The 115343-nt window shown below is 49.3% G+C and carries 114 protein-coding genes, 5 tRNA genes and 2 pseudogenes (1 of these 121 running past the window's edge); 29 read left to right on the forward strand and 92 right to left on the reverse strand.

What is annotated here, in order from left to right; translation table 11 throughout:
* Nucleotides 1–109 precede the first annotated feature (109 nt).
* From hemG to ubiD, 6 genes are all read right to left on the reverse strand, one after another.
* Nucleotides 110–649, reverse strand: a complete 540-nt coding sequence (hemG, locus tag HGT71_RS11210) for a menaquinone-dependent protoporphyrinogen IX dehydrogenase (protein ID WP_214217856.1) — start codon at nucleotides 647–649, stop codon at nucleotides 110–112.
* A gap of 9 nt (nucleotides 650–658) precedes the next feature.
* The gene (gene trkH, locus HGT71_RS11215; RefSeq protein ID WP_048911259.1) at nucleotides 659–2110 is read right to left on the reverse strand and encodes a Trk system potassium transporter TrkH; all 1452 of its coding nucleotides are present in this window, start codon (nucleotides 2108–2110) and stop codon (nucleotides 659–661) included.
* A gap of 34 nt (nucleotides 2111–2144) precedes the next feature.
* The gene (locus HGT71_RS11220) at nucleotides 2145–2756 is read right to left on the reverse strand and encodes an IMPACT family protein (protein WP_214217858.1); all 612 of its coding nucleotides are present in this window, start codon (nucleotides 2754–2756) and stop codon (nucleotides 2145–2147) included.
* On the reverse strand, nucleotides 2756–4087 hold the full coding sequence (gene pepQ, locus HGT71_RS11225; protein ID WP_214217860.1) for a Xaa-Pro dipeptidase: 1332 nt from the start codon (nucleotides 4085–4087) through the stop codon (nucleotides 2756–2758). The genes HGT71_RS11220 and pepQ overlap by 1 nt, the downstream gene beginning before the upstream one ends.
* Nucleotides 4088–4279: 192 nt before the next feature.
* Nucleotides 4280–4981 carry an NAD(P)H-flavin reductase gene (gene fre / locus HGT71_RS11230; RefSeq protein WP_048911256.1) on the reverse strand — a complete coding sequence of 234 codons (702 nt, stop codon included), beginning with the start codon at nucleotides 4979–4981 and terminating at the stop codon, nucleotides 4280–4282.
* A 46-nt stretch (nucleotides 4982–5027) separates the two neighbouring features.
* Nucleotides 5028–6503 (reverse strand): 4-hydroxy-3-polyprenylbenzoate decarboxylase, encoded by a 1476-nt coding sequence (gene ubiD, locus HGT71_RS11235; protein ID WP_048911255.1) that lies wholly within the window; start codon nucleotides 6501–6503, stop codon nucleotides 5028–5030.
* A 181-nt stretch (nucleotides 6504–6684) separates the two neighbouring features.
* Between ubiD and rfaH the strand changes: the two genes are divergently transcribed.
* Nucleotides 6685–7179: a transcription/translation regulatory transformer protein RfaH gene (gene rfaH, locus HGT71_RS11240; protein WP_214217864.1), complete on the forward strand. Its 495-nt coding sequence runs from the start codon at nucleotides 6685–6687 to the stop codon at nucleotides 7177–7179.
* Here the strand turns inward: rfaH and tatD are convergent.
* From tatD to HGT71_RS11400, 32 genes are all read right to left on the reverse strand, one after another.
* Nucleotides 7174–7962: a 3'-5' ssDNA/RNA exonuclease TatD gene (gene tatD / locus HGT71_RS11245; protein WP_214217865.1), complete on the reverse strand. Its 789-nt coding sequence runs from the start codon at nucleotides 7960–7962 to the stop codon at nucleotides 7174–7176. The genes rfaH and tatD overlap by 6 nt on opposite strands.
* An 85-nt stretch (nucleotides 7963–8047) precedes the next feature.
* Nucleotides 8048–8800, reverse strand: coding sequence for a Sec-independent protein translocase subunit TatC (gene tatC, locus HGT71_RS11250; protein WP_099823111.1), 753 nt, complete (start codon nucleotides 8798–8800; stop codon nucleotides 8048–8050).
* A complete protein-coding gene (tatB, locus tag HGT71_RS11255) occupies nucleotides 8800–9333 on the reverse strand; it encodes a Sec-independent protein translocase protein TatB (protein ID WP_214217867.1) in 534 nt (177 codons plus the stop codon). Before tatB ends, tatC begins: the two co-directional genes overlap by 1 nt.
* 3 nt (nucleotides 9334–9336) lie before the next feature.
* Nucleotides 9337–9579, reverse strand: coding sequence for a twin-arginine translocase TatA/TatE family subunit (tatA, locus tag HGT71_RS11260; protein ID WP_048911250.1), 243 nt, complete (start codon nucleotides 9577–9579; stop codon nucleotides 9337–9339).
* An 85-nt stretch (nucleotides 9580–9664) separates the two neighbouring features.
* A complete protein-coding gene (gene ubiB / locus HGT71_RS11265; RefSeq protein ID WP_214217868.1) occupies nucleotides 9665–11302 on the reverse strand; it encodes a ubiquinone biosynthesis regulatory protein kinase UbiB in 1638 nt (545 codons plus the stop codon).
* Nucleotides 11299–11904 carry a ubiquinone biosynthesis protein UbiJ gene (gene ubiJ / locus HGT71_RS11270; protein ID WP_214217869.1) on the reverse strand — a complete coding sequence of 202 codons (606 nt, stop codon included), beginning with the start codon at nucleotides 11902–11904 and terminating at the stop codon, nucleotides 11299–11301. The genes ubiB and ubiJ overlap by 4 nt, the downstream gene beginning before the upstream one ends.
* Nucleotides 11904–12659 carry a bifunctional demethylmenaquinone methyltransferase/2-methoxy-6-polyprenyl-1,4-benzoquinol methylase UbiE gene (gene ubiE / locus HGT71_RS11275; protein ID WP_048911243.1) on the reverse strand — a complete coding sequence of 252 codons (756 nt, stop codon included), beginning with the start codon at nucleotides 12657–12659 and terminating at the stop codon, nucleotides 11904–11906. The genes ubiJ and ubiE overlap by 1 nt, the downstream gene beginning before the upstream one ends.
* Nucleotides 12649–14133 (reverse strand): DNA recombination protein RmuC, encoded by a 1485-nt coding sequence (gene rmuC, locus HGT71_RS11280; RefSeq protein WP_214217870.1) that lies wholly within the window; start codon nucleotides 14131–14133, stop codon nucleotides 12649–12651. Before rmuC ends, ubiE begins: the two co-directional genes overlap by 11 nt.
* A 26-nt stretch (nucleotides 14134–14159) precedes the next feature.
* Complete coding sequence (locus tag HGT71_RS11285; protein WP_214218029.1) at nucleotides 14160–14783, reverse strand: LysE family translocator; 624 nt, start codon at nucleotides 14781–14783, stop codon at nucleotides 14160–14162.
* 67 nt (nucleotides 14784–14850) lie between these two features.
* Complete coding sequence (gene udp, locus HGT71_RS11290) at nucleotides 14851–15612, reverse strand: uridine phosphorylase (protein ID WP_099823106.1); 762 nt, start codon at nucleotides 15610–15612, stop codon at nucleotides 14851–14853.
* A 107-nt stretch (nucleotides 15613–15719) separates the two neighbouring features.
* Nucleotides 15720–16439 carry a C40 family peptidase gene (locus HGT71_RS11295; RefSeq protein WP_214217871.1) on the reverse strand — a complete coding sequence of 240 codons (720 nt, stop codon included), beginning with the start codon at nucleotides 16437–16439 and terminating at the stop codon, nucleotides 15720–15722.
* Between the two features lie 37 nt (nucleotides 16440–16476).
* Nucleotides 16477–17364, reverse strand: a complete 888-nt coding sequence (locus HGT71_RS11300; RefSeq protein WP_214217873.1) for a flagellar motor protein MotB — start codon at nucleotides 17362–17364, stop codon at nucleotides 16477–16479.
* Nucleotides 17361–18230 (reverse strand): flagellar motor stator protein MotA, encoded by an 870-nt coding sequence (motA, locus tag HGT71_RS11305; RefSeq protein ID WP_214217875.1) that lies wholly within the window; start codon nucleotides 18228–18230, stop codon nucleotides 17361–17363. Before motA ends, HGT71_RS11300 begins: the two co-directional genes overlap by 4 nt.
* Nucleotides 18224–18943, reverse strand: a complete 720-nt coding sequence (locus tag HGT71_RS11310; RefSeq protein WP_048911237.1) for a FliA/WhiG family RNA polymerase sigma factor — start codon at nucleotides 18941–18943, stop codon at nucleotides 18224–18226. Before HGT71_RS11310 ends, motA begins: the two co-directional genes overlap by 7 nt.
* 9 nt (nucleotides 18944–18952) lie before the next feature.
* Nucleotides 18953–19411 carry a flagellar basal body-associated FliL family protein gene (locus HGT71_RS11315; protein ID WP_214217876.1) on the reverse strand — a complete coding sequence of 153 codons (459 nt, stop codon included), beginning with the start codon at nucleotides 19409–19411 and terminating at the stop codon, nucleotides 18953–18955.
* Nucleotides 19412–19420: 9 nt separating this feature from the next.
* Nucleotides 19421–20479, reverse strand: a complete 1059-nt coding sequence (locus HGT71_RS11320) for a flagellar hook-length control protein FliK (RefSeq protein WP_214217878.1) — start codon at nucleotides 20477–20479, stop codon at nucleotides 19421–19423.
* A gap of 4 nt (nucleotides 20480–20483) precedes the next feature.
* On the reverse strand, nucleotides 20484–20774 hold the full coding sequence (locus tag HGT71_RS11325; protein ID WP_214217879.1) for a hypothetical protein: 291 nt from the start codon (nucleotides 20772–20774) through the stop codon (nucleotides 20484–20486).
* A 1-nt stretch (nucleotide 20775) separates the two neighbouring features.
* A complete protein-coding gene (gene fliS, locus HGT71_RS11330; protein WP_214217880.1) occupies nucleotides 20776–21162 on the reverse strand; it encodes a flagellar export chaperone FliS in 387 nt (128 codons plus the stop codon).
* Between the two features lie 11 nt (nucleotides 21163–21173).
* The gene (fliD, locus tag HGT71_RS11335; RefSeq protein WP_048911232.1) at nucleotides 21174–22448 is read right to left on the reverse strand and encodes a flagellar filament capping protein FliD; all 1275 of its coding nucleotides are present in this window, start codon (nucleotides 22446–22448) and stop codon (nucleotides 21174–21176) included.
* A gap of 190 nt (nucleotides 22449–22638) precedes the next feature.
* On the reverse strand, nucleotides 22639–23550 hold the full coding sequence (locus HGT71_RS11340) for a flagellin N-terminal helical domain-containing protein (protein ID WP_177173138.1): 912 nt from the start codon (nucleotides 23548–23550) through the stop codon (nucleotides 22639–22641).
* Between the two features lie 92 nt (nucleotides 23551–23642).
* A complete protein-coding gene (locus tag HGT71_RS11345; RefSeq protein ID WP_214217881.1) occupies nucleotides 23643–24665 on the reverse strand; it encodes a hypothetical protein in 1023 nt (340 codons plus the stop codon).
* A gap of 2 nt (nucleotides 24666–24667) precedes the next feature.
* Nucleotides 24668–25567, reverse strand: coding sequence for a flagellin N-terminal helical domain-containing protein (locus HGT71_RS11350; protein WP_214217882.1), 900 nt, complete (start codon nucleotides 25565–25567; stop codon nucleotides 24668–24670).
* A 14-nt stretch (nucleotides 25568–25581) separates the two neighbouring features.
* Complete coding sequence (flgK, locus tag HGT71_RS11355) at nucleotides 25582–26913, reverse strand: flagellar hook-associated protein FlgK (protein WP_214217883.1); 1332 nt, start codon at nucleotides 26911–26913, stop codon at nucleotides 25582–25584.
* The gene (locus HGT71_RS11360; RefSeq protein WP_214217886.1) at nucleotides 26913–27284 is read right to left on the reverse strand and encodes a rod-binding protein; all 372 of its coding nucleotides are present in this window, start codon (nucleotides 27282–27284) and stop codon (nucleotides 26913–26915) included. The genes flgK and HGT71_RS11360 overlap by 1 nt, the downstream gene beginning before the upstream one ends.
* Nucleotides 27281–28381, reverse strand: a complete 1101-nt coding sequence (locus HGT71_RS11365) for a flagellar basal body P-ring protein FlgI (protein ID WP_338327776.1) — start codon at nucleotides 28379–28381, stop codon at nucleotides 27281–27283. Before HGT71_RS11365 ends, HGT71_RS11360 begins: the two co-directional genes overlap by 4 nt.
* 10 nt (nucleotides 28382–28391) lie before the next feature.
* On the reverse strand, nucleotides 28392–29060 hold the full coding sequence (flgH, locus tag HGT71_RS11370; RefSeq protein ID WP_214217888.1) for a flagellar basal body L-ring protein FlgH: 669 nt from the start codon (nucleotides 29058–29060) through the stop codon (nucleotides 28392–28394).
* A gap of 8 nt (nucleotides 29061–29068) precedes the next feature.
* Nucleotides 29069–29854 carry a flagellar basal-body rod protein FlgG gene (gene flgG, locus HGT71_RS11375; protein WP_214217889.1) on the reverse strand — a complete coding sequence of 262 codons (786 nt, stop codon included), beginning with the start codon at nucleotides 29852–29854 and terminating at the stop codon, nucleotides 29069–29071.
* Between the two features lie 13 nt (nucleotides 29855–29867).
* On the reverse strand, nucleotides 29868–30599 hold the full coding sequence (gene flgF, locus HGT71_RS11380) for a flagellar basal-body rod protein FlgF (protein ID WP_214217891.1): 732 nt from the start codon (nucleotides 30597–30599) through the stop codon (nucleotides 29868–29870).
* The gene (locus tag HGT71_RS11385; protein WP_214217892.1) at nucleotides 30599–31369 is read right to left on the reverse strand and encodes a flagellar hook basal-body protein; all 771 of its coding nucleotides are present in this window, start codon (nucleotides 31367–31369) and stop codon (nucleotides 30599–30601) included. Before HGT71_RS11385 ends, flgF begins: the two co-directional genes overlap by 1 nt.
* 28 nt (nucleotides 31370–31397) lie before the next feature.
* Nucleotides 31398–32057 (reverse strand): flagellar hook capping FlgD N-terminal domain-containing protein, encoded by a 660-nt coding sequence (locus HGT71_RS11390; protein ID WP_214217894.1) that lies wholly within the window; start codon nucleotides 32055–32057, stop codon nucleotides 31398–31400.
* A complete protein-coding gene (gene flgC, locus HGT71_RS11395) occupies nucleotides 32057–32476 on the reverse strand; it encodes a flagellar basal body rod protein FlgC (RefSeq protein ID WP_048911223.1) in 420 nt (139 codons plus the stop codon). Before flgC ends, HGT71_RS11390 begins: the two co-directional genes overlap by 1 nt.
* A gap of 15 nt (nucleotides 32477–32491) precedes the next feature.
* Entirely contained in the window at nucleotides 32492–32842 is a 351-nt protein-coding gene (locus tag HGT71_RS11400; protein WP_048911222.1) for a flagellar basal body protein, read from the reverse strand.
* 97 nt (nucleotides 32843–32939) lie between these two features.
* Here HGT71_RS11400 and flgA point away from each other — a divergent pair, with 97 nt between their 5' ends.
* The 3 genes from flgA (at nucleotide 32940) to flgN (ending at nucleotide 34480) form a co-directional block, all read left to right on the forward strand.
* Nucleotides 32940–33695 (forward strand): flagellar basal body P-ring formation chaperone FlgA, encoded by a 756-nt coding sequence (gene flgA, locus HGT71_RS11405; RefSeq protein ID WP_214217896.1) that lies wholly within the window; start codon nucleotides 32940–32942, stop codon nucleotides 33693–33695.
* A gap of 66 nt (nucleotides 33696–33761) precedes the next feature.
* The gene (gene flgM, locus HGT71_RS11410) at nucleotides 33762–34040 is read left to right on the forward strand and encodes a flagellar biosynthesis anti-sigma factor FlgM (protein WP_214217898.1); all 279 of its coding nucleotides are present in this window, start codon (nucleotides 33762–33764) and stop codon (nucleotides 34038–34040) included.
* The gene (gene flgN / locus HGT71_RS11415) at nucleotides 34037–34480 is read left to right on the forward strand and encodes a flagellar protein FlgN (protein WP_214217900.1); all 444 of its coding nucleotides are present in this window, start codon (nucleotides 34037–34039) and stop codon (nucleotides 34478–34480) included. Before flgM ends, flgN begins: the two co-directional genes overlap by 4 nt.
* Here the strand turns inward: flgN and HGT71_RS11420 are convergent.
* The 7 genes from HGT71_RS11420 to HGT71_RS11450 are packed head-to-tail and all read right to left on the reverse strand — an operon-like array spanning nucleotide 34477 to nucleotide 40827.
* The gene (locus HGT71_RS11420; protein ID WP_214217902.1) at nucleotides 34477–34902 is read right to left on the reverse strand and encodes a flagellar FliJ family protein; all 426 of its coding nucleotides are present in this window, start codon (nucleotides 34900–34902) and stop codon (nucleotides 34477–34479) included. The genes flgN and HGT71_RS11420 overlap by 4 nt on opposite strands.
* Entirely contained in the window at nucleotides 34899–36215 is a 1317-nt protein-coding gene (locus tag HGT71_RS11425) for a FliI/YscN family ATPase (RefSeq protein WP_214217904.1), read from the reverse strand. Before HGT71_RS11425 ends, HGT71_RS11420 begins: the two co-directional genes overlap by 4 nt.
* Nucleotides 36212–36889 carry a FliH/SctL family protein gene (locus HGT71_RS11430; protein WP_214217906.1) on the reverse strand — a complete coding sequence of 226 codons (678 nt, stop codon included), beginning with the start codon at nucleotides 36887–36889 and terminating at the stop codon, nucleotides 36212–36214. The genes HGT71_RS11425 and HGT71_RS11430 overlap by 4 nt, the downstream gene beginning before the upstream one ends.
* 10 nt (nucleotides 36890–36899) lie before the next feature.
* On the reverse strand, nucleotides 36900–37931 hold the full coding sequence (locus tag HGT71_RS11435; protein WP_099823083.1) for a FliG C-terminal domain-containing protein: 1032 nt from the start codon (nucleotides 37929–37931) through the stop codon (nucleotides 36900–36902).
* The gene (gene fliF / locus HGT71_RS11440) at nucleotides 37906–39486 is read right to left on the reverse strand and encodes a flagellar basal-body MS-ring/collar protein FliF (protein WP_214217907.1); all 1581 of its coding nucleotides are present in this window, start codon (nucleotides 39484–39486) and stop codon (nucleotides 37906–37908) included. Before fliF ends, HGT71_RS11435 begins: the two co-directional genes overlap by 26 nt.
* Nucleotides 39487–39498: 12 nt before the next feature.
* The gene (gene fliE / locus HGT71_RS11445) at nucleotides 39499–39813 is read right to left on the reverse strand and encodes a flagellar hook-basal body complex protein FliE (RefSeq protein ID WP_214217909.1); all 315 of its coding nucleotides are present in this window, start codon (nucleotides 39811–39813) and stop codon (nucleotides 39499–39501) included.
* Nucleotides 39814–39834: 21 nt separating this feature from the next.
* Nucleotides 39835–40827 (reverse strand): sigma-54 interaction domain-containing protein, encoded by a 993-nt coding sequence (locus HGT71_RS11450; protein ID WP_214217911.1) that lies wholly within the window; start codon nucleotides 40825–40827, stop codon nucleotides 39835–39837.
* A 356-nt stretch (nucleotides 40828–41183) separates the two neighbouring features.
* Between HGT71_RS11450 and HGT71_RS11455 the strand changes: the two genes are divergently transcribed.
* The 8 genes from HGT71_RS11455 (at nucleotide 41184) to HGT71_RS11490 (ending at nucleotide 48054) form a co-directional block, all read left to right on the forward strand.
* A complete protein-coding gene (locus HGT71_RS11455; protein ID WP_214217913.1) occupies nucleotides 41184–42035 on the forward strand; it encodes a FliM/FliN family flagellar motor switch protein in 852 nt (283 codons plus the stop codon).
* Nucleotides 42036–42041: 6 nt separating this feature from the next.
* Nucleotides 42042–42422: a FliM/FliN family flagellar motor switch protein gene (locus HGT71_RS11460; RefSeq protein WP_214217915.1), complete on the forward strand. Its 381-nt coding sequence runs from the start codon at nucleotides 42042–42044 to the stop codon at nucleotides 42420–42422.
* Nucleotides 42419–43168, forward strand: coding sequence for a flagellar type III secretion system pore protein FliP (fliP, locus tag HGT71_RS11465; protein WP_099823077.1), 750 nt, complete (start codon nucleotides 42419–42421; stop codon nucleotides 43166–43168). The genes HGT71_RS11460 and fliP overlap by 4 nt, the downstream gene beginning before the upstream one ends.
* A 1-nt stretch (nucleotide 43169) precedes the next feature.
* On the forward strand, nucleotides 43170–43442 hold the full coding sequence (fliQ, locus tag HGT71_RS11470; RefSeq protein ID WP_048911218.1) for a flagellar biosynthesis protein FliQ: 273 nt from the start codon (nucleotides 43170–43172) through the stop codon (nucleotides 43440–43442).
* 4 nt (nucleotides 43443–43446) lie between these two features.
* Nucleotides 43447–44232: a flagellar biosynthetic protein FliR gene (locus tag HGT71_RS11475; protein WP_048911217.1), complete on the forward strand. Its 786-nt coding sequence runs from the start codon at nucleotides 43447–43449 to the stop codon at nucleotides 44230–44232.
* The gene (flhB, locus tag HGT71_RS11480; RefSeq protein ID WP_214217917.1) at nucleotides 44213–45337 is read left to right on the forward strand and encodes a flagellar biosynthesis protein FlhB; all 1125 of its coding nucleotides are present in this window, start codon (nucleotides 44213–44215) and stop codon (nucleotides 45335–45337) included. Before HGT71_RS11475 ends, flhB begins: the two co-directional genes overlap by 20 nt.
* Complete coding sequence (locus HGT71_RS11485) at nucleotides 45330–47411, forward strand: flagellar biosynthesis protein FlhA (RefSeq protein ID WP_338327775.1); 2082 nt, start codon at nucleotides 45330–45332, stop codon at nucleotides 47409–47411. The genes flhB and HGT71_RS11485 overlap by 8 nt, the downstream gene beginning before the upstream one ends.
* Nucleotides 47412–47544: 133 nt before the next feature.
* Complete coding sequence (locus tag HGT71_RS11490) at nucleotides 47545–48054, forward strand: tetratricopeptide repeat protein (RefSeq protein WP_214217919.1); 510 nt, start codon at nucleotides 47545–47547, stop codon at nucleotides 48052–48054.
* 52 nt (nucleotides 48055–48106) lie between these two features.
* On the opposite strand, the gene HGT71_RS11495 is transcribed toward HGT71_RS11490, so the two are convergent.
* Nucleotides 48107–48412, reverse strand: a complete 306-nt coding sequence (locus HGT71_RS11495; RefSeq protein WP_099823073.1) for a hypothetical protein — start codon at nucleotides 48410–48412, stop codon at nucleotides 48107–48109.
* A gap of 319 nt (nucleotides 48413–48731) precedes the next feature.
* Between HGT71_RS11495 and metR the strand changes: the two genes are divergently transcribed.
* The 3 genes from metR to glpQ all read left to right on the forward strand — a co-directional run bounded on the left by metR (nucleotide 48732) and on the right by glpQ (nucleotide 52206).
* A complete protein-coding gene (metR, locus tag HGT71_RS11500; protein WP_099823072.1) occupies nucleotides 48732–49649 on the forward strand; it encodes an HTH-type transcriptional regulator MetR in 918 nt (305 codons plus the stop codon).
* 136 nt (nucleotides 49650–49785) lie between these two features.
* The gene (glpT, locus tag HGT71_RS11505) at nucleotides 49786–51135 is read left to right on the forward strand and encodes a glycerol-3-phosphate transporter (protein ID WP_214217921.1); all 1350 of its coding nucleotides are present in this window, start codon (nucleotides 49786–49788) and stop codon (nucleotides 51133–51135) included.
* Between the two features lie 9 nt (nucleotides 51136–51144).
* Nucleotides 51145–52206 carry a glycerophosphodiester phosphodiesterase gene (gene glpQ / locus HGT71_RS11510; protein ID WP_214217923.1) on the forward strand — a complete coding sequence of 354 codons (1062 nt, stop codon included), beginning with the start codon at nucleotides 51145–51147 and terminating at the stop codon, nucleotides 52204–52206.
* 39 nt (nucleotides 52207–52245) lie between these two features.
* Here the strand turns inward: glpQ and yigL are convergent, their stop codons facing one another.
* The 13 genes from yigL to lptM all read right to left on the reverse strand — a co-directional run bounded on the left by yigL (nucleotide 52246) and on the right by lptM (nucleotide 65081).
* Nucleotides 52246–53052: a sugar/pyridoxal phosphate phosphatase YigL gene (gene yigL / locus HGT71_RS11515; protein WP_214217925.1), complete on the reverse strand. Its 807-nt coding sequence runs from the start codon at nucleotides 53050–53052 to the stop codon at nucleotides 52246–52248.
* 48 nt (nucleotides 53053–53100) lie between these two features.
* Nucleotides 53101–54096: a lysophospholipase L2 gene (gene pldB / locus HGT71_RS11520; RefSeq protein ID WP_214217927.1), complete on the reverse strand. Its 996-nt coding sequence runs from the start codon at nucleotides 54094–54096 to the stop codon at nucleotides 53101–53103.
* 2 nt (nucleotides 54097–54098) lie between these two features.
* Entirely contained in the window at nucleotides 54099–54719 is a 621-nt protein-coding gene (gene rhtC, locus HGT71_RS11525; RefSeq protein WP_214217928.1) for a threonine export protein RhtC, read from the reverse strand.
* A 35-nt stretch (nucleotides 54720–54754) separates the two neighbouring features.
* Nucleotides 54755–56578: an ATP-dependent DNA helicase RecQ gene (gene recQ, locus HGT71_RS11530; RefSeq protein ID WP_214217929.1), complete on the reverse strand. Its 1824-nt coding sequence runs from the start codon at nucleotides 56576–56578 to the stop codon at nucleotides 54755–54757.
* Between the two features lie 16 nt (nucleotides 56579–56594).
* Nucleotides 56595–57476 carry a phospholipase A gene (gene pldA, locus HGT71_RS11535; RefSeq protein WP_214217930.1) on the reverse strand — a complete coding sequence of 294 codons (882 nt, stop codon included), beginning with the start codon at nucleotides 57474–57476 and terminating at the stop codon, nucleotides 56595–56597.
* Nucleotides 57477–57727: 251 nt separating this feature from the next.
* Entirely contained in the window at nucleotides 57728–57964 is a 237-nt protein-coding gene (locus HGT71_RS11540) for a DUF1471 domain-containing protein (RefSeq protein WP_214217932.1), read from the reverse strand.
* A gap of 288 nt (nucleotides 57965–58252) precedes the next feature.
* Complete coding sequence (corA, locus tag HGT71_RS11545; protein ID WP_048911200.1) at nucleotides 58253–59206, reverse strand: magnesium/cobalt transporter CorA; 954 nt, start codon at nucleotides 59204–59206, stop codon at nucleotides 58253–58255.
* Between the two features lie 318 nt (nucleotides 59207–59524).
* Entirely contained in the window at nucleotides 59525–61687 is a 2163-nt protein-coding gene (gene uvrD, locus HGT71_RS11550) for a DNA helicase II (RefSeq protein ID WP_214217933.1), read from the reverse strand.
* A gap of 46 nt (nucleotides 61688–61733) precedes the next feature.
* Nucleotides 61734–62450 (reverse strand): 5-amino-6-(5-phospho-D-ribitylamino)uracil phosphatase YigB, encoded by a 717-nt coding sequence (gene yigB, locus HGT71_RS11555; RefSeq protein WP_099823064.1) that lies wholly within the window; start codon nucleotides 62448–62450, stop codon nucleotides 61734–61736.
* On the reverse strand, nucleotides 62450–63361 hold the full coding sequence (xerC, locus tag HGT71_RS11560; RefSeq protein WP_214217934.1) for a tyrosine recombinase XerC: 912 nt from the start codon (nucleotides 63359–63361) through the stop codon (nucleotides 62450–62452). Before xerC ends, yigB begins: the two co-directional genes overlap by 1 nt.
* Complete coding sequence (locus HGT71_RS11565) at nucleotides 63358–64068, reverse strand: DUF484 domain-containing protein (protein ID WP_214217936.1); 711 nt, start codon at nucleotides 64066–64068, stop codon at nucleotides 63358–63360. Before HGT71_RS11565 ends, xerC begins: the two co-directional genes overlap by 4 nt.
* Entirely contained in the window at nucleotides 64065–64889 is an 825-nt protein-coding gene (gene dapF, locus HGT71_RS11570) for a diaminopimelate epimerase (RefSeq protein WP_214217938.1), read from the reverse strand. Before dapF ends, HGT71_RS11565 begins: the two co-directional genes overlap by 4 nt.
* A gap of 27 nt (nucleotides 64890–64916) precedes the next feature.
* Entirely contained in the window at nucleotides 64917–65081 is a 165-nt protein-coding gene (gene lptM, locus HGT71_RS11575) for an LPS translocon maturation chaperone LptM (RefSeq protein WP_168174345.1), read from the reverse strand.
* A gap of 172 nt (nucleotides 65082–65253) precedes the next feature.
* Here lptM and cyaY point away from each other — a divergent pair, with 172 nt between their 5' ends.
* Nucleotides 65254–65571: an iron donor protein CyaY gene (gene cyaY / locus HGT71_RS11580; RefSeq protein WP_099823061.1), complete on the forward strand. Its 318-nt coding sequence runs from the start codon at nucleotides 65254–65256 to the stop codon at nucleotides 65569–65571.
* Nucleotides 65572–65654: 83 nt separating this feature from the next.
* Here the strand turns inward: cyaY and HGT71_RS11585 are convergent.
* Nucleotides 65655–68132: pseudogene (locus HGT71_RS11585) on the reverse strand (class I adenylate cyclase); the annotation flags it as partial.
* Nucleotides 68133–68401: 269 nt separating this feature from the next.
* Here HGT71_RS11585 and hemC point away from each other — a divergent pair.
* The 5 genes from hemC to HGT71_RS11610 all read left to right on the forward strand — a co-directional run bounded on the left by hemC (nucleotide 68402) and on the right by HGT71_RS11610 (nucleotide 73389).
* Complete coding sequence (gene hemC, locus HGT71_RS11590) at nucleotides 68402–69334, forward strand: hydroxymethylbilane synthase (protein ID WP_214217940.1); 933 nt, start codon at nucleotides 68402–68404, stop codon at nucleotides 69332–69334.
* A gap of 4 nt (nucleotides 69335–69338) precedes the next feature.
* On the forward strand, nucleotides 69339–70076 hold the full coding sequence (hemD, locus tag HGT71_RS11595; RefSeq protein ID WP_214217942.1) for a uroporphyrinogen-III synthase: 738 nt from the start codon (nucleotides 69339–69341) through the stop codon (nucleotides 70074–70076).
* A gap of 25 nt (nucleotides 70077–70101) precedes the next feature.
* Nucleotides 70102–71256, forward strand: coding sequence for a uroporphyrinogen-III C-methyltransferase (gene hemX, locus HGT71_RS11600; RefSeq protein ID WP_214217944.1), 1155 nt, complete (start codon nucleotides 70102–70104; stop codon nucleotides 71254–71256).
* 1 nt (nucleotide 71257) lies between these two features.
* Entirely contained in the window at nucleotides 71258–72454 is a 1197-nt protein-coding gene (hemY, locus tag HGT71_RS11605; RefSeq protein WP_214217946.1) for a protoheme IX biogenesis protein HemY, read from the forward strand.
* A gap of 110 nt (nucleotides 72455–72564) precedes the next feature.
* Complete coding sequence (locus tag HGT71_RS11610) at nucleotides 72565–73389, forward strand: PhzF family phenazine biosynthesis protein (protein WP_214217948.1); 825 nt, start codon at nucleotides 72565–72567, stop codon at nucleotides 73387–73389.
* A 47-nt stretch (nucleotides 73390–73436) separates the two neighbouring features.
* Here HGT71_RS11610 and HGT71_RS11615 read toward each other — a convergent pair.
* The 16 genes from HGT71_RS11615 to trxA form a co-directional block, all read right to left on the reverse strand.
* Nucleotides 73437–73513 (reverse strand) — tRNA-Pro (locus HGT71_RS11615).
* 31 nt (nucleotides 73514–73544) lie between these two features.
* A tRNA-Leu gene (locus tag HGT71_RS11620) sits at nucleotides 73545–73631 on the reverse strand.
* Nucleotides 73632–73646: 15 nt separating this feature from the next.
* Nucleotides 73647–73722, reverse strand: a tRNA-His gene (locus HGT71_RS11625).
* An 83-nt stretch (nucleotides 73723–73805) separates the two neighbouring features.
* A tRNA-Arg gene (locus HGT71_RS11630) sits at nucleotides 73806–73882 on the reverse strand.
* A gap of 133 nt (nucleotides 73883–74015) precedes the next feature.
* Nucleotides 74016–74762 carry a lipopolysaccharide N-acetylmannosaminouronosyltransferase gene (gene wecG / locus HGT71_RS11635; protein ID WP_214217953.1) on the reverse strand — a complete coding sequence of 249 codons (747 nt, stop codon included), beginning with the start codon at nucleotides 74760–74762 and terminating at the stop codon, nucleotides 74016–74018.
* Nucleotides 74755–76134, reverse strand: coding sequence for an ECA oligosaccharide polymerase (gene wzyE / locus HGT71_RS11640; RefSeq protein ID WP_214217955.1), 1380 nt, complete (start codon nucleotides 76132–76134; stop codon nucleotides 74755–74757). Before wzyE ends, wecG begins: the two co-directional genes overlap by 8 nt.
* Nucleotides 76135–76136: 2 nt before the next feature.
* A complete protein-coding gene (wecF, locus tag HGT71_RS11645; RefSeq protein WP_214217957.1) occupies nucleotides 76137–77210 on the reverse strand; it encodes a TDP-N-acetylfucosamine:lipid II N-acetylfucosaminyltransferase in 1074 nt (357 codons plus the stop codon).
* A complete protein-coding gene (wzxE, locus tag HGT71_RS11650) occupies nucleotides 77210–78457 on the reverse strand; it encodes a lipid III flippase WzxE (protein ID WP_214217959.1) in 1248 nt (415 codons plus the stop codon). The genes wecF and wzxE overlap by 1 nt, the downstream gene beginning before the upstream one ends.
* Nucleotides 78457–79587 carry a dTDP-4-amino-4,6-dideoxygalactose transaminase gene (gene rffA / locus HGT71_RS11655; RefSeq protein ID WP_214217961.1) on the reverse strand — a complete coding sequence of 377 codons (1131 nt, stop codon included), beginning with the start codon at nucleotides 79585–79587 and terminating at the stop codon, nucleotides 78457–78459. The genes wzxE and rffA overlap by 1 nt, the downstream gene beginning before the upstream one ends.
* Nucleotides 79574–80269, reverse strand: coding sequence for a dTDP-4-amino-4,6-dideoxy-D-galactose acyltransferase (gene rffC / locus HGT71_RS11660; protein ID WP_214217963.1), 696 nt, complete (start codon nucleotides 80267–80269; stop codon nucleotides 79574–79576). Before rffC ends, rffA begins: the two co-directional genes overlap by 14 nt.
* A 1-nt stretch (nucleotide 80270) precedes the next feature.
* On the reverse strand, nucleotides 80271–81533 hold the full coding sequence (gene wecC / locus HGT71_RS11665) for a UDP-N-acetyl-D-mannosamine dehydrogenase (RefSeq protein WP_099823049.1): 1263 nt from the start codon (nucleotides 81531–81533) through the stop codon (nucleotides 80271–80273).
* Complete coding sequence (gene wecB / locus HGT71_RS11670) at nucleotides 81523–82659, reverse strand: non-hydrolyzing UDP-N-acetylglucosamine 2-epimerase (protein WP_099823048.1); 1137 nt, start codon at nucleotides 82657–82659, stop codon at nucleotides 81523–81525. Before wecB ends, wecC begins: the two co-directional genes overlap by 11 nt.
* Before the next feature lie 6 nt (nucleotides 82660–82665).
* Entirely contained in the window at nucleotides 82666–83619 is a 954-nt protein-coding gene (locus HGT71_RS11675; RefSeq protein ID WP_214217964.1) for a Wzz/FepE/Etk N-terminal domain-containing protein, read from the reverse strand.
* Nucleotides 83620–83622: 3 nt separating this feature from the next.
* Nucleotides 83623–84714, reverse strand: a complete 1092-nt coding sequence (gene wecA, locus HGT71_RS11680; RefSeq protein ID WP_214217966.1) for a UDP-N-acetylglucosamine--undecaprenyl-phosphate N-acetylglucosaminephosphotransferase — start codon at nucleotides 84712–84714, stop codon at nucleotides 83623–83625.
* A gap of 164 nt (nucleotides 84715–84878) precedes the next feature.
* Nucleotides 84879–86138: a transcription termination factor Rho gene (gene rho, locus HGT71_RS11685; RefSeq protein ID WP_062812156.1), complete on the reverse strand. Its 1260-nt coding sequence runs from the start codon at nucleotides 86136–86138 to the stop codon at nucleotides 84879–84881.
* Between the two features lie 329 nt (nucleotides 86139–86467).
* On the reverse strand, nucleotides 86468–86800 hold the full coding sequence (gene trxA / locus HGT71_RS11690; RefSeq protein WP_048914014.1) for a thioredoxin TrxA: 333 nt from the start codon (nucleotides 86798–86800) through the stop codon (nucleotides 86468–86470).
* A gap of 116 nt (nucleotides 86801–86916) precedes the next feature.
* Between trxA and rhlB the strand changes: the two genes are divergently transcribed.
* Both rhlB and gppA read left to right on the forward strand, forming a co-directional pair.
* The gene (gene rhlB / locus HGT71_RS11695; protein WP_214217968.1) at nucleotides 86917–88212 is read left to right on the forward strand and encodes an ATP-dependent RNA helicase RhlB; all 1296 of its coding nucleotides are present in this window, start codon (nucleotides 86917–86919) and stop codon (nucleotides 88210–88212) included.
* A gap of 5 nt (nucleotides 88213–88217) precedes the next feature.
* Complete coding sequence (gppA, locus tag HGT71_RS11700) at nucleotides 88218–89705, forward strand: guanosine-5'-triphosphate,3'-diphosphate diphosphatase (protein ID WP_214217970.1); 1488 nt, start codon at nucleotides 88218–88220, stop codon at nucleotides 89703–89705.
* On the opposite strand, the gene rep is transcribed toward gppA, so the two are convergent.
* Nucleotides 89702–91723 carry a DNA helicase Rep gene (gene rep / locus HGT71_RS11705; protein WP_214217972.1) on the reverse strand — a complete coding sequence of 674 codons (2022 nt, stop codon included), beginning with the start codon at nucleotides 91721–91723 and terminating at the stop codon, nucleotides 89702–89704. The genes gppA and rep overlap by 4 nt on opposite strands.
* Nucleotides 91724–91803: 80 nt before the next feature.
* On the opposite strand from rep, the gene ppiC reads away from it, so the two are divergent.
* Entirely contained in the window at nucleotides 91804–92085 is a 282-nt protein-coding gene (gene ppiC / locus HGT71_RS11710; RefSeq protein ID WP_048911172.1) for a peptidylprolyl isomerase PpiC, read from the forward strand.
* Here ppiC and HGT71_RS11715 read toward each other — a convergent pair.
* The 4 genes from HGT71_RS11715 to eptB form a co-directional block, all read right to left on the reverse strand.
* On the reverse strand, nucleotides 92082–93554 hold the full coding sequence (locus HGT71_RS11715; protein WP_214217974.1) for a M16 family metallopeptidase: 1473 nt from the start codon (nucleotides 93552–93554) through the stop codon (nucleotides 92082–92084). The two genes, ppiC and HGT71_RS11715, sit on opposite strands and share 4 nt — an antisense overlap.
* A gap of 214 nt (nucleotides 93555–93768) precedes the next feature.
* Nucleotides 93769–95712 (reverse strand): EAL domain-containing protein, encoded by a 1944-nt coding sequence (locus tag HGT71_RS11720; protein ID WP_244986506.1) that lies wholly within the window; start codon nucleotides 95710–95712, stop codon nucleotides 93769–93771.
* Nucleotides 95713–96049: 337 nt separating this feature from the next.
* Nucleotides 96050–96126: transfer RNA gene (locus HGT71_RS11725), tRNA-Pro, on the reverse strand.
* 87 nt (nucleotides 96127–96213) lie between these two features.
* A complete protein-coding gene (eptB, locus tag HGT71_RS11730; protein WP_214217976.1) occupies nucleotides 96214–97923 on the reverse strand; it encodes a kdo(2)-lipid A phosphoethanolamine 7''-transferase in 1710 nt (569 codons plus the stop codon).
* 320 nt (nucleotides 97924–98243) lie between these two features.
* Between eptB and HGT71_RS11735 the strand changes: the two genes are divergently transcribed.
* Nucleotides 98244–98945, forward strand: a complete 702-nt coding sequence (locus tag HGT71_RS11735) for a DUF3053 domain-containing protein (RefSeq protein ID WP_214217977.1) — start codon at nucleotides 98244–98246, stop codon at nucleotides 98943–98945.
* Nucleotides 98946–99041: 96 nt separating this feature from the next.
* Nucleotides 99042–99404: a YibL family ribosome-associated protein gene (locus HGT71_RS11740; protein ID WP_048911168.1), complete on the forward strand. Its 363-nt coding sequence runs from the start codon at nucleotides 99042–99044 to the stop codon at nucleotides 99402–99404.
* A 47-nt stretch (nucleotides 99405–99451) separates the two neighbouring features.
* Here the strand turns inward: HGT71_RS11740 and HGT71_RS11745 are convergent, their stop codons facing one another.
* The 10 genes and pseudogenes from HGT71_RS11745 to kdpA all read right to left on the reverse strand — a co-directional run.
* Nucleotides 99452–100390 carry a VirK/YbjX family protein gene (locus HGT71_RS11745; RefSeq protein WP_214217978.1) on the reverse strand — a complete coding sequence of 313 codons (939 nt, stop codon included), beginning with the start codon at nucleotides 100388–100390 and terminating at the stop codon, nucleotides 99452–99454.
* A 146-nt stretch (nucleotides 100391–100536) separates the two neighbouring features.
* Entirely contained in the window at nucleotides 100537–101154 is a 618-nt protein-coding gene (gene sodA, locus HGT71_RS11750; protein ID WP_099823034.1) for a superoxide dismutase [Mn], read from the reverse strand.
* Nucleotides 101155–101392: 238 nt separating this feature from the next.
* Nucleotides 101393–102193: a formate dehydrogenase accessory sulfurtransferase FdhD gene (fdhD, locus tag HGT71_RS11755; RefSeq protein ID WP_214217979.1), complete on the reverse strand. Its 801-nt coding sequence runs from the start codon at nucleotides 102191–102193 to the stop codon at nucleotides 101393–101395.
* 66 nt (nucleotides 102194–102259) lie between these two features.
* Complete coding sequence (gene glyS, locus HGT71_RS11760; RefSeq protein WP_214217980.1) at nucleotides 102260–104329, reverse strand: glycine--tRNA ligase subunit beta; 2070 nt, start codon at nucleotides 104327–104329, stop codon at nucleotides 102260–102262.
* 9 nt (nucleotides 104330–104338) lie between these two features.
* Nucleotides 104339–105250, reverse strand: a complete 912-nt coding sequence (gene glyQ / locus HGT71_RS11765) for a glycine--tRNA ligase subunit alpha (RefSeq protein WP_048911162.1) — start codon at nucleotides 105248–105250, stop codon at nucleotides 104339–104341.
* A gap of 128 nt (nucleotides 105251–105378) precedes the next feature.
* On the reverse strand, nucleotides 105379–105759 hold the full coding sequence (locus tag HGT71_RS11770) for a VOC family protein (RefSeq protein ID WP_214217981.1): 381 nt from the start codon (nucleotides 105757–105759) through the stop codon (nucleotides 105379–105381).
* 50 nt (nucleotides 105760–105809) lie between these two features.
* Nucleotides 105810–107462 (reverse strand): class I fumarate hydratase FumA, encoded by a 1653-nt coding sequence (gene fumA / locus HGT71_RS11775; protein WP_214217982.1) that lies wholly within the window; start codon nucleotides 107460–107462, stop codon nucleotides 105810–105812.
* Between the two features lie 219 nt (nucleotides 107463–107681).
* Entirely contained in the window at nucleotides 107682–108350 is a 669-nt protein-coding gene (locus tag HGT71_RS11780; RefSeq protein WP_214217983.1) for a response regulator, read from the reverse strand.
* Nucleotides 108347–109513, reverse strand: a complete 1167-nt coding sequence (locus HGT71_RS11785; RefSeq protein ID WP_214217984.1) for an ATP-binding protein — start codon at nucleotides 109511–109513, stop codon at nucleotides 108347–108349. The genes HGT71_RS11780 and HGT71_RS11785 overlap by 4 nt, the downstream gene beginning before the upstream one ends.
* Before the next feature lie 47 nt (nucleotides 109514–109560).
* A pseudogene (kdpA, locus tag HGT71_RS11790) lies at nucleotides 109561–110847 on the reverse strand (potassium-transporting ATPase subunit KdpA); the annotation flags it as partial.
* Nucleotides 110848–111138: 291 nt separating this feature from the next.
* Here kdpA and mmuP point away from each other — a divergent pair.
* The gene (gene mmuP / locus HGT71_RS11800; RefSeq protein ID WP_099823117.1) at nucleotides 111139–112542 is read left to right on the forward strand and encodes an S-methylmethionine permease; all 1404 of its coding nucleotides are present in this window, start codon (nucleotides 111139–111141) and stop codon (nucleotides 112540–112542) included.
* Nucleotides 112529–113479, forward strand: a complete 951-nt coding sequence (mmuM, locus tag HGT71_RS11805) for a homocysteine S-methyltransferase (protein ID WP_214217986.1) — start codon at nucleotides 112529–112531, stop codon at nucleotides 113477–113479. Before mmuP ends, mmuM begins: the two co-directional genes overlap by 14 nt.
* On the opposite strand, the gene oxlT is transcribed toward mmuM, so the two are convergent.
* The gene (gene oxlT / locus HGT71_RS11810) at nucleotides 113469–114725 is read right to left on the reverse strand and encodes an oxalate/formate MFS antiporter (RefSeq protein WP_214217987.1); all 1257 of its coding nucleotides are present in this window, start codon (nucleotides 114723–114725) and stop codon (nucleotides 113469–113471) included. The genes mmuM and oxlT overlap by 11 nt on opposite strands.
* 150 nt (nucleotides 114726–114875) lie before the next feature.
* On the opposite strand from oxlT, the gene HGT71_RS11815 reads away from it, so the two are divergent.
* Nucleotides 114876–115343, forward strand: partial view of a LacI family DNA-binding transcriptional regulator gene (locus HGT71_RS11815; RefSeq protein WP_214217988.1) — the 5' portion only. The gene runs 534 nt beyond the window's last position; the window shows 468 of its 1002 coding nt (coding positions 1–468); the start codon lies at nucleotides 114876–114878; its stop codon lies off the right edge, out of view.

The raw sequence follows: 115343 nt of genomic DNA on the forward strand, positions 1-115343 counted from the left end.
CGTATCGTGCTTTGCCGTGTCAGTGGATGCGCATTATAGGGAGTTCCGCTCAGAGCGCAAGGGATTATTTAAAAAAATTTCTCGTTCGTTTCTTTTCTAACCGAACCACTCAATTTGCCAGCAATTTGCTCTTTTTCTCAGCGATTTTCAGGGCAAATTCTCGAACCTTTTCCCATTGCGTGTATTCAACCTCTTTAGTCTTATCCGTTTCTCCCCCGGTCATCTTCATAATTAACCCGATCATAAAGCGATCAAACCAACGATAACGGGGATAGCGCAACGCGCCAGCGAAAACGGCGACCTCATCCGGTACCCAGGAAGAAGCGCTTAAAAACTTATGCGTATAGACATTGGTATCGGGCGAGGCTTTGTCAGGTTTCCGTGCCGTAAGGTTTACCGAATAGAATGCACTGTAGCGCTGAGCTAACTCGTCGAGATGTGCATCGACAAACTCTGCCAACTGTGGGGCAAAGCGCCCGTAGCGAATCGACGCACCGATAATCACTTTATCGTATAGCGACCAATCGATAGGAGGTAACGCCGTTAAATCATAAAGGTCGACCTGTTGCGGAACCATATCCAGCTGGATAGCTTGCGCAATCTTATGAGTCTGGCCATCACGCGTGGAATAAAGAAGAAGAGTTTTCATTCATATACCTTATTGACGCCAGAAGGTTGGCGTGAAAAGAACGAGTAGCGTAAAAACTTCTAAACGCCCAAACAGCATAGTCGAAATCAGTATCCATTTCGCGGTGTCATTCATCGACGCAAAGTTATCTGCTACTACGCCAAGTCCAGGGCCCAAGTTGTTAAGGGTTGCAGCCACCGCGGCAAATGCAGAAAAGTTATCTACACCCGTTGCAATGATTGCCATCATGCTGACTAAAAAGACCAAAGCATAAGCTGAGAAGAATCCCCATACCGCTTCAATGATTCGCTCAGGTAGAGGACGATCCCCCAATTTAATGGTATAGACTGCGTTAGGGTGTACTAAGCGTTTTAGCTCACGGTTACCTTGCTTAAAGAGTAAAAGGATACGGATAACTTTAAGCCCGCCACCTGTCGAACCTGCACACCCACCAATAAACGCGGTACATAATAGAAGGACAGGCAAGAATAATGGCCAATGAGCAATACTGTCTGTAGTGAATCCAGCCGTCGTTGCCATCGAAACAACTTGGAAAAAGGCTTGATCTAATGTCGCCCAAAAGCCGTGATAGACGTGGTGCGTCATAAGGATCAGCGTGGCGATGACCACTAAACTTAACTGCACACCAATAAAGACGCGGAACTCTGGATCACGCCAATACACTTTAAGGCTTCTGCCCGAAAGCAGCGAGAAGTGGAGACCATAGTTACAGCCAGAAATGAGAAGGAAGATTGCAATAATACTGTTGATCAGTGGGCTGTTGAAATAACCGACACTCGAGTCATGGGTAGAAAAGCCACCGATCGATATGGTTGAGAAGCTATGACCAATCGCGTCAAATAACGGCATACCGGCAAACCAGAGTGCTAATGCGCACGCTATCGTCAGCAATACATAAATTAACCATAAGGTTTTAGCCGTTTCAGCAATCCTTGGGCGCATTTTATTATCTTTTAAGGGGCCCGGCATTTCTGCGCGGTAAAGCTGCATCCCCCCTACCCCTAATATTGGTAGGATGGCTACGGCTAAGACGATAATTCCCATCCCCCCTAACCACTGCAACATTTGCCGATAAAATAGGATTGCCTTAGGTAAGGTATCAAGACCGATTAGCGTTGTCGCACCGGTAGTGGTGAGACCAGAGAATGACTCGAAAAAAGCGTCCGTAACAGAAAGATGTGGGCGCTCGGCAAACATAAAAGGCAATGCTCCGACGCTACCTAGCACTATCCAAAATAGGACTACGATAAAAAAACCTTCGCGAGGTTTCAGCTCTCGTCGATGCTTACGGTTAGGCCACCAGAGTAGCGATCCAATCACTAATGCAGTGAGAAAGGTTTGGCTAAACGCTCTTCCTGCCCCATCTCGGTAGATCAGTGCTACAAGCCCCGGCAACATCATGGTGCCTGAGAAGATAATAATTAAAAGACCTACAATACGGGTAAGGGCTCGGAATTGCATGCTGCCTGTCCTATTCGACCTGATTCAGGATTATTTATTGCTGCTGTAAATGGAGTTCACCACGGCTAAATTGACTCAATGCCTCATTGCACTCTGCTAAAAATGCTTCAGGTAAGGCAATGTTAACCGTAACGTGTTCGGTGAAACGCGTATCGAGAAGTTCACCTTGGTGACGCTGCACGATACGTTCGATTTCTGCTAACTGGCCATACTGACATTGGAGCCAGTAGGCCTGTTTGGGAATTTTAACCTGACGCTCGACGTGCTTAAGGGCTAGCTGCACCCCACCACCGTAGGCTTTCACTAATCCCCCGGTTCCGAGCATGACGCCACCATAGTAACGCACCACGACAGCGGTGACTTCGCCCAACCCACTTCCCATCAACTGCGCTAACATAGGCTTACCTGCCGTGCCCGAAGGTTCACCATCATCCGAGAAGCCCAGTTGTTGCGAGTCATTAGGCGCTCCCGCAACAAAAGCCCAGCAATGGTGGCGAGCTGTAGGATGTTGTTCTCGAATAACTTGAACAACATTTTTCGCGGCGTCAACGCCAACGGTATGCACAATGTAGGTAATGAAACGACTCTTCTTTATCGTCTCTTCAACCATTGTTTCTGCTTGAACAGGGATTGGATAGCTATGCATTAGGGTAGCTGTAAATCACGCGTCATGTTCTCGACTCGGTCTGGCCACATAATGACATTATCTTCGATACGAATCCCACCATAAGCTTTTAAATCGTCTATTACATTCCAATTAAAGTGTTGGCTGTACGAACTATTGCGCCATGGTGCGAGGAGAGAATCAATAAAGTACAAACCCGGTTCGATTGTTAGCACCATACGAGGTTCAATCATCCGCGTACAACGTAGCCATGGGTATTCAGCCGGGGCAGCAAGGTGTGTTCCTTGGTCATCTTGCATAAAACCCGCAACATCATGAACTTGCAAGCCGAGTGAATGCCCTACCCCGTGTGGCATAAAGGTCGAAGTGATATTTTCACTGACCAGAGCCTCTTCGCTAATACCTTTCATAATACCGGTTTCGCAGAGAATAGAGGCAATACGCTGATTCATTTGCAGATGATAATCGCTGTAACGCTGTCCCACTGTTAGCGTATCAATTAACGCCAGTTCATGTTGATTCACCGCCGCCACCAGTTCGGCATATAACGTGTTCGGTGATGCTGCATAAGAACGTGTTAAATCAGCGGCATAACCGTTAAACTCGCTGCCCGCATCTAACAAGAAACTCCGAGGAGTTTTCGGCCGGTGGTGATCGAGATGCGTATAGTGTAAGACAGAGGCATGTTCATTGATTGCCACAATATTCCCATAAGGCACATTGGTATCACGTTGTCCTGTCGCCGCGAGATAATCATTATTGATTTGAAATTCACTTTCTCCCGCAAAAAAACTCTCGCGTGCGGCCAGATGCCCTTTCACCGCACTCTTCTGCGCTTCACGCATGCAATACAGCTCATAATCCGTTTTAAAACTACGGTTATAGTGAAGATAGTCGATAATCTGTTGCGGGTTATGCTGCGAGACAGGGATCCCAAGCTCTGTTGCGCGATGCGTCGCCGATCCAAGGTAAGCAACATTGCTGCGATCGGTCGGCAGTAAGGTTGCGATATCGTTGGCCTGTTTTAATGCCACAATGGTAAATTCTTGGCTCCAGTATGTGTCAGGCAGCGGATCGACTTTGTGCCAATAGTCGGTAGGTGAATAGAAATAGAGTGTCGGGCGTGCCTGACCATCAATCCATAACCAACAATTTGCGGTTTCAATAATGGGCAGCCAGGCTTTGAATAAGGGGTTAACTTTAAATGGATACGCATGGTCATCTTGGAACGCCGTGATGAGCTCTCCAGAATGAATCAATAGTGCATCGCGCTGTGATCGCGCCAGAATAATGCGTGCATGAGCGATCAAACTTTCAATATGAGCACGATAGAGTGCGGGTAACGAATTCATTCTGCCTTCTCCAAACGGTTCAAAATCAGCGCATATGGTAGCACAGCTTTTTACTGGAGTGCGCAATGGCTGCTCAGCGGTACGGGGCAAAATGGCGTAGGGTAAAAAGCATCGAATACTAGAAAGAATACCTGTTAAATAAAAAGGCCGATAACGGTGAGTTAATCGGCCTTTGAATACAGAGTCCGCGGCTTATAAGAAAGCGAACGCATCCCCGTAGATATTTTCAGCTTGCGCACCGGCTTCGGCACAGAAACGCTCGCGAGCAATTTTGGCCATTTCGAAGCGGCCGGCAATATAAATATCGTGCTCTGCCAGCGAGACGTGATCGTTAAGCACCGCAGGAAGAACCGTTCCCGTACGCCCTTGCCATTGCGTATCGGGTTGCTCGACTACAGGAATAATTTTGAGCGAAGGGTGACGTACAGCCAAGGCCTCCAGCTCAGTTAAATCATAAAGGTGTTGAGGCTCACGCCCGCCCCAATAGAGCTCAATCTCACGGTCTGGGTTTTCGGCTAAGGCGGTGAGCAGGATTGAACGGGCATAAGAGAACCCGGTGCCCCCAGCAATGAGAATCATCGGTCGTTGACCACCTTCACGTAACCACGCATCACCATGAGGCATATCGACTTGAATAGTTTTCTGCTCACGGATTTTATCCATAACTGCCATGGCATAAAGGTTCATATCCGAAGCGCCAATATGTAATTCAATAATATCTTTTTCCATTGGCGTTGAGGCCACAGAGAATGGACGTTTGTCTTGCTCATCCATTACCACCATTAAGTATTGGCCCGCGCGAAAAGTAAATTCGGTTTCAGGAACAATCCTCACCCGATAAACGGTCTCAGTAATGGTTTCTACAGAAATTACGTTACAGCTTAAAATAGTCATTCGTTACCTCTGTCAGGCATTGACAAGTTTATTGTAATGTTGGCCTTTATTGCTTCGGAAAAATCGCTAAGTCATCCCACAAAGCGTCCACTCGAGCGGTGACATCGGGGTCTTTGACGATGGGGCGTCCCCACTCACGGTCTGTCTCACCCGGCCATTTATTGGTTGCATCCATGCCCATTTTGGAACCTAATCCTGAAACTGGCGAGGCAAAATCCAGATAGTCTATGGGCGTATTCTCGACCAGAACCGTATCACGTGCGGGATCCATTCGTGTGGTGATAGCCCAAATAACGTCGTTCCAATCGCGAGCATTGACGTCATCGTCACACACTATCACGAATTTGGTATACATAAACTGGCGTAAGAAAGACCACACGCCAAACATAACGCGCTTTGCATGCCCTGCATACTGTTTCTTGATGGTCACCACGGCTAAGCGATAGGAACAGCCTTCCGGCGGTAAATAGAAATCGACAATTTCCGGAAACTGTTTGATCAGAATAGGAACCAATACTTCATTCAAGGCGACACCGAGTACAGCAGGCTCATCTGGCGGGCGGCCAGTATAAGTCGAATGATAGATAGGCTTATCACGATGGGTAACATGCGTCACGGTGAAGACGGGAAAATCATCCACTTCATTATAGTAGCCAGTATGGTCACCATAAGGGCCTTCGGGCGCTAAATCCCCGGGTTCGATATAACCTTCCAACACAATTTCCGCGCTGGCTGGTACTTCGAGTTCAGAAGAGAGGCATTTTACGACTTCAGTTTTGGTCCCTCTTAATAACCCCGCAAAGGCATACTCTGACAGGCCATCGGGTACCGGCGTAACCGCGCCTAAAATTGTGGCAGGGTCCGCCCCCAAGGCAACACTGACAGGGAAACGTTCTCCCGGATGAGCTTTACACCACTCCTGGAAATCGAGTGCGCCGCCGCGATGAGACAACCAGCGCATAATCAGCCTATTTTTACCGATGACTTGTAAGCGATAGATACCCAGATTTTGTCGCTCTTTATGCGGTCCACGCGTCACCACTAATCCCCAGGTAATCAGGGGGGCGGCATCTTCTGGCCAGCAGCGCATAACAGGGATTTTATGCAAGTCGACGTCGTCACCTTGTGCGACGTGTTGTTGACAAGGCGCTGAACGCAGCCTTTTCGTTGGCATATTTAAGACATTTTTGAAACGCGGGAGTTTATCAAAGAGATCACGAAAGCCACGAGGAGGCTCAGGCTCTTTCAGGAATGCCAGGAGTTCGCCTACTTCACGTAGCGCGCTCACCTCTTCCCGCCCCATACCAAGGGCGACACGACGCGGTGTACCGAACAGGTTACACAATACCGGCATATCGTAACCTTTGGGGTTTTCGAAGAGTAACGCCGGGCCCCCTGCCCTCAAGGTCCGGTCAGCAATTTCAGTCATTTCAAGATTCGGATCGATCGGGAGTGTGATACGTTTTAACTCACCGATGGCTTCCAACTGCTGGATAAAGTCTCTTAAGTCCTGATATTTCATAACGGGTGATATCTACGATTATGATGAGCAATAATGCCATTATATGTATGAATAGCGTCGGGCGCTGCGATTTATTTGGGTAAATTCCAGAATTTACTGAGATCGCTTAGGCTTAACCCACAAGTAAACTATACCAATAAATATCTCTTTGTTATTATTTACCGTTATCTTTGGAGAGATTATGGCCGGTTGGTATTTACTGTATTGCAAGCGTGGTCAGATGGCCCGCGCACAAGAACATTTAGAGAGACAGCAAGTCACCTGTTTTGTCCCGATGATTGAGACGGAAAAGTTGGTGCGGGCAAAGGTGAAAAAAGTCTGTGAGCCACTCTTCCCAAACTATCTCTTTTTGCAGTTCGACCCTGAGGTGATTCACACCACTACCATCAGCGCCACACGTGGTGTCAGCCACTTCGTTCGTTTTGGCTCAACACCTGCCTTAGTCCCAGAACAGGTCATCGCCGGGTTACAAACCAGCCCTTCAGACAGTGCTTTCTGCCCCGCCTTACCGCAAGCCGGTGAGAGTGTCATGATCACTGGGGGGATTTTTGAAGGGATGAGCGCTATTTACCAAGAAACCGACGGCGAAACACGCTCAATCTTATTACTCAATCTGTTAAACAAGACAGTGGCACGCAGCGTAGAGAACGATGCGTTTACCAAACACTCACTATAAACCGCTAAGGCCGAATAACCGGCGGGCATTACTGTCAGTTTGTACTGCTAGAGTTTGCGGATCTTCGCCACGCCACGCCGCGACCTGATGGACAATATGCGGAAGATAACAAGGTTCATTACGCCTTGAAGGGGGTCGAGGTCGCATATCTCTCGGAAGCAGATAAGGCGCATCGGTTTCGAGTAATAGACGGTCAGCGGGGATTAGAGGTAAAAGCTCTCGTACTTCAATCCCACGTCGTTCATCACACACCCATCCGGTAATACCCATCATCATGCCTTGTGCAAGATAGTCCTCAAGCTCCTTACGCGTGCCGGTAAAACAGTGCACGACCACCGCGGGAAGCTTATCTAACCATGGCGTGAGAATCGCCATAAAACGATCGTGTGCTTCACGACAATGAAGAAAGACTGGCATGGATAATTCGGCCGCTAATTCAAGCTGCGCGTTGAACGCGTACTCTTGTTGCTCGGGCATTGAGATATTGCGATTGTAGTCCAGACCACACTCACCAATCGCGACCACCTGGGGTTGACTCGCTAACCGGCGAAGCGTGCCAGCGGTTTCTTGTGACCATTCACTCGCGTGATGTGGGTGCACGCCGGCAGTAGACCAACAATAGCCCGGGTGCTGAGTAGCGAGAAATTGTGCTTGCTGACTTTCGAGTGCATTCGTGCCAGTAATGAGAATGCCAGTAATGCCTGCTTGCTGGGCACGCGTGACGATCTGTTTTCTATCTTTGGCAAACTGCGTACTTGTTAGGTTAACACCAATATCAAACATCTTATTTTCCAACGCGAGGCCACCCTAAGGTGGCCTGGTTCAACGTTGTTCCGCAGCGTATTCCGCAGAACCTGAGAGTGGGACCTCAGGATTCGCTATCCTGTTCCTTATCCCAACGTCCTTTTCCTACATAATAACGGGAGAAGAATACGCCGACTTCGAATAGGCAGTACATCGGAATAGCGAGTAAAGTTTGAGAAAAAACGTCAGGAGGTGTTAACAGCATTCCCACCACAAACGCACCGACCAAGATATAAGGCCGTTTTTTACGCAGATCGTCCGGCGTAGTTAAACCGGTCCAGCACAACAGGACGATTGCTATAGGTACCTCAAATGCCACACCAAAGGCGAGGAAAATAGCCATAACGAAATCGAGATAGTTACTAATATCCGTAGCAATCTGTACGCCTTGCGGAGCCGTCTTGGCGAAGAAACCGAACGCCAGCGGGAAAACAATAAAATAAGCAAACGCCACCCCGACATAGAACAGCAGGGTACTTGAGAAAAGTAATGGCATTACCAGTTTACGTTCATGGCGATAGAGTGCTGGCGCGATAAATGCCCAGACTTGATAAAGAATGACTGGAACCGCCAAAAACACTGAAACGATGATGGTGAGTTTGATAGGGGTAAAAAAAGGTGATGCGACATCTGTCGCAATCATACTGGCCCCAACAGGCATTTGCCGGATCAGCGGTGCAGCAATCAGTTGATAAATATCATTCGCGAAATAGATTAACGCGAGGAAAATAATAAACACAGCAATAATGCAGTTAAGCAGCCGCTTACGTAGCTCAATTAAGTGGCTGATAAGCGGTTGAGTATCTTCGACTTCCATTAACTTTTATCTTCGCTAGGAGTAGAGGTGGCTTCTTTGACGACACCCTGAGCCGGCTCAACCGCTGGGGTTGGCTTGGCGGTAGTCGCCGCCTTTTCGTCTTCTGGGGTCACTAAACGCGAGGAAGTTGCTGTCGGCTTAGGCGCTTCGCTGGCTGCCTGACTCGACGTCGAGGCTTTCGCCTTTTCGACTGAATCAGTATGAGAGGCTAAATCCTCATCCCGCTCAGTTTCAATCGATTCATGGTAGGTTTGCTTTACAGAATCAGCGGTTTTACGTAACTCTTCGATCGACTCTTTTAGCTCAGGAGAGAGCATGCCCTTACCGGCTTCTTCCACCTTTTTAACGCTATCCTGCAGTTCTTGTAGCTTTAATTCTTGCGCCAGTTCATGCTGCACATTCGCAGCCAAAGAACGGATAGCACGGATCCAACCGACGACCGTTTTTACCGCGACAGGCAGTCGCTCTGGGCCGAGTACCACAAGCCCTATCACGAAAACCAACAGTAATTCGCTAAATCCAATATCGAACACGAGTTATACCTGATCTTTGTCTTTGTGCTTAACTTCAGATTGCGAAGCGTTTTCAGAATCAGAAAGGGATTTTGTTGAGAAATCGGCATCCTGATCTTTCTTCGTTTCGTCGTCGCTCATTGCTTTTTTGAAACCTTTGATCGATGAGCCTAAATCGGAGCCTAAATTACGTAGCTTTTTCGTTCCGAAGAATAGGATAACAATAACGGCAATGATGAGGAGTTTGGTAATACTGATCCCAGCCATGATGACCTCAAAATGATAATAGCTTGTTAATTAAAATTAATCATACCAGATGTTCCACAGCAATGCTGTGCTCTGCCATGACTCTTTACGTAGTTTTTCGCCAGCCCACTATCCAGCTAATTAAGGCTCCTGCCAGTAATCCTCCCGACATCCATTTCAATTCCGGGTGAACGAGCATTACGGCCGTGCTGCTGAGCAAGCAAATTGCTCCCATTCCCCACAAATATCGCACTTGAGTATGACGGTTATGCTGTTGGTTAAGCTGATCCGCGAGTTTATCGACGCTGTGCTTTAACAATTTATGATGATGGAGGGTATCAAAAACCAGTTCCGGTAGCTCAGGCAGACGCTCTGCCCACATCGGGGCTTTGGTTTTCACCGTACGCCACAGCGCAGGCAGCCCCACTTGATCCTTAATCCAGTCCTCAAGGAACGGCTTCGCCGTTTTCCATAAGTCCAGTTGCGGATAAAGTTGGCGACCAATTCCTTCAATATAAAGCAAGGTTTTCTGTAATAACACCAATTGCGGCTGAACTTCCATGTTGAAGCGACGCGCGGTGTTAAAAAGATTCAGTAACACATGACCAAAGGAGATTTCAGCCAAAGGCTTTTCAAAAATCGGTTCACATACCGTTCTGATTGAAAACTCAAAATCCTCGACATTGGTGTCAGGTGGTACCCATCCAGAATCGACGTGGAGCTCAGCGACTCGCCGATAATCACGATTGAAAAAGGCGATGAAGTTTTCTGCGAGATAGCGCTTGTCGTTTTTATTTAACGAGCCAACAATTCCGCAGTCGATAGCGATATATTGCGGGTCATCAGGATGGTCATGACTCACAAAAATATTCCCTGGGTGCATATCCGCATGGAAGAAGCTGTCACGAAATACTTGGGTAAAGAAGACCTGCACGCCACGCTCGGCGAGGAGTTGCATATTAATGCCCCGCTCTACCAGTGTCTGCGTGTCAGAGATCGGAATACCGTAGATACGTTCCATCACTAACATTGTTTCACTGCCATAATCGGAGTAAACCTCCGGGACATACAGCAGGTTATTGCCTTCAAAATTGCGACGTAACTGAATAGCGTTGGCCCCTTCACGTAGAAGGTTTAGCTCATCAATTAACGTTTTTTCGTAATCTTTAACAACTTCAATCGGGCGAAGACGACGACCATCCGGTAAGATCCGCGGTAACCAGCTTGCTAACCGATAAATCAGTCGCATATCGGCTTTGATAACAGGCAGAATATCCGGACGAATCACCTTAATCACGACATGCTTCTGATTCTCTTTGAGAATAGCCGTGTGGACCTGTGCAATCGATGCCGAAGCTAATGGGTTGATATCAAAATCATCAAAATAGGTTTCAACTGGCCCCCCTAACGATTTTTCAATCTGAGCTTTCGCACGGACGCCGTCAAAAGGTGGAACACGGTCTTGCAGCGATGCTAACTGATCGGCAATTTCAGGAGGGAAAAGGTCGCGTCGCGTCGACAACATTTGCCCCAGCTTAATCCAGACCGGACCTAACTGCTCAAGGGCAAGACGCAGACGTAAACCTATCGCCTTATCTTGGTGCTTATTCGGTATCCAAAACACACCCTTACGCCAAAGCCTAAGCGGTAAGGCTAAACGCGTTCGAGGAATTAACTCATCTAATCCGTAAGTTAAAAATATACGAATAATAAAATAGAGCCGACGCAATTCACCAAACGTCATAGAGTCTCCAATTTCGATAAACGATCTTCTAACGCATCACACTGCCGTGCGACCGCTTGTGCTTCTTCACAAAACCACGCTTGTTCTAAAGCACCGGGAACTACGCGCCACTCTTCGATCAGCGTATCACCGACTTGAGATTGCCGTCTAAGCAAGGTTCGCTGGACGAAGTGGGCAATATTTTTCCCCGTCTGGCTCACCGATTGGGCGACTAAGTCGCCGACCCAAGGCGCAAGATACTCGGCAGGATCGAACTCGGCTAAATCGATCAAGGTTGAAAAGAGTTGGATAACTTGAAGATCACCCTCAACGTCAACTTGGCTCGACTTGATCAACGATGTCAGGTTTTTACGATCCTGAAGCTGAGGTAAAACCGTTATACTGAGCGTTACAGTACAATCACTGTCTGGCGTTGCCGTATTCAACACGTCGATCTGCTGATCGCTAAAGTACAGTACCAGCGGCTGTCCCAGCTCACGAATATTAAGGGTAAGAATTTTCCCTTTTAGACGCTGCCGAGTACTTTTCGCCCCGCGATCCTGCCAGAGCGTTCGGTTAAGCCCTTGCTCAAGAAGCGCCGTGATCATTGGCATGGTTGGCATTAAAATTTATACCCGCGATGCAGCGCAACGATCCCACCGGTGAGGTTGTAATAGGTGCTATTTTCAAACCCAACGTCTTCCATCATCTGTTTTAAGGTCTCTTGATCCGGATGCATACGAATAGATTCCGCCAGATAGCGATAGCTTTCAGCGTCGTTCGCCACCAGCTGCCCAATGCGGGGAAGAATATGGAAAGAGTAAGCATCGTAGACTTTGCTAAGTGGCTCTAGCAGCGGTTTCGAGAACTCTAGAACTAATAGGCGACCGCCCGGCTTCAAGACACGAAACATCGAGGCTAACGCTTTATCTTTATCGGTAACGTTACGCAGGCCAAAAGAGATAGTAATACAGTCAAAATAATTATCCGGAAAAGGGAGCGCTTCAGCATTCGCTTGTACGTAACTCACATTCCCTGCAATGCCGAGGTTGCGCAGTTTTTCGCGTCCCATTTTTAGCATTGAGCTATTGATATCCGCTAGGACGACTTCACCGGTCTCGCCCACTAAACGAGAAAATTTTGCCGTTAAATCGCCGGTCCCACCCGCAAGGTCGAGAACGCGTTGACCACGACGCACACCACTGCAATCTATGGTGAAGCGTTTCCACACTCGGTGAATGCCCATCGACATGAGATCATTCATCAGGTCGTATTTTGCTGCGACGGAATGGAATACATCGGCTACTTTGCCGGCCTTTTCATCTTTAGCTACGGTTTGAAAGCCAAAGTGGGTGGTGTCCTTGGAATTATCTGCCATCTGTATTTACCTGCTTAGTCAATGCGTCTGTATCAAGTGTATCAGAGTCCGGCTCATCTGACATGGCTTGTTCGGTTAATTGCTTGTCTATAGGACGTTTTACCTCAACCCCTAACTGTCGGAAGGCTTCGGTTTGTGCCAGCATATTACCACGTCCATGGGTGAGCTTTTTCATCGCTTGATGATAACTGGATTGTGCCTTATCCAAGGTCCCTCCCAACATCGTCATATCCTCTATAAAGAGGCGCATTTTGTCGTAGAGTTTTGCCGCACGTTCAGCGATTTTTTGTGCGTTCTGACTTTGATGCTCGTAGCGCCAGAGGTTATTAATCGTGCGTAACGCCACCAACAGCGTGGTGGGACTGACCAACATAATATTATGGGATAGCGCTTCATTGATCAGTTCGGGTTCCCGGTCCAAGGCCAACAGAAAAGCCGGTTCTACGGGGATAAACATTAAAACGTAATCAAGACTGCGCAATCCCGGTAAGCCTTGATAATCTTTACGACCCAACCCACGGATATGCTGTCGTACTGCCAAAATATGTTCTTGAGCGGCTTGCTGGCGAGCCACATCATCCGTGGCATTAAAGTAGCGTTCATAAGCAACCAAAGTCATTTTAGCATCGATAACCACATCTTTCTCTTGAGGTAATCGCACGATGATATCGGGTTGATAGCGCTTTTGTTCACTCTGGATACTGACTTGGGTCTGGTATTCGTAGCCCTCACGTAACCCGGAAGCTTCTAATACGCGTGCTAAGACAACTTCTCCCCAGTTCCCCTGAATTTTGTTATCTCCCTTCAGGGCATTTGTCAGGTTAAGCGCTTCTTGTGCCATTTGGCTATTGAGTTGTTGTAACTGTTTTATTTCATGCGTAAGCGTATGTCTTTCGCGAGCCTCTTGACTAAAGCTCTCACTCACGTGGCGACGAAACCCATCCAGTTGTTCGCGAAGAGGGGATAGTAATCCAGTGAGACTTTGACGATTCTGTTCGTCGACCCGGCGATGGCTCTGTTCGAAAATTCGGCTGGCAAGGTTTTCGAACTGCGTGGTAAGACGCTTTTCACTGTCGGTTAATAGCTGATGCTTCTCTTCCATCGCACGTTGCGACTCTTGCCAACGCGTAGTGACTTCTCTTAGCTCTGCCTCTTGCGCACGATTAAGGTCAAATTGGTGACGTAATTCCTGATTAAGCTGCTCAGTCTGTTGCTGCCAGTAGTCCAGTTGTTGAAGCTTTTCCTGTGCGGCGGCGGCTTTTGCATGCCACTCACTTTGCCGTTGCTGTAATACCTCTAGCTGCTGTTGCAGCGCTTGTTCACGCTGCTCGCTAAGCTGTAAGTTTTGTGAAAGGTGGCCGAATTCTGCCTCCCGTACCGCCGTACTCCGCCCTGTGCGTAAGATAGCAATTAGCCACCCCACAACAATGCCGCACAATACCAACGCCGCATAGATTACGCTCTGAAAATCCAAGGTCACCCTCTTAATATTTTAATGTATTAGCGCGAACTGAACGCGAGTTTTGCTGCAAACAATACAAATACGCCTGCCGTAACACGGTTCATCCACTGAATGATTTTCGGCTGCTGTAAATACCCTGACGCTTTGGCGGCGATATTGATCAGTACCGTTGACCATAAGGTCCCGATCGCGACATGAATAGAGACCAATAAAAAGGTCCATATCACCGGTGATTGCCCTGCCGGGATAAATTGCGGCAGGAAACTGACGTAAAAAATACCAATTTTGGGGTTTAATACATTCCCTAAACAGCCACGCAAAAACCAATTCGTCGTTTTAGGTTGCTGGCTTGCCGAGGCGATCGTTAAGGGTTGGGGGCGGGCAAGAATAAGCTGTATCGCTAACCAGAGTAGGTAAGCGGCGCCGATCCATTTTAAACAGTCGTAGGCAACTTGCGAGGCAGCAAGCAGCGCCCCCAGCCCTAGCGCCACAATTGTCCCCCAGATATAGCATCCCGCATTAATCCCTAATGCCGCTTTAAAGCCGTTTTTGCGACCTTCGGCGATAGAGGTTCTGAGTATAAGGGCGGTGTCGAGTCCAGGGGTCAAGGTTAGCAGTATTGCTGCAAGGCTAAACGTTAACAGTGTCGCTATCATTACAATCCACCTCATGCGTTAATTGAGCTAATAGCAACACTATACGTTTTCTACCTAATAAAGCGAGAGCGGTTTATAGCAAGCGACGCGCCGCCTCGACGACAATACGTACGGCCATACTTTCCGTATTCTGCATCGTGCTTTCGTCAGGGATCTCTTGCTGTGTCCGGTTTACAATTACACCTGCGATCATCCCTGCCCGTAGGCCTTGGCTTGCACACTGAGTGAATAGCGTCGCGGATTCCATTTCGTAGTTAAGTACCCCCATCAGTTGCCATTCTTGTAGGCTCCCTTGAAAAGCACTGACCACTCGGCCGGAATAGGTATCGTAGCGCTCTTGGCCTGAGTAGAAGGTATCGGAAGAGGCCGTAATACCAATATGGGTCGAGGCCCCTAAGGCTTTCGCCGCGTCGACTAAAGCGGTGGTACAGCTAAAGTCGGCCACCGCCGGGAACTCTATTGGGGCAAAATGGCGGCTTGCGCCGTCAAGTCGGACCGCCCCGGTGGTGACTAATACATCACCCACTTGAATATCGGGTTGAATCGCGCCCGTTGTACCAATACGTAAAAAAGTACGGATGCCCAATTGTGCTAACTCTTCCACCGCAATAGAGGTAGAAGGCCCGCCAATGCCGGTCGAGCAGACGATCACCGCCTGTCCGTCGATTTCTGCCCGCCAAGAGGTGAACTCACGATGCGAAGCCAGCGGCTGTGGATTATCCATTAATTCGGCAATTTTTCTGACCCTTTCAGGCGCCCCAGGAACAATGGCTAGTGTCGCGCCCTGTAGATCGGCTTTTGTTAGACCAAGGTGAAAAACTTCTGCTTTCGACATACGACCCTCACTTGTGCTGGATATTAATGGCGTTAATCTTATGACACCCTAGCGGAAGGCCAACGAGTGTGACTAGAAAAATCGATAACGTTCTCAAAATTAGTTTTTTACTGACTCGCTTTATCGCCTAACTGGTCACGGAGTGTCCATTCCGTTAAGACGCGGCGAGCCCCAGCAAAGTGCTGTTGCCAGAATGGCGCATCAAGCTGACTTATCCGAATCGCTAAGCCGGTGCGCGGCGCTTCAATAAATTGGTGGTTACCTAAATAAACGCCTACGTGGTCGGGAGTGGTTTGTCGATGAATCGTGAAAAACAGTAGATCCCCTCTGCGTAATCGTCCTGGGGTAACGGCGCGCATCCGTTTATCGCTAAACAACGTACTGGCCGTTCGTGGAAGTGGCCAGTTAACATAGTTTCGGAACGCAAACCAGACTAACCCGCTGCAATCAAATCCTTGGTTAGGGGTTTGCCCTCCCCAACGATAAGGAAGTCCTATCTGGGCCTGCAAGGTATCGATCACCTTTTCAAGCGTGGCTAATAATTTCGGCGATCCGGTTTCTCGTAGTAACTCATCGGGGGATAATAGTGCCCACCCCAAGCCACTGTCCCCTGGGATAATTCCTCGATTTAACAGCCAAAGTGAGTGCTGCCGACGCCGTTTTTTATCTTCTCCCGCGTCAGACGCAGTCGCGGTGGTATGCATTGCCTGATGATGCGTTGCCTGCTGCCACAAACGTAGCCGATTCCTTTCGCGCTGTTGCTTGTCGGCGCTATGCTGAGGGATACTCGCGGGCATCTCGGCATAAGCCTGGGGGATGACAAGCATTATTATTACGATTAATAAATTACGCACTGCCCACTCATTACTCGTGCGCTGACGATGTCGGAATGGCATGCGTAGCAGGCATAGCAAAGGATTTCTCCCAAGCAGATAGCCCCGCCGCGGAGAGAATAATAAATTCTATACGGCGGTTTATCGCATTGGTCGGCTGCTGCGGATCCAGCAGTTTCTGATCGGCCACCCCCGAAATCTGGATGATCTTATCGCTTTCAATCCCGGCGCGTATTAGTACCTGCCGTGCAGACTGCGCACGGTTAACGGATAAACTCCAATTATCGTAAAATGGATTTTGCTGATACGGGGTCGCATCTGTATGGCCGATAATCATGAGATGAGACCCGCTCTGCTTCAATGCTGGCACCAGGCTTGCCAACAGCTGTTGGAAATAGGTCGTCACCTTTGCGCTGCCGCGCTCAAACATCATACGGTGCTGGTCGTCATTCACCACGACTCGAATACCTTGGGCGAGACGTTCAATTCGCATATTACTCTGCGCTTGCTTACCTATCATCAGGCTTTGCAGCGCTTGCTGTAAGTGTCGTTGGTCTGCATCCGCTTGCTTAACCGAATCGGTTACCGTACTGGCTGTAGGTTGTGGTGAGACACTGGCGTTACCCACCGCGCTTGGCGTCACTTCTGGCGCATTGGCGGGCGCCGGATCGTGAGCAGAAAACGATATGGGGCTGAAGGAGTGGCTATCGAAGATCGATTGATTATTTAAGGTGTACATAATCGCTTTGCGATCTTTCTCTGAGACCTGCCCCATAATCCACATCACCATGAACAGAGACATTAACGCTAGCATAAAGTCAGCAAAAGCAACTTTCCATGCCCCGCCATGTCCACCTGTATGGGTACGGCGGGCACTGCGTTTAATGATTGTCGTGTGGCCTTTCTGACGTCCACTCATGCCGCTTGTGCATCCTGACGTGTATCGACCCAGCCTTCCAGCTGCGTGAAAGACGGTTTACTCTCTACAGGCAACATTTTACGCCCCGCATCCACAGCGAGTAGCGGTGGCTTACCCGCCACTTGATTGACCATGATGGTGCGTAAACATTCGAAAGAGGTCATCTTCTTCTTCACCAATTGTTCCATCGCATTGGCTAAGGGATCGATCAGGCAATAACAGATAAATACGCCGAGGAAGGTCCCAATTAAGGCAGCCGCCACTTTTACGCCAATCACGGCAATCGACCCATCAATCGATTGCATTGTGATAACGATACCGAGTACCGCGGCACAGATCCCAAAGCCGGGCATTGCTTCGCCCATTCGTTGTAAGGATCGCGAGGCTTGCAACAGGTTCTCTTCGACCGAGTTAAGCTCTTGCTCTAACAACCCCTCTAGCTCATGTTCATTAATTTTTCCCATCGCCATCATGCGAAAGTTATCCGCAATAAAGGTACAGAGTTCGGGGTCGCTGGCAATAAGGGGATAACGTTGAAACAGTTCGCTATCGGAAGGGTTTTCGATATGGTTATCTAGGCTTCTTAGCCCACCATTTTGCACGCTGTCCAGTAGCTCATACATCAGCATTAAGAGTTGTTGCGAATACACCTCGTTGTAACGGCTCTTACGCATAACCTCTTTAAGTTGTGCGAGGATCTGTTTAAGTACTGAGCCAGAATTGGCCAGCACTAAGGTGCCGATTCCACAGCCCATGATGATCACGATCTCTCCCGGCTGCCAAAAGGCGACGAGGCGACCACCAGAGTGGAGGTATCCCCAAATTAAACAGATAAATACAATAAGTATCCCGCCTATCTTTAACATACCGACTCACTTTGCTTTATATGGGCGACCAACTTATCGTTTAATCGCTTGTTTAATTGACAGACACGCGCTTCACTGATTTCCAATACCAAGGCGATCTCTTTTAAATTCATTTCATGATGGTAATAAAGCGTCAGGATTAACTGTTCCCGTGGGTCCAAAATCGCTATCGCCTGCGAGAGTTGTTGCTGTCTGGCATAAAAACGTTCAGGGTTATCACGGTGCGTACCGAACTGCGCATCGCCCTCCCCCTCCATCACCGCATCGAGGCTCTCTACGCTGGCTAAATACTCGCTTTGAAGATAGTCATGATAGGTTTCTGCATCCAAGGCCAACGCCTGTTGCAGATCGGCAAAATCAGGTTCTCGTCCCAGCTTTTGGGTTATTTGCTGAATTTGATGCGAAAGTTGATGGGTTTTCTGCCTCAGCGTTCGGGGCCGCCAGTCGGCCTGACGTAACTCATCAAGAATTGCGCCACGGATCCGGTATTTGGCATAGCCTGGAAATTCCGCATCGGGAATGCCATATCGCCGTAGGGCGGTTAACAGCCCCACTAAGGCAATTTGCTGTAAATCGTGGCTATCGATGACTGCATTGGCGTGATAACTCAGCTGCCGTAAAATTTTATTCACTAAGGGCAGATACTGCTGAATATAACCGGCCTCCTGCTGTGCCGTGAGCGCATCAGTTTGCGAATAGCCATTGACTGACATGCTGTCCACTTACTGGAAAACCATCTTACTGATCATGATGTCGTCGAAGGGGAGCGCCTGAAAGCCAAGGTGCGCCGCTTCGTCTTGATAGCGCTTAAGTAATTGATCGTGCAGCGCCAAAAGCGTGCGCGATCGCACCTCATCGAAAGGCTGATTATTTAACAGCGCGACCGTCGCGCTTCTTACCGCCGGTTCGAAGGCCTGAGATTGCGTCGACTGCTCTTCCCCTCGAACCACCAACACAACATCGAGCAACAGATAACGTGGGCGGTTCTCTTCCGCCTGCAACGTGATCACTAAGTCTTTTATTTCGATAAAACTGGCTTGAGGGGGCTTACTCTTAAACCAACTGCCCATCCCCTGTGACGCTTTATTTTCCGTTTTATGATCGGCCATTATCCACCATCCCCCTACTCCCATCACGGCAAGGAGGAGAACGATTACGATAATGATCAGGGATTTCTTCATGGTGGACTCTTATAGCGTAATTAAAATGGAGTGGTCGGTCGCCGATGCCTGAGTATCGGTCACGCTAAGGTGATTAGCGGAAATGACCTCGAAATGCTGTGGCTGAGGGGTCTGACGGCGTTGTTGATGGCCTTGCGACGAGACATCGACGGCGACTTGACCACCTTGGCTCAGGGTTAGACTCTCTTTTAAGTCATTCGCCGTTTGTTGTAACAGTTGCTGGGTTTCAGGTACCTCTGCGTGGATATGCAGTTGTAACGCACTGGCATTCATATGCAGCGTAATCGTCATCGCCCCGAGTTCAGCGGGGTGCAATTGCAGCTCGACACTCTGCTGTTGTTGAGAAAGCTGCCAAGTGATATGACCACTGAGCGCGGTGACTAAGGGTTGCGCATACCCCGTTTGATCGCGGCTCAACGTCAGCGGTAAGGTTAACGCGTCCTGTCCGGCGGTTTTCAGCGAAGGAGTGTGTGCGGTGTACGCCGTTGCCGAGGACGGTACAGCCGTTGAGACCTCGGCTGGCGTATGCTCAACGACCAGAGCGGATGGCATACCGTCTGCGCTAGGTAATGGCTGTGAGGTATGCTCACTTTGGCCGGTTACCGAGTGTTCAGCCGGTTGCGGGAAAAAGTAGAGGGTCGGTACAGCGATTTCGTCTAGCGGTTCAGACGTAAGGGCAGCCTCAGTGGTGGTTGAATTATCCCTTGTCACCGGCTCGTCACTCACTCGACGTTTCACTGTATTTAAGGGAAGGTCCAACACTGGCAAGCTGGCTAGCGGTTGCATCTCTGTGTCCGACGCTAAGCGGTCGGTGCTTTGCCTTGGGCTGTTCGCCTCGCGGTAAGCAAATTGCGCCTGTAAACTGTCCAATAGCGGTTGCGCTTTTTCGGCACTCAGGCCGTTTTCCGTAACAGGGCCAGCCGTATCGCGAGGAAGCGAATCTGCCACTGCTGTAGAGAGTAAAAAGGATCCCGCTGACGACTCAGCTTGTGCCGAGCCCTCGGAGATCGAGACTACCGGAGCCGAGGGCGATATCAAGGTTGCAGACGCTAGCGGAGTTATGTTCATGCAGCTATCCCGAGAAACTCTCGTTGTCCCCGAAACAGGCGTATGCTGCCATCGCTTCGCGGTCATCCAGCGTTTTTTGAATTTTCTGCCATAAGGTATCGGCGTGACGTTGGCATTCGGCCAAGCCGATACGATAGAAATGCTGGAGTTGCTGGCGTTGCCGCTCCGTCACGCCCTCAGCCTGTAAGCTCGAGGCGAGCCGTTGGTTCGCACGGGACAAGGCATCCCAGTCTTGTAAGCGGATAGCCTCGTTTATCGCGAGAACTAACTGTTTCAAGCGCTGTTCATCCAACATGTTATACCGCCATCTCGCGCCAACCGGCCTCGATCTCCGCCAATAACGCCTCTACCTCGGCAATTTTTTCAATCGAGAGTTGATGGCTAGCCTCATAGAGGCAACGGACAGCGTAGTCGTATAGGCTGGCCAACGACTTAGCTAATTCGCCCCCCTGTTCAAGATCCAGCGCGCTACTCAGCGCATTAAGGATATCGATGCAGCGATTAATACTGTGCGCTTTCTGTTCATAGCGTTTCGCGTGAATATGGCTTTTTGCTCTGACTAGCTCATCCATCAGTCCGCTAAACATAATTAGCACGAGCTGATGAGGGGTTGCCGTGGCGACTTGACGTTCCAAATCGGCAGAAAGGTAGTCATAACCATCAAGGGTGTCATTACTGTACATAGTCTGTCTCGTTAACCTAATAAGCTGCTCAGGGTATTGTTCATATCCTGCATCGCGCTCTTTAATTTGGTGAACTGCGTTAAGTAGCGGTTATAGGCATCGTTATAGCGAGTGGTAATTTTCGTTTGCCGATCGGTGACCTCACTCTGCTGCCGATCAAGAACCTCTTGCCGGCTTTGTAAAACGCCGTGGCTGGTGCTGAGGTAGTTATTCATCGATTTATCAATGGTCGAGAGCAGGCCTTGGCTATTAAAAAATTGATTGATCGATTGCGGACTTTTACTCAATTGCGTTTTTAAGGTATCGCTGTTCAGTGTCAGCTTGCCGTCTTTATCTGACGTTACGCCAAAGCGGGTCATATCAAAGCCATTGGCCGTACCGCGAATCACGCTGTTTAACTCAGTATTTAGTGAGGAGACTAAGCCGTCGTTCCCCCCTGTGGCCGAACCTTGACTATCTAATACCGTACGTAAACTGTTATAAGCGTCGACGAAACTCTGCAGATTTTTTTGCGTCGTGCTGGTGTCCGTGCCCACGGTAATGGTTAAAGGGGTATCTTTTGCGGTAACCGCTTGTAGATTGATCGTGACACCTTCGATCAGCGAGTCCAATTTATTAGAACTACTACTTAATGCAAGCGAGCCAATACTCACTTTCGCATCCTTCGCCGCAGAGATCTCTACGCCTTGGTTAAGCGCCGCCGCCGTTTGGCTATCTAACTGCCCGGTGGTTAAGGTTAGCGCATTAGCGACACCACTTTCGTCGCTACTCAGCATCAGTTGGACCTTGCCGTCGGTTTTAATTAATGAGGCAGTCACACCAGGGTTATCGGTTGCTTGATTGACGGCATCGGCAAAATCAGCTAACGAGGTTAACTTGCCCATATCAATTGAGATACTTTTATCTTGAATCGCGAGCGTCAAGGATCCACTCGCCTGTTTGACCATCTCATCGGTTAAGCCGGTATACGCCGTCTGTTGGGCAGAAGCTAGCTGGCTAACGGTCAGTGAGTAGGTCCCGCGATTGGCTTGCGAGGTGGTCGTGACTGTCGCCACGGTTGATTGGCTTAACGTCGCCGTATTCGCCAACATTCCCTGCGTTGTACTGTTCAAGCTAGCCATACTGCTACGAAAAGTGGTGAGTGCCGTTTTTAATTTGCTGAGGTTATTACTCTGCGTGGTCAGTGACGTTTGCTGCTTAGTCACGGCACTTTGCGACGCTTGAGTATCGTAACCGGCCATTTGCGTCGCGAGGGTTTGCGGATCAAGGGAACTGATATCGGTCATGGTGGTTATACCCGCTTGGAAAACTGATCAACACGCCGTGGCATCGGCTTCACAAGAACTTGATAAGCAACAATCATGCCAACTTACCAAGCACCGCACCATGGCTGTTAAGAAACGACAAAGCGGAAGACGATCTTCCGCTTTATTGACGAAGAGGAAAGCCGAGGGTCACTCCCTCTTACTAGGCTGCTTAGCCTAAGATACTCATCACTAGGCTCGACATGCTGTTCGACTGCTTAAGCATTGAAGTACTGGTTTGTGCCAGCATTTGGCTACGGGTCATTTTCGAGGCTTCCGACGCGAAGTCAGCATCTTGAATGTTACCCAGCGCTTGATCGGTGTTATCTTTCATATTGGTTAAGTTCGCAGCCGCATGGCTTAGACCATTGATTGACGCACCGAAAGAAGAACGTAGGCTAGAGACGTTATCTAATGCCGTATTCAAGGTATCAATCATCGCATTAGCGTTGGCAGTACCCGAAACAGCTGGTTTATTGTTTGTCGCATCGGCTGCGGTATCTTGTACGGAAGCCGTCGATAACGTATCAATGCTACTAAACACATTTTTGAGTTGTGCTGAGACATCGACTTTAGTGGTTTCACCGCTTTCCGAACCGGTTTGGAAGATCATTGCATCGCCCATTTTCGCTTTGCTAGTTACCGTTCCAGTTGCGTCTTTAGTGTCGCTGAATAACTTATTGCCCGCGTAAGAGGTATTGCCCATGATGCTGCTAAGCTCTGTTTTTAGGCTATCCATCTCAGTGTCAATCGCTTTACGGCTATCTGCAGTATTGGTGTCAGTTGCGCCTTGCGTCGCCAGATCTTTCATGCGGTACATGATATTACTGACTTCATCCATCGCCCCTTCACCGGTCTGCAGCATGGTGGAGGCATCGGCGATATTACGCTGAGCAACCGCCATACCATTGGTTTGACCTTGCAGGCGGGTGGCGACTTGCAGGCCTGCCGCATCGTCAGACGCCTTAGTAATACGTTTACCGGTGCCTAAATGCTCCATTGCGGTGGCCAATGTGGTGTTGGCTTTTTGTAATGCGTTGCTGGCAGACATTGCGGATGAGTTAGTAAAAAGTGTAATAGCCATCTGACGGCTCCTTCAAAAGTGGACGATAAGTAGTAACAAAAGTTAATAACGACTGGCGTCTCACAAAAATAAAGGGCTAGGCTAAATATTTTCTATTCACCGACAATTAATTGATACACCACAGCGGTCGGCAGATTTGCTTGGCATTGTAAGGCTTGGTTTAAACCTCGAAATTCCCCGTGGCATGCCGAGAGTTGCTGACGGATAAGCTTTGCCATGCGTAAGGCTTGCTGGCCTTCTACCGGGAGATCGCGTTGCGCCAGCTGTTGATCGACTTGTTGGCGTTGCCGCAGTAGTTTTTGCCTTTCCTGCTGTAAGTGTCGAACCGCTTGTTCAGCGTTTAATCCGACCGCAGTCGTTTCATTGGTCAGGAGCTGGTGTAGCTGCTGTTCGAAACAGGGGATGGGTTGTGGGCGTAATACGGTCAAACTGTCGGCGGCGAAACAGACACCGCCGCCTCGAACTGTCCAAGTCGCCATGGATAACCACTGGCTTTCGGGCAGCGTAAACAATAAACGCTGGGTCGGCAGATCGTAATAACACCAGATCCTAAACTGACCCAACGCACGATTCAGCGCGAAAAGTCGTTGTCCTAACGACATTTCTGGCGTGATCAGCAGTGATGCCCAGCGCCGGAATGTCCCTTCACCCAAGGCAAAAGTAATGATTTCTCGTTGCTCAGTCACCAATAAAGGGTCTAACGCTTCGCACTGAAAAATGATCTGTGCCGGACGGTCTAGGCAGGCGGTAAAATTGCGGTCTACCGTCCCACCGGATTGCTGCACGCGGCGTTCAACCCATTGACGAGCGTGGCGCAGCTGTCGCTGTCGCTTTTCTCGACTCATCGTCTGTGCCAAGCCCCTCAGCGATAGCTCCGCTTCGTTTAAATAGTCGCTGGCGCGCTGTACCGCGGTAATTTGTAGATTTAACTGCGTATTAAAGCGCTGAGGGTCACGACTGATCAGCAATTCATCCGGAAACCGTAGCCCCTGTCGTGATGAAGCGACCCGCTCAAGGACCTCGTGGGTCGTCGGGACAGCGGAAGGTTGGGAGCGCGTCGCCCCTTCACTACTAAGGGGGCGATTGAAGGTTCCAGAAGAGAGTGGTGATAACATGGTTAAATCACATCAAAGAGAGAAAACTGATTCATTAGACCATACGCCTTACTGCTGTATTCGACCGTCTTCATCCAAGACTGTAATTGTAGCGTCGTTTCAGCGGTGTCCGTACTTTGCAGATGGTTTAGGACTTCACTGTTCGCTGCGCTCAGATCGGTATACATATCTGAAAGCTGCGTAAGCTGATTTTGCCTGCTACCGATCGATGCTCTGGCGCTGCTGACCTTATCCGCTGCATCGCTACTCTGTTGAATTAAGGCTGAAAGCGTTGAACTATCGGCTAAAGACGGGTTCGACGACTGCGTCAGTTTACCGATCTGATTCAATAAGCTCAGCGGGTCGCTACCCGCAGAAAATAGCGAACTCACCGCGGTACCGGCGCTAATACGTTGCTGTTGCCCCACCTGTACGTTGGCAGCTTCATCGTTCCCCTGCCATTGGTATTCACCCTCCACCTTGACCACCGGCGGTTGGGTATTGTTGGTGCCAGCAAAAATATAATGCCCCTGCGCATCTTGGCTATTGAGCAGATTAACGATCCCTTCACGTAAACTGGAGAGTTGAGCCGTATAACCCGCCGTCTGAGTCGTGGATTGCGTTGAGTTATTCATACTGCGCAGCTGATCTTGTAAAGACAGCACCAGATCGCTCATGCTACTGAGTAACGTATCTTGGCGCGTCAAGGCATCGTTCGCTGAGGTGATATTCTGCTGATATTGCGCAGTCATCGCCTGTTGTTGCGTCACCGCAGCCGTACGGGCAGCATTGAGTGGATCCTCCGAGGGGAGCGTTTGCTTTTGCTGCGTAGCCAACTGATCCTGTAACTTCTGTATCTGGGTATTACCCGCTTCTAGGGTTGCCAACATTCTTTGTGGCTGACTAAGACTGCTAATACGCATAATGATTGCCTTCGCTAGCTAAACAGCGTTAAGAGTTCGCTGAATAGCTGGTTGCCTACTGACATAACCTTCATATTGGCTTGGTAAGATTGTAGGTAGGTTTGCAGGTTTACGGCTTCTTCGTCTTTATTCACCGCACTTAAATTGTCACGTTGCTGCTGCCACTGCTGGTTGACGGCAGTGGCCACCGCGAGTTGATTACTGCTCTGGCTATTTGCCAAGGCTAAGTGGCTGGTGATCGCCGTGGCCTGCTCCGTAACGCCGCTTGTCGTTTGCAACCCGCTTAACGTTGTAAGATTACCGCCGTTCGCGGGCGTGGTTTTATCAAGCGATAGTCCCAACTGTGCGGGAGTTAAGTCGGTGGTCGCAAGTCGGGCCACCCCTGCGCTATCTGTTGAGACAGTGAACAACGCCTTACCCTGATCACCTTGTAAGTCATAGCCGCTAGCCAAGGTATTATTAACCTGCTCACTCACCGAGTGCATCAAGCCCGTCACCTGCGTTTGTAACGGTGAAAGCACCTGCTGTTGATAGTCATACAAGGCCCCCAGCTGTCCACCCATGGCCGTGGATAAGGTTGATGACGTTTGCCCCATACGGCTCTGTAATTGCGCGTTCCCTTGCGTATCCGTACTGGAAGACAGCACCGCCGCTTGGTTTCCCTCAACCAATGTCGCCCCTTGAGTGGTTAAGGTATAGCTGCCGGTTTCGCTTTTCTCGACCGATATCGCAATCAATCCACTCAGTGTCTTAACCTGTTGGTCACGCTGGTCCTGTAAACTATTGCTCTCGGCACCGGCCCCCAAACGCGAAATCTGCTGGTTAAGGTCCGCAATTTGTGAGGAGAGTTGATTGACTTGCACAAGCGTAGACTGCTGTTGTTGGCCTATACTGGTCTGCTGATCGGCAAGATTCTGACTGGTTTGCGATAAACCATTGGCTAAACTGGTCGCGCTACTGATCAGTTGCTGCCGATACGCCGTCGAGTCGGGCTGAGTGGTGAGTGCACTGACCGAGTTAAAAAAGCTGGTTAGCAGCGTCGACGGCTGTGTTGTGCTAGAAGAGATAACCTTTTCTAATGAGGTTCCCCAGCTGTTTAACGACTGGTAATACCCCACCGCACTCTGGGTATGCCATAAGGCTTGATTGAGTGTTTGATCCGTAATACGGCTAGCATCGCTCGTCTTTACCCCATTGCCAAGATTGCCCACCACCGATGCTGTTTGCGTGATCACTTGACGGGAATAGCCTGCCGTTTGCTGATTAGCAATATTTCCGGCGCTGACTGAGAGCTGGCTCTGCGCGGCCTGCGCACCTTGGGCGGCAATAGTAAAAAGGTTCATCATCAGCGTTGATCCCTAAATTTCTGTTCTACCGAGTCAGAACGACCGCTGGGGTCGATTTCTGAAGGGGTCGTCTTAGGAGAAAGCTGTTTGACGATCATTTCAGCTAAGCCAGTAGAGTGGGTCGCCGCCAGATTGGCACTCAATTGGTCATCGTAAAAGTCACGCCATAAAGCCTGCTGCTTACTGTCCACTGGCGAGTCTTTCACTAATGCATCCGTTGCATGACGCATCTCTTTAATCATCTGTCTAAGAAATTGATTTTCGAACTGCTCAGCCGCTTGCGATAAGTTGTGCGGCTTTTGCTGGGTACCGATATCGCCAGGTAGCAGAGCTTCACCCAGGCCAAGTGATCCGGTTAATGAAATTGTCATATCACCACCAATTCCGCGTCTAACGCACCAGCTTCATGCAAGGCTTGAAGAATCGACATAATATCGTCCGGTGTTGCACCCAGACCATTTAAGGCATTGACAATACTGCGTAGCGTGGTCGCGGTCGGGATCACCACACTATGACCATTGCCTTGGTTAACCCTGAGTTCACTTTGCGGCGTAACTGCCGTGCGACCGTTACTCAATGGCCCCGGTTGGCTGACGGCGTTTGACTCGCGGATGGTCACCGTTAAGCTGCCATGGGAGACCGCCGCAGCGTGGACCACCACATTCTCGCCAATGACGACCGTACCGGTACGCGAGTTAAACACGACACGCGGCGACATTTTGCCTGGCGTCACCTCTATATCTTCCAAAGCAGACATAAAGGCGACTCGGCTGCCCGGACTAAGCGGGGCCTTGACGGCGATACGCGTTGCACTCTCAGCTGTCGCGGTGCCATAGCCGAAGTTTTGATTCAGCGCGGTAGCGATATTGTTGGCGGTCTTAAACTCGGGACGATGGAGGTTAAGATAGACCTGATCATTACTCTGAAAGTCCGTCGCGATTTCTCGCTCGACGGTCGCCCCATTGGGAATCAACCCGGCGGTCGGTGTATTAATGGTGATACTTGAGCCGCTATTGCCTTGAGCTTGCATCCCGCCGACCACCACACTTCCTTGGGCCAGCGCATAGATTTCGCCATCGGCTCCTCGAAGTTGCGCTAAGAGCAACGTGCCACCGCGTAAGCTTTTCGCATCGCCGATCGATGAGACGGTCACATCAATCGATTGACCTCGACTGTAACCGGGTGGTAACACCGCACTGACGGCCACTGCCGCGACATTCTTAACCTTAGGATCAATTTTGGCGGGTAACTGTACCCCAAATTGACGCAGCATATTCGTCACGGATTGGTTGGTAAAGCGGACCTGGTTTTTATCCCCCGTTCCATCCAGCCCCACCACTAAACTGTAACCAATAAGCTGGTTGCCGCGGATACCTTCAACATCAACCAGATCGCCTAGACGCGCAGCGAAGACGCAGGTGGGAAAGAGTAACGATAGCCAGAGCCAGCATGGAAGTCGATAACGCACTAAAAACCCCTTACATTGGGAAAAGTGGATGATTAAAGAAGCGCGTAAGCCACCCGGCGCTGTTGGCATCGCTCAATGCCCCACGTCCGGCATAGGAGATGCGTGCGTTGGCAATACGTTGCGAATTCACTGAGTTATCACGGTCGATATCATCTGCGCGAACCAAGCCGGTGATGCGGATATATTCATCCCCTTGATTGAGGGTCAACCACTTCTCCCCACGTATCACCAACACACCGTTAGCCAGTACTCGGTAAACGGCCACCGAAATAAAGCCCTTCAAGCTATTTTGTTGTTGTGAGCTACCATTGCCATTGAAGGTCCGATCGCCGTCCACGGAGGCAGAAAGACTGTTTACCGAGTGACCGAATACATTCGGGATACCGAAAGTTGTATCATTTTTCTTATCGAAGCCGGTCTTCGCCTGCTTGCTGGCTTGCGTCGCTTCATCCAATCTAACCGTCAGAATATCGCCAACGCGATAGGCGCGTCTGTCTTGCGTCAATGACCAATTAAAGCCAGTGGTAAATACGCCACCCCCATGATTGGTGGGCGTCGGCGCTAAAATTTCATCCGGTGGTGCGTAGGCTTCATCATCTTTTTTAACTAAATAGGGCGAGCTTTCGCATCCTGAGAGTAAAAAAGCCATAGCGATCATCACGAGTAACGGGTAGCGCATTGTCTTTCCTATAGCGTTTGAGTGACAAATTTCAGCATATCGTCCGCTGCGGAGACCATTTTGGCGTTCATCTCGTAGGCACGCTGTACCGTGATCATATCCACCATCTCTTCCACCACTTGCACGTTAGATCCCTCCAGCGCGCCTTGCTCCAACTGCCCTAAGCCATCTTCGCCGGGTGTTCCTTCTGTCGGTTCGCCGCTGGCCGCGGTCTGCTGATAGAGGTTATCGCCCTGCGCCGCTAGCCCGGCGGGATTCATAAAGTTAACCAGCGTCAGCTGTCCTAACTCTTCGGGATCGGTTTGACCGGCAACCGTCGCACGCACCGTGCCATCTTTTCCAATCTGGATATCCGTGGTATTAGCGGGAATATCAATTTGCGGTTGCAGGGGCAATCCTTGCGACGTGGTGAGTACCCCATCTTGATTACGCTGGAAATTTCCCGCGCGGGTATAACCGATATCGCCATTGGCCAGTTGTACTTGAAAAAAACCCTCGCCGGTAATGGCGACATCTAATTTTTGTCCGGTATTTTGGATATTCCCGACACTGAATTCTTTTTGCGTGCCAATAATTTTTACGCCTGTTCCGTATTGCGTACCGATGGGGGTATTGTCTTGCTGATCGAGTGGGCTACCCGGGGCGCGTTGGTTTTGATAGAACAGATCCGCGAATAAGGTACGGTCTTTTTTAAACGCCGTAGTATTCACGTTGGCTAAGTTGTTGGAAATAGAGGTCAGACGCGCATCTTGAGCGCTGAGGCCGGTTTTACTTATCCATAATGCTGGATTCATTCTTTACGCTCGCTTAACTATTTCTCAGTAGCTGATTGCCCGCTGACGCTAAGTCGTCGGCGGTCTTCATCATTTTGATCTGTGCTTCGAATTGACGGTTGATCGCCATGCTCGCCAGCATTTCACCGATTGCCGAGACATTCGATCCTTCCAGGTGTCCGGATGCGAGGCTTATTGTTTCATCCACTGGATTCGTGCGATTACGGCTTACCAGCAGACCTTGCTCGTTTTTCGAAAGGCTCGCCGCCGCCGGGCTGGCTAACTTGATGCGATCAACCTCGATTGGCGTGGTATTACCACTCTCTTGCGGCACAATTGAAATAATCCCGTCCGCACCGATACTGACCGAAGAAAAAGGGGGTAAAACAATAGGGCCGTTATCACCGGCGACCGGATAGCCATGTGCAAACATTTGCCCTTGTTGGTCGACCATTAGCTGGCCATCACGCGTATAGGCTTCACCCTTCGGGGTAATCAGCGTGAGATAACCATGGCCTTGAATGGCCACATCGAGATTGCGCCCTGTTGACTGGATTGCCCCCGAGGTCAAATCCACCCCAGAAGGCTGCTCTGCGCTCAATATGCGAGTTTCGTTCTCTCGCTGTGACAACGCTTGCTGCTGAGCCAAGGCGAAATCTGCGCGAAATCCTTCGGTGTTGACGTTGGCCAAGTTATTGGCGTGGATTTGCTGCTGCTGCTGCGCCACATTCGCCCCGCTGAGCGCGGTATAAAGTAATCTGTCCATTAGATAGCTTGGAACAGGGCAGTAAACATGCTGCTGTCGGTACTAATCACTTTGGTATTGGCTTGGTAATTACGCTGCGCACTCATCAAGTTCACCAGTTCACTGGTTAAATCGACGTTCGAGGATTCGAGAGAGCCGTTATGTAAGCTGCCCAGTACGCCCGTCTGGGCCACTCCAAATTGTGCCGCACCTGAACCTTCGGTAGCTCGCCATAAGGTACCGTCCTCAGGCTCCAACTGGTCCATATTGGCAAAGCTGGCAAGTGCGACTTGACCTACCGTGGCCGTCTCACCGTTGCTATAGGTCGCCTGAACATTGCCTTTTTCATCGAGATTAACGTCACTTAAGGTGCCATTATTACGAGTTGAAGGAATCATTATGGACGAGACGGCACCGGTAGTGGTTTCCGCTGGGTAGCCTTGATATTGCAGTCCCGCGTTATTGACTAAGTAGCCGTCTTTATCCACTTGTACATACCCCGCGCGGCTAAATTTTTGGCTACCATTGGTATCTTGTAAGGCAAAAAAGCCTTTGCCACTGATGGCTAAATCCAAACCACTGGAACCACTGATGACCGATCCGTTAGTATTTAAGCTTTGCTGAACACCTTGATCCAGCACGCCATTCCCTTTGCCGTTGACGTATAATGCCGAAAAATTTTCGCGACCAGACTTATAGCCCACCGTGTCAGCATTAGCGATATTGTTTGAGATGGTATCTAGCTGAGCACTGACCGCATTCAGCCCACGAATCGCAATATTAAAACTCATCTTTAATGTCCTTAAACGAAATCGAAGGCTATGCCATCGTAAATTGGGTAATAGTGCTGTAATTAACGTCGCCAATTCCCTGCAAACTCAAGACTGGATCACTGCCAGAAAGCGGAAAACGTACCGCTTTCACCGTCCCTAGAAGCTCGGTAGAGAGGTTAGTTTGATTATTATCAGTCGTGGCACTCAGGCTATAAGCGCCCGCTGGAAGCCCCATTGCCTGTGGATCGACAGTAAAACTCATATCACCCGCCGACGCTGCGCCGAGGGAAAGGGGGTAGCTATTACCGGCCGAATCTTTCAGCGTTAAGGTGACCTGCGATGCGGCATGAGCCAGCGTTAGCCGACCTGTGACTGCGGTTGTGCCATCCGTCGATAATTGGTCTGTCGCCACCATCACTTTTTGTCCGGTTAACGCGCCGATGCTCTGTTTTTGTAACGAGCTGACTTGCCGAGAAGTGCTGGTCATCAGGCTTGAAATGCTATCCATGGACTGTACTTGGCTTAATTGTGCCAATTGGCTGACATACTCTTTGCCGTCCGTAGGATTAGTCGGGTCTTGGTTTTTTATCTGCGCCACCAGAAGCTGTAAAAACATATCGCTAATTTGACTGTTACCGCTGGTCGAGGTGGTCGTGCCACTGGTGCTGGCAGTGGCGGTCGTCGTTGCGCTATTACTGATATTCATTAGGTCACCTCGCCGAGGCGTAATAAGCTTTGCTGCATACTTTTAACGTTAGTCAGCACATCAACATTGGTTTCGAAGCTACGGCTGGCTGACATCATATCCGCCATCTGATCGACCGTATTGATTGCCGGATAATAGACATAGCCTTGCTCATCCGCTAAAGGATGATTCGGTTCGAAGCGGGCGACAGAACCAGGCTGCTGGCGGATTGCCGTGACAGCAACACTCTCTCCTGCACTCACCTCTGATGAGGCTTGGCTCATTACCGCGCTAAAAACAGGAACGCGCGCCTGATAGACACTGTCTGCCGACGAGGCTGGCGTATCAGCGTTCGCCAAATTACTGGCAACAGTATTTAAGCGAATCATTTGTGCATTCATTGCCGAACCGGCAATTTGATAAATCGCATTAAATCCCATCATCACTCCTCTTCATCAGCTTTTCCCTTCGATGGCCTTTTGCAGGCTCGCTAACTGCATCGAAAGGAACGATAAACTCACCTGAAAACTCTGGCTATTACTGGCAAAGGCCGCTTGCTCGGTATGCAATTCGACCGTGTTACCGTCCGCCCCGATTTGCTGAGGGACGCGGTACAGCACCTGCGCCGGTTGAGAGGTCATCTCTGTACGCTGTCGTTGCATTTCAGCCGAAAAATCAATATCTTTGGCTTGATAATTTGGCGTATCCGTATTCGCTAAATTGCTGCTTAAAATTTCAGACCGTTGTAATCGTAAGTCGATGGCCTGCACGCTATTGCCTAACGCACGGCTGAAAGATATGCTCATTAAAAGAAGCCCTATTCTTAATCCCTGAAACCGTTAAGCAATTTCTATGCCAATAAATAAATTATTTTTTTGGTTTATATTTCAGGGAGTTAAATCTATGCCGATCATAATGAGGAAACGCGACTTCCGCTTTCGCCGCCTCGCCATGTTGACGTTCTGCACAAGTCTTATCGGGACCTGGGCTAACCTTGCCTGCGCAGCGCTGCCGATTGAGAAGCAAGCGACGCAATGGATCGATCAGCAGATCCAACAAGTAGGGCTACAGCAAGGGTGGCAATCAGTGAGCAGTAGCGCCAGCGTACAACTGTTCAATGCCAATCACCACGTATCCCCCTGTAGCACTCCTCTCGTCTTCACGGCGCCGTTACTCCCTCAGTCGCCGACCCGCTTCCCGCTGGTTATCAGCTGTCAATCGACCAATGGTCCGTGGAAAATAAGGGCGCAGGCTAATGTTGAAATACATCTGGCTGCCGTGGTGGCAGTCAGCGCGTTACCCGCCGGGACGACCTTATCGGCCGCTGATGTGCAGGTCATGCCGGTGGTGCTCAAACCCGGGGCACGGGTTAGCGTGATAACGCAAATCGAGGCGGCGCAACAGATGACGCTTAAGCGAGCCGTAACCGCAGGGCAACCCTTGACCGCCCTGCTCCTTAGCTCGCCTACACTCATCCATCGCAATCAAGCGGTTACCCTGGTTATCCAGCAAGAGGGGCTTGAGTTAACGACAGGTGGGGTCGCCTTACAGAATGGCAGCAAAGGCGAGACGATTCGCGTCAAAAATAGTGGCAGCGGCCGAATCATCAGCGGAACGGTGAGGGATGCTCAACAGGTACTGATCCGTATAATTGAATAAAAATGATGAGATGACTTAATTTCTCCGCTCCACGAGTCGTTGTAAGTCATAAATGGAGATTTTTTTATGATAAAACTAACCCCAACCTTGTCCAATGACCGAGTCAGCATCGCTTCGACTCAGCCGGTGAAAACCGAGAGCCGTGACAACGTTGCGCCGTCGAAAATATCTTCGCCCTCGACCGAACAGACGCTCACGCAGGCGCGTGACCAGTTGGCACAACTGCCTGAGGTAGATCTCGATAAGGTTGCCGAAGTCAAAGCGGCCTTGAGCCGAGGTGAAATTGGACTCGATAGCGAGGCTCTCGCTCACTCTATGCTCGCGTTCTTTCAGAGGTCGGAATGAAACGGATCGATATTGTTCGCCAGCTCGTGGCCGATTTGCTGGATGATCACCAACATTTTCAGCGGATCGAAACCCTGCTCTCCGCGCAGCGCCAAGCCATTATCAGCTTTACGCCTTCACAGCTTGAAAGCCACACTGAACAGCTGATGGAACATTATCGACACATTCACCAACACGCTCAGCAACGTATTCGGGGCTTACAACAGCTATCTTTAAGTGCCGATCAGCATGGCATGCGCCAGCTACTCGAAAGCCTTGCGCCTGCGGCACAGCAGCATTTGCTCACGATCTGGCGCGATCTCCCCACGCAATTACAGCGTTGCCAGCACGCGAATAATGCTAATCAACAACTTCTCGAGATGCAGCACAGCCTCTTTACCGAATGGTTGCCTGAAACTGACCCCGCCGCTTGGCTTTATCATCCCGATAGCCTAGGCTAAGCTTTTCGACCAAAACGCAACGCTGCGACGTCGTCATTCACCTTTTGGTCCTGCTGCTGCTGTTGCTTCTCCCGAGTCTCGGTTACCCCTTGGCAGTACTGCTCAAGTTGTTTTTCTTGACGATGGCTGGCGATAAGCTGGGCTTGTCGTCGCGCTAATTCCTGCTCCGCAGACTGACATTGTTGCTGTTGCCACTGATATAACCGCCGCAGTTCTTGCACATAATTCTCGTGGTTTCGTAATGCAAGACCACTGCTCATCGAAGGGATGGGGGAATCGATAAAGTGCTGTAAGGTGTTCAACTTATTACGCATCTGTTGTACGTGGTGAAGCTGTGCGTTGACCTGTTGTTGGCACCTTGTTCGACGCTGCAGCCTTAAGCGCTCTAGCGCCTTGAGCTGGGCTGGGAGGGGAGTACTCATCGATCACCCTGCATAACCGTGGTGAGTTCCTGCAAACTCTGGCTAAGCGGGCTTAACTGTTGATCCGCTTGCTGCAAGAATTGCGTGATCGCCGGGGCGAATTGCATCGCCCGGTCAACGTCGGGATCGGCGCCCGCAACATATCCCCCTAGGGCAATCATCGGCTTGATCTCCTGATAACGACTGTAATGCTGCTTAAATCCTCGCGCTAAATCACGATGCTCCGCAGTGGTCACTAATCCCATGCAACGGCTTACGGATTGAGCAATGTCGATAGCCGGAAAATGCCCCATTTCCGCTAAGGTTCGCGACAAGACAATATGCCCGTCCAAGACAGCTCGAGCGGCATCGACGATAGGATCTTGCTGATCATCCCCCTCTGCCAATACCGTGTAAATCGCCGTTAAGCTCCCCTCGCTATCACTATTGCCAGCTGTTTCCACTAAGCGTGGGATCAACGAGAAGACGGACGCTGGATAGCCCTTAGTTGCCGGCGCTTCACCAAGAGAGAGGGCGATCTCGCGCTGTGCCATGGCATAGCGGGTGAGCGAGTCGATCATCAATAATACGTGATAACCTTGATCGCGAAAAAAGGCGGCGATGGCATGACAAAGCTCCGTCGCTTTTAAGCGCATCAAGGGGCTTTCATCGGCGGGAGCGGCCACCACAACGGCCTTTTTTAACCCCTCTTCCCCAAGTGTGTGCAACAGGAACTCATTAACTTCTCGACCGCGCTCACCAATTAGTCCAACGACGACTATTTGTGCATCCGTGGCGCGAGCCATCATACCGAGTAACACGCTTTTGCCCACACCGCTTCCGGCCATTAGGCCTACCCGTTGACCCCGCCCTAAGGTTAACAAACCATTAATCGCGCGAATCCCGACATCTAGGGGAGCGGAGATGGGGCGACGTCGTAACGCCGAGATGGACGGTAAATGGCGAGGAAGCGTCGCACTGCCGGTGACAGGGCCTTTCTCATCAATAGGTTCCCCTAATCCATTGACCACACGCCCCAACCACGCCAGCCCTAGGCTTAACCTTGGATGCTGAGTAGAGGGCAGCACCCTCGCCCCACTCCTTAATCCTGTCAGACTATGAAGCGGCATTAAATACGTGAGTTCACGGTTGAAGCCAACCACTTCAGCGATCACCCTTTTTTTATCGACGGTTTCGACTTCACAGCGCTCGCCAATCGCTAGCGGGCAGCCGCTGACTTCCATTAATAACCCAGTGACCCGACATAATTTGCCAAAATCTTGGCTTAACGGAATGGCCCCGAGTGAAGAGAGGGCGCGTTCGAGTCCCTTCATTCTTCGTTACTCGTGGGGGTGAGACTCTGTTCAAGCGTGGCTAAACAACTCTCAAGCCGTTGCTGACAGCCCAGATCAAAATGCTGCTCCGCCGTATCAATAACACACTCTCCACGAGGAAGATCCGACTGGGGTTGCAGCTTCCATAGGTCGATTTTCTCTGGGGCCAACCGTTGTAAGGCGTGATAATCCGCCTCAGCCACTCTCACGGTAAAGGTTGCGGCAACCAACTGCTCCTCAGCCACTTTTTCCTCGATCCATGTCAGTAATAGCTCAGGTTGCGTCGCCATCTCGTGTTGGATGACCAGCCCTGCTATACGGGTCACTAAGGCTAAGGTCGCCTCTTTTTGCTGCTGTTCGGCGTGAAGGGTGAAATGGTTGAGTGCCTCAACCAGGTTGGTTATCGGTGAGCTGGCTTGCTCGAATAACGCCTTACTGCTCGCCATACCTGACGCGTAGCCTTGCTCGTAGCCTTGCTGTGTGCCTTGTTCAAGTCCCTGCGCAACGCCTTGCGCATGCCCTTCTGCCAAACCTTGCTGGAAGCCGGCCTGCTTCGCTTCGTCGATCAGTGAATGACTCGCGACGGTTTCACTCGCCTTATCGGGCTCTTCGACCGAAAACGCCTCATCAGTGTGTAACGCGGGAAACCGGTAAGGGATTGGGGTTTTACTCATCGTCTATCCACTATTCGACCGTACGCTCGGCGTACATTTGAAGGGTAATTTCACCCTCTTCCGCTAGTTGGCGGAGTGTCGCCATAATATCCCGTCGTACCTGTTCAATTCGGCTGATAGGGATCGGCCCTAATCGCGTAGAGGTTTGTTCCAATTGCCCCACTTGGCGTTTAGGCATGATGCTGAACAATGCATCACGCAGCACCGGCTCGGCACCTTTCAATGCGATGGCCCACTCTTCAAGCGAAACCTCGTCGAACAGACGCTGTAAGGTCTCTTCGCTTTGACGGCTCAAGATGAAGAATTCATACATTTGGTCTTCGAGTGCCTTGAATAAGTCAGCATCGTGCTGTTTCATCTGCTCGAGTAATTGATTCTGCTGAGCCGGCAGACGATTAATGATATTTGCCGCATGGCGTGCGCCGGTAATGCGTGAGCCATGTTCGGAGATCGTGGTAATCCCGCGTTCGATCAACCGATCCAGTTCGGCAATCACATCGCGGTTAATGTCGTCTAGCCGCGCAATCTTGAACAGGATGTTATCTTGCTGCGCGTGGGGTTGCATCGCGAGAACCTCAGCCGCCACATCGGGGGGAAGAAAGGCTAAAAAGATCGCTTGCAGTTGAACATGTTCTTGGCTAATTAAGGCTGACAGCTGTGAGGTATCCACCCACTGTAACCGTGCCATACGGTAGCGTATCGCATCGCCGTAAATATGGTTCATCACGCTGGTCGCGATCTCTTGGCCCAGTGACTTTTGCAAAATAGTCTGTAAATAAGCGCGCGATCCGCCATGGATACCACTTTGCTGACGGTAATCATCGAAGAAGTGATTAAGCGCCTGATGGGCCTGCGACACTTTGACACCCTGTAGTCGTGCCATCGTTTCACTCAATACAATCACCTCCTCTCGGGAGAGCTTTTGCATCACCTGCGAAGCGGCATCCTCGCCAATACTGAGCAGAAGGATAGCGGCCTGCTCGACACTGTTACGTTGTCGGGTAAGCAAGGAGACGTTAGACGTTGTCGCGGGATCGGTCATTGCTGTTTATCCACTGTTTGATCACTTCAGCCACGCGGTCAGTTTCATTCGCCGCCAGCTGTTGTAAATAACTTACTTTATCTTCGATGCCCGACGCACGAGGGGGCAGGTCGGCTTCATTGTCAAACTGATGTTTTTCACCCCCCGCCGCCGCCGTTTGGTCGGCATTAACGACATTATCCTTGGCTAAGGCCCCCGATCGCGCGCCCATAACACTTTTCATCGCCGGACGTAGAACAAAGAGGATCATCAGAATCACGACTGCTCCGACCCCTCCCCAAATCGCCCAAAATTGGATATCCGGTTGTTGCCACCAGCTTAGGGTGGGAACGGACAGGGGGGCAGGAACGACAAAAGCAAGCTTATCAAGGGTTAAGGTATCGCCCCGCTTAGCGTCCAATCCGGCGGCATTTTCAAGCAAGCTTTTAAGCTGATCCAGCTGACTTTCCGACATTTTAGCTACCGTATCGGTGCCCGTATTCAACGCCACCGCAATCTGTAATCTGGCCAATTGTTGAACCGGATAGTTAATATGTTTGATTTGGTGGTCGTAGGCGTATTTACGTTGCGTTTGGCTAACGGAACGTTGGGATTTCTGCGGTTCTGCGCTATTTGATGTCTCAGTAGTGGGGCGATTGCTCAAGGTGCCTGGTACGCCAGTTGCCGCCGCTTGATCGCTGCTATCATTGTTGACTTGCTCTTCGAGTACCTTGGGATCGCCTTGATAGGTCTCTTGGGTTTCTTCGGTACGACGAAAATCGATCTCTGGCATCACCGTGACACGGTAATTCTTTTGCCCGACGGCTGAATCAAGCAGTTGCGTTAAGTTCTGAGTAATAGGTTGGCTGATGCTACGAATACTATCCGGTGAGATACTGGCGGTATCTTGCGTGGCTTCATTCAGTAGTGCACCAGTTTGGTCGACAATATGAATATTACTCGCCGTTAATCCTGGAACACTGCCGGCCACCAGCTGCGTTATCGCCCGAACTTGCTGGCCGGTTAAACGAATACCGGGTGCCAAGGTCACCAATACTGAGGCACTGCTTGCCGGTTGAGTGGACAGTACAAAACCGCTTTCGGCTTGAATCCCCAGATGTACCCGAGCCTCCTCAACCCCTTGCAGTGACATAATACTGCGTGCCAACTCCCCCTCTAACCCACGTTGATAGCGGATATTTTGGATATATTGGCTGGCCCCCAGAACTTCATCTTTATCCATTAGCTCGAAACCGGGCGCGACGATCGGCTGGATATTCTTACTCGCCAAGACCATCCTAGCTCGAGCTAACAGTTTATCGGCAACTAAGACTTGGCCATTATCAGGATTAATACGAAAATCGATCTGTTCCGCGGCTAATGCACTGGCAACAGCATCATTGGGGACGCGCTGATGGGCGCCGTACAACGGCACATAATCTACCTGGCCACGCCATAATGTCGCGACGATAATCAGGGTTAACACCCCCCCAGCGGTGGCAAGTACCCACGGTTTTTTTAATAACTCTGGGGTGAGATTGCGTTTTGCAAACCACGCGCTAAATGAATCAAACATGATGGCTCCGCATCAGAGAGGGGTATTTAAGATGTCGTCTAGCGCACTCGTCAACTTGTTGCGCACTTGCAGTAACGCACTAAAGCTAATATTCGCTTGTTGGCTGGCGACCATTGCCCCCGCCAAATCGTCACTTTGACCGGCGTTGATTGCTTGCTGCTGTTCACTTGCCGCGACCTGCAATTGATTCACCTGTCCAATCGCGTCAGCCAGTACCGACTGAAAACTTTCGTTAGTATGATTTGCTGGCATAACAGGGGTTTGCGGGAAACGTTCTCCCCCCTGAAGGGCGGGGGAAAATAGTGAAAAGGTGGGATCAATACTCATTTATCCATTCCTCCAAGGGAATTAACGACATAAACCGGCTTGACGCATTGAGCTAAGGCGGTAACGTAACGCTCGCGGCGTAATGCCAAGCTTTTCGGCGGTCAACGTTTTGTTGCCGTTAAACTGTTTGAGGACGTCCAACACATATTGTTGTTCCACCTGCTTACCTAAGTCTCTAATTGCCGGAATACTGTCGACCCCGCTGGTCGATATTGTTTGCGGTGGGCATGTCTCAGGTAGTCCAAGATCTTCACTGGTCAGGCTAGCGCCCTGGCAGAGGATCAGACCGCGCTGCACTTTATTTTCCAGTTCTCGAACATTACCGGGCCAGTCATAGCGCAGTAATGCCTGTTTAACCGAGGCAGGAACCGTAATCTCTGATGAGGTAAACGCCCGATACTTCTGCATAAAATGATTCACTAAAGGCAGAATATCTTCAGGGCGTTCGCGTAACGGCGCAATGGTAATGGGTAAAACGGCGAGTCGATAGAAAAGATCTTGCCGAAACCGCCCTTCTTTCACCGCGAGCGGAATATCTTGGTGTGTCGCTGCAATCACTCTGACGTTAAGCTTAATACGCCGAGTGCTTCCCAGCCGCTCGACTTCCTGCTCTTGCAAGACTCGCAGTAGCTTAACTTGCAGTGCTAATGGCATATCCCCAATTTCATCGAGGAGTAAGGTTCCACCGTTCGCTTGTTCGAATTTGCCGGGCATGGTTTGAACAGCCCCCGTAAAGGCACCCTTCTCATAACCAAACAAGGTAGCCTCTAATAAACTTTCGGGGATAGCCGCGCAGTTAACGCCGATATAGGGTGCGGAGGCCGCTGCGCCGAATTGTTGTCGATGGATGTAACGAGCAATACACTCTTTGCCGGTGCCCGATTCACCGTAAATCAGCACAGGCACACTCACCTTGGCTATTTTTTCAGCTAGGCGTAAAGTGTCGATACTCTTTGCAGCGCATGAAATAAGATCAGCATCAGCAGTATTTATCCCAGAAGAATAAGTACTCATTGATATTTCCCAAGTGTAAAGTAAATGTTTTGCTAATTTTTATTTATATTTAAAATTAACAATGACAAATTTATCTGTTCGATTTATAGGCAAACCTCTACGTAAGAGGACACTTTTCTTGTTTATAATTTATTATTATTGGCGATAATTTATTCATAAACAGGTCTTCTTGCCGGATATCGCCGGATTTCTGACCGAAAATCGATGTTTTTTAGATCAATTTTCCGGAATCTTCTGATACAAATCTAAACAAAACCCTTGCAAGCCGCAACCAATATCTCATAATATTATTAATAATTCCTTATGAAATGCTTAGTATTGCTTATCAGATACAGCATCAGAACGCCGGACAGAACATGGTTTTCGCTAAAGATACACTGAAAAAACTAAACATTGACGGCGAGGATAACGTGCTACCTCTGGCGGTCAGTCAGCTTGGTAAGCCTTGGCATAAGCTCGCAGAACATATTAATAAAAATTATGATAATTTCGATGCGAGCGTCAGTCGTTATTTTTTAAATAAATTCAGAATTAATACTTCGCTAGCTAATATTATTTTTTCTATCGAAGAAAATAAGAAATGCCACCAACTTTATTCCTGCTCTGCTGGAAAAATAGCCTTCGAAATAGACCGACCTTTATTACTGACATTATTAAATGACTTTTATGGCGTCACCGATAGCGCTGACCTGAACGAGACGAATGAGATCACTCAGACAGAGTTACGGTTGCAAGAGCGGCTTGGAGATGAGATCAGTCAAATATTTTTGACGCCCGAGGTGGTTGGGTTACCTATTCGCTTACAGCCCCATCATAACCAGCAACACAGCCATTGGGCTTGGTCTCTCTCCTTTCAACTTCGCAGCTACCCACAAGGTGTCATCACGTTACATTTTGATCATCAACTGATTGATCAGATGTTAAGTGGTTTACGCCAAGAGAATGAACAGCCTGTGCACACGACTCTATCCGGCGACCAGTTGGAACGTCAATTGCGGCGGGTTCCCTTTACCTTAACGGCCCAGCTGGCGAGTGTTGAAACAACGCTGGAACGCCTGCTGTCCTTACAGGTTGAAGAGGTTTTGCCTATTTTTCTGAATGAGTCAGTGCCGGTTATTTTAGGCGATGAAGTCCTCTTCCAAGCTAAAGTTTCTGAGCATCAAGGTCAGCTCGTCTTGTCAGATTTTATTGATCATTACAGCAGGTAACGCAGTATGAACTACGATAATAATACGACGCCGTCCGCGTTTAATTTGGACGATATTCACTTGGATGATCTTAGCCCGCAAGTGACAGATACCGGCTCACCTACCGACTACGCACAACAAAAAGCCGATGAGCGTAAACGGCAGCTTTTTAACCGAATTCCCCTTACCTTAACGCTTGAAGTGGCCTCGGTGAATGTCTCCCTCGCCGAGTTATTGGCGATCGATAACAGTTCAGTCATTGAATTAAATAAGATGGCAGGAGAGCCGCTTGATTTAAAAGTTAACGGCGTGCTGTTTGGTAAAGCCGAGGTCGTGGTGGTAAATGATAAGTATGGCTTACGTATTATCGAGTTTACTGGACAATCGTTGAGTGATCTAACGTCATGAAGCTGACTGCCAACGCTGGTTGCTTTCTGGCCAGTATCGGGCTGTTAGCCTCTGCCCCACTCTTTGCCGCCGAACCAGGATTAACCCTGTTCAGTACACAAGCGGCCAATGGTTCACAGCAATTTAGTGTCAATATTGAAGTGCTGGTGCTGATGACCCTGCTCGGTTTATTGCCGATCATGGTATTGATGATGACCAGTTTTACCCGCTTTATTATCGTGTTAGCGATTTTGCGCCAAGCATTAGGGTTACAGCAAACGCCGCCGAACAAAGTTCTCACGGGTATCGCACTATGTCTTACTTTGTTGGTGATGCGCCCCGTTTGGACCACCATCAATCAACAGGCTTTTCAGCCTTATCAAGCACAACAGATTTCATTAACCGATGCCCTGCAGCGCGCCAGTGACCCTTTGAAGAAATTTATGCTCGCGCAAACCAGTAAACCAGCGCTCGCGCAGATTATGAGTATCGCGAAAGTCAGCGGTAATCCCGAAGATCAGGATCTTACGATCATCACCCCCGCTTATCTGCTGAGTGAGCTAAAAACCGCCTTCCAGATTGGCTTTATGATCTATCTGCCTTTCTTGGTTATCGACCTGATCGTCTCGAGTATTTTGATGGCGATGGGGATGATGATGCTATCGCCTATGGTCGTCTCCTTACCCTTTAAACTGCTGCTGTTTGTTTTATGTGATGGGTGGACATTAATTACCGGTACGCTTACACACAGTATTCAGGGGTTTTAAGATGTTTACGCTGGATAGTATTAGCGATCAGATGGGAGGTGCCATTCAACTGGTCCTGCTCATTTCAGCCGTCATTATCTTGCCCGGTCTCGTCGTCGGCCTTTGTGTCAGTATCTTCCAAGCGGCGACACAAATTAACGAACAGACGCTCAGTTTTCTACCGCGATTAGTGGTGACACTCCTGGTATTAATCGTCGCGGGGAAGTGGATATTGATCAAATTGATCGATTTTACGGAGTTATTGTTCCATCAAGCGGGTTCCCTGACTGGGTAGCAGCATGTTGGACTTAACGGGCTTCTACAGTCATCTCCTTACCCTATTATTGCCTTGGGTGCGCATACTCGCCTTTCTACAGTTCAGCCCCCTCGCCGAAAGCGCACTGATCTCGCGAAAAGTTCGGTTACTCCTCTCTCTTGTGCTCACCGCGCTTATTGGCCCATTACTCACGCTCCCGCCCTTACCCCCGCTACTCTCGACCACTCTGTTGATACTTGTCGCAGAACAGATCGGCTGGGGGGCGATTTTTGGTCAACTGCTTCAGTTCGCCTTCTCGTCGTTACAAACGGCAGGGCAAATTATTGCGATGAATATGGGCTTATCGATGGCAGTTCAGAACGATCCGGTGAATGGCACAAGTAATACCTTGGTGGCACAACTGTTCAACTTAACGGCGATCCTGATTTTCTTTGCGGCAAACGGGCACTTACTGCTGATCACTATCTTATACAAAGGCTTTATCTATTGGCCTATCGGCGCTGCCTTAAGTTGGCCCAGCTTACAGGTGCTGATCAGTAGTTTTGGCTGGATTATCTCTGCAGCGGTAATTATTGCACTGCCTTCGACGATCATTATGTTGCTCATTCAAGGCGTATTTGGCTTACTCAATAAGGTTTCGCCAAGCCTTAATTTATTCTCGCTGGGCTTTCCGCTCGCAACCTTGGCCGGTATTGTCAGTATTGCTTTATTGATCCCGTCCTTGTCTGAACATTACCTATCGTTGACTAACCAAATTATTCACCAGTTCGATCTGTTGCGAGGGGCCAATGTCTCAAGCCAGCGATAAAACGGAAAAAGCGACCCCGAGTAAACTCAAAAAGGCTCGTGAAAAAGGGGATACTGGCCGTGCGAAAGAGCTCTCCTCTGCGGCGTCCTTAGCGGTCGCCTTCGCCACCTTAATAGTGTTAACGCCATGGTATTGGCATCTGATTGCTGAATTATTTCAGCGCCTCCCTCAGTACCGGGTCGCCCCGTATTCAAACGAGGAACTACTCTCCTTAGTGGGCAGCGGCCTGCATACCGTACTGATGATAGTGCTCAGTTTTTGTATCGTGCCCTTGGCCGGAAGCGTAGTCGCACTCTTTAGCGGCGGGTGGATCTTTAGCCTGCCTAAGCTACTGCCCGATATTAAACGCCTCAATCCCCTCACGGGAATTGCACGCCTTGTCGCCTTAGATAACCTGATCGAGTTAAGTAAGGTGATGGTGAAGAGCATCATCATCTTGGTGATGTTAGTCATCCTGCTGCGCCATGCCCTACCTGAGATCATGTTGCTGTCTCGCCTAAGCTGGCCAACAGTGCTCTCCACAGGACTGCTGTTAGCAGTGAAGCTTTTTGGTTATTTTGTGGTACTGATGGTGGGCTTTGCGCTGGTTGAGTGGCCATTAAGCCGCTACCAATTCCAGCGTAAGATGCGCATGAGCCGCCAAGAAGTCAAAGACGAATTTAAAAATACAGAAGGTAACCCGCAGATTAAAGGGCGTTTACGACAGCTACAGCGGCAGATAGCCCAAGGTCAATTACGTCAAAGCGTCCCACAAGCCAATGTGATTATTACGAACCCTACTCATTATGCTGTGGCGTTAAAATACGATCCGCAAGCTGCCGCCGCCCCCTATGTCGTCGCGAAAGGTATCGATGATCTCGCGCTGTTTATCCGGCAGTTGGGGCAAGAGCATGCGATTGAGGTGGTCGAGTTTCCACCATTGGCCCGTGCGGTATACGCCTCAACGCGAGTAAATCAACAAATCCCCCATCAGCTGTATCAGGCCATCGCCCATGTCTTGACCTATGTCATGCAGTTACGCCGTTGGCGGGAAGATCACACATTACAAAAACCAAAAATAAATAAAACCTTAACGCTGCCAGCCGAAGGACAATTTAGTGAATAAATTCCAACTCACGCCATGGATAAACGCTGCCAAAAAGTTTCCACTCGGCCTACCGATCCTGCTTTTATCGGTACTGTCGATGGTGATTTTGCCTTTAAGTCCCTTGGTTCTCGATTGCCTATTTACCTTCAACATCGTGTTGGCCATCCTGATACTGCTCGTGTCAGTCAATGCGCAACGGCCACTTGATTTTAGTATCTTCCCGACCTTACTGCTTATCACTACCTTGCTACGGCTATCATTGAACGTTGCCTCAACTCGGGTAGTCTTACTGCATGGGCATGAGGGGGAAGGTGCAGCAGGTAAAGTGATCGAAGCCTTCGGCCAAGTGGTGATCGGCGGCGATTTTGTGGTCGGTTTAGTAGTTTTCATTATTCTGATGATTGTTAACTTTGTGGTTATCACCAAGGGGGCTGAACGGATTTCTGAGGTATCGGCTCGTTTTACCCTCGATGCCATGCCCGGAAAACAGATGGCTATCGATGCCGAGTTGAATGCCGGAGCCATCACCCAAACACAGGCACGCGAGCGACGCGCGGAAGTAACCCGAGAGGCTGACTTTTACGGTTCGATGGACGGCGCATCGAAGTTTGTCCGCGGTGACGCCATAGCAGGGATGTTAATACTGCTGATTAATATGGTCGGCGGGATCACGATTGGGATGGTGAAATATCATCTCGATGCCAGCCAAGCGTTCCAACAATACGTGTTACTGACCATCGGTGATGGCCTGGTTGCACAGCTTCCTTCGCTACTTCTCTCGACGGCGGCTGCAATCATCGTTACCCGTGTGAGTGATGGGCAAGATATTCGCCATGAAGTTCGCGAGCAGCTACTCGCCCAACCCACTGTTCTTTATACGGTAGCCGGCATCATGTTTGTTATGGCCCTAGTGCCCGGCATGCCGCATATCGCTTTTTTAAGTTTCACCCTCTTATTGGTCTTTACCGCATGGCGTCAGTCGAAACGTATCGCAGCGGCGAAGGTCATACCCACCGCCGAGATCGACCGTCATCTTGAGGTTCAGCCTCCGTCAGTCGATTGGGAAAGCCTTACCCAGACCGAGGCGCTCGGCCTGAACTTGGGGTATAAGCTAGTGACGCTGATTGATCCGGCACAGGGCAGCTTGCTCTCGCAACGTATTACCGGGGTACGGCAGATTCTGTCTGAAAACAGTGGCATGTTGCTGCCTGAAATTCAGGTAAGAGAAAACTTCCGCTTAAAACCCACCCAATACAGCATTACGGTGCAAGGCATCCAGGCTGCGATGGGGGAAGTCTATGCCGATAAGCTAATGGCGCTGGCCAGTAATGAAATTTACGGTGAGCTTGACGGCATTCTAGGCACCGATCCCGCTTATGGGATGTCCGCTGTCTGGATTGACCCGACACAAAAAAGCCAAGCCTTACGCTTTGGCTATCAAGTGGTTGACTGTGCCAGTGTCATTGCTACCCATGTCAACAAAGTGGCGAAACTTCACCTGCCAGAACTGTTTCAATATGACGATATTACTCAACTGCATAAACGTTTAGCCGCACAAGCCCCTCGTTTAAGCGATGACCTGCAGCAAGCCCTTAGCTATGCGCAACAACTCCGTATTTACCGTACGCTGCTTCTTGATGGTGTGAGTTTAAAAGATATTGTGACCATCGCCACAGCGCTGTTACTGGGCCATCAAGTCACCAAAGACCCGCTCCTTCTCGCTGCCGATGTGCGTTATGCATTGCGTCGACAGATTATGCAAGGGATCAACAAAAATCGACCACAACTCGCGGTATTCACGCTCAGTGATGAGCTGGAGAATCTCCTATTAAGGGCGCAGCAAGCCGCGGGAAATAAAGAGTTAGATAACATTCCTCTCGATCCGCATTTGTTATCACAGCTACAAACCAATATGCCGTTGATTACTCAGCAAATGAAGGCTGAAAACTTACCCCCTGTATTGATCGTACCGCCAGCATTGCGTCCCCTGCTCGCCCGCTATGCGCGTTCTTTCTCAACCGAACTGTTTGTCCTGTCCTATAATGAAGTGCCTGAAGACCGAGAAGTCACGATACGTGGACACTTAACGTAAAATGTCCTTTTACCGCGATGAGCCGCTCTTTCGGAGTTAGGCGCAAAGCCCCCAAGTGATTATCGGCGTACACTCTTTTCACTTACCCTCAGGGAGTCAGTCTTTGAGGGCACTATATTGAATGAGAGGGCCTATGAAAGTATTAATTCCTGCCACTCTGGCAGCATTGGCGTTAACCCTGTCGGGCTGTAGCACTTACCATCGATTTGTGGATTATTTTTCGTCATCCTCGCCAGCTACCCCTTATGCACAGCAAGCGGAACTCGACCAACATATTAAGGGCTGTGAGTCTCAACAGGAGGAAGCCTGTTTGGCCGCGGGAACGATGTATGAACTACGCGGCAGCGACTATTACTCGCAAGCTCTGCGTTACTACCAGTTAGGAACGGGTTTAAAACAGCCTGCTGCCTACAGCGCACTGGGGCACATGTTTGAAAACGGTTATGCGGTCCCGCAAGATCTCACGCGTGCGCGCGAGCTGTATCAACAAGGGGCTGACCTGGGCGATGCAACCTCTTATCTTTACTTGTCGAACCTTTATCGGTATGGGCGTGGGGTAGATAAAAATCTGCCTAAAGCGCGCCAGTACGCCTCACTCGCCTGTAAGAAAGGAAATGTCATGGCATGCAGCTCTCGCCGCTAGAGTGACTTATCCTCGCTAACAGGGATGCCCCGCATAACGCTAAGGCGGGGTATTACAGTACCTTGTCCAACCGATCGGCCATCCAATCGATATCGGCGAGACACGACCCGTGGATATCATACACACTGGGACCTATCTCATTAGGGTACTCGTACTCTTCAAAGGACTCGAGCTGTTCGAGGTCATCATGGGCCACGTGGGGCGAGACTACCGGAATCAACTTGGCGAGGGCATTACCTTCCAACCGCGTCGCGTTATGATTCAGCTTAAAGCTATCCGCCGCCCACATAAGATAGGTTTCCCACTCCAAGTGATGGGCTCGTGCGGCCTGACCGAGTAAGACATCATTCTTTTTCATCGTGCAGTCACTGCTCCTTCGTTCTGATTACCCTGCTGAGGTCCTGTCGAAGCGCCCTTCCCAGCATCCTTATTGATACACTCATTAAAATCTATGTAATCAATGACTCAACGTCAAGGTCAGTGAGACCTTCGGCCATGGAATTCTACGCAGCCACGCCAAGTCGCCATCCATTTATTAGGTGATGAAAAAAATGCGTGATCAAATTGAAGAAAAATAACGTAGATGTTTAGCCATCCAGATGTTTACACGCCTGATAATAATCAGTACATTACCTGCTAGATAAATAAAGTGATGATTTCTACCCTTAAGGCACACCATGATTGAGATTAAGCATCTGAAAACACTGCAGGCATTGAAGCAGACGGGGTCATTAGCCGCCGCAGCCGCTCATTTGCATCAAACTCAGTCAGCCCTCTCCCATCAATTTAGTGATATTGAGCAGCGTTTAGGCTTTAAGCTTTTTATACGTAAGAGTCAGCCGCTACGCTTTACGCGTCAGGGCGAAGTATTATTACAACTGGCGGATAGCGTGCTACCGCAGGTGCACCAGGCGCTACAAGCGTGCCAAGCCCCACAGCAAACGACGTTACGCATTGCGATAGAGTGTCACAGCTGTATTCAATGGATGACGCCAGCGTTAAACAGCTTTCGCGAACAGTGGCCACAGGTCTCCGTCGAATTCGCATCAGGGGTGACTTTCGATCCACAACCGGCTTTACAGCAAGGCGAATTAGACTTGGTATTAACCTCCGATATTTTGCCGAAGAGTGGACTACACTACACCCCGCTCTTTGATTTTGAGGTAAGACTGGTCGTTGCCGTGGGTCATCCTTTAGCGACCAAAGCGGTGATATTACCGGAAGATTTGACCGATGAGACGCTACTTATCTATCCCGTACAGCGCCAGCGTATGGATATCTGGCGGCATTTTCTGCAACCGGCTGGCGTGAGTCCATCCTTAAAAACTGTCGACAATACCCTACTCCTGATCCAGATGGTTTCTGCCAATATGGGGATTGCGGCCTTACCGCACTGGGTGGTCGAAAATGTTGAGCGGCAAAAGTTAGTGGTGACACGAACGCTGGACAACGGTATCTGGAGCCGTCTGTATGCAGCAACGCGGGAAGGTGAAAATCGCCAACCGATGTTGGATGCCTTTATTACCCATGCCCAACAACACGCTCGACAATTACCTTTCGTGAGGGACGCCTCGGGCGCCTTGGTCACCGCCTAGTCCTCCAGTACAATTATTTAAATATTTTGTAACATTTGTGTGATAGGTCAAAGTTACTGCCCCCAATAATCGTTACCCTTGCGGCCTGCACACACGGAAGCCTGACTTTCGTGTCCATCCGATTAGGGAGAAGACGATGTTTAATCTATTTAAACCGGCTGCACATGCCGCACCACTCGCTGATAAGCTTATCGACCCCACCTATCGCCGACTACGTTGGCAGATTTTTATCGGCATTTTCTTCGGTTATGCCGCTTATTATTTAGTTAGAAAAAATTTCGCTTTGGCTATCCCCTCGCTGGTTGAACAAGGCTTCAGCCGCGGCGACCTAGGCTTTGCCCTCTCTGGCATCTCTATCGCCTACGGTTTCTCCAAATTTATTATGGGCTCGGTCTCTGACCGTTCGAATCCGCGCTATTTCCTGCCGGCGGGGCTAATCTTAGCCGCACTGGTGATGCTAATGATGGGCTTTATCCCTTGGGCCACTTCAAGCATTATGGTGATGTTTTTCTTACTGTTTTTATGTGGTTGGTTCCAAGGTATGGGCTGGCCGCCTTGTGGCAGGACCATGGTGCACTGGTGGTCACAAAAAGAGCGTGGCGGTATCGTTTCGGTATGGAACTGTGCGCATAACGTCGGGGGCGGTATTCCCCCCTTACTCTTCTTGTTAGGCATGATGTGGTTCGGTGATTGGAAAGCCGCGTTTTATATGCCGGCTTTCTTGGCGATCATTATTGCCCTGATCGCCTTCGCTCTGATGCGAGATACCCCACAATCCTGTGGGTTACCCCCCATTGAAGCCTATAAAAATGACTACCCTGCCAACTACAGTGCTGAGAGTGAAACTGAATTAACCACCAAACAGATTTTTAGCCAATATATCCTGCCTAATAAGCTTCTATGGTACATCGCGTTAGCGAACGTTTTCGTCTATTTGCTGCGTTACGGTATTCTCGATTGGTCACCCACTTACCTGAAAGAGGTCAAACATTTCACCTTAGATAAGTCGTCTTGGGCCTACTTCTTTTATGAGTATGCTGGTATTCCGGGAACGCTATTGTGTGGATGGGTTTCCGATAAAGTCTTTAAGGGGAATAGAGGGATAACCGGCGTTATCTTTATGAGTTTGGTCACCCTAGCCACCATCGTTTACTGGCTTAATCCCGCAGGTAATCCGAGCGTAGACATGGCGTGTATGACCGTAATTGGCTTCCTCATCTACGGCCCAGTGATGCTAATCGGTTTACATGCGCTGGAACTGGCACCGAAGAAAGCCGCGGGCACCGCTGCAGGATTTACCGGCCTGTTCGGCTACTTAGGGGGCTCCGTTGCTGCCAGCGCTATCGTCGGCTATACCGTTGATTACTTTGGCTGGGACGGTGGCTTCCTTGTCATGATAGTCGGGTCAGTGTTAGCCGTGCTCCTGCTTCTACTGACAACGATCAGTGAAAAGAAACATAAACGCACCCTGCTGCAGAATGACTAGGAGAAGATAATGAAATATTTATTAACTGGACTGGCATTATTTACCTGCAGCGTCATGGCGCATGCCAGCGAAGATAAACTGGTCATTGCGCATCGCGGAGCAAGCGGCTATCTCCCCGAACACACGCTACCGGCTAAAGCGATGGCTTACGCGCAAGGTGCCGATTATCTTGAACAAGATGTGGTGATGACACGCGATGACCAACTCGTCGTCCTGCACGACCACTTTTTAGATCGCGTCACCGATGTCGATCAGCAGTTCCCAAACCGCCATCGAGCAGATGGCCGTTATTACGCTATCGACTTTACTCTCGCGGAAATCAGGCAGTTGCACTTTACCGAAGGTTTTCATCTCGAAGGTAAAAAACAGGTTCAGAATTACCCTGGCCGCTTTCCGATGAATCGCTCGGAATTCCGCGTCCATACCCTGGCAGAAGAGCTGGAATTTATTCAAGGCCTTAACCACTCCACAGGTAAAAATATTGGTATCTATACCGAGATAAAATCACCATGGTTTCATCGAAAAGAGGGAAAAGATATCAGTAAAGCCGTGCTAATCACCCTAAAACAGTATGGTTATACTAAACCAACGGATAAAGCGTGGTTGCAGTGTTTTGATTATGATGAGCTTCAGCGGATAAAACAGACGCTGGAGCCGCAACTGGGCATGGATCTCAAACGGGTACAGTTAATCGCTTACACCAAGGATAACGAGACACAGACCTTACAAAATGGTCACTGGCGTAATTACGATTACGATTGGATGATGACTCCTGAAGGGATCGAGAAGTTATCGAAAACAGTGGATGGCATTGGCCCTGATTATCATATGCTTATCGATGCACAGTCGACACCAGGCCATATCCGCTTAACCCCGATGGTTACCGCAGCGCATCGCTACAAGCTCCCCATCCATCCTTATACCGTTCGCGCGGATCAGCTGCCGAGCTATGTCAGCAACGTCGACGAGTTATACCAAATTCTTTACCAACAAGCCGATGTTCCGGGGTTATTCACAGACTTCCCCGATAAAGCCGTCTCATGGTTAGCCCGTCATCCACAGGCTGAGTAACCCTAGCAGGCTGCTGATCCCTCAGCAGCCTTTACCCGATTACTCCGTAACAGCAAACAGTTCACGAAGATAATGTGGCACAGCATCTTGGCCATTAGTGCCGATAACGGCGAGCTCCGGTAATAGGTCTTTCAGTCGCTGTTGACCGTTTTCCATGATACAGCCTTTACCCGCCATACTGAGCATCTCTTTATCGTTCATGCCATCACCAAAGGCGATGCAGTCTTCAAGGCGGTAACCTAAGCGGCGCGAGACACTGTCTAGCGCATGACCTTTCGACACCCCACCGGCCATTACTTCTAGGCATATTGGCAATGAGAAACTGACGTTAACGCGATCGCCAAAACGGGAGACTAGCGCCTCTTCAAGTTGAACGAGATGCTGGTGGTCATTACAGGTGAAGAAAACTTTACTGACGCCCTCGACAGAGAAATCCGCTGGGTTGTAGAGCTGATAGCGGAAGTCTGATTCCATAAAGAATGAGGCCTCATCGCGGCTTTCCCGAGCGATAAACCACTCATCATCTCGATAAATTTGTGTGAGGATCTCAGGATCGTTATAACAGAGCGAGATTAACTCTTCGGCGATCGCGGTTTCAAGATTGTGTGCAAACACGAGGTTGCCTTCCATATCGTGGACACGTGCGCCATTTGACGTGATCATATAAGCCTCTATCCCGAGTTTCTCACGGATTTGTCCCACATCCACATGGTGGCGGCCGGTCGCAAAGACGAAGGAAACGCCTTTTTCGGTCACGCGTTGTAATGTTTTAGCGGCAAAATCAGTCAGGGAGTGCTCTGGTGAGAGCAACGTCCCATCAAGATCAGAAGCAACGATTTGGTACATGATGACCTCTCAAGGGGACAGGTTGAAAACCCTTTCAAACCTGTAAAATTAACGACTAAAGGTTGAAAAATATTCCGTGATCTTCTGTAAGGCTTCGGCACGGATCTCATCTTTTTCAAATAAAATTTCATGGCGGGCCCCTTCCATCACTTGTGGATGATCGCCATAGCAGGGGAAGCCCGCTAAGTTTCTCGCAAGCGAAAATCGGTCCTGAGCTTGGTTATCAACCACTTGATCCTCGCTGGCTTGCAATAGCAATACAGGGTGGTGTAACTCTGGGGCAATGCTCTCGATATATCGGCCGGTTAAGATTGCCTCACGCACCCAGTGCGTGGTCGGCCCACCCAGTTGTAATTCTGGCTGATCGGCATAACACCGTAGACTACGTTGGTAACGCACTCGGCTGTGAGTCAGCGTATTTATACCGAACGGCGTCGCATGCCAGCGCCCCGTCCCAAAGGCAAAACCTTCCCGCAGATGCGGTCGTGTGGCGGTCCAATTTAGGATCCGCTCAACCACCCATTCGGGCATCGGCAGGACAATACCGAACATTGGGGCAACCAGCGCCGTTGCGGTGAACAGGGAAGGATGACGCTGAGATAACAGGGTCGCAATAGCCCCGCCCATGGAGTGGGCGAGCGCAAAGGTCTGCTGATAACGCCCCCCTGACAACTCCAACTCACATAACTTTTCTAAATCGTCTACATAATCCGAGAACTGTGCCACATGCCCTAGCTGTGGGTCGTCCAACAGTCTTCCCGATAGGCCTTGTCCACGATGGTCCATCACAAAAATATCGTAGCCACAATTGAACAGGTCCCATACCACTTCTGGGTATTTGCTATAGCTTTCCGAGCGGCCCGGTACAATAAAGATCGCCTTCTTGTGCGAGGCGGCAGTCATGCGCATATAGCGGATAACCACCCCGTATTTACCGACGAATTGGCGCTCTTGTCGCTGACGCCAAAACGACAATAAGGGACCGGTAACGAACGCAGAGAAAGATTTCTCTCGATGCGTCCACTGTGACGGGTGCTTTTTCATTTTTATCGTGAAAAGATCAGGTGTAAGCCAAAGGCGACAAATAACGTTCCTGCGATACCATCAATCCATTTCGCCAGTTTCTGATATTTTGCCTTGACCCAAGGAAGTGAGAAGAGTGTGGCAACCAAGCTAAACCAAATCAATGTTTCCGCCACGATTAGGATAAAGATTGCGGTACGGGTCGCGCTGCTCACATCATCGCCGACAATTAACGAGAAGATACTACCAAAATAGATAATCGCCTTCGGATTAGAGAGGTTGGTTAATAAGCCTCGAAGAAAGATATTTTTCTTACGCGATGGGGTGACCGAGGTAACTTCTGCGCCGGCAGGTTGCGGTTGACGCGCTGACTTAATCATTTGAATGCCCATCCACATCAAGTAAGCCCCTCCAGCCAGCAGGATCAATTGATGTAACCAAGCCATCTGTTTCAGAATGAGGTTCAAGCCGAGCAGAGCGACCGCCGCCCAAATCGCGACGGCAAGCGTAATACCGATCACGCCTTTAAACGCATCACGCCGTGATTGGCTCGCCGCCGTCTGTGAAATAAAGAAAAAGTCAGGACCGGGACTGGCCAGAGCCACGATCTGGACAACGGCAACGGTAACAAAAAGGGATATCATGAAAACTCCTTGTTTAGGCCTCGCGGCAGAATGAATTACTCATCGTCTAAATGTTGCTTAATCAACTGCATAAAAGGACGTCCAAAACGTTCCAATTTACGTTGCCCAATACCATTTATCCCTAACATTTCAGAGGGCGATATCGGTTGAATCTCCGATAACTCAATCAGTGTTGCATCGTTGAACACCACGTAAGGAGGAATATTCTCCTCATCGGCAATCGCCTTACGTAACTTGCGTAGTTTAGCGAAGAGCTTTTTATCGTATTGGCTTCCCGACAAACGGCTCACCACCGGACGAGTCTTGGTGACGATGATGCGAGGCACCGCCAATTGTAAGGGTGACTCACTGCGTAATACCGGTCGAGCACTCTCTGTGAGTTGCAGTGCGGAATGCTGACTAATATTTTGCGTCACTAATCCAAGGTGAATCAGTTGTCGTAATACGTTAACCCAATGTTCATGACTCTGGTCGCGGCCAATCGCATAGACCGGCAATTTATCGTGCCCGAACTCTTTTATCCGCTGATTGGCGGCGCCTCTCAGCACTTCGACAATATAGCCCATACCGAAGCGTTGGCCTACGCGGTAAATGGTAGAGAGCGCTTTTTGTGCATCGACTAAACCGTCGTAGCGACGAGGCGGATCCAAACAAATATCGCAGTTACCGCAGGCTGCTTGACGATTTTCGCCAAAGTAATTGAGAAGCACTAGGCGTCGACAGGTTTGGGCTTCGGCAAAGGCCCCCATAGCATTGAGCTTATGGCGCTCAATATCTTGGCTTAATCCGGGGCTTTTCTCAACCAGGCAGCGACGCAACCAGCCCATGTCTGCGGGATCGTACAACATCATCGCCTCCGCAGGTAATCCGTCGCGACCCGCCCTTCCCGTCTCCTGATAATAGGATTCGATATTACGCGGGATATCGAGATGGAAAACAAAGCGGACATTCGGTTTGTTAATTCCCATACCAAAGGCAACGGTCGCCACAACGATTTGCAGATCATCGCGTTGGAAGGCTTCTTGTACCCGTGCTCGCTCATCTGCTTCAAGGCCTGCATGATAGGCGCCGACACTCCATCCGCGACTCTGTAATCGGGCGGTGATATCTTCCACTTTTGCACGGCTGTTGCAGTAAATAATCCCACACTTACCTCGCTGGTCGCGTAAGTAAGTGAGTAACTGGTCCGTGGGTTTGTACTTATCGACCAGCGTATAGCGAATGTTAGGGCGGTCGAAACTACTTACCTGAATGAAGGGTTCATGGAGCTGAAGACGCTGCAAGATATCTTGGCGAGTGGTACTGTCTGCCGTTGCCGTTAAGGCCATGATCGGCAGTGTGGGAAATCTTTCTCGTAGGCGGCCTATTGCGCCATATTCGGGACGAAAATCATGTCCCCACTGCGAAATACAGTGTGCCTCGTCGACTGCAATCAGTGCGGGATGCCAGCTGCTCAAGGTGTCGAGAAAGCTCTCCATCATCAAACGCTCTGGCGCGACGTATAAAAGCTTAACCTTACCTTCTCGACAGGCTTGATAAATCTGCTGCTGAATCTCTCTCGGTTGACTTGAATTCAGGCTCTCGGCGCTGACACCGTTCGCGCGCAGCTGGTCGACCTGATCTTTCATCAGGGAAATCAGAGGGGAAACCACCAGCGTTAGTCCGTTACGCACTAACGCGGGTATTTGGTAACACAGTGACTTACCACCGCCAGTAGGCATTACCACAAGACAGTCTTGTCCAGAGATCGCCGCTTGTATAATACTGTCTTGACCGGGACGGAACTGCTGGTAACCGAACGTTTCCTGCAGTACCTGAATGGCGTCAGCCTCCCGGTCCGCTTCTAGCACTGTTGCCACACGCTACCTGTTTTAATCAGAGAACATCATTAAGAGTTAGACCAATACCAACCCGCGTTTGACGGTGATTATAGTCGATCAACGATTCGCCATAACCACTGTAGACTTGGGTGTAAAATCTGACGTTATGAGTGATTGGATAACTCCAGCCGAGTTGAGCGCCACCGTAACCGGAATTCCAGTTATATTGCCCTTCAACGCTGAAGACGCTTTCGCCCCATTTGTAGCCTAATTTAGCACGATAATGCCCCATATATTTGATGATATCTGGGTTATCGTCGTCACCACCGCCCGTATCAAGATGCACCCAAGGCTTGATTTCGGCTGTCATGTTACCATTTTCTGCCATTAAACGCAGGTAGCCACGGTTCCAACTACGGGAAGTCGGATCGCTGCGCCCATTGGATTCATGGTTAAAACCGGTCTCGACATCGCGTAAGGTCCAGTCACCGAGCGAGTAATCGGTCGCCCAGCCAACGAAGAGTTGTGGTTCATAATTGGTTTCGCGGAAGGGTGAAGACTCTTTGCTGTTCGAGATTTGCCACCAAGAACGCTGAGTATAAGATGCCGCTAAGACTGAGTTATCACCCAAGATACCGCGCCAGATTGGGAAGGCTAAGCTTAATTGGAATTTTAGCTCGTCCTTGCGGGCATTATGACCCCAGTTATAGCTCTCAATCGCGCCCTTGTTGATATTACTGGTGTAGGTATACAACACATAGTTACTTTCGTAAGGATAGAGAACGAAAGCGCTATCATGGGGTTGTAATAGATTGGAGATGATGCTGCCATGAACTGGCGGGTTATTTTGAACGCCCACATCATACCCACTACTTTCTGCATTAGCCCCTAGAGGTAACGCCAGCGCTGCCGCCAATACCAAACACTTTCGTTGCATAGTTGTCCCTATCACCCGTAATTGATCAAATTCGTCAAATGTGACTAAAAAAAATTCCGATTAAGGGCGTAATTTTGACCTGAAATGGCTTTTTATGACAGCAGAATATGATGATAAAAGAGAACTTCTCTGTGCTAAGTGGAATTGGGACTTATTTAGGCAGAAACCGGAGGCAAGCGGGAAAGCTGACGGGGTAGAATAAAGTATTATAGTGGAGGATGAAAAGCTATATCACCCCCCAAAACGCTTGATTAATTCTTACGGCCTAATCCTGAAACATCTTGGATATTGTGTAACACAGCCGTCATTCTGACGAAGTTACCAGAGCTTGCACCGGTAATGGTGTAATCAGCATCGTGGTTATCGGCAATCTTCATAATTTTATTTTCAGCGCCTTGTAACGAGATATCAGTTACGGAGAGACTTTTTGCAAAAGAAGCAGCCGGTAGTGCCAGTAAAGCGAGCATAGCGATAGTTGTTTTTTTCATAATTAGACTCCCTTGGTGTGAGCCCTAAAGGTACATCTTTAGTCGTAATTAAGCGTTTCATTTTGTAAAAAACTGAATTAAATATTATCAATTATGAATAAGATTTTTGACAATATGTGGATTAAATCACATTAAAAACCGACTTTTACGCTAGAAAGTTGATTTACGCCAATAAGTTAAACACTTTATGATTAATTGTATTTGTGTAAACAAGGCGATGTATTGCGCCAGTGTCACACCAGTTGGCGAAGACCCATAAAAACGGCGCCTTGGGCGCCGTAGTGAAGGTTATAACCAGTTTTTACGTTTAAAGTATAGATAAGGTGCCAAACCTGCCAATATCATCAATAGGATAGCGCCGGGATAACCAAAGCTCCACTTCAGTTCTGGCATAAACTCAAAGTTCATCCCATAGCTGGATGCCACCAGTGTTGGCGGCAGGAAGACGACTGAGACGACCGAGAATATTTTGATGATACGGTTTTGCTCAATACTGATAAAACCCATCGCCGCTTGCATCAAAAAGTTAACTTTTTGAAAAAGTGATTCGTTGTGTGGCAATAATGAATCGATATCGCGCAGGACCTCACGGGCTTGTTCTAATTGATTGGCCGGTAAGCGAGCTTTACGGATCAAGAAGTTTAAGGCGCGTTGAGTATCCATCAAACAGAGACGGACTTTCCAACCGATATCTTCTAACTCTGCCAGACGAGAGAGCGCGGCATCATACTCTTCCCCCTGCTGCCCTTCCATGATCACGCGGCTTAATTTTTCTAAGGCGCTGTAAATGTTCTCGATTTCGTCGGCGAGCTGCTCGATTTTGGTCTCGAACAGGTCCAATAACACTTCGAAAACATTCCCATCGATTAAGGTTTGGCTGCGGGCACGCATCCGGTATAAGCGAAAAGCGGGAAGCTCACGTTCGCGTAAGGTGAAAAGACGTCCATCACGGATAGTAAACGCGACTGTCGCATTCCCCGCGTGATCGTCAGCATCTTCATAAAAGAAGAATGAGTGGATATGTAGCCCGTCTTCGTCTTCGAAAAAACGTGCCGAGGCTTCGATATCTTCAAGTTCAGGCCGTGTTGCCAAACCTTGACCGAGGGTTTGTTGCACCAGATCGCGTTCATCTTCTTCTGGTTCGATTAAATCGACCCAAACGGCATTTGAGAGTGCAACATTGCTCTCTTCAGGTTCCATCCGGCTTAAGCGATTTTCTTCGAGTTTGAAAGCACTCAACATAGCAGTATGACTCCCCTTGCTTTATCGGCAGGGACAAGACAAAGCCATTCCTCACTTATCTTAGTGAGTAAAGTAGCGTTACTTGAACACGGGGCTCACAGATTGTGAAAATATCAGTGCTGACGATCATGATGACGGGAAATAATCACCGGTAAACAGCTAAGTTCACCGGCCAAAGAACGGTAACCTTAGCAGTTTTTCCTAATCAGTAGGAAATTGATCCAGCATCGACTGGGTGTGTCCAAGGTCATTGTCCTCTAAGAATTATAGTGCGCGCATGGTACGACGAGACGAAAATATCGTCAAGAACCCTAACCATTAAACTGTTTCTAAACGTGCATAAGCCGCAACAAGCCATTTCACGCCTTGTCCTTGAAATGCGATTTGTAAGCGACAATGTTCGCCACTGCCTTCAAGATTGATAATAGTCCCTTCCCCAAACTTGCTATGACGCACTCGCTGCCCTAACGACCAGCCGCTGTCATTGACTACCACTGGCGCGCCCATTCGCTTGGTGTCGACCGGGCGCGTGATATTCGCGCGAGATCTCACCTCTTCAACGCACTCTTCCGGTAACTCACCAATGAACCGTGACGGACGATGGCTGACTTCCTTACCATATAACCGTCGGCTTTCGGCAAATGTTAGCGTCAGTTTTTTCATCGCTCGAGTGACCCCCACATAAGCCAAGCGACGCTCTTCCTCCAAGCGGCCACTCTCTTCAATAGACATCTGGCTCGGGAACATCCCCTCTTCCATCCCGACAATAAAGACTTGGCTAAATTCTAAGCCTTTCGCCGAGTGCAGAGTCATCAGTTGGACCGCATCTTGCCATTTATCCGCTTGCCCTTCGCCGGCTTCCAGCGCAGCATGAGAGAGGAAAGCTTGCAGTGGCATTAAGTCTTCATTTTCGTCTTGATAACTGAATTGACGCGTTGCGGTGACGAGTTCTTCTAAGTTCTCTATCCGGGCTTGACCTTTTTCCCCTTTCTCCTGCTCGTACATTATCCATAGTCCGGAATCTTTAATGACCCGATCGGTCTGGACGTGCAGCGGCATTTCTCCAGTTTCGTAGACTAAGGACTCAATAAGTTCGATAAAGCGTTGTAAGGCAGATGCCGCGCGACCCGCCAACACTCTTTCTTGCAGCAGTTCACGGGCACTTTGCCAAAGGGTCATTTGGCGGTCGCGTGCGAATTGGCGAACAACATCCAGCGTCCGGTCGCCAATGCCCCGCGTAGGGGTATTAACGACACGTTCAAACGCCGCATCGTCATTACGGTTGGCCATCAATCGTAGATAGGCTAAGGCATCTTTAATTTCTTGTCGCTCGAAGAAGCGCATCCCGCCATAAATACGGTAAGGCAAGGTGCTTTGTAGCAAGGCTTCTTCCAGTACCCGTGACTGAGCATTGCTGCGATAAAGTATGGCGCAATCGGCCAGTGCACCGCCCTGCTCATGCCATTGACGAATACGGTTAACGACAAAACGAGCCTCGTCCAACTCGTTAAAGGCACAATACAGCGAAATCGGCTCACCGGAATCATCTTCCGTCCAAAGCTCTTTACCGAGTCGTCCCGAGTTATTAGCGATCAGAATATTTGCGGCTTGTAAGATATTACGCGTGGATCGATAGTTTTGTTCCAAGCGAATGGTCTTTGCACCAGGAAAATCGCTAAGAAAGCGTTGGATATTTTCTACTTGCGCACCGCGCCATCCATAAATCGATTGGTCATCATCGCCGACAATCATTACTTTGCTACTGTCACCCGCTAACATGCGGATCCAAGCGTATTGGATATTGTTAGTATCTTGGAATTCGTCGACTAAGAGATTCGTGAAGCGTTCACGGTAATGATTCAGTAAATGAGGTTTGTTAAGCCATAACTCATGGGCGCGCAGCAGCAGTTCAGCAAAATCCACCAGCCCTGCCCGATCACAGGCTTCTTGGTAGGCTTGGTAGATGGATAACCAGGTTTTCTCGACCGGATTGCCATAACTATCGATATGCTTTGGCCGTAAACCTTCATCTTTTTTGCCATTGATGTACCACATGGCCTGCCGCGCTGGCCACTGCTTATCATCGAGGTTTAATGCTTTGATCAAGCGTTTTAGAAGACGTAACTGATCTTCACTGTCGAGAATTTGGAAGTCGGCGGGTAGGCCAGCGTCAAGCGGGTGTGCACGCAGTAGACGATGCGCCAAGCCATGGAACGTGCCGATCCACATCCCGCCTTGGCTGGTTCCCACCACTTCCTCGATCCGATGACGCATCTCCGCAGCGGCTTTATTGGTAAAGGTTACCGCCATGATGGAATACGGAGAACAGCGCTCAACCGTGAGTAGCCAAGCGATGCGATGGACTAGTACTCGGGTTTTACCACTGCCTGCGCCAGCTAAAACCAATAAGTTACTCCGCGGGGCGGCTACCGCCTCGCGCTGTTTGTCATTTAAGCCGTCGAGCAGTTCAGAAACGTCCATAAGCACCGTTGCATTAGTAAGAGGAGGCTGTATATATCCACAGCCATTATAGCAAGCTGGTCAGTGAATCCAACCGCGAAATTTCGAGATGAGGGAGAAGCCGCGCCGAGCTAGCAGAGATCAGGTTCTGTTGACGATCATTGATCCAGCAGGCTTGAAATCCTGCCACCAGCGCACCTTGTACATCAGTAATCAGATCATCGCCGACATGTAGAACGGTATTGGGCGCGAGAGAGAGATGCGCTGCGGCAACCTGATAGAGGTCACCGTAAGGCTTTGCTTTACCGTCAGGCCCCGCCCGTAGCACTAAGGTAAAATAGTGGGCGATACCCAGCTGCTCAGCATCGGCATTACCATTAGTGATGGCGACTAACGGGATTTTCGCCGCTAATTCTGCCAACACTCGGTGGGTCATTTCGGGAATGTGCGCCGCACTGCGCCACTGATGAAAGACAGTCATTACCTCTGCGGCACCCGCTTGGGCCTGTTCGAGGGGTAACCCTACGCTCTGGATAAGGCTCACTAAGGTTGCGTGGCGCCACGCTGTGACATCATGAACAATCTCTGGATATTGCTGCTCAACCGATAGCCGTACGCGGTCATAATCTTGGGGCGTAATCGTCGCCAAGCGAGGATGCCACGCTTGCAGTGCCTGATGGGTTTTTTCAACTGTAGTAAGGATGACTTGGCGATTATCATAAAGCGTATCATCCAAGTCGAATGTCATCGCCTGCGGACGGTTAATCGGTCGATAGAAGCGCATTAGGGTTTACCTCGTTTAGCACGGGGGTGGGCGGCATCATAGACCGAGGCAAGATGCTGAAAGTCTAAGTGCGTATAGATCTGCGTTGTCGAGAGATTCGCATGACCTAAAAGCTCTTGCACGGCGCGTAAATCTCCGCTCGATTCTAACATATGCGTGGCAAAAGAGTGGCGCAGCTTATGCGGATGGACATGCGTCGTGATGCCTTGCAACACGCCCCACTGGGCAAACCGTTTTTGAACGTTACGCGTCGAGATACGCTTCCCCTGTTGCGAGACAAAGACCGCCTGATCTTCTGGCAGAAAGAGTTCACGCATCGCCAGCCAGCGCTCCAGCCACTCTATCGCCGTGCGGCCAATGGGTAGGCGTCGTTCTTTACTCCCTTTGCCCATCACCCATACTTCGCCCGACTCTAACTCGAGGTGCTGACAGTCTAAGTTCACTAATTCGGAAAGACGCAGTCCTCCGCCATACATCACCTCAAGCATGGTGCGGTCGCGAACCGATAGCGGATCATTGAGATCGATTGACAGTAACTGATTGACGGAATCGACATCAATATTCTTGGGTAACGGCCGGCCCGCTCGAGGCGTCGCGATCCCTTTAGCGGGATTCGCCACTAACAAGCCCTGTGAGACTTGCCAATCAAGAAAACTCCGTAATGATGAGAGCCGAAGAGCAAGACTCGAGGCTTTTAACCCTTCTCGCCGCGATGCCGCCGCCATAGAACGAATATGGACTGGGGTAAGCTGCGACCAATCATTTAAGGAGGCTGCCGTAAAGAAATCGCAGATGACCTGTAACTGCCGCTGATAATTGGAAATGGTCAAGGGACTGAGCTGGCGCTCGACCCGTAAATAACGTAAATAGGCTTCACAGCGTTGAAACAATACGTTGGCTTCGCCCGTCATGATCGACTAATCCAACGCGTCAGTAAATGGGGAAGAAAGCCTGCGATGCAATCCAATAATTCTGTTCCCATGCCTGGGTGATAGTGATCTTTATTACGGCTACTAAAGATCAAAACGCCGACATCTCGCCCTTTGTCCGTCAGTAAGGAGAGTGCCACCGAACCAATCGCTTTCGCTTCAGGGATCAATAACAGCAGTTCTGGGCCCTGTAAGCGTCCAAGATAGTGGCTGTCTTGCGTAAAGCGCTGCAACTGTAATGGCGTGAAAGCGTTGCGATCTAGTCCCAAATGGTGGAATCCAGACGGGGCGGCCAACTGCCAGCTGTCATTGAATAAACGAAAGGTTGCCCCCGCTAAACCCAGTCCCCTCGCCCAATAGTGTAAACGGCTTTGTAATTCGGCGAGATCGCTGGCGGTAGCAAGGTGCGATTGTAAATGGAGTAGCTGGCCAAACAGATGCTGATTCGCTTGCGCTTGCTCCATTAACAGCGTGATCTCTTGCTCTAGATTCACTATTTGTTGGCGTTGACGGGTCAACTGCCATTCGACCAAAGACACACTGCCTTTTACCGGATGAGGAATAATCATCTGTTCGACTTGACGCGCATTATGAATAAAAAAATCAGGGTGCTCGCGAAGGTACTCGCTCACCCGCTCATCATCTAGCGGTTGACTCGGTAAGGCCGTCTGTTCTTGGTGAGTGGTCATAAGTGAATAAATCCATCATAAACGTGAGTGGCTGGCCCGGTCATAAACAGCGGCGTTCCCGGTCCCTGCCAGGCAATATGCAGGGTCCCACCCGGTAGATCAACCCGAACATTCTGACTCAGCAATCCTTGTTGAATTCCGCTCGCTACCGCCGCACACGCGCCACTGCCACAGGCTTGTGTCTCACCCGCGCCACGTTCATAGACGCGTAACCGAATATGTTCGCGGTTGACCACTTCCATAAAACCGACGTTGACCCGTTCCGGAAAGCGGTCATGGCTTTCGAGAATAGGTCCGAGGACTTCGACTTCTGCGGTCGCGGTCGCTTGAACTTGGATCACGCAGTGGGGGTTACCCATCGAGACCGCGCCAAACATCACGGTTCTCTCTTCAACACGTAACAGGTAGAGACTTTCTGCCTTATTGGCTCTAAACGGCACCTCTGACGGTTCAAACTTGGGTTCCCCCATGTTGACCTGCACCAACTCGTCGCGGTTAACGGTTAGCACCATCTGTCCAGCTTGCGTACTGACCCGAATACTGTTCTTGTTGGTCAATCCTTTTAGCCGGACAAAACGGGCAAAACAGCGCGCCCCATTTCCACACTGCGCCACTTCACTGCCATCCGCATTATAAATGCGGTAGTGGAAATCGAGGTCTGGGTCATAGGGTGGCTCTACCACCAATAATTGATCGAAACCAATCCCTAAATGGCGATCAGCTAAGCGTCGTATCAGTTCTGGAGAAAAAAACACATTCTGAGTAACGGCATCAACCACCATGAAATCGTTACCTAGGCCATGCATTTTAGAAAACTGCATGCTTCACCCCATTGCCAAGTTGGCTAACTATAAGTTGTCGGATTTTTTATTCGATTTTTTGAAAACACCTTGGTCGTAACCGGTATTTTGGCCCTGTTGCTTACCCGAACTATCTTTAGGGAAATAGAGAGGGCCTTTTAATCCACAGCCTGTTAACGCAATAACGGCAATAAACAGAGTATATTTAGCCACAGCATTCTTCATTGTTATTTACTCACTTAACTTTCTATTCTACGTATCATCGCAGTTGAAACGGGAAAAGCAACAGAAAATCGTGGAATTGACGGATGAACCCCTCTACGCGCTAAAACTCAGATGACCCATTGTTAAGCAATCGTTATACTAGTCAAAAAGAGGAGCGAGCATGAACGACAGCGAATTTCATCAACAAGCAGACCAACTGTTATTAACTATCGAAGAACGCTTAGACGAGCACGATGGGGATACCGATATTGATTACGAAACCCATGGCAATGTGATGACCCTGAGCTTCGAGAATGGCACTAAAATTATCATCAATCGCCAAGAGCCATTACATCAAGTCTGGTTAGCGACTAAAGCAGGCGGCTATCATTTTTCTTTCAATGATGGGAAATGGGTGTGTGATCGCACTGGCAACGAATTTTGGGCGTTACTTGCCGAAGCCTGTACGGTACAAGCGGGTGAGTCTGTTTCGTTCTAACTCTAAGGACGATAAGGCGACCGCGGAAGGATATTTTGGCCGAGTTGCGGGGACACTCTCTCCGTAACTTCATCTTGGCTTGGCGAGTGGAAGTTAATGATCGTTGAGCGTCCTTGTTGTTCCACGACCTGATAAAATTGCGGTAAATTGAAATTAATCGATGACGTCCCGAAGGTTAACCGATCGTGAGACGACGAGTAAAATCGGCACACGTCACGCATCAGTTCTTCTTTGCTTCCTTCACAGTGCTGATAAACCTCGGCGTGATTCTGTTCATCAAGGACATAGATACTAAAGCTTTGCGCAGGGGCATGGTCTTCGAAGAAAAACTGGATAATGCCTTCACTGGCATAATTTTTGACTACCGTGGGAAGACTCGCCTGTTTCGAGTCCATCTGGATCGACAAGCCTTGTAATTTATTATTTGAAATCGCCCCATAAAACTCGACCGCGTTTTTGAGTTTCTGCACGGAGACCCCCATCCGCTCAAAGAAGAGTCCCCAAGTATCACTCGCCAATTTCAATGCTTTAAAACGCCCGGTTTCTTGCCGATTACTGGAAAGGCGTAAATCGATGCACTCTGAGACCAGCTGCAACACTCGAGTCCGAATAAGCGCACGTAAATGCGGGCTGTAACAGAATACTTCGACCGCCTCCGGAGGCAGGGCTTCCTGATGCATTTTGCCTAAGATAGTCTTCAACGCTTCAATCATCGCCGATTCACCTTCAAAATGCAGCGTCCTTACCTCATTCCACGAGTTACGGTAGAGAAGATCGACACTGCCAATCAGGCACTGCTGCTGCTGACCGAAGCTGAAAACGTCCATTTTACGAAAATCAAACAACACCACTTGATCACGCAATGCCTGAGTCGGATCAGACTCTACGTTCACCATCAATGCCAGATGCCGTATTTCACAAGGACTGTAAAGCGCTTTGGGCGTTGGAGCGGGGAGACGTATCGGAAAATGCGTTGCGATATCGTGAACCAGTTCTTGTAGACGAGACAGATCGCACAGACTTGTCCCTTTGATATGGAGATGCGTCTTTTCCGTCAGTAAGCCATTAAACCACGCCCATGCCACCAGCTTATTTAAATAGCGGTTATATTCGAGCGGTTGATGGCTAATGATCGCATTCATCTCAGGAGCCTGATTATACAGATACCATCCACGGCGGTTAGCGCGCCCTTCGGCCACATAAATAAACGTGAGATGGTCTTCTGAAAGGTCGGGAGAGATTTGCGGGTTAAGCAGCGCCACCTTACCGGGTAAGGCCTCAAATGCCGCATAAAGCTTACGTGTAAGGACGCCAATATCTTGAGGGCTAGCACTCACGCTAAGATTGTTACGGCGAGCAAAACGAATCAGGTTTCGATAGCTTTGCATCATCGCATCAAGTAACTCGTTATGGGCGACACGAACTTGTTCAATTTTCCAGTGCGCCCGTCCATCAAGTTGGGTGAGGAGATCGCTCCCCCATCCCCAGCGCGTCACAAACTGTGCCAAAATTTCCCGTCGCCAAGGAGAAAGCTCATCGTGGCTCCCTGACGTCAACTTTTCAGAGACTTTCAAATAAAAACAGCGACGGACTAAATCCAGCCGAGCGGTATCATTGATGGCTTCTAAATAGGCAGTCACGCGTTCCAGCATCATACAATAAGGGTCGAGACCAAAATGAATAATCTCCCCATCGTGTAAACACTGCTTAATTTCTGTCGCTAACAGGCGTGTATTTGGGTACTCCCAGCTATAAGCTTCCAATAAGACGGTTTTCAACACGGCCTTATAGGGGGAGTCGATGCTTTTATACAGCTGCCACAAGCTGGCCCCAAAATACTCTTCCGCAGACAGGGTCCCTAAACCGCCAAGGTCGATCCATTCGTTTGGTACCAGTGCCCCTTTGGCGTAAAGCTCCATTACGTACTCATCGTAATGTGCCTCATGCTCACTGGGGACCAAATTCCAAAGAATGCGCTTACCCGCCAAGCGAACCGCACTGCGATAAAACTCATCCAGCAGCAGGATATGTTGAGTACTGCCACAATCCTCTTTGCCCAGCGCACCGCTCTCGTTCATCCGAAAACGGTTTTCGTGAATGAGAAAGAAGCTGATCTCAACGCCCTGCTTTTTACACCATAGCTGGAGTTGATGGCATTTATTCTGTAGTGCCTGGCGTTCCGCACTATCCAACCAGGATTGGTGACAGACCCAGATATCGAGATCAGAGTCACTGCTCTGACCGATTGAAGAGGTACTGCCCATGGAATAAAGTCCCAGAATGGGGGCATTCTCCGGCGGGGGCGTTAGTGTATAGGTACTCTCAGGAAAAAGTGTTGCGAGCAGCGACTGTTGGGTCTCATCCGGCGTGAAGAAACTAATACCATGCGGGGTGTTATGAGAAAGGTAACCCGGCATATCAGGGTGATGGTAATGCAAGAGCACAGGCAGCAAACTATAGATGTGACGAAACGCCGCGCCCATCGCCGCGGTGGCACGATCAGTGCGTAACTGATTAATCGCATCCAATCGTTGTTTCAGTGTCTCTATATAAAGGTACAAGGCATCACACCCGAACTCATGACAAGAAGTTGATAAAGGTTCCACGCGGCGGTGCTGCATTCTCTACCGCGGTCGGTCAATCTAACACTGCCACCCCATCCGGTAAAGCGTGTTAGTGCCTTCACCCTAGCATGTCTGCGTGGTCAACATTGAACAATCTATGTGTTGTGATTAAAAAATAATCGACAGGGGTTTTCGTTGGTGGAAAGTGCCACATCCTAAGTTTAAATGTTAGGATAATAGATAAATGTAAAAGCATGGTTACGAGTATGACTGACAAAACAATCCGAATTGCCACCCGTAAAAGCCCGCTCGCCCTATGGCAGGCGGAATATGTGCAGCAACAATTAATCGCTCATCATCCAGGTTTACGTGTTGAGTTGGTCACCATGGTGACAAAAGGCGACATATTGCTGGATAGCCCGCTATCAAAAGTGGGCGGGAAAGGATTGTTTGTCAAAGAACTCGAATCGGCGATGTTGGAAGGTCGTGCTGACTTGGCGGTCCACTCGATGAAAGATGTTCCCGTCGCATTTCCTGAAAAGTTGGGGCTTGTGGCCATCTGCCCACGTGAAAATCCTTTGGATGCCTTTGTCTCGAATCACTACGACTGCATTGATGCACTGCCACAAGGCGCTATCGTTGGCACCTCCAGCCTACGACGTCAATGCCAGATAAGCGCACTGCGCCCCGATCTGGTGATTCGTTCATTGCGTGGTAACGTGGGAACTCGCCTATCTAAGCTGGATGCAGGGGAATACGATGCGATCATCCTCGCCTCAGCCGGTCTTATCCGTTTAGGATTAACTTCCCGGATCCGTTACTCACTGCCTCCAGAAGTTTCTCTTCCGGCGGTCGGCCAAGGTGCGGTAGGCATTGAGTGCCGCAATGATGATACGGCGTTACATCAATTACTCGCGCCGCTTAACGACCCGGCGACGGCAGTGCGTGTTATGGCAGAACGCGCAATGAATACTCGCCTAGAAGGCGGATGTCAGGTTCCGATTGCAAGCTATGCACTGCTTGAAGACGGTAAGTTATGGCTTAGAGGGCTAGTCGGCACTCCCGAGGGTGACGTCATCATCGCCGGTGAACGTCACGGTACGGCTGAAGAGGCTGAAGCGCTAGGTATCTCACTGGCCGATGAGCTATTGGCGCGCGGGGCTGGCGATATCCTTCGTAAAGTTTACCAAGGACAGTAATACGATGAGTATTCTGGTCACTCGGCCTGCCCCTGAAGGACAACAGCTCGTTGAACGGTTACGCTTGACTGGACGTCAGGCGTGGCACCTGCCCCTTATCGAGTTTCTCCCAGGCCGCCAGTTATCAGAGTTCTGCTCATCTCTCGCCACACTCACCCCCGATGATCGGATCATCGCGGTATCGGCACGGGCCCTCACCTATGTCGGCCCTTTTTTGCAGGCAGCGGATACCTCTTGGCCCACCGAGGTACACTATTTCGCTATCGGTAAAAACAGTGCCTTAGCGTTACACCGCTATTGTCAGCAACGGGTTGAATTTCCAGAAAATTCAATTAGTGAAGCGTTGTTGGACCTGCCCTTATTAGAGAATATCGCCGGTAAAAACTGTGTCATATTGCGGGGAAATACTGGCCGAGAACACCTCGGAGAAACCTTGCAATCTCGCGGTGCTAAGGTGACCTATTTCGAATGTTATCAACGAGTCGCTATAAATTATCATGGCGCAGAGCAGGCTTTTCGCTGGCGACAAAAGGGGATCTCAACCATAATTGTGACAAGTGGTGAGATGTTAAACCTACTCTATGAATTGATTCCCGCTCTCGATCGGAACGAATGGTTACTCCACTGTCGGCTAGTTGTCGTCAGTAAACGCTTGGCAACGCTTGCCACCGACTTTGGTTGGCGAGATATTATTGTTGCTGATGGTGCGGATAACGATGCGTTATTGCGCGCATTACGCTGAAATTAAACTTATGGGATAAGCCTCTATGACGGAACACAAAGCCCCCTCCGCCATGCCGGAAGAAGTGAAAGAAGATAACACTGCAACACCTTCTCCGAAGCCGATTCGCACGGCTGGCAATGGTAAAGCACTGGCGAGCCTCGCAATCGTTATTGCGTTAGCGTCAGGCCTAGGTAGCGCCTGGTATATCACGCATACTCATCACGCACAATTGAGTTCAAATCAAGCGTTACGCGACCAACTTGCGCAAGCTCAGCAACAAAACGGCAAGGATCAGCAGCAGCTGGTTCAACAGCTGTCTACTACCGAACAAGCGTTAAAAGATTCACAGTCCCAGCTGCAAGAGACTGAAAAAGATCTACAGGGCCTGCGCGATAAAGTAAATTCCCTGACCGGGAATGATGCCAGTGTCTGGTTAGTCTCCCAAGCCGATTACCTGGTGAAGCTGGCGGGAAGAAAGTTATGGAGCGATCAAGACGTCACCACAGCACTGGCCTTACTGAAAAGTGCTGACCGTAGTCTGGCGCAGATGGATGACCCCAGTATCATCAATGTACGCCGTGCGTTAAACCAAGATATCTCTACCCTAGCCAATATCAATCAAGTTGATTATGACGGCATTATCTTACAAGTGAGCCAACTGGCGAATAATGTTGATAATCTGCGGTTAGCCGACGATAGCGACAACGACTCGCCAATGGATAAAGATAGCAACGATATTTCAGGCTCCTTATCCGAGTGGCGCCATAACTTAGTGGCGAGCTGGCACGACTTTATGGATAACTTTATAACGGTTCGTCGTCGGGATAACAGCGCACAGCCATTATTGGCCCCTAATCAAGATATCTATTTACGCGAAAATATCCGCTCGCGCCTGCTTATTGCCTCGCAAGCTATCCCTCGCCATCAAGAAGATATCTATAAACAATCCCTCGAAGCGGTATCGACTTGGGTACGGGCTTGGTACAACACGGATGACCCAACGACTAAAGCTTTCTTAGCGCAGATAGATCAACTGTCACAAACCCCTATTGCGATGGATCTTCCTGAGTCGCTCTCTAGCCAAGGGTTGATCGATAAATTAATGCAGAATCGCGTCCGTGGCTTAATGAGTAGCCCAAGCAATAACGATCCACAGCCTGCGCCAACGCCGGCTACTGCACCGCAACAAGGAGGTTAAGGTGATTAAAGTCTTAGCACTCTTTATTTTACTGATTGCCGGAATCGTTCTAGGCCCGGTTTTCGCAGGTAAGCAAGGCTACGTACTGATCCAAACCTCTCAATGGAATATCGAAACCTCCGTGACAGGGTTGGTGATCATCCTGCTGGTCGCCCTGATCGTTATTCTCCTCATCGAGTGGGTAATACGTCGTCTGTTTAGAACCGGCTCACGCGCTCGTCGCTGGTTTGCTGGCCGAAAACACCGCTTAGCGCAGAAACATACCAATACAGCATTGATTAAGTTAGCAGAGGGCGACTATCAGCAAGTTGAAAAGCTGATGACCAAGAATGCTGACCATGCTGATACGCCTGTCGCGAACTACTTACTCGCGGCAGAAGCGGCCCAACAACGGGGTGATGAAATCCGCGCAAATCAACACCTTGAGCGCGCATCAGAGCTGAGTACAGACAACCAAATCCCTGTGGAAATTGCACGTGCACGGATCCTCTTAGCCCGTGAAGAGAATCATGCTGCCCGCCACACGATCGACCGTTTACTGGATGTTGCTCCGCGTCACCCAGAAGTGCTGCGTTTGGCACAAACGGCGTATCTCCGCACGGGTGCCTGGTCGGCGTTACTGGATATCTTGCCTTCGCTTGAGAAAGACCAAGTCGTCAGCAAAGAGGAAGCAGAAACGCTCACGCAGAAAGCGTGGTTAGGCCAAATGGAACAAGCTATGGCATCTGGCGGTAGCGAGAGCTTAAAACAATGGTGGGGCCATCAAGCCCGTAAAACACGCCAAGACTCACGTTTACAGGCCGCAATGGTGACACACTTGATCGAGTGTGACGATCATGAGATGGCACAGGTCATCGCGATGGAGGGGCTTAAACGCCACTACAACGAAAGTTTAGTGCTCTCTATTCCAAAGATTAAGACGGCAAACAGTGATGATTCCGAGAAGTTAGTCCGTCAGCTGATCAAACAGCATGGATCAACGCCGCTTTTAGAAAGTACCTTGGGGCAATTGCTGATGCGTCGGGGCGAATGGCAGCAGGCTGCAGACGCGTTTAAGGCAGCCCTAGCACAACGCCCAGACAGTTTTGATTACGCTTGGTTAGCGGACGTTTACGATAAAATGCGTCGTCCAGAAGAAGCGGCGAAAATGCGCCGTGAAGGACTCCATCTCACGCTAACAAAATATCCTGACCAGTAATCTCTCCTACCTTTAGGCGGCTGTTCGCAGCCGCCCTCTCCTAATACTTATTGCTAAGAACGCCAAACCATGATGTTATCAGGGATCCCCACCCCTTAGGCGTTAACGTTATGAAATCGCGTTTTGAACAGATCAATGTCTTTGCTACCCATTCCTTGAAAGGTAATCCTTTGGCCGTTGTCCATTGCCAAGAAGGTGACTACTCCACAGAGACTATGCAGGCGTTAGCACGCTGGACCCAGCTCAGTGAGACCGTCTTTATTACGCCAGCAACAGAGGCTGCTGCAGACTATAAGGTGCGTATTTTCACGCCCGTCGAAGAACTTCCTTTTGCTGGACATCCCACATTAGGATCCTGCCACAGTTGGTTAGATGGGCGTAAGCAGGCCGTAGTCCATCAGCAATCTGCGATTGGAATTGTTGAGATCCGCCAAGAGAACAATCTCTTATTTTTTGAAGCGCCCCCCTTAGTGGTACAACGCCCTTTCTCCGCACAAGAACAACAGCAGCTTATCGCCTCCACAGGGCTGCTTGCCGAAACAATCACCGCTACCCAAGTGTTGAGTAATGGTCCGGTATGGCACTGCGTTCGAGTAGATTCAGTGGAAACGTTACTCCGTATCACGCCAGATTATTCCGCGATGGGCGATCTTAAGTTAGGACTCTGTAGCCTTAATCCGGAGGGAGAGGGTTTGGTGGTCCGTGCCCTGATGGGCTTAGAAGCCACTGAAGACCCGGTGACAGGAAGCTTACAAGCTGTGTTGGCGCAATGGCTGATTGAAACAGGTGAGTTACCCGAGCATTACCGTGCTCAACAGGGAATGTGTGTGGGTGCTGAAGGGGAAGTCACGATAAAAAGAATAGACGGCAAGATCTTTGTCGGCGGACAGTCAACCACGGTAATAAGCGGTGACATCACACTGCCAACGGCGTAAAGACGACAAAAACAAAAAACCCCGCCGAAGCGGGGTTTCTTTAAATTTGGTCGGCGAGAGAGGATTCGAACCTCCGACCCACTGGTCCCAAACCAGTTGCGCTACCAAGCTGCGCTACTCGCCGAAATACTGCGGTACTACTTTACTTTTTTATCTGGTGCGAGGGGGGGGACTTGAACCCCCACGTCCGTTAGGACACTAACACCTGAAGCTAGCGCGTCTACCAATTCCGCCACCGTCGCTCATCAGATAAAAATTGGGGTGGCTAATGGGACTCGAACCCACGACAACTGGAATCACAATCCAGGGCTCTACCAACTGAGCTATAGCCACCACCCCTAACTTCTTACTACCACTGATGTTAACACATCAGCCTAACGCGGTAAAACACCACCGCAGCTCGACACCTAAAAAACTGGTGCGCCCGACAGGATTCGAACCTGAGACCTCTGCCTCCGGAGGGCAGCGCTCTATCCAGCTGAGCTACGGGCGCTTAGCGCCGTTGCGGATGCGGATATTACGGTAGTGTTGCCTAGCTGTCTAGTGGTTTTTTTAATTAAATTATCGTTTGATTACGCTTTGTTCACTTTGCGTGAAGTTTCGGCGATTTAGCCTCTTTAGGGGCCTTATAGCTCACCGCGCCAGTGGTAACCTTGATACTTGAGTAACTTTAGTTGGCGCTTTAATCGAGAAGGTTGCTTAATCAGTCGATACAGCCACTCAAGCCCAAGTTTCTGCCACAGTAATGGTGCACGCTTCACTTTACCAATAAAGACGTCGTACGTGCCGCCTACCCCCATATATAGCGCATCGGGGTATTGCTCATAACATCGCTGAATAAAAAGCTCCTGTCGTGGCGATCCCATTGCCACAGTAACCACCTTCGCCTGGCTCGCTTTAATCCGTTGGATCAGCGACTCGACCTCAGCTTCCGTAAAGTAACCATCTTGTTGGCCCACAACCGGCACCTGCCATTGTTGCTTAAGTTTATGGGTGGTCTGTGCCAATACATCGGGCTGACTTCCAACCAAATAAACGGGAACAGATAATGCGCCAGCACGTTGCATTAATGACTGCCATAAATCCGCCCCCGCAATGCGCGTGACTTGGCTGTCGGGATACTTTTTACGGATCGAACGGACGATACTAATGCCATCAGGATAGTTAATTCCGCCGCTGGTCAGGATTTGGTGCAATAGCGCATTATGTTCTGCCGTTAAAATCTTTTCAGCGTTCAACGCAATCAGACGCCCAGTGTGTACCTGCAGCGCATCAGGCAGCAGGAAATCGGTAAACGCTTGCATTGAAGGAAAGCCATATACCGGAATCTGGCGAATAGTAAAACTTGGCAGCGTTATCGAACGGTTACTCACAGATATCCTTTTGTTTTGAGTAGAAGGGAGTGACGGAAGGCACTGATGTTGCCCCTACCCGTGGTTTGACGAGCCCTGCGCGTTGTAAGAACCAAAATAAGAGTTTAGTCACCAGCAGACACAGCAGAAAAATAATCGCGAAAAAAACCACTCGCGAGCCGAAAGCGTCGAGTCCTTCACGCGCTAAGACAATCATGTTAAACACTGCCCCGAAACAAAAACTATTGATTAAGGCTGCGGTATAACGGTTTGGCTCTTGGCGAGCGCGATAATAGAGGCTATCGAATCCTTTAATGATCAGGCCGACTAACAAGGCGCCAGGCACCAAAGCCCCTACCCCACCCATGACGAGCAGCGAACCGATTAGCGTCGGAGATATCGCTAACCCTGAATGGTTATCCAAAATCTGCCAAGTAAAATAATTTGCGCTATTCAAGATGGTAGAAGGACGTTCTGGCCATAACCAACTTGGAATGAAGACATAAAAGTCTCGCCACATCGGGGCGGGACCTTGGAAGTCGAGCTGCGAATAATGGCTGAAAATCAAACCCAGATTTTCCCAAGGCGAAAACGTATCGCGAGTCAGATAGAGAAAGGTATACCAAGCCTCTGGACCCGTCACATTCAGATTATAGCGCCGCAACGCTAACCAAAACATTCCCACGATCGACATCGCACCAGCGCCAAGTAACATCGATAACGTAATCCAGCCACGACTAATACCAATAAATAAAAATAGCGCAAACGCGATGATGATATTGGCGCGTGTTCCCCCCACGACCATGTAAGTAATCAGGCCAAAAGTCACCGTCACCACAAGAAATAGGCACCACTGCCGTAACGTGGGTTTAAGGAAATACACCACCAACATGCCAGGGATAAAAAAGTAAAAGAAACGTTTTAAAGCAACACCGGAAACCTGACTGGAAAAAATTTGGCTATAGGAGGTCAGTCGAAAGAGTAATAGCCCATTGCGCGCAAAGAAGATCCCTAGGCTCACCAGCGCAACCAGGACTAACAATCCTAAAAAGAGATGAGTCTCTAAGCGAGTCATGGTAAAAAAGCCGCTCACCGGTGCCACGGGTTTACGGGTTAATCGAACCTTATACGTCACATAATAGATGGCATAAAATCCTGTAGCCGATAATAAGGCTTGTAACAGATAGAGAGGATCAACCACCGGTTCTTGGAAACCAAAGACTAATATCGAGGTTAACGGAAAACCAAAATAGAACGTCAGTACAAAGAGTAAGGAAAAGAACAGATGAAAAGTAAAGCGCTCACGACGGAACTCTTTCACCATTACCGTTAAGATAAAGCAAAGCGAAAGCACATATACCAAGGCCAAGCCTGTAAACTGCCCACCCGTCATGATCACTCCATCCCTTCCAATCGCTGTAACATATCACGCCAGCCTTGCAGATAGCCGGGTGAGAAAAACTCAATAGTCGCTTTATCGTGGTGGACTAATTGCTGGCGAGCGCGCTGAATAATCTCTCTATCCAGTTCGTCTTCATCAAATAAGACAGGCAAGTGTTGTTCGGCCAGATCGCGCCAAAACGGATTTTTTCGGCTAATCACAAACGGAATATTTTTATCAATCAGTATACTGAGCGTGCCAATACCTTGTTGCCGAGCAAAGATAAAGTAGCCCAGATGACAACGATCAATCACCTTCAAATAGGTATCAAAGTTGAGCTTTTCGGTAACTATCTCGACCTGTCCGGAGCTAAAGAGCTGTGAGGCATGTGCACTGACCTTGGCAATATACTCTTGATTATTATCAGGATAGCCCATAGGCACGATCACCTTGACCGCTTGGCCAAAGCGGTGCGCGATGTGTGTTAACGCCTGACAGTGTCGATTAGAGGGATCGCCTGAATTCCCCACCAATAGAGTCAAGGGTTGGTTTGCAGGCTCCCCTACCGTAGTTTGCGGAGTCGTCGCCATTTTGGTCGGGAAATAAAGCTTATGCCCGGGGACCTTCGGGTATTTTTGCTGATAAACACTGAGGTCACCCAAGGTGGCATAGACCGCCGCAACGCGTCTTTGTGCGCGACGTCTTAGCGTATAAAAAAGCCGAAATTTCAGCGACCGTGATGCCTCATATAAATCAGCCCCCCAGATATGCCAATGTAACTGGTGCCTTCTTATCCGGCCACTGAGTAAGGCTAACCATAAAAGAGGATTAAATTGACCATGACAGAAAAATAAAGTTTGTCGATTTTTGGCCAATTCGATAACTACTTGCGCTAATTGCTTCTTCGACGCTACACAGTCGATTGATAGGTTCGGAAACTGCTCAGCGAGTGCCATATCCTGAGTGACCACAATAAACTTCCTCGCTTGTGAGCTGGGAACCTCTGTGGTCAATACCTCATTAAAAAAGGCTAATAACGTCTTGTTGTGGTGAGGGATATCGGCCCCCAGTACATGAATAATCGCCATTATTTTCGATACCAATAAAAAAATGCTGCAACAACCAACAGTAAATAACAGACGTAGGTGATGCAATACGCTTGTACTGCCCCTACTACACCGTGCTCAGCAATAAGCCAATGGCTGGTGGCTAGCAGTAAACAAAATTGTGTGATTTCCGTTAGGACATAGGCACGCAGACTTCCGCGAGCAATCACCAGATAACCAAACACATAAGCAGCTACTTTGCAGATATCACCCGGAAGTTGCCAAGCAAAGAGGTCTCGCATTGCGGTAAATTGGTGAGAAAAAAGCAGCGCGATAACCTGATCGCGCAATAACCATACGCCGAAACTCAAGACAGCCACAGCGGGGATAACGCGCAGCAGTGTCCGTCGGATCTCTTCCGCAATCGCCTTCTTTTCCTGCAACCGACTCAATGCGGGCAGTAACCACACACTAAAGGTCGCCGTAATAAACTGTAAGTAAGCATCAGAAACGCTGGCCACGCCCTGCCACAGACCCACCGCTTGCCAATCATTATAATCTGCTAGCTGATGACGCATCACGACCCAAGCAAGGGGCAGTGTGACCGCGGTAATCCCGGTCATTAACGTATACTTGAGTAAGCGACGGGCCATTTCGCTATCCCAGCCGAAACGTAGCGGCCCCAATCGCTCCGATGTCGAGCGTTGATAGAAATAGGCCGCGGGCAATAGCGCGATCGCCGGTACCACTGCCAACCCCACCAAAGCACCTGTAAAGCCCCCTATCGCCCAGCACGCTAAGTAACCTGGCACAGCGAGCAGACATCCGGCTATGATAATCAGGGCGTTACTCCGCGCGTCCTTAATGCCCTTCAGTTTTGCCTGTAAGAGATTTGCCCAACCGATTCCACACTGTAAGAAGGCGAGATAGCGAATCACCGGGGCATAATCAGAGTGGCCAAAAAGCCCTTGGCTGATAGGGTCTGCACACAGTAAAAAAATGAGGGCTATCAGCATCCCCGCACCCAATACTAGGGTCGAGGCAGTGGCAGAGAGCTGCCGCAACTGGTGGGAATCGTCTTGGTATTCCGCCACGTACCGCGTGACACCGTTGAAGATACCGGCCCCCGCCATCACACTGAGGACAGTAATTAATTGCCGATAATTACTTGCCAGCCCGATACCTTCGGGCCCGTAAGTGACTGCCAGCAATTTAATAATCACCAAGCCGCACAGGATCTTGGTGAGGGTTGAACTCGCGGTCCAGACAGAGGCTCGAGCAAATGACATTAGGAGAAGAAACTCAGTAGCGACCCTATAACAATTTTTTGCTGGTTATCAGTCAAATTGTAATACATAGGCAACCGAACTAAACGCTCGCTCTCAACGGTGGTATAGCGATCCTCGCCATTGAACTCACCGAACTGCAAACCTGCGGGTGAGCTATGCAGAGGGATGTAGTGGAAAACGCTGAGGATCTCGGCTTCTTTTAACCAGGAAATCAGTTGGTCGCGGTCCTGTTGATCACGCAATTTAAGATAAAACATATGCGCATTATGCTGACAGTCCGTCGGGATCGTCGGTAGAGTGATCCGCCCCTGAGCGGCAAAAGGCTGTAATGCCTGATAATAATTTTGCCATAACGCCAAGCGTCGCTGATTAATCTGGTCGGCATTTTCTAGTTGCGCCCAGAGATAGGCGGCTTGAAGATCAGACATCAGGTAACTGGATCCCAAATCACGCCAAGTATACTTATCGACTTGCCCACGGAAAAATTGGCTGCGATTCGTCCCTTTCTCGCGAATAATCTCCGCCCGCTCGATCAAGGTAGGATCATTGATAAGTGTCGCCCCCCCTTCACCGCCTGCCGTATAGTTTTTGGTTTCATGGAAACTAAAGCAGCCGATATGACCAATCGAACCCAGCGCGCGTCCCTTCCAGTGACTCATGACACCTTGCGCGGCATCTTCAATCACATAAAGCTTATATTTCTCCGCTAGCGCCATGATTTTATCCATATCACAGGCAACCCCGGCGTAATGCACCGGCACGATGGCACGTGTTTTCTCGGTAATCGCCGCTTCGATTAATGTTTCGTCGATATTCATGGTATCTGGACGAATATCAACGAAGATAATTTTCGCGCCACGCAACACAAAGGCATTAGCCGTCGACACAAAGGTATAGCTTGGCATAATGACTTCATCGCCCAGCTGAATATTGATCAGCAAGGCCGCCATTTCGAGTGAAGCGGTACAGGAAGGGGTGAGTAAGACCTTGGGCACATGACAACGTTGCTCAAACCATTGCTGCACGCGACGGGTAAAGCCCCCATCACCACATAGTTTGCCGCTTGCCATGGCTGAGTGCATGTAATCGGCTTCACTTCCCGTTACCGGAGGAGCATTAAACGGAATCATCGCTTTTCCTATAGAGCCAATAACTCGTAGACGTTAAACGTGCGCCGTGACGCAAGTAGAGACGCATCGCGGAGACATTACTGAGTTGGGTCGTGATATGCAGTGCCGACAGGCCTTTGCTCCGCGCCCAATCGGTCGCGGCAAGCAATAGCTGCTGACCGAGCCCTGCCCCTTGGTGAGGGGTCGCCACCCCTAATAGACCAATACGAGCAATGTCCGCGGAGTGTCTTAAGCTCACAAAGCCCGACACGCCACCCTGCTCATCGAGGGTGAGTAAACATTGATCGTCGAAGGTACCTTGAACTGCGTTTTCAATCCACTGCGCATAAAACTGTTGAGTAAGAGAGTGATCAAACCATGGCGCGCGAAAACGGCTTCCGGTAAATATGCTCCCTGCGAGATGACGTAAGGCATCGATATGGGCCGGACGCGCAATACGTATCCCTGGTTGTCGCGTTGTCTCAGTGATAGGGATAACCAGTTCAGCTTCCCCTTCCACTAACGCAAAGCCTTTGTCAGTCAAGGTATCTAGAGATTGATAGTCGGTGCTGGATACCTTGGCCTGAACCATATCCCAGTCATCACACTCCTCCACGCTCAAGCGATCGAGCTCAGCGAGATCGACCTTACCCACTCGCTGAGAGAAAAAAGCACTTTCCCATGCTAAAAGGTCAATCGTCATATCAGTTACGCCAAGCGCCACGAGTGTCGATCACAAAGTCGGTGGTTAACTGTGACTTATCCAGTGCTTTAAACACCTTATGGTCGGTTAGCAGCACGACAATCTCTGCCGATTGCAAGGCTTCATCCACACTGACTAAAGTGGCTTTACCCGTGAATGTCTGAGGCAACTGGCGAATATGCGGCTCGACTAATAACGTCTCGCCTTGATGCCATTCACTAATCAGCTTCGCCACCTGCATTGCTGGGCTTTCTCGAAGATCATCAATATCCGGTTTGAAGGCCAAACCAAAGCAGGCAATTTTTATCGCCGAGGCGGTCTTACCGTTCGCCATTAAGCAATCTGCGACCGCTTGTTTTACTTGGTCGAGTACCCAGAAGGGTTTGCTGTCGTTCACCTCACGGGCCGTACGGATTAAACGGGCAAGCTCCGGCGTCTGCGACACGATAAACCACGGATCGACCGCAATGCAGTGCCCACCCACTCCTGGACCAGGTTGTAAGATGTTCACGCGAGGATGGTGGTTGGCGAGCTGAATCAGCTCCCACACATCGATATCCAGTGCATGACAGATTAAAGAGAGTTCATTGGCGAACGCAATGTTCACATCACGAAAGCTGTTCTCGGTGAGCTTACACATTTCTGCGGTACGCGCGTTAGTTGTCACGCACTCGCCCTGTAAGAATAGCTGATAAAGCTCACTTGCTCGCAGCGAACAGTCAGGCGTAATCCCACCGACTACCCGGTCATTGCTGACTAATTCGGCCATCACTTTGCCAGGTAGCACGCGCTCAGGGCAGTATGCGATAGCAATATTAGGCTGGTCGCTGTGTCCAGGAACTTGCAGCTCTGGTCTCAGTTCAGCAATCCAAGCAGCCACTTGTTCGGTTGCCCCGACAGGTGAAGTGGATTCTAAAATAACTAAGTCTCCCGCTTTCAGCTGTGACGCGATAGCGAGCGTGGCACTCTTGACATAGCTAAGGTCTGGCTGATGATCCGCCTCAAATGGGGTCGGTACCGTAATGAGAAAGGCGTCAGCCGGCTCTGGGGTTAACGTCGCCCTTAATCGCCCTGCCGCGACATTACGCGCCACCACATTGGCCAATTCGGGTTCAATAATATGGATTTCACCCCGATTAATGGTCTCGACTGCCACTGGATTGACATCAACACCTATGACTTGGCATCCCGCATCAGCCAAAATCGCGGCGGTAGGTAATCCTATATATCCAAGACCAAAAATGGAGACTGTTTTACTGTGCATGCTCAACCCATGAGTGTTTAATAAATTCGATAATTTTCTGACAACTTTGACCGGTGCCGTAAGGATTTTTGACCTGACTCATTGCTTGCCACGCTTGCTCATCATCCAGCAGTCGCGCCGCCTCCTTAACAATGGTGTCGCTCTCAGTGCCGACTAAGCGTACGCTTCCCGCTTCCACGGCCTCGGGGCGCTCAGTGGTCTCGCGCATCACCAACACTGGCTTACCGAGTGAAGGAGCCTCCTCTTGGATGCCACCTGAATCGGTAAGGACTAAGTAAGCACGATTCATCAACCATACAAAAGGTAAATACTCTTTCGGCTGAATAAGATGAATATTTTCAACGCCCTGTAATAAGCGCTCCACTGGCTCACGGACATTAGGGTTCATGTGCACAGGGTAAACAATATCGACGTGTGGATAACGTTTTGCCAATGCCACCAGTGCCTGACAGATACGCTCAAATCCACCGCCAAAACTCTCCCGACGATGTCCCGTCACGAGGATCATTCGGCGCCCATGCATTAAATAGGGGAATTCTGCGGCAAGACGCTGCTCTAACGCCTGATCGTCGACGATTTTATCGCGTACCCATAACAAGGCATCGATAACGGTGTTTCCGGTAACAGTAATAGCGCTTTCGCGGATGTTCTCCGCAAGCAGGTTACGTTTTGCGTGGTCGGTTGGTGCAAAGTGCCAGTGAGCTAAGTGCGTGGCAACTTTGCGGTTTCCCTCTTCAGGCCAAGGGGAAAATAGGTTACCGGTACGTAAGCCAGCTTCAATGTGGCCAACTTTTATCTGATGATAATACGCGGCTAAGCTCACAGCCAAGGTCGTGGTGGTATCACCATGGACCAGGACCAAGTCGGGTTGGTAATCGTTGAAAATATCAGCCATCCCCACCAAGATACGACTGGTAATATCACTGAGCGATTGACCGGGCTGCATAATATTTAAATCGAAATCAGGAACCAGCTGAAAGACATGTAGCACTTGGTCAAGCATTTCACGATGTTGTGCGGTAACACAGAGTCGAGACTCGATTTCCGTGGTGTTCTGTAACGCTTGCACCAAAGGCGCCATCTTAATTGCTTCAGGTCGAGTACCAAAGACTGTTAATACCTTCACGCTTTCCTATTCCTTTTTCTTTACACACTGGGTGAGGGCAACACCTGCACCAATAAGGATACCCACTAGGCCCCACATCACCATCAGTAGCGGTAAACGCGGACTTTGTCGGCTGATAGGTGGCTCGGGTGATTGCAACATTGTCCAGCTTGTGAAAGGTTTAAGAGAAGCTGGGCCGCTTTGGAGTGCGGCGAGTCGAGCTTGATCATGCAGTAAGTTATCGGAAGCCACGGGACCGGTTTGCTCAATCACATTAATAGCGGTTTTGGTTTGATTATCGTCGGACTGTGCCGCTTCGTTTTTAAGCTGCTTAACCTGTTGGTCATAAGCCGCCTGCGCGACCGATTTTTCAAAAGCAATTTGCTGGGCGATCTTCGTCATTTCAGATTGCCACGCTGCGGATAATTGCTGTTGGACTTGAGCCATCACCTGCTGGTCAGTGAAGGTAAGATAACGCTTAAGCAATTGGCTACTGGTCGCTGCACTTTCTGCGCTCAAGCTTAAGGTATCAACCGTTCCATGCAGCTTATCACCCGCAGCGAATTGAATACTGGCGACTCTTCGGTCCAACAGTGTTCGCGTCAGAGACGTTCCTTTATCAGCCTTTTCTTGCTCCAACCAGAACCGACGGCGATTATCGACAGAAGCCAGCTGTTGTAAGAAAGTTTGGTACACCGCATCTAATACGGTGTCTACATCGGCGTTATCGGTTGTCGACGCTGGATCAGAATAGGTACTGAGCTGGTTTAATTTTGAGAGTTCTTGGTAATAACGCGTTACCTTCGATAAATCGGGACGGGTAAATTGTGCCACGGCAACCCACTTTTGCGTGGCAAACATCGTGTAAGCCCATGCAAGCAGAATCCCTAAGATCAGGCCTAGACCGATCCATTTTTTACCGCGCCATAAACGCTGCACACAGCTTTCGACATCGAGCTCATTATCAATAGAAGAATGCATGATTTAATCCTGTGTTTGTCCATCACGTGCTTTACGGCGTAACTGCCATGCGCGTTTATTACGACGAATACGTCGAGCCACACGCCAGGCGTGCTTTAAACAGTATCCATAAACGAAGAAGGCCATGAGAAACAGTACCATCATGAACCACTCTGGAATAAAGCTAAAAAATTCGCCCAACATCCCAATTCCCGCCAAGATCGCTGCCGCGAGGGTGATCAGGACAAAGGCTTGGCGAGAGGTGAAGCCAGCTCGCATAATCAAGTGATGAATATGCTGGCGATCGGCGGTGAAAGGACTTTGCCCTTTACGTAATCGACGATACATGATGGCGACCATATCCATTAGCGGAATAGCAATCAACCATAGTGCTGTCACGGGACGTAACGGGTGATATTCCCCTTGGCTTGCATCCAGTAATACCCAAATTACGGTAAAACCAATCATGGTACTGCCTGCATCACCCATAAAGACTTTATAGCGCCGTCCGAGCATGCCGAGATTGAGTAAAATATAGGGGATGATTGCCGCTATCATCGCAAAACACCAGAAGGCCAGACTTGGCTGACCTTGGTTATAAAGAATGAGTCCTAGCGCGCCAAAGGTGACACAAGAGAGGCCGCCCAATAGCCCGTCGATACCATCGACCATATTGAAGGCATTAATCGCCGCCCATACCGCAAACAGTGTAATGGCATAGCCAAAGGGCCCGACGCGAAGTTCGATGGGGCCAATGATAAACCCTAATGAGTGCAGATACAGGTTCGCAACAGCCATCATGATGATCGCAATGGCCGCTTGCACCGCAGCGCGGATTTTAACGCTTATATCGAATTTGTCATCGATTACCCCGACCAGCACCAATACCCCAGCACATGAGAGGTATAACATATCATTGGGTTGATAATAATTGGTGATCAAGAAAGCAAAGCAAACCCCCGCAAACACGGAGATGCCCCCCACGAGTGGTACTGTTCCCTGATGGCGTTTTCGAAAATTAGGCTTATCAACTAATCCCACTTTTTTAGCCATTTTGCGGGCCAAGAAAAGAAAGGTTAGGGAAAAGAGAAATGTCAGTCCTAATTCAACACTCATATTGAGCATATTCACATTCAAGCTCTCTATCGTAACACTTGCGGAGTAAATCCATTTCAGATTGTTAATGCTATATGCATTAAAAAAAAAACGCCACGTAAACACGTGACGTTTCTTAACTTTACAATAAATCTGACCTTAACGCGCGGTTAAGCTTCTCAGAATTAGGAACGTTTCATCATATCGAAGAATTCATCGTTGGTTTTGGTCATCGCCAACTTATTGATGAGGAATTCCATCGCATCAATTTCACCCATCGGATGGATGATTTTACGCAGGATCCACATCTTTTGAAGTTCTTCAGAAGAGGTGAGCAGTTCTTCTTTACGTGTACCAGAACGATTGTAATCAATCGCAGGGAATACACGCTTCTCTGCGATTTTACGCGAGAGATGTAATTCCATGTTGCCGGTACCTTTAAACTCTTCGTAGATAACTTCATCCATCTTAGAGCCGGTATCGACCAGAGCGGTAGCAATAATCGTTAAGCTACCACCCTCTTCAACGTTACGCGCCGCACCAAAGAAACGCTTAGGACGATGTAATGCGTTAGCATCTACCCCCCCTGTTAGCACTTTACCGGATGCAGGCACAACGGTGTTGTACGCACGGGCTAAACGGGTGATGGAATCGAGCAGGATGATAACGTCTTTTTTATGCTCGACCAGACGTTTCGCTTTTTCAATAACCATTTCAGCGACCTGAACGTGGCGAGAAGCTGGCTCATCAAAGGTAGAAGCAATGACTTCACCTTTCACCAAACGTTGCATTTCGGTCACTTCTTCAGGACGCTCATCAATCAGCAGCACCATTAAGACACAGTCAGGGTGATTGTAAGCAATGCTCTGCGCGATATTTTGTAACAGCATCGTTTTACCCGCTTTAGGCGGTGCAACGATTAGGCCACGCTGGCCACGCCCAATTGGCGACGCAAGATCTAAAACACGTGCGGTTAAGTCTTCGGTCGAACCATTTCCCCGCTCCATACGTAAACGACTGTTTGCATGCAGAGGCGTAAGGTTTTCAAAGAGGATTTTATTACGGGCGTTTTCAGGTTTATCGAAGTTAACTTCGTTGACTTTCAACAGGGCAAAATAGCGCTCACCTTCTTTAGGTGGACGAATTTTACCGGCGATGGTATCACCTGTTCTTAAGTTGAAACGTCGAATTTGGCTTGGAGAAACGTAGATATCATCGGGACCGGCGAGGTAGGAACTGTCTGCAGAGCGGAGGAAACCAAATCCATCCTGCAGTATCTCCAGCACACCATCACCGAAGATGTCTTCGCCACTTTTCGCATGCTGTTTCAAGATTGCGAAAATAATATCTTGTTTGCGCATGCGCGCGAGGTTTTCTAACCCCATATTTTCACCCAGTGAAATTAATTCAGACACTGGAGTATTTTTTAATTCGGTAAGATTCATAGTGATGGGTTCTTGACTTGGGGTACTTCTTGAAATGTTAGTCATGAGTGGTCGGAAACGTCCCACGCCTGTTATAGATAATATCGTTTAGGTATCAGCCCTAGTCATTCATAGGAAGAAATGAGGCTGCGTAATTTATTAATTAAAGTGGAGATTCCACTGATGTTACCAAACCTGTTAATTGGGTGGTGATGGACAACAAGTTCGATTAGAAATCTAGATTCTGACTACAGGTAAGATCGTAATGCAGTGTTTATAACTTAGCACGCCACTTATGAGACGTCCAGTGATAGCGCAAAAATAAACCATCACTGGCATCTCGAAGAGTATTAACCGAGGTTAGCGTTTAAAAACTCTTTTAGTTGGCCCTTAGACAGTGCACCAACTTTCGTTGCAACCACTTCGCCTGCTTTAAACAGTAGTAACGTTGGGATGCCACGGATACCGTATTTCGGTGCAGTTTCTGGGTTATCGTCAATGTTTAGTTTGGCGATAGTCAGTTTGCCTTCGTATTCATCCGCGATTTCATCAAGAATCGGGGCAATCATTTTACAAGGGCCACACCACTCTGCCCAGAAATCGACCAGGGTAACGCCTTCAGCTTTAAGTACATCAGTATCAAAGCTACTGTCGGTTAGGTGAACAATTTTTTCGCTGCTCATAGTTGGCTCCACAAATTTATGCCTGGTGATTCGGCTTCTATTAAATCAATATAGTTAACTTTATTTCAATTTATACGCTTTCGTAAAGCGCCAATAAGCTGATATTCTACCACACTATGAGCAAAACACACTTAACAGAAAAGAAGTTTTCCGACTTCGCCCTGCACCCTACGGTGATTAAAGCCCTTGATACCAAAGGCTTTACGCAATGTACGCCTATCCAGGCGTTAACATTGCCTTATGCTCTTGCTGGGCATGACATCGCAGGTCAGGCGCAAACCGGTACCGGAAAAACGATGGCGTTCCTAACGTCAACGTTTCATTATCTCTTATCTCGACCTGCTGCCGAAGGGCGTCAAGTCAACCAACCTCGCGCCTTGATCATGGCCCCTACGCGTGAATTAGCGGTACAAATTCACGCCGATGCGGAACCATTAGCGCAGGAAACAGGTTTAAAAATCGGTCTCGCTTACGGTGGCGACGGCTACGACAAACAATTGAAAGTGCTGGCCCAAGGCGTTGATATCCTGATCGGCACCACTGGCCGTATCATTGATTACGTCAAACAAAACCACGTCGACCTCGGCGCTTTACAAGTATTAGTCCTTGATGAAGCTGACCGTATGTTTGACCTCGGCTTTATCAAAGATATTCGCTGGCTGATCCGTAAAATGCCACCGGCGACAGAACGCCTAAGCATGTTGTTCTCTGCAACCTTATCTTACCGTGTGCGTGAACTGGCTTTTGAACATATGAACAATGCTGAGTATGTCGAAGTCGAACCTGAGCAAAAGACCGGACATCGCATTAAAGAAGAGCTGTTCTACCCTTCTAATGAAGAAAAGATGCGTCTGCTTCAGACCTTGATTGAAGAAGAGTGGCCTGATCGTGCGGTAATCTTTGCTAACACTAAATATCGTTGTGAAGATATTTGGGGCCATTTAGTCGCTGATGGTCATCGCGTTGGGCTACTGACCGGTGATGTCCCGCAGAAAAAACGTCTGCGTATTTTGGAAGACTTCACTCAAGGTAATATCGATATTCTGGTTGCAACGGACGTTGCCGCACGAGGGTTACATATCCCGGAAGTTACCCACGTCTTCAACTATGACTTGCCTGATGACCGTGAAGATTATGTGCACCGTATTGGCCGTACAGGCCGTGCTGGCGCGAGCGGACACTCTATCAGCTTAGCTTGCGAAGAGTACTCGCTAAATCTTCCCGGCATCGAAGAGTATATTGGCCACAGCATTCCTGTGAGTAAATATAATAGCGATGCATTGATGACAGACTTACCGGTGCCAAAACGTTTCTCACGCCCTCGTTCACAAAATAACCAGCGCCGTGGAAACAATAATAATCGCCGTGGCAATCAACCACGTAATAACAACCGTAACAAACGTACAGGTTAACCACCATGCGAAGCGCATCATCACTCCATGCTGCCATTGATTTGGGTTCAAACAGTTTCCACCTGTTGGTGGTGCGCGAGATTTCAGGGTCGCTGCAGACAGTGGCCAGAATAAAAAGTAAGGTACGTTTGGCCGCAGGGTTAAATGCGGATAATCAGCTCTCTGAAGAGGCGATGCAGCGTGGCCTTAACTGCCTAGCACTCTTCGCTGAGCAGCTGGAGCACATCCCCCTGTCACAAATTCGGGCTGTCGCAACCGCGACACTGCGTATTGCCACCAATGCCGATGCCTTCCTTTGCCGTGCTCACGAGGTGTTAGGACTTCCTATCGAGGTGATCTCCGGTGAGGAAGAGGCAACGTTGATCTATCAAGGGGTGGCACAAACCACCAGCGGATCAGATCAGCGTTTAGTGGTGGATATTGGCGGAGGGAGTACAGAGTTAGTGACCGGTATCGGCACCGACGCTACCGCTCTCTTCAGCCTGTCCATGGGCTGTGTGACTTGGTTAGAGCGTTATTTTACCGACCGTTATCTTACTCGGGAAAATTTTGACCGTGCTGAAGCCGCTGCCCGCGCTGAAATCAGTAAAGTGAAAGCGACCTTACTGGCTAAAGGCTGGCAGATCTGTGTCGGGGCCTCAGGAACGGTGCAAGCGTTACAAGAGATTATGGTTGCTCAAGGAATGGACGAGCAAATCACCCTCGCCAAACTTGAACAGCTTAAACAGCGGGCGATTCAATGTGGCAAACTCGAAGAGTTGGAAATTGAGGGGTTAACCCTTGAACGCGCCCTGGTTTTTCCTAGCGGCCTTTCGATTCTGCTCGCGATCTTCCACGAGCTGTCCATTACCCGTATGAGCTTGGCTGGGGGTGCATTACGCGAAGGCCTTATCTATGGCATGATCACCCTTCCGGTGGATAAAGACATCCGTAAAAGAACGCTAGAAACGACTCAACAGCGTTTTGCCGTCGATCTCGAACAAGCCGAACGCGTCAAAGCCACCTGCGCTGTCCTTGTTCAACAGGTCAACGACAGTTGGGGATTAAGTGAATATTGCCAACAGCTACTGTCTAGTGCGGCGGCTTTACATGAGCTAGGGTTGGCGATCAATTATCGCCATGGTGCAGAAAACAGTGCCTATTTGATTAGGCAGCTGGAGTTACCTGGATTTACTCCCGCTCAGAAACAGCTGGTCGCGGCAATCGTGATGAATCAGAAAGGGAACATCGATCTGCCAAGCTTAAGCCAGCAGAGTGCGCTGCCGTTGCAACAAGCCGAACAGCTCTGTCGACTTTTCCGCTTAGCCGTGATCCTTTGTAGCACGCGTTCACCGAGTGAAATGGCATCCTTTCACCTCTCGGCAAAAGGGAACCAACTGGCGTTACAGATTGATAAGCAGTGGGCAATCCACCACCCTTATCGCTTAGAGTTACTGCAACAAGAAGAACATCTGCAAAGTTATGTTCACTGGGGATTTACACTGAGTTATTAAGAAGACTTAGCGCGATTTAACATATCTCTTAGCCCTGCGACACGACTCTGACTGTTCACCATTCGCTGCTCGCTGCTCATCGCTTTTTTCTGGTCTTCGTACTGTAAGTCGTCCTGTGGCAGTTCTAATAAGAAACGGCTGGGTTCAGGGCGATTAATCTCACCATACTGCCGACGTTCACGGCATAAGGTAAAGGTGAGTTCTTTCTGAGCGCGCGTAATCCCGACATAAGCTAATCGGCGCTCTTCATCGATATTATTTTCATCAATACTACTTTGGTGCGGAAGTAACCCCTCTTCCATCCCCACTAAATAGACGTAAGGAAATTCCAATCCTTTCGAGGCATGTAAGGTCATCAGCTGAACCTGGTCAAGCTCTTCCTCACTCTCCCCTCGCTCCATCATATCGCGCAGAGTGAAGCGGGTGACCACTTGGGTTAAGGTCATTGGCTCATCTAACTCAGAACCTGAAAGCATTTCCGTCATCCACTGAAACAGGGTATTGACGTTTTTCATCCGCATTTCGGCCGCTTTGGTGCTGGCTGAGCTTTCGTATAACCAACTCTCGTAATCGATACCGCGGATTAAATCTCGGACCGCATCAATCGGTTCGCGCTCGCTTAGGGTAATCAGCGAGGCAAACCATTCGGTGAAGCCTTGTAAGCTTTTCAGCCCTCGTCCCGAGAGCGTTTCGGCTAGACCGAGATCAAAACTGGCTCGAAATAAGCTCTTATTGCGTAAGTTCGCCCATTCTCCGAGTTTCTGTAGCGTTGCTGAGCCAATTTCACGCCGTGGCGTATTGACGATACGCAAGAAGGCGCTGTCATCGTCGACATTGGTCATCAGCCGTAAATAGGACAAAATGTCTTTGATTTCTGGACGGGAGAAAAAGGAATTTCCGCCGGAGATTCGATAAGGAATACGATTTTGCATTAACAGCTTTTCGAAAACCCGCGATTGATGGTTACCACGATATAAGATCGCATAGTCCCGATAAGCCGTCTTATTAATAAAATGGTGTGCGATCAACTCTCCGGCAACACGCTCGGCTTCGTGATCCTCATTATTGGTATGGATCACTTTCAATTTATCGCCTTCTCCTAGCTGAGAAAAAAGTTTCTTCTCAAATACGTGGGGGTTATTGGCGATAAGTATATTCGCGGCACGCAAGATGCGTTGTGAGGAACGATAATTCTGCTCGAGCTTAATCACTTCCAATTGTGGAAAGTCTTCTTTGAGTAAGACCAGATTTTGCGGTCTCGCTCCCCGCCAAGAATAAATGGATTGGTCATCATCACCGACCACGGTAAAGCGCGCTCGGGCACCCACCAATAACTTAACCAGTTGGTATTGACTGGTGTTGGTATCCTGATATTCATCAACTAATAAGTAGCGTATACGCTGCTGCCAACGCTCACGTACCTCAGCGTTATCCCGCAGCAATAACGTCGGTTTTAGAATGAGGTCATCGAAATCCAACACATTACAGGCTCGTAAATGTTTCTCATACAGCTGGTAGCATTTCGCAAAAATTTGATCGCGCTCAGATCGTGCCACGGCAGTCGCTTGCACTGGGTCAATCAGGTCGTTTTTCCAGTTTGAGATAGTCGAGGTGAGTTGCTGCAACAGGTCCTTATCTTCTTGTAACCACGGTTGGGTCAGCTCTTTCAATAAGGCGAGCTGGTCCTGATCGTCAAAGAGCGAGAAGTTCGCTTTCATCCCTAACGCACTGACTTCACGCTTGATAATCTCTAGCCCTAACGTATGAAAGGTAGAGATTTGTAGCCCTCGCGCCTCTTTACGGCCAAGCGTCTGTGCAACACGCTCTTTCATCTCACGAGCGGCTTTATTGGTAAAGGTCACTGCAGCGATATGTCGAGCTTGGTAACCACTCTGTCTGATCAACCAAGCAATTTTATTAGTGATCACACGCGTTTTACCGGAGCCTGCGCCGGCTAAAACTAAACAAGGGCCGGTGACGGCTTCTACCGCGTGCTGCTGGCTGGGATTAAGACGCATAAAAAATCGCTCAGTGAACTGTGAAGAAAGTGGTATATAAGGCAGCAAGTATACACTCACGACGCTTAGGAAAAAATGTTATGGCGAAAACAGCAGCGGCCTTGCACATTTTAGTCAAACAGAAGGCACAAGCCGAAAAAGTATTAGCGGACTTGGAGAAAGGCGCGCATTTTCAGACGCTGGCAAAGAAATATTCTACCTGCCCTTCAGGGAAACAGGGTGGCGATCTCGGCGAGTTTCGTCGTGGACAGATGGTACCCGCTTTTGATAAGGCAGCCTTTAGCTGTCCGCTGTTAACGCCTTACGGACCGGTAAAAACTGCCTTTGGCTACCACATTATCAAGGTATTATGGCGTAATTAATGACTCTCTGACGAGGGAGCGAGGGCGGTATCGCTCGCGCCCTCTTCACCCTCGGTAATCAAATCATTATATTGCGCTTGTAATTGCTCAACGCTAGGTCCTTGCGTCGTCTCTGGATGCAGTAAGACAAAACTAGCGGGTTGAGAGAGCTGCTGGCGTAACTCATGATTTACGGCATCAAGCGTTAGGTTAGCTAAAAACTCTTGGCGTAGCTTCTGATATTGTTCAGGCGCAATATCGACCATCCCATTTTGCTGAGAACGTAAGCGCTGAATCATTAACATCTCTGTTGGGGTACGCGCATAGGTCGCGAACAGGCCACTCAGTTCAGTGGTTTTTTTCGTCAGCAATTGATCGAATTCACTTTGGGTTAATCCTTGATCCCGTAGTCGAACAATCTCATTCGCTACCGAGGTCAACTGTTTTGTTAACGCCTCACCTTGCGCATCAATTTTCAAACCACATTGCGCACGAGAAAATAACACTTGGCATTGTAGATCCACTGGCTCTAGGGCGGCTTGTTTTGAATCAGCCCCGGATTGCAGGTGCCAATATAAGGCTTCTCGCGTTAAGTCAGAAAGCCAGTAATGCTCAAGGCTTTGTGAGTCTTGGATGGGTAACCACATCGCGTCCCAGTTCATCACTAAACGTGGGGTGTGTAAGCTATTATCCACTACGTTGGTAGGTTGAGTTGGCAAAGGCGACAGGACGGGTACCGGCGTTGGCAACTTACGTTTACCCTTAAGCGTACTGAACGTTTTAGTAATCTGCTCGATGATGGCACGGTTCTCGACATTACCAACGACGTAGAGTGTCATCGCATCCGGCGTATACCACTGATGATAATACTGTGCGAGAGGCTGAGGATTGGTCATCGCCGTCGGCTGCTCACTGGGATCGTGATTTAACAGTGCCGAATTCTGTAAGCGATAACGCCACAATTGATCCTGGGTGTTATCCGGCCAGGTTGCCGTCGGATCCGTCGCTTTCAGTGCGGTCGCAATAGTCGTTGGCGTGACTTGCATATCGCCCGCCGTTGCCGCTAACCACTCCAGCGCCGACTTGACCAATTCTGGCCGATTGATAGGCAGACTCAGATTATATTGCGTGTAATCGTATGACGTAATAACCGGCGGTAAAGCGCCGGACTTTGACATATCCGCATGCCAAAGCGTTCGTTGTTGTTCAGGCGTCAGCGCAAGATTATGTACCATGGCTAAACGAGCGATAAGGTGGCTGAAACCTTTCTGTGCCGGCGCTTCACTTAACGACCCTGTCTTGACAACAAGTCGTAATTCAACGCGATCGGAGGGGCGCTGAGGCGTCGTCAGCACTTGCCAACCAAAACCATTACTCAACTGACCTTGTTGCCAAGCCGGATCAGGATGTAAAGGTTCTGCTTTGACCGTTAGGCTGAGTGTTGAAAAAAACACTCCACCAACCCAAAGCAGTGATTTAATGCCCGGCATGAAGACCTCTGAAAATAGTAGTGAAATTAGGAATAGATAATGCTTAAGACCACAGAAAACGCCAAATATTCACCGGCGAATAAGAATAGTGTGTGTCTTTCGCCATTATCCCAATCTCAGCCATGAGGGCAAGCCTCATGCGTCGCAATAAACATCTTTTAACGAAAAAACTGTAAAAGCGGATAAAAAAACGTCTATTCCCAACTTTCGGACATCAGGATAACCAATGTTGCGTAAATTCAGCTTCCGGAAGCGCAGGAGAATAGAGATATCCCTGTGCGATACGAATACCACGCTCGAGTAACCAATCGCGTTGTGCTTCCGTTTCTACCCCTTCAGCGACGACATCAACGTGGATAATGTCTGATATGGCGGCAATCACACGTACCATTTTATCGTCAACCGGCAGTTCCGAAACAAAGCTGCGATCCAGTTTAATCCGACGCACGGGTAACGATCGGAATTGGTGGAGGTAATGCAGATTTGAGTAACCCATTCCAAAATCGTCGAGTACCATCGATACCCCTGCTTGCTCAATCGGACGCAATACTTTCATCACCCAAGCGGTGTTGGTAATCTGTGCCGTTTCCGTCAGTTCAAGCACTAAGGTCCCTGGTTGGATACGGTATTCCGTCAGGAGTTGCTTTAAAAATTCGACCGTGGAGCTATCTCGTAGCTGCGCTGCAGAAAGGTTAACGCTTAACGGAAGAGTAATCCCTTTTGCTTGCCAACTGGCCAACATACGGCAGGCTTCTTGGAAGACCCAGCGTCCGATCTCCGGCATCACCCCAATCTCTTCGGCGGTAGTGATAAAGTTTTCAGGAAGTGAGTAACGGCCATCGTCGCGACAAACGCGTAATAAGGCTTCGGCACCACTGAGTTTACCGGTTTGCATATCAATTTGTGGCTGAAGAAACAGCGCATATTGCTTCTGCTGAATCCCCTTCAAAATCTCTTTAATCTGTACCAAGCGTTTGTGTGAATTCTCGGTCATTTCCTGATCAAAAAAGAGTGCCTGATTAGCCCCTTTCGCGACCGCGCTTTGCATGGTTGCCACGCCGGACTCTAGTAACGACTCTGCGCTCATCTCCTCGGGTGTTGTGTAAGCAATACCGATATGAGCCTGCGCCTGTAAATAAAGATTTTCAATATGAAAGGGTTCAATGAGTGCTTCAATATAAGCCTCGGCATACCCCATCAAGGCGATGGGCGTTGGGGCATATTTGAAAAAAAGGATGAACTGATTATCCGCGAGTTGGCCAACCAAAATATCGTCGTGGACCAGTTGGCCAATTTTCTTGGCGAAGAGCCGTTTTACTTCACGTTGGTGTTCCGATCCCAACAGACTATCCAGTGGCGCAACTTTTACAGCCATCAATGCCACATGGCTTGATTGCGAAGCCATATGTTGTTCCATGATACCTAATAACAAGGCCTGAGAGGGTAGCTTAGTTAACGCATCGTGCGTGGTCGCCTGTTCTAGCTTCTCATAGATTGTGCCGCTCATCCGCTGGCGATGGTTAATACCGCGAACCAGCACACCAATTTCATCACCTCGGTGCCCTTCTGGCAGGGGAACTTCGACATCCGCCCCGCAATAAGGCAGGCTTTGCAAAGAACGCGCAACATGACGTAATGGATAGACCACCAAGCGGTTAATAAACCAACTAATCGATATAGAGAGCACGAGTGCCAGCAACAGATAGGTCACCACCATTGTGCCAATCGTTGAACGAATAAACTGATAGACCCGAGTCGAGTCAGCTTCAAGCACTAAGGAAGCCAGAGATTTAGGCATCCCGGTATGCTCAGGGGAGTAGAGCGGCAGCGAAATAATTACCGGCAGATTAAAAAGCCGCGCAATCACTTCGGGGACAGTATCGTAATCGGTAAAATCGACCTGCAGCGCCTGAAAGCCATCGGGAAGTGTAATTTCGGCTTTTCCCAAGACGCCCGCTGGTTTAAGCGAGTTTAATAAGCGTTGGGCATCTTCGATATTTCCACGCAAGACAGCATCCGACAAAGGTTGACGAATTGTATGTGCAATATTTTCCATTTGTTGTGCGTATTCAATACGACGCTGGCCAACAAAATGAAAGAGCTGAATAAGGGTAAAAATACAGACAACCACAATGACAACAGAGGAAACTGTCGCCATTTGTTTAATTGTCAGTGAGCGATGCACGCGCAATGGATAGCCATCCTTCTCAAATGCAGAAATTTTTTCGATATTGAGTATATCTCAGCCTTTTACCTTAATTGTCAGGAATTATCCATTAATCTGGATATTTTGATTAAATTTTTTTTGAAAGATAAGCGATGAGATTACGTGCCCCTTTAAGTGAATACCATCTTACTGAGGGGGCAACTATCGAGTATATCTCTTTAACAGCCTGAATTTAGGTAATAATGGTTATTACTTAATTTAAAATCGATTTTGAGCTAATATTTCAGACAAAAAAAAACCTGAACAGAATGTTCAGGTTTCTTAAATTTGGTCGGCGAGAGAGGATTCGAACCTCCGACCCACTGGTCCCAAACCAGTTGCGCTACCAAGCTGCGCTACTCGCCGATGGGGGCGCATATTACTGCGCTCCCCGCTCAGCGTCAACCGCTTTTTGAGCTTCTCGGTTGCGAGTGCCTAAAAACCCAGCAAGCCTTAATGCTGTGCAGTCGCAGCCTTAATCGCCGCATCGGAGGTTGCACGGTCACACCAATTATTTTTTGCTTTAATCCCACCATCGTCAGAGTGGTAGCCTAGGCACCCCATTAACGAGTCGAAGATTTCAGTGTGTTTATGCATAACACCGGCTTTCGCCTGCTGTTGTAGCAAGCTAAAGCGCTGTTTGTTATCGCTATCTGCCAAGAACGGTGTAGAGGCCCAGACAATCATCGGCACGCGGAATTGCTCGGGAGGAGCCATCTCTCGGGGCGTACCATGGAAATGCATATTGTCACTGATCGACTCACCATGGTCCGCCACATAAAATACTATCGCTTTCTTATCGCGCAGCTGATCGTAAATCGCCGCCAGAGTGTGGTCGACATATCTCACGGAGTTATCATACGCGTTGATCAATTGGTCTTTAGAGCAGAAATCGTTACTGCCAATGCACTCTGGAGTGTATTTAGCAAAACTTCTCGGATAACGCTGCGAATATAAATAATGAGACCCTTTAGTATGGAGGATGATCAGGTGCTTTCCTTTCGGAAAATGACTGACTGATTGGGCAACTTTAGGGACCAGCAACATGTCATCCACAGTTTTACCGCGGTTTTCAGGTTCTGAGCCAATTTGTTCACGGAACTCAATATTGTTGGCATCAGTCTTACTGTAGAACCAGACTTCACCCTGCATCGCATACAGCTCTGAGGTAAACCCTAGCTCGCGAAGGACTGAGAAGACATTCTCCTCTTTAAGGGTACGGCCTGGGTCATTGGCTGCCCCGCCCTCACGTACAAACATACAACGTAACGATAACTTCGTTGCTGTATCGCAAGACTCCCCTCTAAACGCCGCTAAATTAGGCTCTTTTGCTAAATTTGGCGTGGTATCACGGCCGTAACCAAAAATCCCCATATGGTCCCAGCGAGTTGTCTCGCCGATGACGAACACAACGTAGGTATCATCAAGACTTTTCGGTGCGGTGTAATGAAAACGCTCAGCGGGGTCGAGAAGCTCCTCAGAAAACACATCTTCGTTTAATCGTGACCACGCAAAAATACCCAATGAAGATAACCAGTTTGCAGGCAAATAGGTATGTGCGACAGTGCCTCCATAACTTGGCATATCACGATTCGTTTGATGTTCTTGCGCTTTATAGGCTTTATCGAGAGTTCGGATGGGTAACCAGGCTAACGCCACCGCTAAGCATAACATTCCCCAACTTAATAGGGCTGATTTCACCTGACGTGATTGTACCGCCAAACTTGCACGACACTGGTTTACCCAGATTAAGAACAGTGGCGGTAAGCCTAAGAGAATCAACCAAAGATAAAACCATACGCCGACAACTTCAGTTGTTAAGTCTGTATCAGTGGTGGTGAGTACCGAAGCGATAATCCCGTAACCAATAATGACATTGAACATAAACATGTAGTAGGCACTGGCAACAGAGACCAGGACAATGATGGAGGAGAGTATTTTAAAACACCACCTTCCTCCCAACGAGGTCAAACGTAAGACCAGAAAAGTCGCGAAGAAAGTCGCCAGCAGCTCGGCGAGAATGGAACACCAAGTCAGCACAGAGGGTTGCTGAAACGCTAATTTGATATGTCTGTAAAAAATTACACTGTTTAAAAACCATCCCACATATATCGCGAGAAAGAGAGATACTTGAGTTTGACTCAACGTACGAACTTTTATCATTACACCCAACTTGTAAAAAATATGCCATCTATCAGGACAAGACTGAGAGTATTAGAATAAAAATGAGTTCGAAAAAAAAGGAAAAAGCACAATAAATTAAGAAAAAGTCGCAAATTAAGATTAAGTGACTACTATTTTCTTAGGTTAGCTGGCAATACGTTGACGCAACCTTAGGTCTACACCTCATCTTTATCCCCTACTTTTTAGCGTAATTTTCATATTGCCCCGTTGGCGTTGGACGCTGTTTGCTCTATTCTACTGATCACGCGCTTGAGATATCTCATAGGCTGCAAACCGATTTAATACAGGAGTTGTAATCAATGGCATCAGGACTTTCACAAATGATGAAAAAAGTAGGTGGGTTAATTGCGTTACTGATGGTGATGTGTCAACTCACTGCGTGTGGCGATAAAGATGCGGACCAACGTAAAGCATTTGGTGATTTCTTACAAAATACGGTTATGCGTAGCGGAACGCAATTACCAGCACTCAGCGAGAACCAAAAGAAATCGTTCGGTAATTATGTTGGCGACTATGCCATCCTTTATGGGTTCTCACAACAGCTTACTCGCGCGTTAAACGATGGTATTCGTCCAGTCACTGATCAACTTTCGGCAATTCATACGCCTCAGGATTACTTAGCCCAGCGTGATGCATTACGTCAGGCAGGGGGGGCGCTCAATGTCGTCTCTCAACAAGTACAAAATGCGCGTAACTTAGCCGACAGCAGCAAAAGCTCGTTAAAACTGCCAGAAGATCTGCAAAAAGTGTATGAAGACGCGTATAAAAAGACGGTAACAACCCCAGCGGATAACTTACAGCCGATTTTACCGGAGCTGCAAGCATTAACTCAGGCGGTATTGGACACTGCTGACTTTTTACAAGCACAAGACTCTCGTCTGAGCTTCAATAACAATGCAGTGCAATTCCCTACCCAAGATCAAGTCAATCAATACAACACCTTAGTTGGCAATATTAGCAGCCATGCTAACTCTTTAAGCCAAGCTAAAGGGTTACTGTAGTAATAAAGCGTTCTTCGTAGGTGGATTCTGCTCCACCTACGCTGCTCCCACCACATTTTTCGTGTATCCTATCTCTAAGCAGAAAGGAGCCCAATTATGAAAGACCCCATCAAGGCTGAAATTAAACGTCTCAGCGATCAACTCGATAGTATCAACCACAAATCACAGCCTCTATTAGAAAGCGGTAATGTGGAAAAGCTCGGCGAGTTAATGAAAGAAAAAGTCACGATTGAAGAAGAACTTCAACGTCTTCGTGAAGCGCATACCGCCAGTTTGAGTAAAGAAGCGCAGAAACTACAGAAACTCGGTTTTCAGCGGGCAATTACCAAGAAAGAGCAAGCGGATATGGGGGCACTGAAGAAACGTGTTCGCGGGATTATCGTTGTTCACCCGATGACAGCACTAGGCCGTGAAATGGGCTTAGAAGCTGTAACAGGCTTTGCACGCGAGAAGTTTTAATGCATTAAAGAGGAGATCGTCGCTCGCCGACGTCTCCTCATGCATAGTTATAGGGCTTTTTGATCGATCTGCTGCTGTAAATCATCTAAGAGTTGATAACGTCTACGGTATTCAGCCCGCTTTTTACTCGCAATATCTTCAATATTTTTTCTCGGCTGAGTTAAAGGCAATAAAAACAGTTTGTTTGCTTGCTCTTCCCCACCTAAGGTTGTCCAAAACTCGTTATATCGCGCATGTATCAATTCCCGCTTACTGAAGCGGTAGCGTAACTCTTTAACGAAGATATGAGATTCATCGCCCACTGCGCAGATTTGAGTAAGATGACAAGCCTTTGCTATCAACATCAGCGTTTCGATAAGTAAACGCTTTGGAAAAATGCCTTCGCAAGCTTTGGTCGCGTCCCGAATAATATTCTGGTCAAGATGGCGCCCTGGCCCCTGCAGGCCAGCAATGATAATACTTGGCTTATTCTGGTAATCGGCTAAGGAGAAACTGAGACTCGTAATGGCTTCGTTGCGGAAGTGAAATATGAGTGTCAGTTCGCCCTCACGATCGAATATTGCTGGCACGCAATAGATAGTAATCGGTTCATCGTTTTTGCCTAACCAGCTTAAGAGAGGGATTTCACGCCGTTGCCCTGATAAAAAGGCACTCAATTCACTCGGGTGAAGCTGTTCAATACGCTGATAGTGAGAAACAATTTTTTCCGCTCGTTGTGACGCTTTCAATCCGCCAATTAAATAGGGGCGGTGAATTTTCGCTGGCACAATGCCGTGAGTGTCTAAAATAAGCGGTAAATTCTTTAATCGCGTTAATGCGGAAAAATAGCGGTAGCTCACAAGGGGAGCGCAAGCGCTACGAAAAATAAACTTGTTATAAAAGCGCCCACGTTTCCAAGCTCGGTGCGGCTTGTATTTACGCTTCAGCAAATCAACGAGTAGTTGCTTATGAGTCAAAGACTCGTTCGAAGAGATCGAAGTAGACATAGGTCTCTCTGGGCTAAATAATGTGTGTTGAGTCGATTTTATGTCTTATTAAATAAACTTGTACTAAATAAAATGCGATAACAACTAAAAATACAAAACCTCATGCAAATCTCTCAATCTGCATGAGGTTGAATCAAACCTTACCGTTATTTTGCGTTAGCAAAACGGGTTGCAGCTTCGTCCCAGTTCACAACATTCCAGAATGCTTTGATGTAGTCAGGGCGTTTATTTTGATATTTCAGGTAGTAAGCGTGCTCCCACACATCTAAGCCAACAATTGGGGTGCCAGATGCGCCAGAGATTGCTTCACCCATTAATGGGCTGTCTTGGTTAGCCGTAGAAACTACCGCTAATTTGTCACCTTTTTTAACCAGCCACGCCCAGCCAGAACCGAAGCGAGTCGCCGCAGCTTTTTCGAATTCTTCTTGGAATTTTTCGACGCTACCGAAATCTTTTTCGATCGCTGCTTTTAATTCGCCTTGCAGAGTGGTGCCGGTTTTCAGGCCTTTCCAGAAGAAACTATGGTTAGCGTGACCGCCTGCGTTGTTACGTAAAACAACCTTTTTATCAGCAGGAACTTTGTCTAATTGAGTGATCAGCTCTTCAACAGGCAGATCCGCAAATGGCGTCCCTTCGAGGGCAGCATTAGCGTTATTTACATAAGTCTGGTGATGTTTAGTATGATGAATTTCCATTGTTTCTTTATCGAAATGTGGTTCTAACGCATCATAAGCATACGGCAGGGATGGCAGTGAATAACTCATGTTCAACCTCTCCAATTAAGTGTTTATCATACAGCGTCAATTGAGTGACACTGTTCAGACTGTCTTTTCATTATAGTTAAATAATTGATCTGGAAAAGAAGAAACAATGCCCTACCTAGAATAGGGTCTTTGTGGGTTTCCGAGTAGTTAGCTAATATTGACCGATATTAATGCTATTTCACTGCAAATAGAGACCTGCTACCGCGCTAATCTCTTTTTTTGACTAAGCTTATCGTGGTTAATCGTCGGACTGACTGATTACTCTCTGAGCATGGGTATAAATGATTGCTCGATGTCCTCGACTGAAGCCCACTAGGGTTAAGCCCTGTGCCTGCGCCAGATCGACGGCCCGCTGCGTCGCCGCAGAAGCCGCGCACAGCACTTCAACGCCACAGCTAATTGCCTTCTGTACAATTTCGTAACTGGCTCGACTGGAGATCAGCACGCATCCCTCTTCCCCCCACTCGGCTTTGGACCGAGCACCCAACAATTTATCCAGTGCGACGTGACGGCCAATATCTTCATAGCCTGCGCAGACTCGGCCTTGGCCGTCAACCCAAGCCGCAATATGGGTGCAAGCGGTCTGCTGGCCAATGGGTTGCATCGCATTGAGTTGGTCCAATGCCGAGGCGAGGTGGGATAACGCAAACTGCTGGGTAAAGGGGAGAGGCCGCAGGGGATGCTCAACCATTGCCAACTGCTCTGTTCCACATAGGCCACACCCAGTACGCCCTACCATGGCGCGGCGACGCTGTTTTAGAGCCATAAAGCAGCCACTGGCTAATTCGATATGCACCTCTATCCCCAAGGCTTGTGGGCAGAGCGTAATACCATAAATCTGTTCGGCTCGTTCGATTATCCCTTCTGACAATGAAAACCCCCGCGCAAAGTCCTCTAAGTTCTGCGGGGTACACATCATGACGACATGAGAGATACCGTTATAGACTAAGGCCACCGCCACTTCTTCGGCGAGGGTATCGTCATGATGCTTCACCCCCTGTGCAGACCATTCGACGACGGAAAAGCGTTTCACTGTCATGCTGTTACCCTATTAAAAAAAAAGCCCGAAGAGTTTCTCCGGGCTTTATTGATAGACGTCTAATGCCTATTGAAGCAGTGAAATATCCGCGACTTGTAGGAACAACTCACGTAATTTGACTAACAGTGTAAGACGGTTAACCCGTACTGCCTGGTCTTCCGCATTGACCATCACTTGCTCGAAGAAGTTATCGACGGCTTCACGAAGTTGTGCCAGTTCGATTAGCGCTTCTTGGTAGCGGCCTTGCTCGAAATAAGGCTGTAACTTACTGTTCAACGCGCTGACGTAGGTAGCGAGTTTAATTTCAGCATTCTCTTTTAATAGAGAGGCTTGAACTGCCGTATCAACCTCAACATCCGACTTAGCAAGGATATTGGAAACACGTTTGTTTGCTGCCGCTAAGCTTTCCGCCTCAGGCAAGGTACGGAAGTGAGAAACTGCCTTCATTCGCGCATCAAAATCCGCAGGTCGGGTAGGACGACGCGCTAATACGGCTTGGATGGTATCAACGCTATGACCCTCTTCCAGATACCAGCTTCTAAAACGTCCTAGCATGAAGTCAACCACATCCGTGGTAACCGCGGTATTGGTCAGTTTATCGCCATAGAGTTTCACGGCTTCTTCGGTCAGCGACTGCAGATCTAAGTTCAGATCTTTCTCGACGATAATCCGTAATATACCCAGCGCCGCGCGACGCAATGCGAAGGGATCTTTATCCCCTTTTGGATGCTGACCAATACCGAAAATTCCCGCTAACGTATCCATTTTATCAGCGATAGCTAACGCACACGCGACGAGGCTAGAAGGTAAGGCATCGCCAGCGAAACGCGGTTGATACTGTTCATTCAACGCGACGGCCACGTCTTCGGCTTCACCGTCGTGACGGGCATAGTGCATCCCCATGATGCCTTGCGTATCCGTAAACTCGCACACCATGTTCGTCATCAAATCACACTTAGAGAGCAAGCCTGCTCGCGTCGCATGGCTGACGTCGGCACCAATTTGCCCTGCAATCCAGCCCGCCAGTGCTTGAATCCGGTCAGTTTTATCCCGTAATGTCCCCAATTGTTTTTGGAACAGCACAGTTTCGAGACGTGGAAGTTGGTCTTCTAAGCGTAGCTTACGGTCAGCATTAAAGAAAAACTCAGCATCGGCCAAGCGTGGACGCACCACTTTCTCATTACCAGAGATAATTTGCTGCGGATCGCTAGACTCAATGTTGGTGACGAATATAAAGTGAGATAAAAGCTCGCCCTGTGCAGAATAGACCGGGAAGTATTTCTGATCGCCTTTCATCGTATAGACCAAGGCTTCTTTCGGCACCGTAAGGAATTTTTCTTCAAATTGTGCCGTCAGAACAATTGGCCACTCGACAAGCGAGGTAACTTCTTCCAATAGGCTATCGCTCAGGTCCGCAATACCTCCAACTTGTAAGGCAGCCGCCTTAGCATCGGCCTCGATCTTCGCTTTACGCTCAGCGTAATTAGCCATGACCTTACCACGTTCGGCAAGAATGGTTGGGTACTCATCGGCATGGGCAATGTCGAAAGTGCTCTCGCCCATAAAGCGGTGGCCGCGTAGCGTTCGTCCAGACGCCACGCCAAGAATGGTCGCAGGTAAGATATCTGCCCCTAGCAGTAGGGTGACGGTATGCACTGGGCGAACAAATTGCTCGCTGCTCGCTCCCCAACGCATGAGTTTCGGCACCGGTAATTTAGCTAAAACTTTAGCAACCATATCCGGTAATAGCGCGGCCGCGGATTCACCCGACACCTGCGCACGGTAAACTAGCCACTCGCCTTTGTCGGTCGCCAAGCGCTCGGCTTGATCAACAGTGATCCCGTTGCCACGCGCCCACCCCTCAGCGGCCTTGGTCGGCTGACCTTCGCTGTCGTAGGCCGCTGCGATAGCGGGACCACGCTTTTCAACGACACGGTCTGCTTGTTTTTCACTGAGACTCAGCACTTTGACGGCTAAACGACGAGGGGTCGCATACCACTCTACGGCTTGATATGAAAGTCCAGCTTGGTCAATCTCTTGCGTTAATTGATCTGCAAAGGCCTGCGCGAGTTGGCGCAACGCTTTAGGTGGTAACTCTTCAGTTCCAATTTCCACCAGAAAAGTATTTTCGCTCATCCCCATCCCTTATTTGGTTTTATGACACATTGGGAAGCCCAAGGCTTCACGAGAAGCGTAATACGCTTCAGCAACTGCTTTTGTCAGGGTACGGATACGCAGAATGTAGCGTTGACGCTCTGTCACCGAAATCGCCTTACGGGCGTCTAACAAGTTAAAGCAGTGTGCGGCTTTCAGGATCCGCTCATAGGCAGGGAGAGGTAACGGCGTTTCTAACGCCAGAAGCTGTTGCGCTTCTTTCTCGTGTTGCTCAAAGCAGGTGAACAGAAAGTCAACGTCGGCATACTCGAAGTTGTACGTCGATTGCTCCACTTCGTTTTGGTGGAAGACATCCCCATAGGTGGTTTTACCCAGCGGGCCGTCACTCCAAACCAGGTCGTAAACACTGTCAACGCCTTGAATATACATAGCCAGACGTTCTAAACCGTAAGTAATTTCACCGGTAACAGGCTTACATTCGAGTCCACCCACTTGTTGGAAATAGGTAAACTGCGTGACTTCCATTCCGTTTAACCAGATTTCCCAGCCTAAGCCCCACGCGCCGAGCGTTGGGTTTTCCCAGTTATCTTCAACAAAACGGATATCGTGCACGGTAGGGTCCAGACCGAGTGCTTTTAACGATCCTAAGTAGAGTTCTTGGATGTTTTCAGGCGACGGTTTGATGACCACTTGGAATTGGTAATAGTGTTGCAGGCGGTTAGGGTTTTCACCGTAGCGGCCGTCAGTCGGACGACGAGAGGGTTGCACATAGGCAGACGCCATAGGCTCTGGCCCTAACGCGCGCAGACAAGTCATTGGATGAGAGGTGCCGGCACCGACTTCCATATCCAAAGGCTGGATAATAGTACAGCCCTGGTTTGCCCAGTAGTCCTGCAATGTCAGGATCAGTCCTTGAAAGGTTTTGGTATCAAACTTTTGCATTATGAGTTCCGCACGCGATACGCTAAAAAAAGTGAAGGCTAGTATACCCTTTGGCTGTCAGATATGCAGCCGTAAATCCTTAGCAAATACGTGCGAAACTCAACAATAAGGCAACCTTGGGTCAGTTATTATGCCTTACTGTACAATGCGCAAAGCTTATTACCGAACGGATCGCGCAGATAGGCAAGGTAAAGCTCACGCTCACCCACGGTTCTTATACCAGGAGGGGATTCAATTGCCGTTCCCCCTGCTTGCGCACCGGCTTGATGCCATTGATTAACCGCTTCTTCGTTGGGCAGCGCCCAGCCGATCGTGCCACCGTTCGCTCCACTGGCGGCTTCACCATTGATGGGACGCGTCACCAAGAACATTTGCTGTCCTTTGATGTAATAGAGACGTCCCTTATCATCGATACCTTGTGCGTCAGCACCAATCACGGTGAATAACGCGTCATAAAATTTTTGCGATACAGCGATATCATCAGAACCTAGCATAACGTGACTGAACATTTTATCCTCTCTCTGCATAATGAAGGCGTGTCGACACACGCCTTTTGGGGCTACCCCTTTATCGCGCATCCTTGGCATTTACCATTCTGGATGTTTTGGAAGAAATCATTACCTTTATCGTCAACTAAAATAAAAGCAGGGAAATCGGTGACCTCAATCTTCCAGATTGCTTCCATACCTAACTCAGGATAGGCGACACACTCTAATTTGGTAATACTTTGTTGAGCAAGTACTGCGGCCGGTCCACCAATACTTCCCAAATAGAACCCGCCGTGTTGATGGCACGCATCCGTCACTTGTTGGCTTCGGTTCCCCTTCGCTAACATAATCATACTGCCGCCATTCGCTTGCAGCTGATCGACATAGGAGTCCATACGACCGGCGGTGGTCGGTCCTAGTGAGCCTGAGGCATACCCTTCCGGGGTTTTAGCGGGTCCTGCATAATAAATCGGATGGTCTTTGACATATTGCGGCAACGGTTCACCACTATCCAATAACTCTTTTAATTTGGCATGCGCGATATCACGGGCAACGATGATGGTGCCGGATAAGGATAGGCGAGTAGAGACCGGATAGTGCGAGAGCTGTGCTAAGATATCGGTCATCGGACGATTCAGATCGATACTGACCACATCCCCTTCGCCCTGTTGACGCATCGCTTCAGGAATGTAGCGGCCAGGATTGGCTTCAAGCTTCTCAATCCAAATCCCTTTACGGTTTATTTTCGCTTTGATATTGCGGTCGGCCGAGCACGAGACGCCCATGCCGATAGGACAGGATGCGCCGTGGCGGGGTAAACGAATAACGCGAATATCATGCGCAAAATATTTACCGCCAAATTGCGCGCCAATACCTAAATTCTGTGCCGCGTCTAACAGCTCCTGCTCTAATTGATGATCACGGAAAGCTTGTCCATGCTCGTTACCACTCGACGGTAAGTTATCGTAATAATGGGCTGATGCCAGTTTCACCGTTTTGAGTGTCGCTTCCGCTGACGTTCCCCCAATCACAAAGGCAATATGATAAGGCGGGCACGCAGAGGTGCCTAAGCTGCGCATCTTCTCGACTAAATACTCTTTAAGTTTTCCCGGCGAGAGTAAAGCTTTGGTTTCTTGAAAGAGGTAGGTTTTATTGGCTGAGCCTCCGCCTTTCGCCATACAGAGAAACTTATACTCGTCTCCCTCTACGCTGTATAAATCAATCTGAGCGGGAAGGTTGGTGCCGGTGTTGACCTCTTTGTACATATCCAATGGCGCATTCTGCGAGTAACGTAAGTTATCTTCGGTATAAGTGTTGTAGACGCCTTGTGCGAGCGCCGCTTCATCCCCGCCCCCGGTCCACACTGCTTGCCCTTTTTTCCCAACAATGATCGCCGTTCCCGTATCTTGACAGGTTGGCAGGATGCCACGCGCCGCAATTTCAGAGTTACGTAGGAATTGAAGCGCCACGTAGCGATCGTTTTCACTGGCATCGGGATCATCGAGGATCGCAGCAACTTGTCGCTGGTGTGAGGCGCGTAATAAAAATGACGCATCGTGAAAAGCGTGTTGGGCGAGTAACGTTAGCGCAGCAGGATCAACCTTTAGTACCGATTGTCCTTCAAACTCAGTGACAGAAACATGGTCAGTGCTCAGTAAGTAATATTCAGTTTTATCTTCAGATAGGGGGAAAGGTTCTTGGAAAAAAAACGGTTTATTCGACATTCTTCAGCTCACTTGACTTATTATTAGGACAGCCCGTTGCGCTCCTTATCATTGAGACGTTAGGGCAAACTTACTGGGAAAACATTTATGGAGTGATTATTAACATATTTATTACAAATGTCATCCCTGCTCTCATCTCACTTAATCATACTCCTCACCCCCGAGTCGTGATCTCCGTCGATAAAAACAGCGATTAGCCAGAGTCTGATCAGGGTAATGCTATTCAACAAAGCGATACCCGATACCATTTTCGGTAATGAAGTGTTGCGGCCGTCGCGGATCGGGTTCGAGTTTTTTACGTAGATGGCCAATATAGACTCGCAGGTATTGGCTATCCTCTGCATTGGGCCCCCATAACGACGATAAGATAAAATGTTGTGTAAGGACTTTTCCAGCATGATGAACCAGTAGTTCCATCAGTTTATATTCCATCGCGGTAAGGTGAACGATCTCTCCTGCCCGCTTCACCGTATGGGCTTCGATGTCCAATTCTATCTCGCCAAAGCGTTTAACCTTATCGGTATTGGGTCCACGACGGCGCAATGCGACCCTGACCCATGCCTGCAGTTCACCGACACCAAAAGGCTTGGTGAGGTAATCATCCGCGCCTCGGTCCAGTGCCATGATTTTGACTGACTCTTCATGGCGTGCCGACAGTACGATGATCGGTTTATCACTCCAAGTGCGAAACTGCTGAATAAAGTCCAGCCCTTCCCCGTCTGGTAAGCCTAAGTCGAGCAGGACTAAGTCAGGAGGCCGCGCCGCCGCTAACGCTAAGCCACGCTGTAGGGTCTCTGCATGCAGGATTTTTATATGCTCCGCCGCTAAGATGCGTTTTAGATAGCGACTGATCTGCGCTTCATCTTCAATAATTAAAAACGTGGTCATAAGCAATCACCCTGTGGGAAGCTCGCCGGTAAAATAAGGGTAAAGCAGGCGCCACCTTGAGGGCGATTTTCCGCGTAAATATGGCCGCCATGTAATTCGGTAATGGTTTTACAGATTGCTAGCCCCATCCCCACCCCGGGGATAGTCGACTCGCTTTTACCACGACTGAATTTGGTAAATAGCGTCACCGTCTCCTCCGTGGGTAAGCCTGGACCCTGATCACAAATACTCACCGTAACCTGCTGCGTATCGGGTTGGATCATGACACTGATCGGTGCTTCGCGTTCTCGGCCATATTTGACGGCATTCTCACAAAGATTAACAAATACCCGTTCCAGTAACGGCCCATCTCCGCGAATCAACACCACCTGTTCGGGGCAAAGGTACGCTATCTGTACCTCAGGATAAAGGCGTTCAATCGATGCGCTGGCGCTTTGGATAATCTCTTCCAGGCTTAACCAATCCGCGGTTAAGCGGAATCCTTCAGCTTCGATCCTGGCCATATCGAGAATATTGCTGACTAAACGGATCATCCCCAATGCTTGCTCACGTAATTCGCCTAGCTGCTCCGTGACCTCGTCGGCCTGCTGGCCCAGTTCTAGCGTCAGCATCTCGACCTGAGCAAATAAAACCGTTAACGGCGTACGCAGGTCATGAGAGAGTGCTGACAGGAGGGAGTTACGTAACTCCTCTCGCTCGATGGCGACCCGTGACTGCTGCGCACGCTGCGTGAGCGTAACCCGTTGTTGCGCACCAGCCAGCAATAGCACAAAGGTTTCCAATAACCGCTGCTGTTCAGGAGTGATTGAAAAGTGGGGGTCATGTGTGGCCAGTACCATCACCCCATAGCGTTGCTGGCCGCTCTCGAGAGGGATGACCCGATAAGGGACCCCCGCCAGCGTATCCGTACCGGCCCCGGCAATCTGACCTTTTTCAAAGCACCATCGTAAAATCGCCGGGTCTGGCTGTAGTGAACTGATTACCCCGGGGAGGGGACGAAGGTCATGTTGGGCGGTCGGTAACCAGATTTCACACTCCGTCGTAAAGGCCCGACCCACGGCTTTTTGTCCCGCTAGCGCAATATCATCGGCCGCGCCCTGCTGCGTCAGTTCACGGGCGAGCTCATACAGCTGGGTGCTACGCTTCTCGCGGGAACGGGCCACATGCGCTTGATAGCGTAAGCCAGCCGTGAGATGGCCAATTAATAAGCCAACACCAATAACGGCGTAATCAAGATATAGAGCGCCACCATTTTCATTTCGCTCGGCACAATTTTCTTGCCCAGATATTCGGGGGTACGGCCGATCATCAATTCGGCAATAAAGACGGCGAGCATCACATTAATGATCATGCCGTAGAGGCCGGATCCGACACCTCAGAAAATAACTTCACCAATTTGCATTAACCAAAGCGGCACCAAGCCCCCCATGGCGGTCAGCGAATCGTGCATCGCTACTACTGCCCCACAGGAGGCGGCTGTCGTCACGACGGTATAGAGTGATGAGGCCAGTAACCCAAAGCGGCTCTCTTTCCCCTCCCAATTCATTACACTGTCGCCTCCGGCGAGGGCGAAATGCGGATTTCCGTTAACCTCGGCGACCATCACGGCGATCACGGCAAAGATAAAAATAAGGCTCATCGTCCATAACAATGCTCGCGCATGCCGGGAGTGGTTGGTTACCTCACCGAAAGCAAAACAGAGCGCCGCAGGGATCAAGAAAATCAATACCATTTGCACGAAGTTCGTTAACGCAGTGGGATTTTCAAACGGGTGAGCCGAGTTGGCATTGAAAAATCCACCGCCATTGGTGCCGAGTAACTTGATCGATTCCAGTGAGGCGACCGGACCGAGAGGGAGTGTTTGCGTCACACCTTCCAACGAGGTCACAGGCAAGTAACCCTGCAGTGTCTGAATGACGCCTTGGCTGATAAAAAATAGCGCCATCAGCAAGGCTATTGGCAGTAAGATAAAGAGCGTAATACGTAATAGGTCGCGCCATGCATTACCCAAGTATGCAGTGTTGTGCCAAATAAAGCCTCTTATCAACGCAAAGAGTACTGCCATGCCGGTCGCCGCCGAGAGAAAATTTTGAACCGTCAGACCCACCATACTGCTGAAATAACTGATGGTGGTTTCCCCTGCATAGGCTTGCCAATTGGTGTTGGTCACAAAGCTGATTGCAGTATTAAACGCGAGGTCCCATGACAGCCCGGGAAAATGTTGCGGATTTAACGGTAGCCTTTGTTGGAAAACCAGTACAGCCATTAACACCCCAAACCCTAAGGCATTAAATAGCCCAATGGCCAACAGATAATGGCGAAAAGTCATGCCCACTCGACGAATTCCACAGAGTGAGAACAGGCCTTTTTCTATTCCGCGACAGCCAGGTAAGGCCTGATCGCGAATGAGGTAAGCCAACATTTTTCCTAACGGCTTGGCACAGATCAGTACCGTGAGTAAAAAGGCGGCAATCAGTAATGCGGCTTGCCCGGTCATTAGAAATCCTCCGCATGGAAGAGGCTGTAAAAGAGGTAGCTCAGTATTACGATAACGAGCAAGGTCCCAATGATAAAAAACAGCGACATACTGTTGACTCCAGTTAATTTAACTAACTGAATAGTAAGATTTTTAAGATAAATTTTTCGTAAAAAAAAAGCGCGGGATATAAAAAAATATAAAATTTGAGCGGTTTTTTGGGTTCACTGTCGGTTGAATTTTGCATTCTAAAAAAATTCAACGTATAAAGTGCTGATAGCTATTTAGATGTCTAAACGTTTAGAAGGTCGTATGCAACCAGAAGCAGAACAGAGCGGAACCTTACACCGCACAATGAAAGCCCGCCATTTGGTTATGCTTTCATTAGGGGGTGTGATCGGCACAGGATTATTTTTCAACACCGGTTATATTATCTCCACGACCGGTGCCGCAGGAACACTACTTGCCTACCTAATCGGCGCCTTGGTGGTGTGGTTAGTGATGCAAAGCCTAGGCGAGCTTTCCGTCGCAATGCCTGAAACAGGAGCCTTCCATGTCTATGCCTCGCGCTATTTGGGGCCGGCAACCGGCTATACCGTAGCTTGGCTATACTGGCTCACTTGGACGGTAGCCTTAGGATCTAGCTTTACCGCCGCCGGATTTTGTATGCAGTATTGGTTCCCGCAGGTCCCTATCTGGCAATGGTGTCTGCTTTTCTGCGTGATCATTTTTGGATTGAATATTATTTCGACCCGCTTTTTCGCGGAGGGTGAGTTTTGGTTTTCTCTCGTTAAAGTTATCACCATTCTGGTCTTTATCATCCTGGGAGCTGCCGCCATCTTCGGGATTCTGCCGATGCACGACGGCACCCCTGCCCCATTCTTACACAACCTCACCGTTGAAGGCTGGTTCCCTCACGGCACCTTACCCATCTTGATGACTATGGTTGCCGTCAATTTTGCGTTTTCAGGTACTGAGCTGATTGGCATCGCGGCGGGCGAAACAGAGAATCCAGAGAAGGTCATCCCGGTCGCGATTCGTACCACAATTGCCCGCTTAATTATCTTTTTCTTAGGTACCGTCTTTGTCTTAGCCGCACTCATTCCGATGCAGCAGGCGGGTGTGGAAAAGAGTCCTTTTGTACTGGTGTTCGAGAAAATCGGCATCCCCTATGCCGCCGATATCTTTAATTTCGTGATTTTGACGGCCATTCTGTCGGCAGCCAATTCCGGACTTTATGCTTCGGGTCGGATGCTATGGTCATTGGCAAATCAGCGTACCTTACCTCGCGCCTTTGCACGGGTGAATCGGCGGGGGATACCGGTCTTTGCGATCAGCATCAGTATGCTGGGTGGCATTTTAGCGCTCTTCACCAGTATTATCGCCCCGGATACGGTGTTTGTGGCACTCTCTGCTATCTCTGGCTTTGCCGTTGTAGCCGTATGGCTCAGTATTTGTGCCTCACACTACCGCTTCCGCCGTCGTTATGTGGCCTCGGGACAATCGGTCGAGGCGCTGGCTTACCGCGCCCCATGGTTCCCCGTACTGCCTGTTTTAGGGTTTATTTTGTGCCTTATCGCCTGCTTAGGCCTCGCTTTTGACCCTAGCCAAAGAATCGCGTTATGGTGTGGTATTCCCTTTGTTGCGTGTTGTTATGCGGCCTACTATTTAACTTCTGCAAAAAAATCTAAGGACGTGAAGCATGTCTCTGACTAATCCACTTACTTCGTTACTGGAACAGTCTCCCTTTATCGTACTGGACGGGGCCTTAGCCACCGAGCTTGAAACACGCGGCTGCCAGATCACCGACAGTCTTTGGTCAGCGAATGTCTTGATTAATCAACCCGACATTATCCGCCAAGTTCATCTCGACTATTTTCGGGCCGGTGCACAGTGTGCCATTACCGCCAGTTATCAGGCTTCATTGGCTGGCTTTGCACAACGAGGGTTGGATCGCGAAGAAGCCGAAGCGCTCATCGCGCGCAGCGTAGCTCTGGCCGTCGACGCCCGCACGCAATTTCTCGCCGAGTCACCGAGTTCGCCTCGCCCATTAGTCGCAGGTTCTGTAGGCCCCTACGGCGCTTACTTGGCCGATGGTTCAGAATATCGTGGCGATTATTCGCTAAGCCGTGAGGCCTTTATTGATTTCCATCGCCCACGCATTACGCAGCTTCTGGCCGCAGGTGCCGATATCTTGGCGTGCGAGACCCAGCCCTCTTTCGCTGAAATCCAAGCCTTATGCGAGCTGATCCAAACGTTTCCTGAGGCAAGCGCATGGTTTAGCGTAACGCTTAAAGATGTGTATCATCTAAGTGATGGTACGCCATTGACCACGGTAGTGAGTTACCTAACCGCTCAGCCACAAGTCGTCGCCCTAGGCATTAACTGTATCGCCTTGACGGAGACGACCGCGGCATTGAACCATCTGCATACCCTTACCGCGTTACCGTTAGTGGTGTACCCTAACTCCGGTGAGACCTACGATGCGCAGAGTAAAACCTGGCACCAAGGTGGCGATCACTGCCAACAATTAACGGATTATCTTCCTGATTGGCTTGCCGCCGGCGCCAAGCTTATCGGAGGCTGTTGCCGGACATCGCCAAAAGATATCCAAGCATTGGCTTCACAGCAGCATGCGCACTCTAGCGACTGATAAAGCGTTGACGCCAAGGTTTCAAGACCGCTATTGCTAATAATGCGGTCAGAATATCAAGGCCAATCGCTAAACTAAACACGGGGACCCAACCGTGGCTTGCTTGATAGAGCAGCGCTGCGAGGGGGCCTCCTAGTATTGAACCCACCCCTTGTGACATATACAACCAGCCATAGTTACTGGCGGCGTGTTGGCTACCAAAGGTATCGGTCAACGTGGCCGGAAAAAGAGAGAATATCTCGCCCCATCCTAAGAAAACCACGCCCGAAAGGAGAATAAATAACAACGGATCATGGCGGAACGTTAGCCATAGGCTCATCGCACCCGCTTCGAGGATAAAGGCGACAAACATCGTATTTTCACGGCCAATCCGGTCGGAAACCCAACCAAATAATGGCCGCGTTAAGCCATTGGTTAAGCGGTCAAGACTCATCGCCAAGGGTAATGCTGCCATGCCCCAAATCAGAACTTGCCCCACCCCGACATCTGCGGCAAAGCTTGCCAGCTGGGAAGTGACCATAAGCCCTGAGGTAGACATACAGGCCATCATAAAAAACAGTAGCCAGAACAGTGGTTGCTTGAGCATTTGCGACGAGGCGTAGTGGCGTTCAACGCACGCTTGATGACTGATCACAGGACTGACACTGGGTGCATCGCGTAACCCTCGGCTGGCCAGTCCACCAAGTGCGGCAAAGCCCACGCCAAAGATCAGTAGGGTTGAAGTGAGTCCATAATGGCTAAGCGATACTGAAATCGGTAGCGTCGTCACAATAGCGCCCATTCCATACCCTGCTGCAACCATACCGGCCGCAAAGCCGCGTTGCGCCGGAAACCAGCGTACGACTTGCCCCACTATCCCGATATACACAATACCGGTACCAATTCCGCCAACGACGCCATACAGCATATAGAGTGACCACAGGGAGTGACTGTAAGCGGCACCCACCCAGCTCGCCCCAGTAAACAGTGTTCCAAAACCGATCAAGCGCCGTGCACCAAAGCGGTCAATCAACTTGCCCTGCAATGGTGACAAGAAGGTTTGAAAGATGATCAGCAAGGAAAAGGTCACTTGTAACAGCGGTAAGTGAACGTCAAGACGATCGAGAAACGGCTTAGTTAACAGCGTCCAGACGTACTGCGGGCTAGATATGGAAGCCATACAGAGTAACCCTAAGGCTAACTGTTGCCATTTTTGTGCGGAGCGGATATGAATTGAGTTAAGGCTGACGTCGGTCTGTACGCTCATTGGCTATTCTCCCCTGGTGTCGAACCTTAATCGAAGCAAACTTTGTGCCAGCCTCAATTGGTAAAAATAACTTAAGCGTCTTGGTACCAGACATATCTTTTTTATGTGGCTCACGGCATAATGTGTGCCCAACCTCTCGATACGTAATCTATGAAAAAACAACGTATTACCTTAAATGACATCGCGGTACTTGCGGGTGTGACCAAAATGACGGTAAGCCGTTTTCTGCGCACGCCCGAAAAAGTGAAAGCCGATACGGCCGAACGAATCGCCAGTGTTATTAAGGAGGTGGGTTTTGAACCCGATTCTGATAATCCGCAGATCACTAGCCAATCGATCCCGCGGATTGGCGTACTTATTCCCTCATTTAATAATCAGATATTTAGCGAGTTATTAGCGGGGATTGAGGCCGTCACGGAAGCTCAGGGCTACCAAACGCTAGTGGTCACCTACGACTATTCTCTTCAAAAAGAAGAGGAACAGATTGCGGCGTTACTTGCCTTCAATATTAAAGCGTTGATACTGACCGACACCGCCCATAGCCTTAGAGCCGAAAAATATTTACACGCTGCGAAAGTCCCTATTGCCGAAGTCATGGGCATTGCCACACAGCCTGAG

The sequence above is a fragment of the Rosenbergiella epipactidis genome, assembly GCF_018494055.1.
In the GTDB taxonomy this organism is placed as follows: Bacteria; Pseudomonadota; Gammaproteobacteria; order Enterobacterales; family Enterobacteriaceae; genus Rosenbergiella; species Rosenbergiella epipactidis.

Coding starts and splice junctions, on each gene's coding strand:
- ubiB (WP_214217868.1), bottom strand. CDS start 11,302: ATGACGTTTGGTGAATTGCGTCGGCTCTATTTTATTATTCGTATATTT.
- mmuP (WP_099823117.1), top strand. CDS start 111,139: ATGCAACCAGAAGCAGAACAGAGCGGAACCTTACACCGCACAATGAAA.
- HGT71_RS11460 (WP_214217915.1), top strand. CDS start 42,042: ATGAACTACGATAATAATACGACGCCGTCCGCGTTTAATTTGGACGAT.
- fliQ (WP_048911218.1), top strand. CDS start 43,170: ATGTTTACGCTGGATAGTATTAGCGATCAGATGGGAGGTGCCATTCAA.
- fre (WP_048911256.1), bottom strand. CDS start 4,981: ATGACTATTTTAAGCTGTAACGTAATTTCTGTAGAAACCATTACTGAG.
- flgA (WP_214217896.1), top strand. CDS start 32,940: ATGCCGATCATAATGAGGAAACGCGACTTCCGCTTTCGCCGCCTCGCC.
- HGT71_RS11340 (WP_177173138.1), bottom strand. CDS start 23,550: ATGGCTATTACACTTTTTACTAACTCATCCGCAATGTCTGCCAGCAAC.
- eptB (WP_214217976.1), bottom strand. CDS start 97,923: ATGATAAAAGTTCGTACGTTGAGTCAAACTCAAGTATCTCTCTTTCTC.
- mmuM (WP_214217986.1), top strand. CDS start 112,529: ATGTCTCTGACTAATCCACTTACTTCGTTACTGGAACAGTCTCCCTTT.
- HGT71_RS11425 (WP_214217904.1), bottom strand. CDS start 36,215: ATGAAGGGACTCGAACGCGCCCTCTCTTCACTCGGGGCCATTCCGTTA.
- fliF (WP_214217907.1), bottom strand. CDS start 39,486: ATGTTTGATTCATTTAGCGCGTGGTTTGCAAAACGCAATCTCACCCCA.
- wzyE (WP_214217955.1), bottom strand. CDS start 76,134: ATGACGGGTGGGCAGTTTACAGGCTTGGCCTTGGTATATGTGCTTTCG.
- HGT71_RS11385 (WP_214217892.1), bottom strand. CDS start 31,369: ATGAGTTTTAATATTGCGATTCGTGGGCTGAATGCGGTCAGTGCTCAG.
- wecF (WP_214217957.1), bottom strand. CDS start 77,210: ATGGCGATTATTCATGTACTGGGGGCCGATATCCCTCACCACAACAAG.
- fumA (WP_214217982.1), bottom strand. CDS start 107,462: ATGTCGAATAAACCGTTTTTTTTCCAAGAACCTTTCCCCCTATCTGAA.
- fliD (WP_048911232.1), bottom strand. CDS start 22,448: ATGACCGATATCAGTTCCCTTGATCCGCAAACCCTCGCGACGCAAATG.
- yigB (WP_099823064.1), bottom strand. CDS start 62,450: ATGCGCTTCTATCGACCGATTAACCGTCCGCAGGCGATGACATTCGAC.
- fliS (WP_214217880.1), bottom strand. CDS start 21,162: ATGTACAGTAATGACACCCTTGATGGTTATGACTACCTTTCTGCCGAT.
- HGT71_RS11735 (WP_214217977.1), top strand. CDS start 98,244: ATGGCATCAGGACTTTCACAAATGATGAAAAAAGTAGGTGGGTTAATT.
- HGT71_RS11320 (WP_214217878.1), bottom strand. CDS start 20,479: ATGAACATAACTCCGCTAGCGTCTGCAACCTTGATATCGCCCTCGGCT.
- hemD (WP_214217942.1), top strand. CDS start 69,339: ATGAGTATTCTGGTCACTCGGCCTGCCCCTGAAGGACAACAGCTCGTT.
- ubiE (WP_048911243.1), bottom strand. CDS start 12,659: ATGGCAGATAATTCCAAGGACACCACCCACTTTGGCTTTCAAACCGTA.
- glpT (WP_214217921.1), top strand. CDS start 49,786: ATGTTTAATCTATTTAAACCGGCTGCACATGCCGCACCACTCGCTGAT.
- rho (WP_062812156.1), bottom strand. CDS start 86,138: ATGAATCTTACCGAATTAAAAAATACTCCAGTGTCTGAATTAATTTCA.
- corA (WP_048911200.1), bottom strand. CDS start 59,206: ATGTTGAGTGCTTTCAAACTCGAAGAAAATCGCTTAAGCCGGATGGAA.
- HGT71_RS11295 (WP_214217871.1), bottom strand. CDS start 16,439: ATGCTTGTCATCCCCCAGGCTTATGCCGAGATGCCCGCGAGTATCCCT.
- pldA (WP_214217930.1), bottom strand. CDS start 57,476: ATGCAACGAAAGTGTTTGGTATTGGCGGCAGCGCTGGCGTTACCTCTA.
- tatA (WP_048911250.1), bottom strand. CDS start 9,579: ATGGCTGGGATCAGTATTACCAAACTCCTCATCATTGCCGTTATTGTT.
- fdhD (WP_214217979.1), bottom strand. CDS start 102,193: ATGACAGTGAAACGCTTTTCCGTCGTCGAATGGTCTGCACAGGGGGTG.
- HGT71_RS11315 (WP_214217876.1), bottom strand. CDS start 19,411: ATGAAGAAATCCCTGATCATTATCGTAATCGTTCTCCTCCTTGCCGTG.
- flgK (WP_214217883.1), bottom strand. CDS start 26,913: ATGATGAACCTTTTTACTATTGCCGCCCAAGGTGCGCAGGCCGCGCAG.
- flgN (WP_214217900.1), top strand. CDS start 34,037: ATGAAACGGATCGATATTGTTCGCCAGCTCGTGGCCGATTTGCTGGAT.
- rffA (WP_214217961.1), bottom strand. CDS start 79,587: ATGATTCCGTTTAATGCTCCTCCGGTAACGGGAAGTGAAGCCGATTAC.
- HGT71_RS11610 (WP_214217948.1), top strand. CDS start 72,565: ATGAAATCGCGTTTTGAACAGATCAATGTCTTTGCTACCCATTCCTTG.
- HGT71_RS11325 (WP_214217879.1), bottom strand. CDS start 20,774: ATGTTGGATGAACAGCGCTTGAAACAGTTAGTTCTCGCGATAAACGAG.
- HGT71_RS11565 (WP_214217936.1), bottom strand. CDS start 64,068: ATGACCACTCACCAAGAACAGACGGCCTTACCGAGTCAACCGCTAGAT.
- HGT71_RS11715 (WP_214217974.1), bottom strand. CDS start 93,554: ATGCCGGGCATTAAATCACTGCTTTGGGTTGGTGGAGTGTTTTTTTCA.
- wecA (WP_214217966.1), bottom strand. CDS start 84,714: ATGAGTGTTGAATTAGGACTGACATTTCTCTTTTCCCTAACCTTTCTT.
- HGT71_RS11770 (WP_214217981.1), bottom strand. CDS start 105,759: ATGTTCAGTCACGTTATGCTAGGTTCTGATGATATCGCTGTATCGCAA.
- yigL (WP_214217925.1), bottom strand. CDS start 53,052: ATGTACCAAATCGTTGCTTCTGATCTTGATGGGACGTTGCTCTCACCA.
- rep (WP_214217972.1), bottom strand. CDS start 91,723: ATGCGTCTTAATCCCAGCCAGCAGCACGCGGTAGAAGCCGTCACCGGC.
- HGT71_RS11540 (WP_214217932.1), bottom strand. CDS start 57,964: ATGAAAAAAACAACTATCGCTATGCTCGCTTTACTGGCACTACCGGCT.
- metR (WP_099823072.1), top strand. CDS start 48,732: ATGATTGAGATTAAGCATCTGAAAACACTGCAGGCATTGAAGCAGACG.
- flgC (WP_048911223.1), bottom strand. CDS start 32,476: ATGGGATTTAATGCGATTTATCAAATTGCCGGTTCGGCAATGAATGCA.
- fliE (WP_214217909.1), bottom strand. CDS start 39,813: ATGAGTATTGATCCCACCTTTTCACTATTTTCCCCCGCCCTTCAGGGG.
- hemX (WP_214217944.1), top strand. CDS start 70,102: ATGACGGAACACAAAGCCCCCTCCGCCATGCCGGAAGAAGTGAAAGAA.
- HGT71_RS11360 (WP_214217886.1), bottom strand. CDS start 27,284: ATGACAATTTCATTAACCGGATCACTTGGCCTGGGTGAAGCTCTGCTA.
- glyS (WP_214217980.1), bottom strand. CDS start 104,329: ATGAGCGAAAATACTTTTCTGGTGGAAATTGGAACTGAAGAGTTACCA.
- HGT71_RS11450 (WP_214217911.1), bottom strand. CDS start 40,827: ATGAGTACTTATTCTTCTGGGATAAATACTGCTGATGCTGATCTTATT.
- ubiD (WP_048911255.1), bottom strand. CDS start 6,503: ATGAAATATCAGGACTTAAGAGACTTTATCCAGCAGTTGGAAGCCATC.
- HGT71_RS11310 (WP_048911237.1), bottom strand. CDS start 18,943: ATGTCAGTCAATGGCTATTCGCAAACTGATGCGCTCACGGCACAGCAG.
- rhtC (WP_214217928.1), bottom strand. CDS start 54,719: ATGATATCCCTTTTTGTTACCGTTGCCGTTGTCCAGATCGTGGCTCTG.
- flgH (WP_214217888.1), bottom strand. CDS start 29,060: ATGCGCTACCCGTTACTCGTGATGATCGCTATGGCTTTTTTACTCTCA.
- HGT71_RS11430 (WP_214217906.1), bottom strand. CDS start 36,889: ATGAGTAAAACCCCAATCCCTTACCGGTTTCCCGCGTTACACACTGAT.
- HGT71_RS11420 (WP_214217902.1), bottom strand. CDS start 34,902: ATGAGTACTCCCCTCCCAGCCCAGCTCAAGGCGCTAGAGCGCTTAAGG.
- hemC (WP_214217940.1), top strand. CDS start 68,402: ATGACTGACAAAACAATCCGAATTGCCACCCGTAAAAGCCCGCTCGCC.
- HGT71_RS11400 (WP_048911222.1), bottom strand. CDS start 32,842: ATGAGCATATCTTTCAGCCGTGCGTTAGGCAATAGCGTGCAGGCCATC.
- hemG (WP_214217856.1), bottom strand. CDS start 649: ATGAAAACTCTTCTTCTTTATTCCACGCGTGATGGCCAGACTCATAAG.
- HGT71_RS11490 (WP_214217919.1), top strand. CDS start 47,545: ATGAAAGTATTAATTCCTGCCACTCTGGCAGCATTGGCGTTAACCCTG.
- HGT71_RS11300 (WP_214217873.1), bottom strand. CDS start 17,364: ATGAGTGGACGTCAGAAAGGCCACACGACAATCATTAAACGCAGTGCC.
- HGT71_RS11345 (WP_214217881.1), bottom strand. CDS start 24,665: ATGTTATCACCACTCTCTTCTGGAACCTTCAATCGCCCCCTTAGTAGT.
- trxA (WP_048914014.1), bottom strand. CDS start 86,800: ATGAGCAGCGAAAAAATTGTTCACCTAACCGACAGTAGCTTTGATACT.
- HGT71_RS11390 (WP_214217894.1), bottom strand. CDS start 32,057: ATGAATATCAGTAATAGCGCAACGACGACCGCCACTGCCAGCACCAGT.
- HGT71_RS11475 (WP_048911217.1), top strand. CDS start 43,447: ATGTTGGACTTAACGGGCTTCTACAGTCATCTCCTTACCCTATTATTG.
- HGT71_RS11220 (WP_214217858.1), bottom strand. CDS start 2,756: ATGCATAGCTATCCAATCCCTGTTCAAGCAGAAACAATGGTTGAAGAG.
- fliP (WP_099823077.1), top strand. CDS start 42,419: ATGAAGCTGACTGCCAACGCTGGTTGCTTTCTGGCCAGTATCGGGCTG.
- trkH (WP_048911259.1), bottom strand. CDS start 2,110: ATGCAATTCCGAGCCCTTACCCGTATTGTAGGTCTTTTAATTATTATC.
- dapF (WP_214217938.1), bottom strand. CDS start 64,889: ATGCAGTTTTCTAAAATGCATGGCCTAGGTAACGATTTCATGGTGGTT.
- HGT71_RS11745 (WP_214217978.1), bottom strand. CDS start 100,390: ATGTCTACTTCGATCTCTTCGAACGAGTCTTTGACTCATAAGCAACTA.
- ubiJ (WP_214217869.1), bottom strand. CDS start 11,904: ATGCCAACCATGCCAATGATCACGGCGCTTCTTGAGCAAGGGCTTAAC.
- wzxE (WP_214217959.1), bottom strand. CDS start 78,457: ATGTCATTTGCTCGAGCCTCTGTCTGGACCGCGAGTTCAACCCTCACC.
- wecC (WP_099823049.1), bottom strand. CDS start 81,533: ATGCACAGTAAAACAGTCTCCATTTTTGGTCTTGGATATATAGGATTA.
- pepQ (WP_214217860.1), bottom strand. CDS start 4,087: ATGAATTCGTTACCCGCACTCTATCGTGCTCATATTGAAAGTTTGATC.
- rffC (WP_214217963.1), bottom strand. CDS start 80,269: ATGACGATTGACCTTTTAGCATGGGAAAGTGCTTTTTTCTCTCAGCGA.
- flhB (WP_214217917.1), top strand. CDS start 44,213: ATGTCTCAAGCCAGCGATAAAACGGAAAAAGCGACCCCGAGTAAACTC.
- tatC (WP_099823111.1), bottom strand. CDS start 8,800: ATGGAAGTCGAAGATACTCAACCGCTTATCAGCCACTTAATTGAGCTA.
- flgM (WP_214217898.1), top strand. CDS start 33,762: ATGATAAAACTAACCCCAACCTTGTCCAATGACCGAGTCAGCATCGCT.
- flgG (WP_214217889.1), bottom strand. CDS start 29,854: ATGAATCCAGCATTATGGATAAGTAAAACCGGCCTCAGCGCTCAAGAT.
- rhlB (WP_214217968.1), top strand. CDS start 86,917: ATGAGCAAAACACACTTAACAGAAAAGAAGTTTTCCGACTTCGCCCTG.
- HGT71_RS11350 (WP_214217882.1), bottom strand. CDS start 25,567: ATGCGTATTAGCAGTCTTAGTCAGCCACAAAGAATGTTGGCAACCCTA.
- oxlT (WP_214217987.1), bottom strand. CDS start 114,725: ATGAGCGTACAGACCGACGTCAGCCTTAACTCAATTCATATCCGCTCC.
- HGT71_RS11435 (WP_099823083.1), bottom strand. CDS start 37,931: ATGACCGATCCCGCGACAACGTCTAACGTCTCCTTGCTTACCCGACAA.
- tatD (WP_214217865.1), bottom strand. CDS start 7,962: ATGTTTGATATTGGTGTTAACCTAACAAGTACGCAGTTTGCCAAAGAT.
- glpQ (WP_214217923.1), top strand. CDS start 51,145: ATGAAATATTTATTAACTGGACTGGCATTATTTACCTGCAGCGTCATG.
- ppiC (WP_048911172.1), top strand. CDS start 91,804: ATGGCGAAAACAGCAGCGGCCTTGCACATTTTAGTCAAACAGAAGGCA.
- HGT71_RS11495 (WP_099823073.1), bottom strand. CDS start 48,412: ATGAAAAAGAATGATGTCTTACTCGGTCAGGCCGCACGAGCCCATCAC.
- uvrD (WP_214217933.1), bottom strand. CDS start 61,687: ATGGACGTTTCTGAACTGCTCGACGGCTTAAATGACAAACAGCGCGAG.
- flgF (WP_214217891.1), bottom strand. CDS start 30,599: ATGGACAGATTACTTTATACCGCGCTCAGCGGGGCGAATGTGGCGCAG.
- HGT71_RS11720 (WP_244986506.1), bottom strand. CDS start 95,712: ATGGCGACAGTTTCCTCTGTTGTCATTGTGGTTGTCTGTATTTTTACC.
- HGT71_RS11455 (WP_214217913.1), top strand. CDS start 41,184: ATGGTTTTCGCTAAAGATACACTGAAAAAACTAAACATTGACGGCGAG.
- gppA (WP_214217970.1), top strand. CDS start 88,218: ATGCGAAGCGCATCATCACTCCATGCTGCCATTGATTTGGGTTCAAAC.
- udp (WP_099823106.1), bottom strand. CDS start 15,612: ATGTCGAAAGCAGAAGTTTTTCACCTTGGTCTAACAAAAGCCGATCTA.
- pldB (WP_214217927.1), bottom strand. CDS start 54,096: ATGAAAAAGCACCCGTCACAGTGGACGCATCGAGAGAAATCTTTCTCT.
- glyQ (WP_048911162.1), bottom strand. CDS start 105,250: ATGCAAAAGTTTGATACCAAAACCTTTCAAGGACTGATCCTGACATTG.
- HGT71_RS11740 (WP_048911168.1), top strand. CDS start 99,042: ATGAAAGACCCCATCAAGGCTGAAATTAAACGTCTCAGCGATCAACTC.
- sodA (WP_099823034.1), bottom strand. CDS start 101,154: ATGAGTTATTCACTGCCATCCCTGCCGTATGCTTATGATGCGTTAGAA.
- HGT71_RS11780 (WP_214217983.1), bottom strand. CDS start 108,350: ATGACCACGTTTTTAATTATTGAAGATGAAGCGCAGATCAGTCGCTAT.
- rfaH (WP_214217864.1), top strand. CDS start 6,685: ATGGCCGGTTGGTATTTACTGTATTGCAAGCGTGGTCAGATGGCCCGC.
- motA (WP_214217875.1), bottom strand. CDS start 18,230: ATGTTAAAGATAGGCGGGATACTTATTGTATTTATCTGTTTAATTTGG.
- HGT71_RS11675 (WP_214217964.1), bottom strand. CDS start 83,619: ATGCATTCTTCTATTGATAATGAGCTCGATGTCGAAAGCTGTGTGCAG.
- cyaY (WP_099823061.1), top strand. CDS start 65,254: ATGAACGACAGCGAATTTCATCAACAAGCAGACCAACTGTTATTAACT.
- xerC (WP_214217934.1), bottom strand. CDS start 63,361: ATGACGGGCGAAGCCAACGTATTGTTTCAACGCTGTGAAGCCTATTTA.